Here is a 115,343-nt window from a genome sequence, read left to right on the forward strand (position 1 = left end):
GACGCCGCCGGAGTCGGGCACGCCGGACAGGTCCAGCAGCCGGGTCTCGCCCAGTGCGCCGGGCAGCGGGCGCCAGTGCACCAGGTCGCGCGAGTGGTGGATGCGGACCCCGGGGTGCCACTCGAAGGTGGAGGTGGCCAGGTAGTAGTCGTCCCCGACGCGCAGCACGGAGGGGTCGGGGTGGAAGCCGGTCAGGACCGGGTTGCGGATGACCTGCCCGTCGCCGTCGGCGGGCGGGGCGTCGAGGGTGGTGGCCTCGGTCGTCATGGGGGCCTTTCGGATAGGGGTGGGCGGCGGCCCGGAGGAGGCGGTCGGCACGCGGGGGCGGACGGCCGGCGCGCGGGCGCGGATCCGGCGGCGGCTACTTGCCGAAGCCGGCGGTCAGGCCGCTGAGGAGGTGGCGGCGGCCGAACAGGTACGCGGCGAGCAGCGGCAGGAGGGACAGCACGACCGCGGCCATCGTGGCGGGCACGTTGATGCCGCCCTGCTGGCCCTGGTAGTTCCACAGGCCGAGGGTGACGGTGCGCCGGGCGTCGCTCTGGGTGAGGACCAGCGGGAAGATGAAGCCGTTCCAGGCGCCGAGCGCGGTGTAGACGCCGACGGTGACGAGGCCAGGCCGGGTCAGCGGCAGCACCAGGGCCCGCAGCGTGTGGGTGGCGTCGGCGCCGTCCACGGTCATGGCCTCGTACAGCTCGCCGGGGATGTCCCGCATGGTGGAGGTGAGCACGAGGATCGCCATCGGCAGCGAGAACGCCGCGGTGGGCAGCACGATCGCGGTGAGCGTGTCGTAGATGTGCAGCCGGGTGATGAGCAGGTAGACCGGCACGATCGTGGCCTGTGCCGGGATGGCCAGGCCCATCAGCATGACCGAGAAGCCGAGCGACACGAACCGGCTGCGGCTGCGCACGATCGCGTACGCGGCGGGCAGCGCCAGGGCGAGCACCAGCGCGACCGTGCAGAGCGTGACGAGGACGCTGTTCCACAGGTAGGTGGCGAAGCCGGAGTCCAGCACGGTGCGGTAGTTGGACAGCACCACGTGGTGCGGCAGGCTGAGCGGGCCGGCGTCGAGGTAGTCGCTCTTGTCGCGCAGGCTGGAGGCGAGCACGTAGTACAGCGGCACGGCGACGACGGCCAGCCACACGGCGGCGCCGAGGCCGCCGAGCCAGTCGGGCCGCCGGTACAGGTGCCCGGTGCCGCGCCGCCGCGCCCGTCCGGGGGCGGGCCGCGGCCCGCGCACGGCGGGTTCGACGGTGGACAGGGTGCGGCTGCTCATCACAGGCCTTCCCGCTGGCTGGTCATGCGCCGGAAGCCGGTGACCCGGACGACCAGCAGGGACAGGGCCGTGCCGGCGACCAGCAGCAGCACGGCGAGCACGCTGGCGTACCCCATGTCGAAACTGCTGAAGCCGGTCAGGTACATGTGCAGCGGCAGGATCCGGGTGGACGTCCCCGGGCCGCCGTTGGTGAGGATCAGCACGATGTCGAAGTAGGTCAGCGAACCGACCAGGATCAGCACGGACGACGTGACGACCGTGTTGCGCAGCTGCGGCAGCGTGATGGAGAGGAACTGACGCCACCGGCCGGCGCCGTCGATCGTCGCGGCCTCGTAGAGCTGGACCGGGACCTGCCGGGCGGCGGCCTGGTAGAGCAGCGTGTGGAACGGCACGAACTGCCAGGTGATGACGGCCATGACGGTCCACAGCGCGAGGTGCGGGTCGCCGATGAAGTTGCCGTCCTTCACGCCCAGCCAGGGCCCGAGGGTGTGCGCCAGGCCGAAGTTGGGGTCGAGCAGTGCCGAGAACAGCAGCGCGACGGCGGCGCTGGACATCAGCAGCGGGACGAAGAACAGGGTGCTGAGCACCGCACGGCCGCGCTGGTGCCCGGCGCACCACACGCCCAGCGGCAGGCAGATGAGGGTCTGCACGCACCAGGTGACGACGGTCAGCAGCACCGACAGCCGCAGCGACTGGCCGAGTTGGGGGTCGTGGAAGAGCCGGGACCAGTTCGCGGTGCCCGCCCAGTGCGGGCTGCCGAGCCCGTTCCAGCGGCAGAAGCTGAGCGCGACGACGAGCGCCATGGGAACCACGGCGAACAGGGCGAAGTAGAGCAGCGCGGGGACGGCCCACAGGGCGCCGGGCCGTCCGTCGCCCCGCCGGGGGGCGGCGCCCCGGCGGGACGTGCCGGCCCCGCGGCGGGTCGCCGCGAGGCCGCCGCGCGATGCGGTGATGGTCACTTGGCGTCCATGGCGGACACGAACTGCTGGGGCGTGGACTGCTTGTTGAAGACCTTCTGCAGGTTGGTCAGCATCGTCTGCGCGGTGGCCGGGTCCAGCGCCTGGTCCCAGGACTGGGTGAACGACGGCGCGTTCTGCACCAGTTGGTAGACGAACGTGGTGTAGTCCGCGTTCGGCGCGGAGCGCAGCTGGCCCTCGATGCCGGCGATGGCCGGGACCTGGCCGATGTCGATGAGGTCCTTGACGTAGGACGGCTCGGCGACGGTCTTCTTGATGAAGTCGGCCGCGTCGGACCTGTGGGCGGACTTGGCGGTCACGGAGAAGAAGTTGGACGGGTTGCCGACGACGTCCTTCGGGTCGCCCTTGCCGTTCGCGACGGTCGGGAAGGTCGTCCAGCCGAGCTTGCCGGCCTTCACGAAGTCCGGCGCGGTGGCGAGCTGGCCCGCGTACTCCCAGGAGCCCATCAGCTCCATGCCGGCCCGGCCCTTGGACAGCAGCGCGTCGGCGCCGCCGGAGTCCTGGCCGACGGAGCCGTAGTTGCTGCCGAAGGCGCCGCGGTCGACGAGGTCGCGGATCATGCCGAGCGCGGTGGCCACGGCCGGGTCCTGCCAGGCGCCGGGCTTGCCGGCCTGGATGCCCGCGAACACCCCGGGTCCGCCGACCCGGTCGAGCAGGTACTCCATCCACATCAGCTCGGTCCACGCCTGGGAGCCGGCCAGGGCGATCGGGGTGACGCCCTCGGCCTTCATCAGGTCGATGTCGTGCAGCAGGTCCTGCCAGGTGGCGGGAGGCGTGCTGATGCCGGCCTTGGTGAAGACGTCCTTGTTGTAGAAGAGCGCGACGGGCTGCACGCCCTCCATGGGGACGCCGTAGACCTTGCCGTCGACGGTGCCGCCGGCGAGCACGCTGGGCAGGAACCTGGACCTGAACGCGGGGTCGAGGTCGGCGCTGAGGTCCGCGACGTTCCCGGACTTCACGTACGTCGACAGGTTGCCGCCGCCCCAGTTGAGGAAGACGTCCGGGGCGTTCGGCGAGCCGAGCGCGGTCTGGAGCTTCTGCTTGTACGGGTCGTTGACGAAGAACTGCAGCGTGGCCTGGGAGTCCTTGGACGCGGCGTTGTACGTGCCGGCGGACTTCTTCTGGACGGGGTTCAGCGCGGTGTCCTGGAGGGACCAGACGGTGACCTTGCCGGAACCGCCGCCGGAGCCGGGGCCGCTGCTGCCGCAGGCGGTGGCGGTGGCGGCGAGGACCACGGCGGCCGCCACGGCGGTGGCGGCTCTGAGGGTGAGTGCACGCTGCATCGTCGGAACACGCTCCTCCGGGAGCCGGAAGACGTCGGCTCCACTCGATGGAAACTTCGATGGAAAGTTGCGATACTTTCCGTTCGACGGACCGTAGAGTTTTCTGCCGAACGGCGTCAACGGAGCGGCAGGTAACAGTGCGGTCACGGGCGGACGGGCCCAGCCGCGGGCCGCCCATGACCAGGGAGAGCGTCGGCGGCTTCGTCTACGCTGGCCGCGACCGACAAAGAGCAGTGAGGTGACCGTGGTCGACAGCGACCGCACCAAAGCGCCGCAGGCGGACCTGCAGCCCCGTGTGACGATCGCCGAGATCGCCCGCAAGGCGGGGGTGTCGGTCGCCACCGTCTCCAAGGTGCTCAACGGCCACGCACACGTCGCCGACGCGACCCGCGAGCGGGTCGAGGGGCTGCTGGAGAGCCACAACTACCTGCGCCGGCGCAGCCGTCCGACCCGGACGGTGGGGCTCATCGACCTGGTCATCAACGAGCTGGACAGCCCGTGGTCGGTCGAGGTGGTCCGCGGGGTGGAGGAGACCACCGCGCAGCACGGCAGCGGCCTGGTGGTCACCGCCGTGCACGGCCGGCCCGCCGACACCCTGCGCTGGCTGGACAACCTCACCAAGCGCGGCAGCGACGGCGTGATCCTCGCGGTGACCGAACTGCCGCCCGGCCAGCGGCGGAAGGTGCAGGAACTGGACGTCCCACTGGTCGTCGTCGACCCGGTGGGCAACCCTGACCCGGCCATCCCCTCGGTCGGCGCCACCAACTGGCACGGCGGGCTGGCGGCCACCCAGCACCTGCTCGACCTGGGGCACCGCAGGATCGGCATCATCACCGGACCGGACGACGTGCTCAGCGCGCGGGCCCGGCTCGACGGCTACCGGGCCGCGCTGGAGAGCGCCGGTGTCGGGGTCGATCCGGCCCTGGAGATCCGCGGCGACTTCCACCACGAGACCGGCTTCAGCGGCGCCCGCGAACTGCTGGCGCTGCCCGAGGCGCCCACCGCGATCTTCGCCAGCAGCGACCTGCAGGCACTCGGCGCCTACGACGCGATCCGGCGGGCCGGGCTGCAGGTCGGACAGGACGTCAGCGTGGTCGGTTTCGACGACCTGCCGGCCGCGTCGTGGGCCTCGCCGCCGCTGACCACCGTGCGCCAGCCGCTCAGCGACATGGCGGCGATGGCCGCGCGCATCGTCCTGCAGGGCGTCGAGGCGGTGCTGCCCGGCGGCATGCGCCGGATGGAGCTCGCCACCGCGCTCGTGGAGCGCGAGAGCACGGCGCCGCCGCACGCCCGCTGACGCGGGGCACGCGCCACCGGCCGGCCCATGTGCCCGCGGCCGCCAGGACGGTGGCGACTGTGGCACCTCCACAGGCGCGCCCTGACGCGCCGCGCTTCCCCGGAGTCCCCGCGCGGGGCACCGCGTTCCCCTGCCCGCACCGCGGATTCGGTCCGATCCATTGACGTGACCGCGGATGCCTCCTACGGTTCCGCACCGGAAACACTGCGAGAGTTTCCGATCTACGAAGGCTGTCTTTCAGCGGTACGACGCGTTCCCAGTCGTCCGCCGCGTGCCGCTCCGACCGCTCCGACCGCTCCGACAGTTCCGACAGTTCTGACAGCTCCGACAGCTCGGCCTTCGTACCCCCCACCGCACCGACCGAGGAGTCCTCAGTGAGACTTCGCACCGCCCTCGCGGCGTCCACCGCCGCGGTGGCCGCCACCCTCGCCCTGCTGGCCGCGGGCACCACCTCCGGAGTGCCCGCCGCCGCCGCGGGCCTGACGGCCCGCAACCTGCCCGCGGACGGGAAGATCCTGCCGGTCATGGGCCAGGACTCCGACACCCTGTCCGACTACAAGAGCCAGGTGCTGGACAACGCCTCGCTCAACGCCCCCCAGCCGGGCGCGGTCACCCTGTACACCAACCTCGTCGAGGGCGGCAGTCCCGCACCGCTGGCCGGCATGTTCTCCCCCGCGAACTGGGGCAGCGGCACGATGGACTTCGCCAAGACGCTCTCCCAGTACCCGAATTCGGGACTGGCGGTCGGCCTGTACCTGTCCGACGCGACCAGCGGGTGCGGCAACCAGCCGCTGCGCGCGATCATCGGCCGCACGGACGCCGACATCACCCCGCAGCTCACGCAGCAGTACCGCAGCGACATCGACCGCATGGTCAACCAGTTCAAGTCCTGGAACCGGCAGGTGTTCCTGCGCATCGGCTACGAGTTCGACGGCCCCTGGAACTGCTACAACGCCGACTACTACAAGCAGGCGTTCCAGTACATCAAGGGCCGCATCGACGCGCTCGGCGCCACCAAGGTGGCCACCGTCTGGCAGGCCGCGGCCTGGCCGCTGAACGCCTCGCCCGACCATCCCGAGTACGACTACACGGTCACCGACCCCCACCACCTCGATCCGTGGTATCCCGGTGACGCCTACGTCGACTACGTCGGGCTCTCGGACTTCTACAACTCCGGTTCGCTGAGCACCCAGTGGGGATGCAGCAGCTACGACGTCGACCCGGTGACGCTGCAGAACCGGGTGCTGGACTTCGCCCGCTCCCACGGCAAGCCGGCCATGATCGCCGAGGCGTCGCCGCAGGGCTACAGCACCTCGGGCCACACCAAGAGCTGCATCATGCGCAAGAACCCGCAGTCCACGACCGCCGCCACGCTGCTCAGCGAGTGGTACGCCGGCTACTGGAACTGGATCGAGACCAACAGCGACGTCATCCGCGTGGCCTCCTACATCAACACCGACTGGGACGCGCAGACCCAGTGGCAGTGCGCGGACGGCGCGTCGGCGGGCGGCACCGGCTGCTCCAACGGCTACTGGGGCGACGCCCGGATCCAGGCCGACAGCACCATCCGCGACGCGTTCCTGACCCAGTTGCGCACGTGCGCGTTCGTCGGCGGCACCACCGGCACCTGCGGCGGCGGCACGACGGGCGGGACCACCGGTGGAACGTCCGGCGGCACCACGACGCCCCCCACCACCCCGCCGACCACGCCGCCCACCACTCCCCCGACCACCCCGCCCGGCGGCAGCGGCTTCACCCAGGGCGTGGCGGCCGGAGCGAGCGGCAGCGACACCCTGTGGTTCGCGCCGGCCGCGGGCGCCAGCGAGTCCTTCGTCGCCGTGCACTACAGCCTCGACGGCGGCGGCCAGCTCAACTACATGGCGACGTGGAACGGCTCGGCCGGCCGCTGGGAGCAGCCGGTGACCGTACCCGCCGGGCACACCCTGTCGTACTACTTCGACTACCAGCCGACCACCCAGACCTACCAGAACACCACCCCGCACTACACGTTCACCGGCTGACCCGGCCGACCCCCGGCGTGCGTCGCCGCCCACCGGCGCGCGCCTCCGTTCCCCCCACCAGAGCCGCCGGACCGCCTGGGCGCGGTCCGGCGGCCTCTGCCGACGGAAAAGGAGTGTCCGTGAGGCGTTCACCCCGCAGGAGATCCACCAGGAAACGCGGTGCAGCCAGGGCCTTCGCCGCGGCCCTGCTGGCCGCCGCGGTGCTCGGGCCCGCCGTGCCCCGGTCCGCGGCCGCCGGCCCGGCCGACGCGGCCGCGCCCGAGGTCATCACCGTGGACACCGGCCAGCAGAGCGGCCCGATGAAGAAGCCCGGCCTGGGCTCGCTGTTCGGCGTGGCCTCCCAGCCCGACACGCCCGCCGGCCTGGCGGACGCGTCGCAGAACCTGCTGGCCCAGCACGCCGCCCTCGACGGCGACACCTCCTACCCCACGTCCACCGAGAGCGTCGCCGGCAAGCTCGCGGGCACCGGCGTCCGGATGATCGTGCGCTACAACGACCTGATGGGCGGCTGGCCGTACGTCTGGAAAGGGTTGCAGCCCTGGCTCGACGAGGTCGACAGCGCCACCCGCTCCCTCCAGGCCTACCGGTCGCAGGTCTACGCCGTCGCCCCCCTGAACGAGCCGGACAACAAGCTCGGCACCTCGGCGTCCAGCCCGTTCATGACCGACCCCCAGGTCCAGGGCGGCACCTACGACGACAAGGTGAACTGGCTCTGGACGCAGACCGTGCGCCGCATCCGGGCCATCGACCCCACCGTGCCGATCATGGGGCCGAACTACGAGCACTACAACCCGTGGGAGTCCGCCGACCGGCAGCCGCGGATGCGGGCGTTCCTGGTCAACGCGATGAACACCGGGACGGTGCCCGACGTCATGGGCTGGCACAGCCTGGGCCCGAGCCCGGGTGACGTGCCCGAGAGCCTGACGCACTACTACCGTCCGCTGGAGCAGGAACTGCACCTGCCCGGCGCGCCGAAGCCCGTGGTGATCGAGGAGTACGGGCCGGGCAGCGGCGACTTCGAGGGCGTGCCCGGCACGATGGTCAAGCACTGGGCGGAGTTCGCCCGCCACGGCGTCGACGCGGCGGCGATGGGCACGTACACGAACGTGGGTCTGCTCGGGAACACCCTGCGCCGGACGGCGGACGGCACCCTGCAGCCCAACGCCGGCTGGTACTTCGAGAACTGGTACCAGCAGATGCAGGGCAGCCAACTCGCCGTCAGCCGCTGGGACACCCGTCACTACCAGGCGGCCGACGGCGTCGCCTCCTACGACCCGGGCAGCCGCAGCGTCACCCTGCTGGTCGGCGGCGAGACCACCGACCTGGACGCGCAGATCCTCGGCCTGGCCGCCCGCGGCCTCGGCCCGCAGGTCCGGGTCCGGGTCGACGACGCGCACTGGACCACCGACCCGGGGGCCGCGGACCGGACGGTCGAGCACGGCGGCGACCCGCAGAGCGGCGGCTACGCCGTCCTCGACACGACCATGACGCTCGACGGGTCGGGCAACCTGACGGTGCCGCTGCGCGGCCTGACCCAGTACGACGGCTACCGCGTCACCGTCGCGCCGGCGGCCGCGCCGGCGCCGTCCCCCACGAAGTACGAGGCGGAGCAGGCGCACTGGACGGACGCGGTGCTGCACAACGGCTCCGACGCCGCGCTCGCCTCCGGTCACGCCTACCTCGGCGGCATCGACCACGCGGACTCCTCCGTCGCGTTCACCGTCAACGCCCCCTCGGCTGGCCTGTACACGATGGCCGTCCGCTACGCCAACGGCGGCACCTCGGACGCCACCCACACCGTCACCGTCAACGGCCGCGCCGAGGGAGCGGTCGACTATCCGCCGACCGGCGGCTGGCTGGACCGCGAACCGCACCTCGCCTCCACGGAGCTGCTGCTGGACGCGGGCACCAACACCGTGACCCTCGCCAAGGGCACGCAGTACGCCGAACTGGACGACATCGACGTGCGGCCGGACACCCACCGCTACGAGGCCGAGTACGCGTCCGTCACCGACGCGCGCACCTCCCCGTTCAAGTGGAACGGATTCCCCGACTACGTGGGCGGCATCGACAACGCGGACAGCGCCGTCGACTTCACCGTCCAGGCGCCGGCCGCCGGCAGCTACCGGTTCACCGTCGGGTACGCCGACGGCACGGCCTCCCCCGCCACACACCAGGTGCTGGTCAACGGCGGCCGGCAGGCCACGATGGCCTACCAGCCGACCGGTTCCTGGTTCGACAGCGCCCAGCAGGACCGCGCCGAGGGGCGAAGCTCCGTGCAGGTGGTCCTGCAGCAGGGCGCCAACCACATCCGCCTGCAGAAGGGAGACGGCTACGCCGAGCTCGACTGGGGTCTGCTGAGCCCCACCTGAGCAGACTCCGGCGCTGGTGTCCGGACGGGCGGCGCCGACCCCCGCCCGGACCCGGTCCGTGCCCCACCACCGACCAACGAGGAGAATCCATGCGCACGTCGCACCTCCCGGCGCTCCATCGCGCGGCCGCCGCGCTCGCGGTCCTGCTGCTGGCCGCCGCCGCGGCCCTGCTGCATCCGGCCGCCGCCCACGCCGACACCCAGATCTGCGACCAGTTCGGCAGCGCGTCCATCGCGGGCGGCCACTACATCGTGCAGAACAACGAGTGGGGGGACACCTCCCCGCAGTGCATCGACGTCACGAGCACCGGCTTCGCCGTCACCACGGCCGGCCACAACGTGCCGACCAACGGCGCCCCCGCCGCGTACCCGTCGATCTACGCCGGCTGCCACTACGGCAACTGCAGCACGGGCAGCGGACTCCCACTGCAGGTCAGCGCGTTCGGCAACCCCGAGAGCACGGTGGCGTACCACACCTCCGGCGGTTCCTGGGACGCCGCGTACGACATCTGGTTCGACTCCAGCCCCAACCCGGCGGGGCAGAACAACGGCGCCGAGCTGATGATCTGGGGCAGCCACGCCGGCGCCCCGCAGCCCGCGGGCGGCAAGGTCGGCACCGCGAACCTCGAGGGCGCCACATGGGACGTGTGGGAGGGCCGGCTCTCCAACGGCGGCATCTCCTGGAACGTGATCTCCTACGTCCGCCAGCAGACCACCGGCAGCCTCGACGTCCACGTCAAGGACTTCACCAACGACATCACCGGCCGCGGCTACATGAGCAGCGCCTGGTACATGACGAGCGTGCAGTTCGGCTTCGAGCCGTGGGTCGGCGGCACCGGCCTGGGCGTGGACGACTTCACCTTCACCGCCAACGGCACGTCCGGCGGCGGGGGCGAAGGCGGGAGCGCCGTCGTGGGCCAGGGCAGCGGGCGTTGCGTCGACGTCAACGCGGCCGGCACGGCCGACGGCACCGTCGTCCAGTTGTGGGACTGCAACGGCACGGTCGCGCAGAAGTGGAGCCGGGTGGGCGGCACCTTCGTCAACCCGAACTCCGGGAAGTGCCTGGACGTCTCCGGCGGCCGCACGGCCGACGGCACCGTCGTCCAGCTGTGGACCTGCCTGAACAACGCCGCCCAGCAGTGGGTGGTCAACGGCAACGGCACGATCGTCAACCCGAACTCCGGGAAGTGCCTGGACGCCACGGGCCAGGGGACGGCCAACGGCACGCGGCTGCAGATCTGGGACTGCTACGCCGGCGGCACGCAGGCCAACCAGGTCTGGACGCTGTGACGTCGGGGGCCGCCGGCACCCGCGAGGGGGCCGGCGGCCTCACCCCGGCGTCCGGCCGCCGGGCGCGAGGTGACCCGTGCGCGGGTCAGCCGGCGTCGGGCCACACGGGGTAGCCGCCGTCCACGCGGATCGCGGTGATCCCGCTGATGTACCGGGCGCCGCAGCGGTCCTGCGGGAGGACGAGCTGCGGCCCGGCGCCGTCCAGTTGCGTCCCGTCGAGGGTGACCGCGAGCAGCACCGGCGCCCGCCCGAAGTCCGGGTCGATCTCGGCCCACGAGAGCACCGCGTGATGGCCGTCCGCACCGCGCACCGCGATCAGGAAGCGCAGCCGGTCCTTGCGGCGCCGCGGGTCGAACCGGGGCCCGGCGTCCAGCAGGACGTCGTGCAGCAGCGGGCCGGTGAAGGTGTGGCGCCGCTCGCCGCTGGTCGCGCACGCGAACTCCACCCGCGCCAGGTGCTGCCGCCGGCCGCGCAGCGCCGCCACCGTCAGCGGTCCCGGGCGCGCGAGGTCCCCGGTGAGCGCGACCTCCGCCACGGGCCCGGCGGCCGCCGTCCCCGCCGCTGCTGCTGCTGCTGCCGGTGACCGTCCCACGGCACCCACCTCCCCAGGTGACCGTCCCCCGCGGGGGACGGTCACAAACGCACCTGCGGCCGGGATCGCGTCAACCACCGGCATCTGCAAGCCTATTGAGGGATGGAGGCCAGCACCTGCGACGTGCCGATCCGCCGGCGCGGGGTGGGCCCGGCCGTCGGCGGCCGGTCGTACAGTGGCAGGCGTGTATGCGACGAGGATGACGCGCCACATGGATGCTCCGCCGTCCCGGGTCTACCGGGCACTGCTCGACCCGGAGGCGGTGGCCGCCTGGAGGGTGCCCGACGGCATGACGTGCCGGGTGCACGCGTTCGAGGCGCGCGTCGGCGGCGCCTTCCGGGTCTCCCTCACCTACGACGCGCCGGACGCCGCCGGCAAGTCGGCCGGCCGCACCGACACGTACCACGGCACCTTCGTGGAGCTCGTCGAGAACGAGAAGGTCGTCGAGCGGCTGCGCTTCGAGAGCGACGACCCGCAGGTGGCGGCGCCGATGACGATGACCACGACGCTCACGGCGGCCGGCGGCGGCACGGACGTCGTCCTGGTGCACGAGGGCGTTCCCGACGCCGTTCCCGCGGCGGACAACGAGGCGGGGACGCGGATGGCGCTGGACCGGCTGGCCGCGCTGGTCGTCCGGATGTGACCCGCACGCCGTCCTGACGCCCGGGAACGCCCAGGCGCCCCGCCACCCCCTCGGGGCAGGGGGGTGACGGGGCGGGTGACGGGGGCAGCAGCCGTCACCTGGGGGGATGGTCAGAGCAGCGGAACACCGTGGTTCCGGCTGTCGTGACTCGTGTGGGAGTCGTGGTTGTCGCGGGTGTCCCCGCTGCCACGGTGGTCCCGGTTGTCGCCGTGGTTGTCGCCACGCTTGTCGCCGTGGTCGTCACCACGCTTGTCGCCGTGGTTGTCGCCACGCTTGTCACCGTGGTCGTCACCACGCTTGTCACCGCGGTCGTCACCACGCTTGTCACCGCGGTCGTCACCACGCTTGTCACCGCGGTGGTCCCGGTTGTCACCGCGGTTGTCGCCGCGGTGGTCGCGGTCGTCGCCGTACCTCCACGACTCGGAGGCGACGAAGCGGCCCTCGTCGTCGCGCAGGGTCGCGGCGTCGTCGTTCCCCCACACCGAGGTGTGGCGGTCCTGGTAGACGTCGGTGCGCGTGTTGTGGCCGTAGCCGGTGTGCACACGCACGCTGGCGTGGGGGGCCAGCGTGAGGTACGAGAAGCGGTAGCTGTGGTGGTCCCGGTCGGAGAGGGTCCACCCCGACAGGTTGACGCTGTGCCGGCCGCCGTTGGCGACGGTGATCCACTCGTTGTTCAGCGCCGCGCTGCCGCGGTAGCCATGGCTGGACATGCCATGGTGGACAGCTCCGAGGGTCACCTGCGACCGCTGCGGGTAGTGGTACCGACCGTGGTCCGCGGCGGCGGCCGGAAGCGCCGCTGCGGCGAGCGCGGCACCGGCGATCACAGCGGTCGCGGTCAGACGGGAAGCGAGACGGGACACTGATGTCCCCTTTCAGACGGGGCACGACCGTGGGGGGCTGTGCCAGTGGTACTCCTCCGCGGCAGGTGCGCCGGAGAGGGCCCCAATCTGTCGGTCGCAAACCGGACGCCACAAGACAAACACACTCTGTTACACATTGCAGACATCGCCGTGACCCTCGATTGCCCGCCACAACCAGTTCCCGCCCCGGGCGTGCCGCCGCGAACGGCCGGGCGCGGACACGCCGACCGCACCGCGCGCGACCACGTCACCGGCCGTCGGCCGCGGCCGCGCACCGAGCTTCGGCAACCCTGAACACCCGTACGTCAAGCCTCCGTCGGCCGCGCCGCCGTTCGTAACAGAAGCCTGATGAAAATCGTGACAGAAGCCACGAATCAGCCCCGCGCGGCGAGCCAGTCCCGGTAGCCGGTGGGGGCGATGCGCGCGTCGGGACCGGGGATCAGGACGCCGTCGCCCTTGATGGCGCCGAACAGGCCCGCGGTGTCGTCGACGACCACGGTCCGGTCGTCGTGGCGTGCCCCCAGGGTGATCGCGCCGAGCTCGTCGAGGCGGAACACGTCGGGGCCGGCGGTCTCGCGGATGCCGTTCAGCGGCGCGCCCGCGGCGGCCTCGGCGACCGCCGCGGCCACGTCCGCCGCGGCCATCGGCTGGATGCGGGTGGCGGGCAGCCGGACCGTGTCCTCGTCGGACGTCCAGGACAGCACCGCGTCCATGAACTCGAAGAACTGGGTGGCGCGCACGATCGAGTACGGCGTCGGCCCCTGCCGGAGCAGTTCCTCCTGCAGCGCCTTGGCGCGGTAGTAGTCCAGCTCCGGGACCTGGTCCACGCCGACGATCGACAGGACCACCTGGTGCCGGACTCCGGCCCGCTCCCCGGCGGCCAGCAGATTGCCCGTCGCGGTCCGGAAGAAGTCGAGCGACGCCTCGTCGAACGTGGGCGAGTTCGCCACGTTGACGACGGTGTCGGCTCCCTCCAGGGCCGCGTCCAGGCCCTTGCCGGTGAGCAGGTCGACGCCGGTGGACGGCGCCGCGGGCACCGCCTCGTGGCCGCCGTCCGCCAGATTCCGCACGACCTGCGAGCCGATCATGCCGGTACCGCCGATGACTGTGACCTTCACTGTTCCCACCTCTCATGGAGCGTCTGCGGTGTCCCCGGGCATACGGGTGCCCGCCGGAGTCCGGCGACTCCCCGGCCCGACTCGGACACTTCTTGTCCGGGATGATAGTCGGATAGCCTGTGTCCGAGTCAACGGGAAGGGTCGGGGCGCGGAAATGAAGCTGTCCGGCGGCGTCGAATGGGCGCTGCACTGCTGCGTGGTGCTGACCACGGCCTCCGACCCGGTGCCGGCGGCGCGGCTGGCCGCACTCCACGACGTCTCCGGCAGCTACCTCGCCAAGCAGCTCCAGGCCCTGTCGCGGGCCGGCCTGGTGACGTCGGTCCAGGGCAAGGCCGGGGGGTACGTCCTCACCCGCCCCCCGGCGCGGATCACCGTCCTCGACGTGGTGAACGCCGTCGACGGCCCCGAACCGGCCTTCACCTGCACGGAGATCCGGCAGCGCGGCCCCCTGGCGGCCGCGCCGGAGAGCTGCACCCGGCCGTGCGCGATCTCGCGCGCGATGGCCGGCGCCGACGCCGCCTGGCGGGCGGCCCTGCGGGACGTGACGATCGCCGATCTGGCCCACGACGTGATCGGCGACTACGGGCCCGGCTCGCTCGCGGGCATCGGCGCGTGGCTGGCGCAGGAAGGCGACGGCGCCGGGTCGCAGCGCGACTGACCCCCTCGGGCCGCCGGGCTCCGGGAATGGGGCGGGGCGGTGCCCCGGTCCGGAGACCGGGGCACCGCCCTTTCACGCCCGCGCCCGCGGATGACGTGCCGTCAGGCGGGGGCGGAGGCCAGCTCGGTGCGGGCTCGCGCGGCCGCACCGACGGCGACCGCGTCGCTGCCCAGGAGGGCGGGGACGAGCCGGATGGGCCGGCCGCTCACCGGGGGCTCGTCCTCCAGGGCGGCCTTGACGGCCGGCTCCAGGAGGGACCAGGCCCGGCTGACGCCGCCGCCGATGACGGCTGTGGTGACGTCGACGAGGCCCGCGGTGATCAGCAGTGCCCGGGCGATGCCCGCGCCGGCCGCGGAGAAGACGGCCAGGGCGTCGGCGTCGCCCTGCCCGGCCGCCATCGCGACGCCCTTCGCGTCGGCGTTCCGCCCGGTGCGTTCGGCGTAGCGGGCGGCCAGGGAGCGGCCCGCGGCGAGGGTCTCCAGGTGGCCGCGGCCCCCGCAGGAGCAGGGGAGGTCGCCGAAGCCGGGGATGTGGCCGATCTCGCCGGCCGCGCCGTGCGGCCCGTCGACGAGGGCGCCGTCCATCCACAGCGCTCCCCCGACGCCGGTGCCGAGCGTCATGCCGAGCACGTACCGCTCGCCGGCGGCCGCGCCTCTGGCGACCTCGCCGCGCAGGAACGCGTTCACGTCGTTGTCCAGGAAGGCGGGCACGCCCAGGCTCTCCTCGAGGGCGGCCGTGACGGCGAACCCGGCCCACCCCGCGAACGAGTCGCTCGCCACCAGGATGCGGCCGGCCCGCGCGTCGACCACACCGGCCGCGCCCACGCCGACTCCCGCCAGCGGGGCCGGAGTCCGGGCCAGCAGCCGGCCGAGCCCGTCGAGCACGGTGCCGATCATCGCGCGGCCGCCCTCGGCGGCGGGCGTGGGCAGTTCGACGCGGTCCAGCACGTCGAGGCCGGTGGAGCACAGCACGACCTGGGTGGTGGTGCCGCCGATGTCCACACCCGCGAGGACCGCGTCCGCGTCGGTGGGGCCGGTCGAGGACCCGGACGGTCGGAGCGTCGTGGTCACGCCGTCGCCCCCGTCCCGGCGGCGGTCCCGGCGGCCGGGCCGGTCCCGGCGGCCGCGGCCTGTCTGGCCGTGCGCCGCTGCCGCTGCCGCACCGGGTCCGGCACGGGGACGGCCGCCAGCAGGCGCCGGGTGTAGTCGGTGCCGGGGTGCAGCAGCGTGTCCATGGTGCCGCCCTGCTCCTCGATCCGGCCCGCGCGCATGACGACGACGCGTTCGGCGAAGTGCTGGACCACGGCGAGGTCGTGGGAGACGAACAGGCACGCGAACCCGAGCTCCTCCTGCAGCTCGGAGATCACCTCCAGCACCGCCTCCTGCACGCTGACGTCGAGCGCGCTCGTCGGTTCGTCGGCGACCAGCAGCCGCGGCGCGAGCGCCAGTGCCCGGGCCAGGCTGACCCGCTGGCGCTGGCCGCCGGACAGCTCCCGGGGGGCGCGCTGCGCGTAGGCGCGCGGCAGCCGCACCCGTTCCAGCAGCTCGGCGACGTGTTCCTGGCGGTCCTTCGCGGACATGCCGCGCCGGTGCACCCGCAGCGGCTCGGCGACGCACTCCTGCACCGTCATCCGCGCGTCGAGCGAGGCGACGGGGTCCTGGAGGACGACGCCGATGCCGGCGCGCAGCGAGCGCCGGGCCCGGGCGCGGGTGCGCCGCAGGTCGGAGCCGAAGAGCGTGACCGTGCCCGCGGTGGGCCGGATGAGGCCGAGCGCCACCCGTGCCGCCGTGGACTTGCCGGAACCCGACTCCCCCACGAGCCCGACGGTCTCACCCGGGCGGACGTGCAGGGAGACGCCGTCGAGGGCGCGCACGGCGCCGGTGCGGCGGCCGTACACCACGGACACGTCCCGCAGGTCGACGACGCGTTCGCCGTCCGTCCCGGAGTCCCGGGCCGGGTTCGCGCTCCTGGCCCGGGTCCCGTACCGCGGCCGCGGCACCTCGGCGGCGACGGCGCCTGACCCCTCACCGGACTCCTGGCCGGACGCCTGGCCGGACGCCTGGCCGGCCTCCTCGCCGGACCCCGCACCGGGCCGTGCCGCCGCGTCCGAAGCGCCGGGCACGGCAGGGGATCCGGCGACGGCCAGCCGCGGCACCGCCGCCAGCAGCCGCCTGGTGTACTCGTGTTCGGGCCGCAGCAGGACGTCCTCGACCGGTCCGGTCTCGACGATCCGGCCCTGCAGCATCACCGCGACACGGTCGGCGAAGTCGGCGACGACGCCCATGTTGTGGGTGACGAGCAGGACGCCGGTGCCGGACTCGACGGCGAGCCGGCGCAGCAGGTCGAGGATCTCCGCCTGCACGGTGACGTCCAGCGCGGTCGTCGGCTCGTCCGCGATGAGCAGTTCCGGGTCGTTGGCGATGGCCATCGCGATGACGACGCGCTGGCGCTGGCCGCCGGACAGCTCGAACGGGAAGGCGCGCGCCCGGCGTTCGGGGTCGGGGATGCCCACGCGGCGCAGCAGGTCCACGGCGAGCACGCCGGCCTCCTTCGCGGGGATCTGCCGGTGGTTGCGCACCACCTCGGCGATCTGCGCGCCGATCCTGGTCAGCGGGTCGAGCGCGGTCGCCGGTTCCTGGAAGACCATGGAGACGGCGCGGCCGCGCAGCGCCGCGAGGTCGCGCTCGGACGCGGTGACGACGTCGGTGACGAGATCGGTGGAGCCCAGCAGCGCGCGGCCGCTCGCGCGGGCGTTGTCGGGCAGCAGCCCGATCGACGCGAGCGCGACGGTGGACTTGCCGGAGCCGGACTCGCCGACGAGTGCGAGCGTCTCGCCCGGCCGCACGTGGAGGGAGACCCCCCGTACGGCGGGCACGTCGCCGGTCTCCGAGGAGAACGTGACGCCGAGGTCCTCCAGCCGCAGGACGGGCTCGGTGCCGGCGGTCGCGGCGGCGGTGGTGTCGGTGGCGGTCATCCGCGTCCCCTCACGTCGAATGCGTCACGGAGCCCGTCGCCGATGGCGTTGAACGCGCAGACGACGAGGATGACGGCGAGGCCGGGCGGCACGATGAGCCACCAGCGGCCGGAGTACGTGGCGCTGAGGCCGGCCGAGAGCATGCCGCCCCAGTCGGTCTTGGGCGGCTGGAGGCCCAGGCCCAGGTAGGACACGTAGGCGACGAGCAGGATGGCGTCGGCGACCTGGAAGGTCGCCGCGACCACCACCGTGGACACCGAGTTGGGCAGGATGTGGCGGCCGATCGCGCGGGTGTGGGTGCCGCCGATGGCCCGCAGGGTGTGCACGTAGTCGCGGTTCTTCAGGGTCAGGGTCTCGGCCCGCACCAGGCGGGAGGGGACCAGCCACGACACCAGGCCGAGGATGAGGATCAGGCCCCACACGCCGGGGGTCGCGATGGCCGAGATGACCAGCAGGATGAACAGCGCGGGGATCGCGATGCCGGCGTCGACGACGCGCATCATGACCGCGTCGATCCACCCGCCGGCGTATCCGGCGGCGGCGCCCCACAGGGTGCCGATCACGGTGGCCAGCACGCCGGCCGCCAGGCCGACGACGAGCGAGACCTTCCCGCCGTACATGAGCCGGCCCAGCTCGTCGTGGCCGACCGCGTCGGTGCCGAGCCAGTGGGCGCCGCTCGGGCCCAGGTTGGCGTGGGTGAGCGCGGTGTGCGTCTGGTCGGTGGACCAGACCAGCGGACCGGCGAAGCAGAAGAGGAAGAACAGGACGACGACGGCGAGGCCGATGACGGCGAGCCGGTTGCGGCTGAACCTCCTTACGGCCAGGCGCAGTCCGGAGATCCCCGGTCCGCCGGTGCCCGCGCCTGCCGACGGTCCGGTGCCGCCGGCCGGCCGGCCGGACTGGACTGCGGCGCTCATGCGTGGCCCTCCTTCACTCGGGGGTCGATGAACCGCTGGACGACGTCCGCGGCGAGCGTGCCGACGACGGTGGCGACCGAGATCACCAGGACGCAGCCGAGCAGCACCGGGTAGTCGGAGGACTGCGCGGCGGTCCAGAACAGCAGCCCCATGCCGGGGTAGTTGAAGAGCTGCTCGACGACCAGCGCGCCGCCGAACAGCACCGGCACGTAGTAGCCGAGCATCGCCACGACCGGGGTGAGGGAGTTGCGGAACACGTGCCGGCGCAGGATCGCGCCGCGCCGCGAACCGCCGGCCCGCGCGGTCCTGACGTAGTCCTCGGAGAGGTTCTCCAGGGTCGCGCCGCGCATGTAGCGGCTGAAGACGGCGACGACGGACGCGGCGCCCGCGACGACCGGCAGCACCAGCCCGGCGGGGTCGGCGAAGACCTGCGCGAGCGTGTCGCCCTGGGGCGCCTGGGCCGGGAACCATGGCAGGACGTGGCTGAAGACCAGCACCAGCATCAGGCCGAGGAAGTACACCGGCGTGGAGTACGCGACGAAGCTCAGCGTGGTGATGACGTAGTCGACCGGCTTGTTGCGCCGGACGGCCTGCCACATGCCGAGCGGGATCGCCAGCAGCAGGCCGACGACCGCGGACAGCAGGGTGAGCACCAGCGTCTTCGGCAGCCGCTCCTGGATGAGCTGCGAGACCGGCTCGTTGAGCGTGTAGGAGGTCCCCAGGTCGCCGTGCAGCAGCCGCCCGAGGTAGGCGACGTACTGCACGGGCAGCGGCCGGTCGAGGCTCTGCTCGTGGTTGAACTGCGCGATCTGCTGCACGGTGGCCTGGGGCCCGAGGATCCCGCGAGCGGGACCCCCGGGCAGCGCGTGCAGGAGGCAGAACGTCGCCACCGTCACGATGAGGATCACCGCGAGGGCCTGCAGGACGCGCCGGATCAGGTAGAGGAACGTGCTCACTTGCCGGTCCACTGCCACTGTGCGGGGTGGAAGTCGGCCAGCGAGTCCTGCGCGAAGCCGCCCAGGCCGTTCCTGATGACCGAGATCTGGTAGTCCGGCTCGGGCAGCCACACCACCGGCAGGTCCTTGGCGAGCGCCTCGCTGTACTGCTGCACGGCGTCCGTGGACGAGGACGTGGTGGTCTGGTTGATCAGCGTGTCGACGTCCGGGTTGGAGTAACTGCCGAAGTTGGAGCCGCCCTTGGACTGGAAGAGCGAGTCGCCGGTCGGGAAGGCCGGGAAGTACCAGCTGCCGGCGGTGCCGAAGTAGGACAGCTGCCAGTTGCAGATCGACTGGTCCGAGGTGCACTGCGGGGTCTGCGACAGCACCGAGTTGACCGGGGCGGTCTTGATCGAGAAGTCGATGCCGCTCTTGCCCAGCGAGGACTGGATGGCGCTCATCAGGTTGTCCGTCACGGTGGAGCCGGACTGGGACAGCACCCGCATCGCGAACTTGGTGCCCTTGGCGACGCCCTCACCGCACTGCGCGGCGCCCGTGCCGGGCTGCGTGCAGACCATGGTGCCGCCCTGGTCGGTCCAGCCGTGACTGGTGAGCAGCGCGCGGGCGTTGCTGGTGGAGAAGGGGTACGGGTTGTCCTTCTGCGCCTGGGAGACGAAGGCGGACGCCTGCGCGGTGGGGATCGGGCCGTAGCCGGGCACGGCGGTGCCGTTGTAGATCACCTTCACCAGGCTCGCCTGGTCGATCGACTCCTGGACGGCCTGCCGGGCGTACAGCTGCTTGAAGACCGGGCCCATCGTGGGGTTGTTGAAGTTCAGCGGCATGTAGGTGACCGCCCAGCCGGTCCACGGCTTGACGGTGTACCCCTGGCCGGTGAACGACGCCTTCTGGTCCAGGTCGGTGGAGTTGATGTAGCCGTAGTCGACCTGGCCGGAGCGCAGCGCGTTCTCCTCGGCGTCCGTCGTGGTGAACGGCAGCAGGTTCACGGTCTTGATGTGCGCCTTCTCGCCGCCGTCGTAGGTGGCGTTGGCCGCGAGCACGACCTTGCCCGCGGTCGAGAACGACTTGACGGTGTAGGGGCCGCTGACGGTCTTCCACAGCGGGTCGGTCGCGTACTTGGCGATGCTCTTGGCGGCCGTGTTGAGGTAGGTCCACACCTTCTGGGCACCGGCCGGGGTGGTGTCCGCGCCGGACACGGCGGCCGCGGCGCTCTCCTTGTCCCACAGGTGTTGCGGCAGCGGCGTGATGAGGCTCAGCTGGTTGGCGAGCATCCACTGGGAGTTGTACGCGCGGTCGAAGGTGAGCGTGAAGTGCTGGTCGTCGGTCACCTTGAACGACGTCCAGTTGTCCGGGGCCTTGCCCTCGCTGTATCCGGCCCATTGGGCCTTGTTCGCCTTGATCAGGTTGAACCAGAACTGCACGTCACGCGAGGTGATCGGCTTTCCGTCGCTCCAGTGCCGGTTTCCCAGCGTGATGGTGACGCTCTTGCCGTCGGTGGCGAAGTCGGCGCCGGTGGCTATGGACGCCGACTTGTTCCAGCCCATCGACCCGGTGGAGCCGTCGTACGCGATGAGTGGCTCCCACAACGATGCCGCGATGGACACGTTGTTGGTGTTGAGGTGCGCGGGCGTCCCGATCGGCAGGATCCAGTTCGGCGTGAAGTTCGCCGGCAGCGCGTAGTTGATGGCGTCGTGCGAGGCGGAGGCCGAGCTTCCGGCACCGTTGCAGGCACTGAGCAGGGCGGTCGCGGTGAGCGCGGCTCCTGCGGCGAGGGCCCAGCGGCGTCGTTCCGCCGTGCGGACAGGGAACATGGATTCTCCTCGGGGTGAACGGCCACGAAACGATCGCTGGGACCCGGTGAACACTGGGGGCGTCGCGGTGTGTGCCGACAGTCAAAGGTCTCCGGCTCGGAAAAAACAAACCTTCGCCGATAACAACTATGTTTCTGCGAAAATGCAGAAAGTCCGGCCCGGGGGTGAAATCCCGTGGAGGCACGGCGGTTACCGGGGATACCGGTGGGGGACGATTCGTGAATGTGGTGTGCGCCACTTCCTCATCCCGTATCGCCGGGCGTAGTGTCATCGCCGTCCACCCGTTCTTTCGGAAGTAAGTCCGCCCATGCCCGACGTAAGTTCTGCGCAGCGGAACGGCGCCAAAGGCCCGGCGTCCCTCGCCGAGCGCGTGCTGGCACTCATCGCCTCCGGGCAGGGGACCTCGCGCACCGAACTCGCCGGGATGCTCGGCGCCTCGCCCTCGACGATCTCGCTCACCGTCGGCCAGCTGGTCGAGCGCGGCCTGGTGACCGAGCAGGGCACCCAGGCCTCCACCGGCGGCCGGCCGCGCAAGGTGCTGCGGATCGGCGCCCGCGACGAGTTCGCGGTCGCCGCCGACCTCGGCAGCCGCCACGCCCGCATCGGCGTCGTCCTGCCCGGCGGCGAACTGACCGACGTCACGACCGTGCCGCTGGTCATCGCCGACGGGCCGGAGACCGCGCTGCCCCGGCTCGCCCAGACCCTGGAGGAGCTCGCCGCACGCCACGGCCGGGACCTGCTGCGCGGCGTCGGCTGCTCGCTGCCGGGCCCGGTCGACGTGCAGGCCGGCGCCGTCACCCTGCCGTCCCGGATGCCCGGCTGGCACCGCTTCCCCGTGGCCGCCTGGCTGCGCGAGCACTTCGGGGTACCCGCCGCGGTCGACAACGACGCGAACTGCATGGCGGTCGGCGAGCACGCCGTGCAGCCCGCCGAGCGGCGGCAGTCGATCATGGTGAAGATCGGGTCCGCGATCGGCACCGGGATCATCGCCGACGGCAAGCTCTACCGCGGTGCCACCGGCGCGGCCGGCGACATCACCCACGTCAGGATCGCCGCGGCCGGCGACACCCCCTGCTCCTGCGGCAACACCGGCTGCCTGGAGACCGTCGCCTCGGGCGCCTCACTCGTGCGGAACCTGCGCGACGGCGGCGTCCCCGTCACCGAACTGGCCGACGTGGTCCGCCTGGTCGCCGACGGCGATCCGCGGTCCACCCGGGCGGTACGGCAGGCCGGCAGCCACCTGGGGACGGTCCTGGCCGCGAACATCAACTTCTTCAACCCCGACGCCGTCTACCTCGGCGGCATGCTGTCGACCCTGGAGCCGTTCGTGGCCGCGGTCCGCAGCCAGCTCTACGAGAGCTGCCACCCCCTCGTCACCGAGCACCTGACCATCGAGCGCGCGAGCCTCGGCGCCGACGCCGGGCTCTTCGGCGCCGGGCTGTTCGCACTGGAACGCGCCATGGCCCGGGCCCTGCACGACGCGGCCGATCCCGCGGCAGCCGCCCCGCCGGCGGCCACCGCGCCGCCGGCGACCACCGCCAGGCGCGGTGCGGCGTCCGGCGGCTGAACGCCCCGCGGACGCCCGCCGTCACCTGTTCCGCGGACGCCCGCCCCCGCCACCCCCGATCCCCAGCCGGTCGACCCCCGCGGGACGACCCCTTGTAGGAGGAGCCATGTCGCAACCCCGCACGCCCGCCGCCCGCCCGGTGATCGCGATCGCCGGCCTCGGCATCGAGTCGTCGACGTTCTCGCCCGCGCGCACCCTGGCCCCGGCCTTCCACCCTTCGCGCGGCGACGAGGTCCTGGCCCGTTACCCGTTCCTCGACAAGGGCGCGCCGTTGCGCGAGGCCGCCGAGTGGCACGGCGCGCTGGTCGGCAAGTCGCTGCCCGGCGGCACGGTGACCGCGGAGGCGTTCGCGGCACTGTCCGACGAGCTCGTCGAACGGCTCGCCGCGCTGCCCCGCCTCGACGGCCTCTGGTACGACATCCACGGCGCGATGACGGTGGAGGGCATCGACGACGCGGAGGCCGTGCTGCTGCGCCGGATCCGCGAGAGCGTCGGCCCCGACGTCATCGTCTCGACCTCCATGGACCTGCACGGCAACGTCTCCCGCGCGCTGGTCCACGGCAGCGACCTCATCACCTGCTACCGGATGGCCCCGCACGAGGACCACATGGAGACCAAGGAGCGGGCCGCCCTCAACCTGGTGGACCTGCTGGTCTCCGGCGCGCCGCGGCCGGTCAAGGCGTGGGTGCCGGTGCCGGTGCTGCTGGCCGGTGAGCAGACGTCCACCCGGATCGAGCCGGCGAAGGGCGTGTACGCGGCGGTCGCCGAGGTGGAGGCGCTGGACGGCGTGATCGACGCGGCGATCTGGGTCGGCTACGCGTGGGCCGACGAGCCGCGCAACCGGGCGGTCGTGGTCGTCACCGGCACGGATGCCGGCGCCGTCGCGCAGGGCGCCGAGCGGCTGGCCCGCGGATTCTGGGACGCCCGGCGGGACTTCGCGTTCGTCGCCCCCACCGGAACGCTCGCCGAGTGCCTGGACGAGGCTCTGGCGTCCCCCGCCCGCCCCTACTTCGTCAGCGACACCGGCGACAACCCGACGGCGGGCGGCGCGGGCGACGTCACGTGGGGGCTCACGCGGGTGCTGGCCCGGCCCGAGTTCCGCACGGCGGACGGCCCGACCGTCATCTACGCGTCCGTGCCCGGCCCTTCGGCCGTCCGGACCGCGGTGGAGGCCGGCGTCGGCGCGACCGTCACGGTCACCGCGGGCGCCGAGGTCGACGACCGGCACGCCGGACCGCTGACGATGACGGGCGTCGTGCACGCCGTCCGCCACGGCGACCGTGACGCCGGGACCGAGGTCGTGCTGCGGGTCGGCAGCGTCCACGTCATCATCACCGCGCTGCGCAAGCCCTACCACCACGAGCACGACTTCACCGACCTCGACCTCGACCCGCGCGGCGCGGACGTCGTCATCGTGAAGATCGGCTACCTCGAGCCCGAGCTCTACGCGATGGCCGCGGACTGGAAGATGGCGCTCACCCCCGGCGGCGTCGACCAGGACCTGGTGCGCCTCGGCCACCACCGCATCCGCCGCCCCATGTTCCCCTTCGACGCGGACATGGCGGCGCCGGACCTCACCGCGCGCCTCATCGCCCCCTCGGACGAGGCGCTCACCGGGGCCGACGAGTGACGTCCGCCGCGGAGCGGGCGCACCTGCTCGTGGCAGGCGCCGCACCGGCCGGGGCCCGGCTCGCGCTGGAGATCGCGGTGACCGGTGCGGCCGGCGCCCGCGTGGCCAGGGACGGCGGTGCCGACCGGGTCGAGCTGTGCTCGGCCCTCGAACTCGGCGGCGTGACGCCCTCGGACGCCGCCGTCGCCGCGACCGCGGCGGCCGGGCTGCCCGTGCAGGTGCTCGTCCGCTGCCGGCCCGGCGACTTCGTGCACGACGACGAGGAGGTCGCGCTGATGGCCGCGGAGGTCCGGGGCGCGGTGGCGGCGGGCGCGGCGGGTGTCGTCGTGGGCGTGCTCGACGCGCACGGCGCACTGCACGCGGAGGCGATGCGCCGGCTGGTCGGCGCGGCACGCGACGCCGGGGCCACGGCCGGGCGCCCGGTCGACGTCACGCTGCACCGGGCGATCGACCAGTCCGCCGACCCGGTGGCGACGGCCGTCCGCGCCGCCGCGCTGGGCGTCACCCGCATCCTCACGTCGGGCGGCGCGCCCAGCGCCCCGGACGGCGCGGCCGTGCTGCGCGCGATCGCGGCCGCCGTCCCCGGTGTCGAGGTGATGGCCGGCGGCGGCGTCCGCCCCGAGGACGTCCCGGCGCTGGCCGCGACCGGCATCGCCGCCGTCCACCTCTCGGCCAAGCGCCCCGCGCCCCCGCGCCGCGCCGGCACATGGGTCCCGATGGGCGCGGCCGCGACGGCGGCCGACGCGGACCGGCACTTCGTGACGTCACCCGGCATCGTGGCCGCCGCACGGCACGCCGTCGACGCGCTCGCCTGACCGCCGTGGCCTGACCACCGGGGGCCCGCGCGGGACCGATGAGTTCCGCGCGGGCCCCCGGTCCACCCCTGCGACCGCACCGAACCGCCGACAGGGAGATCGAGATGACCGCCACGGCCCCGCACGGCCCCGCCAGTTACTTCCCGTCCATCGAGAAGAAGTACGGCCGGCCGATCGCCGAGTGGAAGGACCTCGTCCGGGCCTCGCCGCTCACCCGCCACATGCAGCTCGTCGCGTGGCTCAAGAGCGAGTACGGGCTCGGCCACGGGCACGCCAACGCGCTCGTCGCGCACACGCTGGCCGAGCACACCCAGAGCACAGGGAACGCCGAGGGCACCGGGAACGCCGAGGGCTCCGCGGCGGTGTGACCACCGCGCGGCGCGGTCCCGGCGGCGGGCCCGCGCCCGGGTACGCCGCGGAACTGCGTGACTAAGAAGCCGAGTTGAGCGCGTACGACGCCGAGTTGCGCCGGGCCGCCGCCGTGCGGGTGCACGAGCGCGTGCCGGACGTCCGCCGCCGGGCGTCGGACCCGGCGAACCGGCCCGGACGGCACGGCAGACGCCTCCTGAAAACCCCTGCGCGGAACCTGTGCGTGCCCGGGCCACCCCCCGTGCACGCACGGGCAAGGCGGCGGCGGAACCCGCCCGTACGGTCGGTTCCCTCACCCCACCGCACCGTTCCTGGAGATGAACATGTCCGATCAGCCCGCCGCCGACCACCGACCGGTCCTCGAAGCGGAGGCCCAGGCCTTCGCCGACGCGACCGCCAACCCGCCGTACCTGTTCGACCTGGGGCCGGTGGAGGGCCGCAAGGCCGTCGACGAGGTCCAGTCCGGCGGCATCACCGGGCCGGCCGTCGACGAGCAGTGGGTCGAGGTGCCCGGGGGCCCGACCGGTTCCGTGCGTGCGCGCATCGTCCGGCCCGCCGGCGTCACCGGACCGCTCCCGGTCGTCGTCTACCTCCACGGCGCGGGCTGGGTGTTCGGCAACGCCCACACCCACGACCGCCTGGTCCGCGAGCTGGCCACCGGCGCCCGCGCCGCCGTGGTGTTCCCCGAGTACGACCTGTCGCCGGAGGCCCGCTACCCCGTCGCGATCGAGCAGAACTGGACCGTCGCGCGCTGGGTCGTCACCGAGGGCGCGGCCCACGGCCTCGACGCCGCGCACGTCGCCGTCGCGGGCGACAGCGTGGGCGGCAACATGTCCGCCGCGCTCACGCTGATGGCGAAGGACCGCGGCGGCCTGGCGCTCGCCGCACAGGTGCTGTTCTACCCGGTCACCGACGCCGCGTTCGAGACCGGCTCCTACCACCGGTTCGCCACCGGCTACTTCCTGCGCCGCGACGCGATGCAGTGGTTCTGGGACCAGTACACGACCGACCCGGCCCAGCGGGCGGAGATCACCGCCTCGCCGCTGCGCGCCACCTCCGAGCAGCTGGCGGGGCTGCCGCCGGCCCTGGTCGTCACCGCCGAGGCCGACGTCCTGCGCGACGAGGGCGAGGCCTACGCCGAGCGGCTGCGGACCGCCGGCGTTCCGGTCACCGCCGTGCGCTACCAGGGCGTCATCCACGACTTCGTGATGCTCAACGCGCTGCGGCCGACGGACGCCGCCGAGGCCGCGATCAACCAGGCCGCCGCGTTCCTGCGCACCGCCCTGCACCAGGGCTGACGCGCCGTCCGGTCGGGCCCCGCACGGACGCGGCCATGGGCGCCACGGCGCCCGCGCGCGGTGTGCGGGGCCCGGTTGCGGGGCCCGGCCGGGCCGGGCGCCGCTGACCCGGCTGGGTGAGCGAGGTCGCCGCCCCGGGGGCCGTCCGGGAGACTCGGGGTGTGGCGGATCTGACGGACAGTGAGGTCGGGGAGGGGGAGGCGCGGGCCCGCGTGCGGATGCCGTACCGCGTGCACGGACCGGTGCGCACCATCGCCAGCCGCATGGCCGTCGCGGTGGGCCTCATCGTGGTGGCCGCCTGCGTGGTGTACGTCGGACGCGACGGGTACAGCGACTCGACGGGCCAGCCGGTCGGCTGGCTGACCAGCTTCTACTACGCGGTGGTGACGCTCACCACCATCGGCTACGGCGACGTCGTCCCGGTGAGCGGGGAGGCGCGTCTGATCAACACGCTGGTGATCACGCCGCTGCGGCTCGGCTTCCTGCTGGTCCTGGTCGGCACCACCTTCCGCGCGCTGACCGAACGCACCCGCCACGAGTGGCACGAGCAGTCCTGGAGGCGCAAGGTGCACGACCACACCGTCGTCATCGGCTACGGAACCACCGGCCGCGCGGCCGTGGCCACCCTGCGGGCCCGCGGGAGCCGGCCGCGCCGCATCGTCGTCATCGACCTCGACCCGGCGGCGGTGGGCGACGCCAACCGGAGCGGCCTGGTCGGCATCGTCGGCGACGGCACCGGCAGCGTCGTCCTGGAGCACGCGGAACTGGGCAAGGCCCGGCACGTGCTGATCGCCACCGACCGGGACGACACCGCCGTGCTGGCCGCGCTCACCGCCCGCCGCATGAACCCCACCGCCGTCATCACGGCCTCCGTCGCACGCGCCGAGAACGTGGCGCTGCTGCGCGGCGGCGGCGCCGACAACGTCATCACGTCCTCCGAGACGGCCGGGCACCTGCTCGGCGTCGCGGCCCTCAACCCCGCGGTCGGGACGGTGCTCGAGGACCTGCTGTCGGTGGGGCTCGGCCTGGAGGTGGCCGAGCGGGCGCCGGAGCCGGCCGAGGTGGGCAAGGACGCGGAGCAGCTGCGCGAACCCGTGCTCGCGGTGGTGCGGGACGGCCGTCCGCTGCGGTACTGCGACCCGCAGATCGGCGGGATCCGCGCCGACGACCGTCTGATCGTCGCCCGCGAGGCACCCGCCGACGACGCGCGGGCGCGATCCCAGGAGGAGGCGCAGACGGGGTCGCCGTGGCGGTCGCGCGTGCGGTCCCGGTCGCGCCAGGCGGCCCGCTGAGACGTGGCCCGGGAGCCCGCGGGAGCCGGTGCGGGGACCGCGTGAGACGGGCCGGCGGCCGGCCGGCCAGGGGCCTCGTGGGCCGGCGGCGCAAGGGAATCCGCAGAAGGAAGCCCGTTGGCCGGCGCGCCCCGCAGATCCTCGTCCCCCGTGCCTACAGCGCCGCAAATCCGGCTGCTAAGGTTTGCCTAACTTAAGTGCGTCGGCACAGCACCGGGCATTCCCGGGGAGGGGCATCTTCATGTGGGACAACGTGTTCCCCAACTTCCTCATAGGTCTGCGCGAGGGACTTGAGGCGGGGCTGGTGGTTTCCATCCTGGTGGCCACCCTGGTCCGGGGCGGCAACAAGGAGCGGCTGCCCCAGGTGTGGACCGGTGTCGCGGCCGCGATCGGACTGTCCCTCAGCTTCGGCGCGGTGCTGACCTTCAGCTCGCAGCAGATGCCCACCACCGCGCAGGAGGCCTTCGGCGGCGTCCTCTCGGTGATCGCCGTCGGCTTCGTCACGGTGATGGTCTTCTGGATGCGCAGGAACGCGCGCCACCTCTCCGGCGAGATCAAGGAGCGGGTCGCCGCCGCCCTGACCATGGGTGCCGGCGCCCTGATCCTCACCAGCTTCCTCGCGGTGGGCCGCGAGGGCCTGGAGACGGCGCTCTTCCTGTGGACCAACGCGCAGACCGCGCACGGCTCCAGCGCCGGCCCGCTCATCGGCGGGGCCGTCGGCCTGGTGCTGGCCGCGGTGCTCTGCTGGGCGCTGTACAAGCGCGTGCTGAAGATCAACCTGACCAGGTTCTTCACCTGGACGGGCTTCGGCCTCATCGTCATCGCCGCGGGTGTGCTCGGCTACGGCCTGCGGGACCTGCAGGAGGGCAAGGTCCTGCCGGGCGGCAGTTCCTACGCGGTGGACCTCTCCGGCCACGTCGACGCGACCTCCTGGTACGCGCAACTGGTGCAGGGCGTGCTCAACCTGACCACGCAGATGACCTGGCTGCAGGTCACCGCCTATGTCGTCTACCTCGCCGTGGTGATGACGCTGTTCGTCCGCGGACTGAACCCGGCGCCGGCGGCGAAGCCCGCGGCCGAGCCGAAGCCCGAGGCGGTGCGGGTGGCCGCGGGCGCGGCCGCCTCCACCTCCGCGCCGGCCTCCGTCTCCCAGAGCGCGGCCGCGTCCGGCGGCACGCCCCCGTCCGGCTCCCCGTCCGGGACTGCGGACGGGTCCGGGGGCGGGGGAACGTCCCGGCCCGCGGCCGCCGGTGCGCGGCGGGGCGTGCCCCGCTGGGCCATCCCGGTCGCCGTGGTCGCCGTCCCCGCCGTCATCGCCGGCCTGGTCATCGCCGCCTCCGGCGGCAAGAAGGCCGCCGCCGCCACGGTGAGCGTCTCCGAGACCGACTGCGGCAAGGGCTTCAAGGCCCCGCAGCCCGGCCGCCAGACGTTCCAGATGCACAACACGGGCAGCAAGGCGTCCGAGGTCTACCTCATCGACCCGGCCTCCAACGCCGTCTACGGCGAGATCGAGGGCCTGGCCCCCGGCACCACCCGCGACCTGGTGGCGACCGTCGGCAGCGGCACGTACGCCTGGCGCTGCGTGCCGACCGGCGGCAAGCCCGTCACGTCCGCCGCCGTGCGGGTCAGCGGCGGCGGCTCCGCCAAGGCCGTGCTCCCGCTGGCCGAGTCCGAGCTGCAGCCGCCGCTGACCGCGTACAAGGCGTACGTCGACGCGGGCCTGGCCACGCTCCAGACGCAGACCGCCAAGCTGCAGGCCGACCTGAAGGCCGGCGACCTGGGCGCGGCCCGCGCCGACTGGCTCACCGCGCACGTCACGTACTCCTCCCTCGGCGCGGCCTACGGCACCTTCGCGGACTTCGACGCGAAGATCAACGGCCGCAAGGACGGCCTGCCCGGCGGCGTCTCGGACGCCGGCTTCACCGGCTTCCACCGCCTCGAGTACGGCCTGTGGCACCAGCAGCCGGCCGCGGTGCTCGCGCCGTTCGCCGACCGGCTCGCCGCGGACGTCACGGGGCTGCGCAAGGCGTTCCCCACCCAGGACTTCGACCCCTCGGACCTGCCGCTGCGCAGCCACGAGATCCTGGAGAACACCCTGCAGTTCGAGCTGACCGGCGACACCGACGAGGGCAGCGGCACCAACCTGGCGACCGCGGACGCGAACCTGGCCGGCACCAACGAGCTGCTGAGCGTGCTGCGCCCGCTGATCACCCGCCGCGCGCCGGACGAGCTGAAGGTCGTCGACGCCGACGTCGCCCGCCTGCAGGGCCTGCTGGACGCCGCCCACCACGGCACCGCCTGGACCCCGGTGGAGTCGCTGGACGCGACGTCCCGCGCCAAGATCAACGGCGCGACCGGCCAGCTCCTGGAGGACCTGGCGCCGATCCCCGACCTCCTCGAGATCCGGAAGTCGGCGTGACAAGCCGCTCAGCCGGCCCCGACCGCACCGGCCGGCCCGGCCCGACCGGCCGGATGAGCCCGGCCGGCCGCACCCCCCGACCCGAACGCACCGACCGCACCGACCGCCAGCAGAGCTCCGAAGGGATCCCGCCGATGTCCGCCGAATCCTCCCGTCCCGAGGGCTTCGAGGGCCTGCAGGGCACCTGCCCGATGGGCCACGGGCGCCGGTCGTTCGTGAAGACCGCGCTCGGCGCCGGCGCCGGCGCGGCCGCCCTGGCCGGTGGCGGCTTCGCGCTGACCTCCGCGACCGGCGGCGGCACCGCGCAGGCCGCGGACTCCGCGCAGCCGGGCCGGGCGCCCGCCGTGTCGTTCCACGGCGCCCACCAGGCGGGCATCACCACCGCGGCGCCGTCCGCGGCGACCTTCGTGTCGTTCAACGTGATCGCCGACACCAAGGCCGAACTCGCCGACCTGCTGCGGACGATCACCGAGCGGGCCCGGTTCCTGACCGCGGGCGGCGTCCCGGCCGACCTCGGCGTCGGCGCTCCGCCGTCCGACAACGGCATCCTCGGCCCGACGGTCCCGGCCGACGCGCTCACCATCACCGTGGGCGTCGGCGCCTCGCTGTTCGACGACCGCTACGGACTGGCCGCCGCCAAGCCCCGCAAGCTCGCGCCGATGCGGGTGTTCCCCAACGACAACCTGCAGGACGCGGAGTGCCACGGCGACCTGTCGCTGCAGATCTGCGGCGGCAGCACCGACACCGTGCTGCACGCGCTGCGCGACATCGCCCGGCACACGCGCGGCGCGATGCAGATCAAGTGGCGCATCGACGGCTTCCAGAACGCGCCGCGCCCCACCGGCGCCCAGCGCAACCTGCTCGGCTTCAAGGACGGCATCGTCAACCCCGACGTCGCCTCCTCGCGCGAGATGGACCGCCTGGTGTGGGTCGACGACAAGCTCGGCGAGCCCGCGTGGGCGACCGGCGGCAGCTACCAGGTCATCCGCATCATCCGCATGCTCGTGGAGTTCTGGGACCGCGTCTCGCTCACCGAGCAGGAGAAGATGTTCGGCCGCCGCAAGGACACCGGGGCCCCGCTGGACGGCGCCAAGGAGACCGACGCGCCGAACTACGCCAAGGACCCGGACGGCAACGCGATCCCGCTGGACGCGCACATCCGGATGGCCAACCCGCGCACCGCCAAGACCGACGACTCGCGCATCCTGCGCCGCGGCTTCAACTACGACCGCGGCGTCGACCAGGTCGGCAACCTCGACATGGGCCTGGTCTTCTGCTGCTACCAGCAGGACGTGGTGCGGCAGTTCGAGGCGACCCAGACCCGCCTGATCGACGAGCCCCTCGTCGACTACATCTCCCCCGTCGGCGGCGGCTACTTCTTCGCCCTGCCCGGCGTCCGCGACCAGCACGACTGGCTCGGCCGCGGCCTGCTGGGCGCCTGAACCCCCGTCAGGTCCGGCGCGCCCACACCGGCCGCGCCGGACCTGCCTCCTCGCGCCGCCGTCTCGCTCAGGCGATCACGCTCCCGGGCCGTCGCCCGCGGGGGTCCGGGGGGCGAAGGGGCCGTCCTGGGTGTGAGGGGCGTTGAGGCGCGTACGGCTGTCCGTGAGGGCCTGCTGGACGTGCTCCTCGATGAGCTCGGGGTCGAGGCCGAGGGCCCGGCCTATGTGCACCGACCACACCTCCGCTCGGACATTGGTCTCGAAGTCCAGGTCGGCACGGACGTTCTCCCGCGCGGCCTGCCGGTTCTGGCTGACCATGACGAAGGTGGACAGGAAGATGGCCTCCAGGCTCACGACCATGGTGAGCAGCCCGAACGGGTACCTGTCGAAGACGGCCCGCGGGCCGAGCAGCCCCTCGTTCACCGCGATCCAGCCGGCGAACCACACGGCGTGCAGGTAGACGAAGAGCATGGTGCCGGAGAACGACGTGATGGCGTCCGCCACCCGGTCCTGCGTGGTCAGCATGCGCGCGAAGACCACCCGCTCGTGCGGGAGGCGCACGGGCGGGTGGTGGGCGGGGGGACGGTCGCCCGGAGAGGTAGTCATACCGCACATGGTGCCCCTGGTGATCGCCGCGCCGGACAGGGACCGGGGCCTCCCGCACCGGTGACCGCGCCCGGAAGGCCGCGCCGCGGGTTCGGCGGGCCGGAGGAGCAGACTGGAAGTGCGGAGGACGCGGTTCGGCGGAGGGAGTGCGCCATGGGTCTCGTCGATGCGGTGCCGGCGGGTGCTGGGTGCCGTCAGCGCCGGTGGACCGGAACGCCGGGGGCGGTGAGCTGACATGCGCTCCCGCTTCGCGCCCGACCGGCAGCTGACGGTCCGCATGGTGACCGTGATCTTCCTGCTCGGTCTGGTGTACGTGGCGTTCGTCGCCGCGCTGGTCGCCCTGCTGAAGTCGGTGGCATTGGTCGTGGTCATCGTCGCGGCCGCGCTGGTCGCCCAGTACTGGTTCTCGGACCGCATCGCCCTGTTCGCGATGCACGCGCACGAGGTCACCGCGGAGGAGCAGCCGGCCCTGCACGGGACCGTCGACCGGTTGTGCGCCCTGTCCGACATGCCCAAGCCCAGGGTGGCGGTCTCCGAGCTGGACCTGCCCAACGCGTTCGCCACCGGACGCAACGCCGACCACGCGGTACTGTGCGTGACCACCGGTCTGCTGCGCCGGCTCGAACCCGGGGAGCTGGAGGGCGTGCTCGCGCACGAGCTGTCCCACGTCGCGCACAAGGACGTCGCGGTCATCACGATCGCGTCGTTCCTCGGCGTGCTCGCGGGACTGCTGGTGCGGTTCGCCTTCTACTCCGAGCTGTTCGGCGGCCGCCGCAACGACCAGAACACGGCCGCGCTGCTCGCCGTGATCCTGGCCGTCTCCGCGCTGGTGTACATCCTCAGCTTCCTGCTGCTCCGGGCGCTGTCCCGCTACCGCGAGCTGGCCGCCGACCGCTCCGCCGCGCTCCTCACGGGCCGGCCCTCCGAGCTGGCCTCGGCGCTGGTGAAGGTCAGCGGCAGCATCGCCCGTATCCCGACCGAGGACCTGCGCACCGCGCAGTCCTTCAACGCGTTCTTCTTCACCCCCGCACTGAACGACGAATCGACCCTGGCCACGCTCTTCTCCACGCACCCCAGCCTTCAGCGGCGCCTGGACGCGCTCGGCAAGCTCTCCACGGAGCTCGGCCTGCCGTCCTGACGCCGCTCGGACGAGCGCGCCGGACCGCCGCTCAGACGAGCGCGCCGAATTCCTCCGCCACGATGCCGCCGACCGTCGCGCACCAGCTCGCCGTGTCCAGCGAGCCGGTCTGCGGCAGCCCGTGCAGCTGCTGCATGTCCGCCACGGCGGTGAGGGTCGCCTGGTCGTACGTGCCGTTGGCGGTCACGCCGTAGCCCTTGTGCGCGAGCATCGTCTGGGCCGCGAGCACGGTAGGGCCCGAGGCGCCCGGACCGGCGGGTGCGGCCAGCGCCTCCCAGGTCGGCTGGGTCACGGTGCCGTTCGAGGACACGGTCAGGCCGTGCGCCTTCTGGAAGCCGGAGATCGCCTTCAGCGTGCTGCTGCTCATCGCGCCGTCGGTCTTCACCTGGTAGCCCTGCGCCTTGAGCAGGTACTGGACGGTGACGACGATCGCCCCGGCGCTGGAGGAGTACGGGTCCGGCCAGGTGCGCGCCGGGATGGCGGCGGGGTCCTGGGCCAACGCCTGCGCGGTTCGCAGCCGCAGCTGCGGGAACAGCGGGTAGAAGGCCGTGCCGGGGCAGTCGGTGTCGTTGAAGTCCCAGTGCCCGAAGATCTGGTGGGCGCCGAGCCCGTACTGCGTGCAGACGTCCGTGAGGAGGTGCACCAGCGAGTCCAGCAGCGCCTGGGGAGGCGTCTCGGTGAAGTAGGTGCCCTCGTTCTCGATCCCGATGGCCCGGGTGTTCTCGCCGACGGCGTGCGCGCTGACCGGCTGGAAGGCGCCGCCGGTCAGCCCTTCGAGGCTGCGGTGCCGGCCCTCCAGGACGTAGCCGCCGCGGCTGACGGTGAAGTGCTGTCCGGTGTCGATCCAGCCGTTGGTGTCCATGTGCAGGTTCTGGATCTCCTGCGCCAGCGCGACCGCCCGGTCCCGGGAGTAGTCGGTGGTGTTGGGCCACTCCGTCTGGTGGACGACGATCCGGCTGGTCGTGCCGGACGACACCGAGATCGGCGAGGACGGCGGGCGGGCGCTCCAGCCCGCGCAGTCGATGACGTACGAGGTGTCGACGCCGCTCAGCGGCGTCACCGCGCCCGCCCGGCGGGCGGCGAGGAGCTGCGCGCCGCCGATCCCGAGCCCGACGGCGGCCGCGGCCCTGAGGACACTGCGACGGCCTAAGTACACGGGACCGTTGGACATCGGCCCCTCCTTCCGATGCCGGGGCGCCAGGTGGCCGCCAGACATCGTGCCCACCCGCGCGCATCCATGAACTTGTCGGTGTCCAATCATGTCGGCCGGACGCGCGGGGGGAAAGGGGTGGCGCGTGCGCGGTCGGCGCCCAGCGCCCGGCCGGAGCCCTGCTGAACCGACGGTCGGCCGACGAGGCGCAGAGAAGCGGCGTTCGCGGTCTGGGTGGTGAGCACCAGCTGCTCGCCGGGCAGCGCTCCGGCGAACAGCCGTGCGTACGGACAACGTTCAGGCCCCCCGGGCGGCCCGCTGCCGGACGCGGCGGGACGCCGGGAACGGGCCCCGTCCGCCCGCACCGCGCATCATGCGCGCCCGCGGGCTCGCGGGCTCGCGGCTCAGCGCCCTACTTGGCCGGGGCGAGGATCGCCACGCACTCCACGTGGTGGGTCATCGGGAAGAGGTCGAAGGCGCGGAGGGTGACGGGGCGGTAGCCCTCCTCGGCGAACCACGCGAGGTCGCGGGCGAGGGCGGCCGGGTCGCAGGCGACGTAGGCGATGCGGCGGGGGGCGAGGCCGGCGAGGTGGCGGACGGTGGGGTGGCCGGCGCCGGCGCGCGGCGGGTCGAGGACGACGAGGTCGACCTCGGAGATGCCGGTGCGCGGCAGCACCTGCTCGACCTTGCCCTGCTCGATGCGGACGCGGTCGAGGTCCTGGAGGTTGTGGCGGGCGTCCTCGACGGCGCGGCGGGAGGACTCGACGCCGAGCACCGCGCCGCGTTCGCCGACCCGCTCGGCCAGCGCCCCGGCGAACAGGCCGACGCCGCAGTACAGGTCGAGGGCCATGTCGCCCTTGCGCGGCATCAGGCCCTGCATGACGGCCTCGACGAGCAGGTCCGCGGCCTTCGGGTGGACCTGCCAGAAGCCGCCGTCGCCGACGCGCCAGGTGCGGCCCGCGGCGCGCTCGCGGACGAACGGGCGGCCGTGCACGCGGTGCACGGCCTTGTCGCGCTCCCCGATCCGCTGGACGGACACCGGGCGGTCGAGCGCGACGATGGGCAGCCGGCCGCCGGGCCGCGGGGTGAGGATCACCTGGCGGTCGTGGGAGCCGGTCGCGGCGATGGCCTCCACCGTGGCCATGTCCGGCCAGGTCCGCGTCTCCACGCCGAGTTCGCTGACCTCGGGCGCGGCGATCATGCAGTGGTCGATCACCTCGACGTCGTGGGAGCGGTGCCGGCGCAGGCCCGCGCGTCCCTCCGCGTCGATCGCGTACTGCACGCGGGTCCGCCACGCGGGCACCTCGCCCTTGGCGACCTTGTCGCCGGGCGCGGGCGCGACGGTGCCGTCCCAGCCGGCCTCGTCCGGGGTGAGCCCGGCCAGCCGGGCGAGCTGCTCGGCGACCACCGCGGCCTTCAGCCGCCGCTGGGCGCCGGGCGCGGCGTGCTGCCAGTCGCAGCCGCCGCAGCGGCCGGGCCCGGCGTAGGGGCAGGGCGCCTCGACACGGTCCTTGGACGCGGTCAGCACCCGCACGGCGTCGGCGCGCAGGAAGCGCGCGCCCTCCTCGCCCTCGGTGACCCGCGCGACGACCCGCTCGCCCGGCAGCGCGTGGCGGACGAAGAGCACCTGGCCGCCGTCGGTCCGCGCGACGCAGTGGCCGCCGTGGGCGACCGGCCCCACCTCGACCTCGTACTCGCGGCCGACGAGGGAGGGGACGGGTTCGGTCTGCATGGCGGAGCTGCTCCTGGGCTGGAACGGGAAAGCGGGAACGGGAACGGGCGTCGAGGGCGGCGAGGAGGACGGTGCTGGCCGGAGCGGCGAGCGGCGCGATCGCACGGCCCGCGGCGACAGCCGACCAGTCTACGTCCCCGCGCGGGGCACCGCGCCGACCGCGGACCGCGGACCGGCCGGACGGACCGTGGCGAGCCCCTCGGCCGGCCGCGACCCCGGCCGAGCGGGCCTCAGCCCTTCCCGCCTCCCGGCGGCACCGGCGCGCTCGGCTCGCGCTCGGCCGGCCGCGGCGCCGCGACGGGCCCGCGGCGGATGGAGCCGGGCGCGTTCCAGTCGGCACGGCGCCGGGCGCGCAGCTTGGCCGCCTCGGAGGACTCCAGCTGCCACGGCACGGACGTCACCATGACGCCCGGGGTGAAGAGCAGCCGGCCCTTGAGCCGCAGCGCGCTCTGGTTGTGCAGCAGGTGCTCGTACCAGTGCCCGACGACGTACTCGGGGATGTAGATGCTCACCACGTCGCGCGGGCTGTTGCGGCGCAGGCCCTTGACGTAGTCGATGATCGGCCGGGTGATCTCGCGGTAGGGCGAGTCGAGGACCTTCAGCGGGACGTCGATGCCGCGGCTGTGCCACTCCCCCTGCAGCGCCTTGGTCTCCTGCGGGTCGACGTTGACGCTCAGCGCCTCCAGCGAGTCCGAGCGCATCAGCTTGGCGTAGGACAGCGCCCGCAGCGTGGGCTTGTGCAGCTTGGAGACCAGCACGATCGAGTGGACGCGCGACGGGAGCACGTAGTCCTCGCCCGGGGCGTCGCCGGCGGCGATCTCCTCCGAGACCCGCGTGTAGTGACGGCGGATGGCGGTCATCGTGGCGTAGAAGACGACCATGCCGACGACCGCGACCCACGCGCCGTGGGTGAACTTGGTGAGGAGCACGATCACCAGCACCAGGCCGGTCAGGAAACCGCCGAAGGTGTTGATCGCCCGGGAGCGGATCATGTGGCGGCGCTTGGCGGGGTCGGTCTCGGTGCGCAGGTGACGGTTCCAGTGGCGGACCATACCGGTCTGGCTGAGAGTGAAGGAGACGAAGACGCCGACGATGTAGAGCTGGATCAGTCGCGTGGAGTCGGCGCCGTAGATGACCACGAGGACCGCCGCGAATCCGGCGAGCAGCACGATGCCGTTGGAGAAGGCCAGCCGGTCGCCGCGGGTGTGGAGCTGGCGCGGCAGGTAGCGGTCCTGGGCGAGGATCGAGCCGAGGACCGGGAAGCCGTTGTACGCGGTGTTGGCCGCCAGGAAGAGCACCAGTGCGGTGGCGGTGGCCAGGAAGATGAAGGGGACCGAGTTGTGGCCGAAGACCGCCTCGGCGACCTGGGCGATCACCGGGTTCTGGGTGAAGCCGGGGCCGACCGGCCTGCCGTGGTCGAGCAGGTCGGAGGCGGGGTTCTCGGCCATCCGGACCTTGGTGTTCACCGCGAGGGCGATGATACCGAGGAGCATGGTGACCGCCAGCAGGCCGATCAGCGCGAGCGTGGTCGCGGCGTTCTTCGACTTGGGCTTGCGGAAGGCCGGCACGCCGTTGCTGATGGCCTCGACGCCGGTGAGCGCGGCGCACCCGGAGGAGAAGGCCCGTAGCAGCAGGAAGACGAGAGCGAAGCCGCCGATGCCGGAGGACTCCGCATGGATGGTGAGATGCGCGGTGGGCGCCTGCATGTCGTGCCCGGTGGCGATCCGGAGGATGCCCCAGGCGATCATGCAGAAGACGCCGAAGACGAAGGCGTAGGTCGGGATCGCGAATATGGTGCCCGACTCGCGCACCCCCCGCAGGTTCATGACCATGAGCAGGAAGATGACCGCGACCGCGCCCAGCACCTTGTGTGTGACGAAGAACGGCACGGCCGAGCCGAGGTTCTCGATGCCCGACGCGATCGACACCGCGACGGTGAGCACGTAGTCCACCATCAGCGCGCTGGCGACCGTGAGCCCCGCCCTCGGGCCGAGATTGGTGGTGGCGACCTCGTAGTCGCCGCCGCCGGAGGGGTAGGCGTGGACGTTCTGCCGGTAGGACGCGACGACGGTGAACATCACCACCGCCACCGCGACGACGATCCACGGGCTGTAGTGGTACGCCGCACCGCCCGCGATCGACAGGACGAGCAGCACCTCCCCAGGGGCGTAGGCCACCGAGGACAGCGAGTCGGACGCGAAAACGGGGAGCGCGAGCCGCTTCGGCAGCAGGGTCTCGCCCAGCTTGTCGCTGCGCAGCGCCCGGCCGATCAGGATCCGTTTCGGCAGGTCGGTCAGTTTGGACACCCCGCGATGTTAAGGGATCGTCAAGACGGGCGCGTCCCCCCTGGGCACTACAGGTGTGTGGCGAACTTGTGAGCTGCCGATGACGCAACCTTGGGGCGGGGACCGGGCGTGTGTAGCTTTGGGCGCGGTCTGAGACGCTTGGGCGGCACAGTCGGATCAGCAGTTTCGGAATGGATCGCCACCGGAAGGACGGTCGTGCACGTCGTGATTATGGGATGCGGGCGAGTGGGCTCCACTCTCGCGTACTCCCTTGAGCAGCAAGGCCACACGGTCGCCGTGATCGACCAGGACCCGACGGCCTTCCGCCGCCTGGGACCGGGGTTCGGCGGGCGGCGTGTGACCGGAGTCGGGTTCGACCAGGACACGCTGCGCGAGGCGGGCATCGAGGAGGCGGGTGCCTTCGCGGCGGTGAGCAGCGGCGACAACTCCAACATCATCGCGGCCCGGGTGGCACGTGAGATGTTCGGCATCGAGAACGTGGCGGCGCGGATCTACGACCCCCGGCGGGCCGAGGTCTACCAGCGCCTGGGCATCCCGACGGTGGCCACCGTGCGGTGGACCGCCGACCAGATGCTGCGGCGGCTGCTGCCGTCCGGCGCCGAGCCGCTGTGGCGTGACCCCAGCGGCGGCGTGCAGCTCGCCGAGGTGCACACCTCGCCGGCCTGGGTCGGCCACAAGGTCAGCAGGCTGCAGGAGGAGACCGGGGTGCGTGTGGCTTTTCTCACCCGGCTCGGTGAGGCGATGCTGCCGACCTCGCAGACGGTGCTGCAGGAAGGCGACCTGGTGCACGCGATGATGCGCACCGACGGCGTCGCCGAGGTCGAGGCGGCCTTCGCCAAGGGGCCCGAGGGAGCAGAGTCATGAGGGTCGCCATCGCCGGGGCCGGCGCGGTCGGCCGCTCGATCGCGGGCGAGCTGCTGGAGAACGGGCACGAGGTGCTGCTCGTCGACAAGAACCCCACGTCGATCTCGGTGGAGCGGGTGCCGCAGGCCGAGTGGCTGCTCGCCGACGCCTGCGAGATCACCTCGCTGGACGAGGCGGCGCTGCAGCGCTGCAACGTGGTGATCGCCGCGACCGGTGACGACAAGGTCAACCTGGTGGTGTCGCTGCTCGCCAAGACCGAGTACGGCGTCCCGCGGGTGGTCGCCCGGGTGAACAACCCGAAGAACGAGTGGCTCTTCAACGAGTCGTGGGGCGTGGACGTCGCGGTGTCGACGCCGCGCCTGATGTCCGCGCTGGTCGAGGAGGCGGTGAGCGTCGGCGACCTGGTCCGGCTGCTGCGCTTCAGCCAGGGCGACGCGAACCTCGTGGAGCTGACGCTGCCGGAGGAGGCGGTGCTGGTCGGCACCCGCGTCGGCGACGTCGAGTGGCCTCAGGACACCTCGCTGGTGACCATCATCCGCGGCAACCGGGTGCTCACCCCGTCGAAGGACGACGCGCTGGAGGCCGGCGACGAGCTGCTGTTCGTGGCCGCGCCGCACCGCGAGGAGCAGCTGGAGGACCTGCTGTCGGTGCGGGAGGAGGAGGCCGACTCCAAGGGCGCCAAGGACAAGGACGCGAAGGACGGCAGGGACGCCAAGTAGGACCGTCCGCGCCTCCGGGCGGCCGCGAGGCCGTCCCGGGGCGCGGACGCGTGTGGGGCCCGGACCGGTACGGTCCGGGCCCCACACGCGTGAGCCGGTGGCTCAGGAGGTCACAGGGAGGTGCCGCGGGCGGAGTTCTCCTGCTCGGCCCGCTCCCGCTGCGTCTTCTCGGCGTTCTCGGCGTTCCCGGCGTTCCCGGACTTCTCCGCCTTCTCGGCGGCCTCCATCTCGGCGATGACGTCGATCGGCGGCGGCGCCTTCACCAGGAAGATCCAGGTGAGGTAGACGGACAGCAGGAACGGCGGGATGCCCAGCGCGACCTTGACCCAGCCGAGCTGGGTGGCGTTGCCCCACCAGTACAGCGGGAAGAGGATCGCCGACTTGCCGAGCAGGATCAGGCCCCACGCCCAGCTGGCCTTGGTGTAGGCGCGCAGGCGGCCGGGGTTGCGCTTCCGCCAGGAGAGGTTCTCCTTGAAGATCGGCCCGAGGATGAGGCCGAGCAGCGGCCAGCGCACCATCGCCGAGACGATGTAGGCGACCGACAGGCCGAGCGTGTAGAGCATGCCCGGCAGGTAGAAGTTCTTGGCGTTCCCGGACATCATCGCGAAGACCGCGCCGAACGCGACCCCGAAGATGCCGCTGAACGCGTGCTTGAGGGTGTCCTTCTGGGCCAGCCGCGCCACGCCCATGATCACCGACAGCGCGAGCGCGGCGATCCCCGAGGACGTGATGTCCCGGTTGATGGTGTAGACGGCGACGAACACGAGGCCGGGCACGGTGGTCTCCACCATGCCGCGGATCCCGCCGAACGCCTCGAAGAGCGCGGCCTCGGTCACGGCGCGTGCGTCGGCGGATACCGCCGTGGCGCCGCTGGCGCGGCCCGTGTCACCGGGGGTGCCGCTGCCGTCACCGGTGGTGCCGGGTGCGGACGGCCCGCGCGTGCCTGCCGTCGGCTCGGCGGCCGCCTCGCCGTTGTCGATCGACGTCACCTGTTACTCCTGTCCGACCGGACGCAGTTCGTACTTGGGGTTGAACAGCACCGGACGGCCGCGGTTCATGGCGATCCGGCCGGACGCGATGATCATGCGCCCGGGTTCTATGCCGGCGATGCTGCGGCGGCCCAGCCACACCACGTCGAGCGCGGCGGACCCGTCGAAGAGCTCGGCTTCCAGTGCGGGCACGCCGGCCCGGGGGCGCAGCGTGACCGTACGCAGCGTACCGGTTACGGAAACGATCTGGCGGTCGGTGCAGTCCTGGATCGGGGTGCACCCCGTGGCCAGCGCGTCCTTCTGCAGCTCCTCGGAGTGCAGCTCCTCCGGGGTGGAGGACAGCCGGTCGAGCATGCGGCGGAACCGGCCTGCCGGCCGGTCGGATCGCGTGGGACCACTCATGCCGCCAAGGGTACCGGCCGGACGCGGCAGTTCCAGAGGCCGCAACCCACCGCGAGGTGGCCGCGACCGGCCGTGAACACCGGTCGCGCGGTGCCGGCCGCCGGACCCCGCGGCGCCGGGCCGGACGCGGTGGTGGCGGCCGCCGGATCCTACGGCTCGAAGCGGTATCCCATGCCGGGCTCGGTGATGAAGTGGCGCGGGCGCGCCGGGTCGGCCTCCAGCTTGCGCCGCAGCTGGGCCATGTAGACCCGCAGGTAGTTGCTCTCGGTGCCGTAGGCCGGGCCCCACACCTCCTGCAGCAGCTGCTTCTGCCCGACGAGCCGGCCGGGGTTGCGCACCAGCACCTCCAGCAGGTGCCACTCGGTGGGCGTGAGGCGGACGTCGGCGCCGGCCCGGTGGACCTTCTTCGCGGCCAGGTCGACGGTGAACGTCTCCGTCTCCACGATCGCCGCGCCCTCCTCGGCGCCGGCCGGCGTGGAGCGGCGGACCGCGGCGCGCACCCGGGCCAGCAGCTCGTCCATGCCGAACGGCTTGGTGACGTAGTCGTCAGCGCCGGCGTCCAGCGCCTCGACCTTCTCGCCCGACGCCTGGCGGGCGGACAGCACGATGATCGGCACCCGCGTCCAGCCGCGCAGGCCGCGGATGACGTCCACGCCGTCCATGTCGGGCAGGCCCAGGTCGAGCACCACCACGTCCGGCTGGCGGGCGGCCACCGCGCGCAGCGCCCCGGCACCGTCATGGGCGGCGTCGACCTCGAAGGAGCGGGCCCGCAGGTTGATCGCCAGCGCCCGGACGAGCTGCGGCTCGTCGTCGACCACGAGGACCCGGTGCATGCGTGTTCTCTCTTCTGTCGTGTGCGGTGGGGGCGGCGTGACCGGGCTCATCCGGGCCGCCCGACGGCCGGCGCGCCGCTCACCCGGCCGGAGCGGTCGCCGGCGGGGGACGCGCCCGGGGCGGCGGGCAGGGTCAGCACCATGGTCAGGCCCCCGCCGGGGGTGTCCTCGGCCTGCAGCGTGCCGCCGACGGCCTCCAGGAAGCCCCGGGCGACCGCCAGTCCGAGGCCCACGCCGGTGCCGCGCGGCGCGTCGCCGTAGCGCTGGAAGGGCTCGAAGATGTGCTCCTTGGCCGCGTCGGGCACGCCGGGCCCGCGGTCGACCACCCGGACCTCGACGCGGTCGCCGAGCGCGCTCGCGGCCACCAGGACCTTCTGGTCGGGCGGGCTGTACTTGACGGCGTTCTCCACGATGTTGGCCGCGGCCCGCTCCAGCAGGCCGGGGTCGACGGCGACCATCGGCAGCGTCTCGGGGATGTCGAGGGTGACGCTGTTCTCGGGGACGCCGCCGAGCGCCATGGGCACCACCTCGTCGACGTCGACGACGCGGATCAGCGGGGTCACGGTGCCGGTCTGCAGGCGGGACATGTCGAGGAGGTTGCCGACCAGGTGGTCCAGCCGGTCGGCGCCGTCCTCGATGCCGGCCAGGAGCTCGGCCTCGTCCTGCGGCGACCAGGCGACGTCCTCGGAGCGCAGGCTGGACACCGCCGCCTTGATGCCGGCCAGCGGGGTGCGCAGGTCGTGGGAGACGGCGGCGAGCAGCGCGGTGCGGATCCGGTTGCCCTCGGCGAGCTCGCGGGCCCGCGCCGCCTCGCCGGCCAGCCGCTCGCGGTCCAGCACCACGGCGGCCTGCGCGGCGAACGCGGACAGCACGCGGCGGTCGGCGGCGGGCAGTACCCGCCCGGTCAGCGCCAGCGTCAGCCGGTCGCTGACGGCGACCTCCACGTCGGCGTCCTCGGGCCGCGCGCACGGGTCGGTGCCGACACTGGCCGCACGGGTCCAGGGGCTGCGCCCGCCGGAACGTTCCAGCAGGACCGCCGACTCCATCTGGAAGGTCTCCCTGACCCGCTCCAGCAGCGCCTCCAGCGTGTTCTCGCCGCGCAGCACGCTGCCGGCCAGGTGGGAGAGGATCTCGGCCTCCGCGCGGAGCCGCGCGGCCTGCTGGGTGCGGCGGGCCGCCAGGTCGACGACCGACGAGACCGCCGCGCCCACCACCACGAAGATCAGGATCGCCACGATGTTCTCGGGCTGGGCGATGGTGAACGAGTGGGTGGGCGGGGTGAAGAAGAAGTTCAGCAGCAGCGAGCCGAGCAGCGCCGAGGCGAGGGCCGGCAGGAGGCCGCCGACCAGGGCCGCCGCGACCGTCATGGTCAGGAACAGCAGCATGTCGGTGGCCTGGCCGGGGCCCGGGTGGAACTGGTCCAGGAGCACCGTGAGCAGCGCGGGCCCGGCCACCCCGGTCAGCCAGCCGGCGACGGTCCGGGAGCGGCCCAGACTGGCGCCGCGGGCGGCGGGCAGCCCGCGGCCCTTGGCGGCCTGCTCGTGGGTGACGATGTGCACGTCGATGTCGTCGGACTCGCGGGCGACGGTCGCGCCGACGCCGGGCCCGAAGGCGTACTGCCAGGTCTTGCGCCGGCTGGAGCCGAGGACGATCTGGGTGGCGTTGACGCCGCGCGCGAAGTCCATCAGCGCGTTGGGGACGTCGTCGCCGACGACGCTGTGGAAGCTGCCGCCGAGGTCCTCCACCAGCGTCCGCTGGACCGCCAGCTCCTTGGCCGAGCCGGAGACCAGCCCGTCGCTGCGCACGATGTGCACGGCGAGGATCTCGCTGCCGGAGGCCTTGGCCGCCATGCGGGCGGCGCGCCGGATCAGGGTGCGGCCCTCGGGGCCGCCGGTGAGGCCGACGACGATCCGCTCGCGGGCCTGCCAGGCGGCGGATATGCGGTGGTCGGCGCGGTACTGCTGCAGGTACTCGTCGACGCGGTCGGCGGTCCACAGCAGCGCCAGCTCGCGCAGCGCGGTGAGGTTGCCGGGGCGGAACCAGTTGGACAGCGCCGCGTCGATCCGGTCCGGCGGGTAGACGTTGCCGTGGGCCATGCGGCGGCGCAGCGCCTGGGGCGACATGTCGACCAGCTCGATCTGGTCGGCGCGGCGCACCACCTCGTCCGGGACGGTCTCCTGCTGCCGGACGCCGGTGATCGACTCGACGACGTCGCCGAGGGACTCCAGGTGCTGGATGTTGACGGTGGACACCACGTCGATGCCGGCCCGCAGCAGCTCCTCGACGTCCTGCCAGCGCTTGGGGTTGCGGGAGCCGGGGGCGTTGGTGTGGGCGAGCTCGTCGACCAGCACCGACTGCGGGGCGCGGCGCAGGATCGCGTCGACGTCCATCTCCTCCAGGACCTGCCCGCGGTGCTCGGACCGCTTGCGGGGCATCTCCTCCAGGCCGGCCATCAGGGCCTCGGTCCGGGGCCGGGTGTGGTGCTCGACGTAGCCGACGACCACGTCGGAGCCGCGCTCGTGACGGCGCTGTGCCTCGGCGAGCATGGCGTAGGTCTTGCCCACCCCGGGCGCCGCCCCGAGGAAGATGCGCAGCGTGCCGCGTGTCATGGCTCAATCGTCCTACCGCGCCGGGGCGCTCGCGAGGCCCGGTGCGCGGGACGGAGGAGGGCGGGCGGCCTGGTCGTGGACACGTTGATGGATCCTAAGCGGCCGGACGACCCGGCGGCCGGATGGGCGGGCCCGGAGGCGTTAAGGACGCGTATGGGTTGCCGGCCGCCCCGCGGCGGCCGGCAGCCCGCGGGTCACCGCCGGGTCACGCGCCGCTGACGATGCGGCCGTCGCGCAGCTCCAGCACGCGGTCGGCCAGCGCCAGCAGCTGCGCGTCGTGGGTGGCCACCAGCGCGGTCACGCCTTCGCTGCGCACGACCGCGCGCAGCAGCTCCATGACGGCCAGGCCGGTGTCGGCGTCGAGCTGCCCGGTGGGCTCGTCGGCGATGATCAGCACCGGGCGGTTGGCGAGCGCGCGGGCGATGGCGACGCGCTGCTGCTGCCCGCCGGACAGCTCGCCGGGGCGCTGGGCCGCGTGGTCGGACAGGCCGACCAGCGCGAGCAGCAGTTCCACACGCTCCTCGCGCTCGCGCGGCGCCACCTTGCGCAGCCGCATCGGCACGCCGACGTTCTCCGCGGCGGTGAGGATGGGGATGAGCCCGAAGGACTGGAACACGAAGCCGATCCGGTCGCGGCGCAGCGCCAGCAGCTCGTCGTCGCCGAGCCCGGCCAGGTCGGTGCCGTCCAGGCTGATCCGGCCGCCGTCGGGGGTGTCGAGGCCGCCGACGAGGTTGAGGATGGTGGTCTTCCCGGAGCCGGAGCGGCCCTTGAGGGCGACCAGTTCGCCGCGCGGCACCGAGAAGGACACGCCGCGCAGGGCGTGGACCGCGGTCTCGCCGCTGCCGTAGGTGCGCTTCAGGTCCTCCACGACGACCATGTCGCCGGTGTGCGGTCCGTCGGCGACGGCGGTGCCCGCGTGCCCGCTGGACTGCTCGCTCATGCGTCTTCCTCCCCCTGCCGGTCCGCGTCCGCGCCGTGCTCGCCGCGGTCGGGCCAGACCCCGATGTGGTCGCGCTCCGTGGTGAGCCGCACCCGGCGGCGCAGTCCGTAGCGCTCGGTGTACTCGCGGGGCAACTGCAGCCGCCCCACCCTGTCGAGCACCGCGTACTCCTCCCCGGCGCCCTGCGAAGGTCGCAGCACCTCCGTGGCGGTGCGGCCGTCGCGTATCCGTACGGTACGCCTCACCTGGCCCGAAACCAGCGGGTCGTGGGTAACGATCAGGACGGTCACGCCGAGTTCCTCGTTGGCCCGGCGCAGCGCGGCGAACACCTCCTCGCCGCTGCCGGTGTCGAGTTCGCCGGTGGGCTCGTCCGCGAACAGCACCCGCGGGTTGTTCGCGGCGGCCACCGCGATGGCCACGCGCTGCTGCTGACCACCGGACAGTTCCCCGGGCCTGCGGCGGCCGCAGTCGGCGACGCCCAGCAGGTCGAGGAGTTCCGCCGCACGTCCGCTGCGGCGGGCCCGCGGCACCCGGGCGTAGCCCATGGGCAGGGCGACGTTCTCCAGCGCGGTCAGGTACGGGAGCAGGTTGCGGGAGGTCTGCTGCCACACGAACCCGACGGTGCTGCGGCGGTACTCCAGGCGCTCGCGGCGCTTCATGGCCAGCAGGTCGTGGTGCGCGACGCGGGCGCGGCCCGCGGTGGGCAGGTCGAGGCCGGACAGGATGCCCAGCAGTGTGGACTTGCCGGAGCCGGAGGCCCCGACGACCGCCAGCACCTCGCCCTCGTCGACGCTCAGGTCGAGGCCCTGGAGCGCCTGCACCTCGACGCCCTCGGTGCGGAAGACGCGCACGAGGTTGTCGCAGACGATCAGGCCGTCGTCCGGTTCGGGGGCGGCACGGGCCAGGGCGCGGGCCTGGAGGGCCGCCAGATCGGCGGGGCGACGGGCGGCGGCCGCGCCGGTGGCCGGGCTGGCCGGGGTGGTGGCCGCGTCCGCCGGACCCGTGGATCCCGTGTCGGGCGCCGGCTCGCCCGCGGCGCCGGATCGGTGGTGCGTGCTCATGCCGGGTCTCCCAGTCTCAGGACGGCGCCGAGGCCGCGGCGGCGGCCGAGCCACGTCTCGGCGGCGACGGTCGCCACGACCAGCGCGGCAAGTCCCGCGCCGAGCGCGGCGGTCAGCAGGTAGTCGGTGTGCAGCGGAGGCGCCTGCGGCCCGCCGGTGAACCGCCGCAGGGTCAGCGCGGGCCCGAGGACCGTGGGCGTCGCCAGCCCGACCGCCACGCCGCCGGCGACCGCGGCCAGCGCCATCGGCAGCAGTTCCAGTGCCTCCAGGGCGGCCAGGGATCGCGTCGGCAGGCCGAGGGTGCGCAACCGCGAGGCCGTGCGGCCCCGTTCGCGCGCGGTCGTCAGCAGCTCCAGCACGAGCGCGAGCAGTGCCAGCAGGACGGAGAGGGCGGTGCCGGCCGCGTACACGCGCCGCACCCCGCTCAGCAGGCCGTCGTGCCCGGCCGCCGCCAACTCCTCGTCGCGCAGCACCAGTTCGCCGGTGGGCCCGGTCACCCGGGCGGCCGCGACGTGCAGGGCCGCGGCGTCCAGGCGCGGCCCGTACAGCAGCACCTGCGAGTAGTCGGTGTCGTGCCGGGTGAGCACGGCGGCGGCCGCCGCGTCGAGCATCAGCATCGGCAGCGGCGCGGCGGCCGTCGGGTCGCCGCCGGGCCCGGCGGTGCGGGCCGCGTCGGTGGCGGTCAGCGGGCCGAGGGCGGGGTCCTCGCGGACGGCGTCACCGAGGACGCCGACGATGCGGAAGGAGACGTGCGAGTTGTGCAGCGCCGAGGCGTAGACGTCGCCCACCGCGGCCGTGCCGAACTCCGCGGACGCCAGGGCGGGAAGGACGATCCGGCCATCGGCACCGGTACTCGCGCGGGCCGGCCCGGCCGCCAGCAGGGCCCGGGCGAGGACGGAGCCGGGGGCGGCGGCGTGCAGACCGGCGGCGTCCACCCCGGCGATCCGCACCCGGCCCCAACTGGTGCCGTCCCGGCCGCTGACGAGGCGGGACGTCGTGCCGCGCAGCACCACGGCCCGCCGCACGCCGGGAACGTGCAGCAGGTCGGCTTCGGCGGTGCCGTCGCGGCCCGCGCCGACGACGGTGGCGTCCGCGCCGGCGGTCCACACGGCGGCCGCGCGGCGGCCGTCGGCGACGGTGCGGGAGACCAGGCCCCCGAACACGGCGGTCGACAGCGTCGTCACCAGCACCAGCAGCGCCAGCGCGTGCCGGGGGGCCTCGCCCGCCGCCCGGGACAGCCCGATCGTGCCGACCGCGCCACGCCCGCGCCGCGCCGCCCGGGCCAGCAGCCGCAGCGGCAGCGGGTAGGCGCGGACCAGCAGCACGACGGCGGCCAGGCCCAGCACGGCCGGGACGGCGGCCAGTTGGAGGTCGATGCCGGACGCGGAGCCGGCCGAGCCGCGCGACCTCAGCGCCAGGACCCCCGCGACGGCGAGCGCCAGCACGCCCGCTTCGATGGTGAGGCGGCGGGTGCCGCGCGGCGGGTGCTCCCGGCGGCCGCGGTCCCGCAGCGCCACCCACGTCAGCGCAGGCAGCACCAGCCAGGCGACGGCGGCCAGGGCGACGGCCGGGAGCGCCGATCCCGGGGAGGTGCCGGGCGGCGCGAGCAGGCCCGCCGCGACGAGGCCCGCGAGCAGGCCGAGGAGCGCGGCGGGCGCGGTCTGCAGCAGCCGCAGCAGGGCCAGGTCGGCGGCCGAGGCGCCGCGGGCCCGCTGCAGCGCCTGGGCCGCGGCCCTGCGGTGCAGCGCCAGCCGCGCGGTGACCACGACGGTGGCCAGGCCGACCGCGAGCAGCCCGGCGAGCGCGAACGACTCCAGGGTGCGGGCCTGTTCCCGCTCGGCGCCGAAGTCCTGGACCAGCAGCGGGATGTCGTCGGCGGTGTCGAGCGTCTCGGTGCCGTGGCCGGCGACCGAGCACGCGACGATGGTGTAACCGCCCTCGTCGGGCGGGCAGTAGCGGTCGCCGGAGGAGACGGCGTAGGCCTCGGCGGCGCGACTGAGCGCGACCAGCCCGCCCGGCGTGGCCATCCGGGTGGCGGCGGCGCCGTCCGGACGCAGCACGCTTTGCCAGGTGACGGTCAGGTCGCCGGCGCCGCGCAGTTGCAGCGCGTCGAGCGCCGACGCGTCGACCACCGCCTGCGCGCGCCAGCCGCCGGCGCCGCCCGACGGGCGTTCCAGCAGCGGCTCCTGGCGCCACAGCGGCGCCTCGGCGTCCGGCGGGAGCGCGAAGAAGCCGGAGACGCGGGCCGGGGTGCGGTAGTGGTCGGAGACCGGCTCGAGGTCGAGGATCTGGCCGAGCGCGAGGTGCAGGGCGTCGCGGGTGCGCACCGACACCGCGACGTCGATCGGGCCGTCCCTGCCGGCCCGCCCGGGCGGGCCTCCTTGGACGTAGGCGGCGCGGGCGGGGGCGTCGTCGGCGTACAGGAGGGCGAGCTGACCGGGACCCGCGGCGGTCGACGTGCCCGCCGGCGCCACCTCGACCCGGGTCGACTGGTGCCGCAGCGCGCCACTCAGCGGCGCCTTTGCCGTCCGCAGGAACTGCCGCCCGGCCGCGGCGAGTTCGGGCGCGAGGGTGCTCCGCGCGGGGTCGGCCTGGGCGCGCTCGTCCAGCCGGTGCAGCACCGCGCTCTGCCGCACCAGCGTGCGGGCCGCCTGCGCGTCCGCGGCCCGCGCCGCGAGCGCGTCACCGGCCATCCGGTCCAGCACCGGCGGCCCCGCCACGATCACCGCGGTCAGCACCGCGACGACAGCGAACAAGCAGGCCAGCAGCGGCACTTCCCCCCGCGCCTCACCTCCCGCCCCGACCCCGCGCGGCACCACCCCGCCCAGCCCCCGACGCACCCCCGTCATCCCCGCCCCACCCCCGTTGTCCGCGGCCGCACGAACCCGCAGCCCTTCACCAGGCCCTCACCCCGCGCCCGGTACCCCGCAACGCGCCCGGCGCCACGCCGCAGACCCAGTCGCGGCGGCACCGTTGGCGCGCCGCCCGTTGCCGCGCCGACCGCGAACGGCGCGGTCAGCGAGGGAACTTCGTCCCACGGCGCAACCCCGACACCCGACCCAAGCTCCCCGCGACGCACGCGGAAGCGGCCCAGACCCGGCCGCGGCCGCGAACCGGACACGGTGGCGGCCGTCGTCAGGCCGCGTTGGGGCGGGGCGGGAGACGCCGGAGCTGCGCGCGGCGTCATTCGTCGCCGGCTCTCAGCGTGTGGACGAGGTCGACGCGGGCGAGGGTGCGGGAGAGGACGGTGACCGTGGCGACGATGAGTGCGGCGGTGAGGAGGGCGACGAGGGTGACGGCGAGGTAGGGGACGTCGGGGAGGAGGCGCGGGTAGACCGGCCGGCCGGTGTCGTCGACCGTCACGAGCGGCATGATGACCGCGGCGAGCGCCGTGCCGATGAGGGTGCCGAGGAGCACCGCGAGCAGGGCGATCCACAGCTGTTCGGTCCACAGCAGCGCGGCGAGCTGGCGGCGCCGCACCCCGATCGCGCGCAGCAGCGCGAACTCGCGCCGCCGCATCCGCGCCGACATCGCGGTGTGCAGGGTGAAGCCGACGACCGCGAAGGCCGGCGCCAGGACCAGGCTCAGCAGCAGCACCGAGCGGGTGCCGGTGCGCAGCGGGTCGTGGGTGAGCGCGGTGCGCGCGTCGGCGGCGGTGCTGACCGCGCCCAGGGCGGGATCGGCGCGCAGCGCGGCGGCGGCCGCGCCGCCGTGCGCGGACAGCCACCAGAAGGCGTCGGGCGGCTGGGCGAGGCCCTGCGCGGCCAGGTGCGCGGCCAGGGCCCGGGAGTCGACGAGCAGCCGGCCGCGCGCGCGGTCGAAGCCGGGCACCGCGCCGATCCGCCCGATGATCCGCACCGTGACCCTGGCCTCGTCGGTGCGCGTCAGCGTGACCGTGTCGCCGACCCTGAACTGGCCGCCGGCGGCGAGCGTTCCGTCGACGAGCGCCGGCACCGGCGGCACCTCGCCGGAGTGCCTGGGCGCCAGGTCGATCTGCCACACCGGCATCCTGACGCGGGTGTCGGGGCCGCGCAGCACGCCCTGGAAGAGCTCGCCCGGATGGGTGGTGCTGGTGCACAGCACCGGCGGGTCGACGCCCGTGAACAGCGGGTCGATGCCGGGGCAGGCGGCCTCGGCCGGCGCGTTGATGTCGTTGGTGAGGTCGCGCCAGGCCCCGCCCTCGGGAGCGATGCCGGGGGCGGCGACCACCAGGTGATAGGTGCGCCGGGCGTGCGCGCCGATCATGTTCAGCGACAGGCCGGTGATCCGCAGCGGGTACTGCCGGGCGGCGCCCGCCCCTCCCCCGCCGGTCAGCGGCACCCGGACCGGGTAGGGGCTGCCGTCGGTGACGGGCAGCGGCACCGACACCGCGCTGGTCAGCCCGTCGGCGTCCTCGACGGTGAGCGACAGCCGGACGGGGACTTCCTGACCGGGCGCGACACCGTCGGCGGACAGCCTTACGGTGAGCGGGAGTTCGGCGGGGCGGCCGGGGACCGCGAAGCCGTGGTCGGGTATGCGGGCGCCGAGTTCGGCGAGCAGCGCGGCGGCCGGGCGGTCGGTGAGGTCGGAGCGGATCGCGGGAACCGGGCCGCCGCCGTCCCCGCGCTGGGTGGCCGCGACGGCCGCGGTGTTGACGCCTTCGAGGTCCACGGGCGTGTCGCCCGCGGTGAGTTGGACGTCGGTGACGGGCGTGACGGCCCGGACCCCCGGCAGCGCCGCGTACCGCGCGTGCCGCTGCTCGACCGGCGGGGCCTGCCCGCCGTCGGGCTGCGGCACGACCTTGACGTCGGCGCCGGTGGCGAACGCGGCCTGGTCGGCGGTGCCGCGGTCGAGGATGCCGAGGGCGGTGGTGCTCAGCGCGGCGACCGCCAGGGCCAGCGTCATCAGCAGGGCGGGCCCGGCATGGCGGGCGGCGCGGCGGCCGACCTGCCAGCCGCCCAGCGGCAGCACCAGTCCGCTGCCCCGGCGCGCGGCCCGGTCGATGAGCGGCGCGGCCAGCGGCAGCAGCCGCAGCGAGAGCAGCGTGGCCGCGGTCGTCATGAGCACGGGCGCGAGGACGAGCACCGGGTCGACCGAGACGCCGCTGACGCCGCCGGAGGCCACCGGCGTGCGGTACTGCCGCAGTTGGAGCCAGCCGAGGACGGCCACGGCGGCGAGCGCGAGGTCGGTGCCGGCCCGCTGGAACGCGGCGGCGCGGGCGCCGCGCATCCGCAGCCGCAGGCCGGCGCGGTGGTCGGCGGCCTGCACGGCGGTGGGCACGAGCACGGCCGCGCCGTGCACGGCGAGCGCGAGCAGGGCCGCGAGACAGCCCGCGGTGGTGGCCGCGGTGCCGGGCAGCGGGCCGTCGAGCAGGCCCACCCGGCGCAGGCCGGCGAGCAGGGGGCCGACCAGGAACGGCGCGGCGGCCGCGGCGGGCACCGCGACCAGCGCCCACTGGACGGCGGTGCCGGCGACCAGCCGCGCGGTGCCCGCGCCCCTGGCGCCCATCAGCGCGACCTCGGTGGCGCGGGACTGGGCGAGTTGCCGCGCGGTGAGCACGAGCGCGGCGGTGGCCAGCGCGGCGAGCAGCGTTCCGGGGATGTCGATGCCGGCCCGCGCGACAGCCATCGGCGCGGTCAGGTCGTCGATCTCGGAGGGCAGTTCGGAGTCGGCGTGCACGCCGTCCAGCGGCGGGGCGCCGCCGTGGAAGACCGAGATGCCGGTGTCGCTGTTGGCGAAGTCGGCGGTCCGGTCGCGCAGCGGCGCGACCTGCCCGAGACGGAGGCGCGCGGTGTCGGGCGCCGCGATCCACTCGGCGAGCGCGTCGGCGGTCAGCCCCGGCTGCGCGGTGAAGGCGTCCTCGGACATCAGGGCGATGCTGTCGACGGTGTCGAAGGTGCTGGCCATGGCGGCGAGCACCCCGGGGTCGCCGGGCGCGGGCGTCCACAGGCCGCTGACCCGCAGTTGGAGGCGCTTGTCTCGGGTGAGGTTGATGGCGAACGCGTCGCCCGTTCGCAGGCCGGTGCGTGCCGCGACGGTGCGGTTGAGCGCGACCTCGAGGGGGGCGACGGACGCTCCGGGGGCTCCGGGCACGGCGGACGCGGCGGCGCGCGGCCAGTGGCCGCTGAGCAGCCGGGCGTGCCGGGCCTCGTCGGGAAGCGCGACGAGCGTCACGGAGGCGCCGCGCTGCGCCCCGTCGGGCCGCAGCACCGCGAACTGCGAGGACAGCGAGGAGGGCGTGCGCAACGCGCCGTAGGTGGTGTGCGGGACGCCCCCGAAGACGCGGCCGAGCGCGGACCGGATCGCGGTGTCCGCGGCCGCGATCCCGTCCGCCCGGTAGTGGGCCATGACCTGGACGGTGGTGCGCGGGTTGCCGGCCAGCCGCTGCTGGATGCCGCCCTCGACGGACCGGTCGGCGAGCGAGGCGATGGCGGCGAGCACCGTCGCGGACAGCAGCACGGCCAGTGCGGCCGCGGCCAGCACCGTGCCGTGCCGGGCGCCGCCGCGGACGGTCTTGGGTGCAGCGGGTGCGCGACGGGCAACAGCGCGCGGCCGTGTGCCCGTTGCCACCATGTGCTCGCCAACCCCCGTGTGTGCACGGATGAAACGACTCACCCGGCCGCCGAACGTATCGGCGACCGGGTGGCCTGTGCAACAGTTTCATCCGAACTGACGCGGATGTGCGTGCGTCTGCGGGCGGCTTGCGTACGGCGTCGCACACGGGGCCCGTCCGCCGGTGCGCCCGGAGCGGGCGCCGGTGTCAGTGCAGCTCGGTGATCTCCGGGCCGCGGCGCATCGGGTCGATGCCGTCGCCGAACTTGTTGCCCTCGCCCTCGGCGGGAGCACCGCCGTCCGGCACCATCTGCGCATCGTTCGGCAGCTTCAGCACGATCGGGTCGCGGGGTGCCATCGGGGCCTCGCCGCGCACCACGACGGTGTCGCGGAACACCGCCTCCAGCACGCCGGCGGCCTGCGGCTGCACGGCGCCCTGGCCCGAGATGACACCGCGCAGGAACCAGCGCGGCCCGTCGCAGCCGACGAAGCGCACCAGCTGCACCCCGTTGGTGCCGTCGGGCAGCTGGACCGGCACCTGGGCGCGCAGTTCCCACCCGAGCGGGCCCTCGACCTCGTCGACGATGCCACCCTGCTGGGTGATGCCGGAGGCGATCTCCTCCCGCACCTCGCCCCAGATGCCCTCGGACTTCGGAGCGGCGAACGCCTGCAGCTGCACGGCGCTGTCCCGCAGCACCACGGTCGCGGCGACGATGGACTCGCCCGCCACCTCGACCCGAAGCTCCATGCCGTCGACGCCGGGTACGAACAGTCCGCCCAGGTCCACCCGGCCCTCGCCGGGCTCCTTCACCTCGCCCTGGTCCCACGGCCCCTCGGGGCGCGGCGCGGGCGGAAGGTTGTACCGGGACTCCGCACCGGAGCCGTCCGGCTCCTGTGCGTCCTCGGTCGACTCGTCCGGGCCTTCGGCCTCGTCGAACTCGTCGATGGCGTCTTCGCGCTCCTTGCGACGACGGAACACGGTCACTGTCCTTCCCGGTCGGTGCCGACCGCTGCGTATCCGTTGCTGGACGTGCCCGCCGACGGCGTCTCCACCGCGGCGTGACCCCCCGTGGAGCCGAAGCCCCCCGCGGCCCTGGCAGAACCCGGCAGCTCCGCGACCTCGTGGAAGCGGACCCGCTCGACCTGCTGGACGACCAGTTGGGCGATCCGGTCGCCCCGCTCGAACCTGACGCTCTCACGCGGGTCGAGATTGACCACGATCACCTTGATCTCTCCACGGTACCCGGCATCCACCGTGCCCGGGGCATTCACCATGGCCACTCCGCAGCGCGCTGCCAGCCCGGAGCGCGCGTGCACGAACGCGGCGTACCCGTCGGGCAGGGCCAGCGCGATACCGGTGGGCAGCACGGTCCGCTCGCCCGGGGCGAGTTCCGCGGCCTCGGTCGTCACCAGATCCACGCCGGCGTCCCCCGGGTGCGCGTACGCGGGCACGGGCACCTCGGGATCGAGCCGCCGCAGCAGCACGTCCACCGCCGCGCGCGCGCCGCTCACCGTGCCCATCCGTTCGCTTCTCCGCCCGCTCGGCGACCCATCGCCCTCGACCCCGACGCCCGCCCGGCGGCCTCGCGCGCGCCGCTCACCGTGCCCATCCGTTCGCTTCTCCGCCCGCTCGGCGACCCATCGCCCTCGACCCCGACGCCCGCCCGGCGGCCTCGCGCGCGCCGCTCACGGGTTCACCTCGAACGCTCGCGCGACCTTCACCTGGTCCGGGTCGGACATCGCGGCGTGGACCTCTTCGGAGCGGCCGTGGGTCGTGAAGTGGTCGAGCTTGACCTCGACGAACAACGCGTCGGCGCGCACCGCGACGGGCCCGTCGGGGCCGCCGACGCGGCCCTCGGCCGTGCTGTAGATCTTGCGCCCGGCGACCGCGGTGCAGCGCGCCGTCAGGTGCAGGGTGGAGCCGACCGGTACCGGCTGCACGAAGTCGGACTCCAGCCGGCGGGTCACCGCGATGACCCGCAGCAGCCAGTTCAGCGAGCCGAGCGTCTCGTCGAGCGCGGTGGCCAGCACCCCGCCGTGCGCCAGGCCGGGCGCGCCCTGGTGGGCGGGCTGCACGGTGAACTCCGCGGTGACGCTGACGCCCTCGCCGGCCCGCGCGGCCAGGTGCAGGCCGTGCGGCTGGTCCTCACCGCAGGCGAAGCACTGGTCGTAGTGTGAGCCCAGCAGCTCTCCCGGCGCGGGCGCGTCGGGATGCCGCACGGGCGGTTTCGCGTCGGCCGGCGGGGTCAGGCTGGGCCGACCCCTGCCGGAGGGTGTCGTGGCTGCACTCACGCCGGAGACCCTACCCTCCTGCGGGATCCATTCCCTTCCCGCGTCCGTTGCTCTTCGGGGTCGCACCGTCCACGGACGGTTCCGCACTCAGTGGCGCGCGGGACCCGCACCCCCACTCGCCCCTTCCCGTACACCGGAGTCCGGATGAATCCCAGGAGCGTCGTCGTCACCGGAGCCGGCCGAGGCATCGGCCGGGCCATCACGCTGGAGCTGGCGCACGCCGGCTTCGACGTGATCGGCACGGTCCGCAGCGAGGACCGCGGTGAGGCGCTGCGCGCCGAGGTGGCCGGCACGGGGGCCGCCGTCCGCACGGTGCTGCTGGACGTCGCCGACCCCACGTCCTGCGTGCAGGCGTTCACCCGGATCGCCGGGATGACGGGCGGCGGCCCGTGGGCGGTGGTCAACAACGCCGGGTTCGCGCAGCCCGGCGCGGTGGAGGACGTCGACGACGAGCAGGTGCGGCAGCAGCTGGAGACCAACCTGGTGGCCCCGGCCAGGATCGCCCGGCTGGTGCTGCCGGCGATGCGGGACCGGCGGGCCGGCCGGATCGTCAACGTCTCCTCGATCGCCGGCCGCGTCTCCCTGCCGATGCTCGGCTGGTACTGCGCGAGCAAGCGCGGCCTCGAGTCGGTGACCGACGCGCTGCGCATGGAGACCGAGCCGTTCGGCGTGAAGGTCAGCCTCGTGGAGCCGGGCTCGTACGGCACCGGCATCTGGGAGGCGGGCGCGGACCTGCTGCCCGACGAGCACGCCTCGGCGTACGGGGACCAGTACGCGGCGGCCGGCGAGGTGCTGCGCGGGGTGCGCAACCTGCCGGGCCCGCGCCCGGTCGCGCAGGCAGTCCACAAGGCGCTGACCGCCCGGCGCCCGCAGCCCCGGTACCTGGTGGGCGGCGGCGCACGCTCGACGGCCGTCCTGGACGCGGTCGCGCCCACCGCGGCCTCGGACCGGGTCAAGCAGCTGGCGACGGGTCTGCGCACCGCGCCGCCGCGGGTCACCCGTGCACTGGCGCGCCTCCGGGGCAGGTGACACAGGCGGGCATGGCAGTCTGGTGCCATGTCTGGTGCGATCTCTGATGCGAGCTCGGGCGCGGTGGCGCCGCTCGCCGGCGACTACGACGAACGCCTCACCGTCCCACGTTCCTGGTGGCTGATGGCCGTGGGCGTGGGCGTGGCGATGGCGATAATCGTCTTCCCCATCGGTCCGCTGGCGATGCTCGTCGGCCTGGTCGGCGGCGCCGCCCTGGCCATGGCGGGGGTCAGCTCCTACGGCTCGGCGCGGATCAGGGTGGTGGCCGGCTCGCTGGTGGCGGGCAAGGCCCGCATCCCCGTCGAGGCGCTGGGCGAGGCGAGCGTCCTGGACGCGGCGGAGGCGGTCGCCTGGCGGTCGCACAAGGCCGATCCGCGGGCGTTCATGCTCATGCGCTCGTACGTGCCGACGGCGCTGAAGGTCGAGGTGACGGATCCGGCGGACCCGACGCCGTACGTCTACCTGTCGACGCGCTCGCCGCAGCGGCTGGCCGACGCGCTGGCGGCGGTCAGGTCTTCTCGGGCCCGGTAGTCCCGAACCCCGGGGTCCCGGGTCCTGCGGTCCCGGGCTCCGTGGTCCCGGGCCCCGCGTCGGGGTCCCCGGCGGGCGGCGGCGCGGGCTCGGGCGGCCAGGGCTGCTGGTGCTCGCGCAGGTCGTGGCGGACCTTCTCGGCGAGCCTGCGGGTCTCCCGGCGGTTCATGGTGGCGCCGACGGCCGCACCGATCATGAACGGCGTCAGCGACGGCGTGTGGCGCACGGTGCGCCGCAGCAGGCGCTGGCGCATCTGCCGTTTGAGGCTCGTGCCCACCGCCACGTTGACCGTGGACAGCCGGAGCACGTTGATGCCGCGCTGCTCGGTCCACGACCACAGGTAGGCGGTGGCGCGCGCCCGGGCGTTGCCGGGGCAGCGCAGCCCGTAGACCTCGTGCAGCTCGGCGATGAGCTTGTACTCCACGGCCGCCACGCCGAGGGTCTCACTGGCCAGCTCGACCGCCATGGTGGGCGGGGTGGGCAGCATCGCGACGGTGCCCATTCCGGCACCGACGGTCATCGTGCCCTTCACCGCGGCGGCGATCAGCCGGTCCGCGATGTCCTCGGGTCCCAGGCCGGGGAACTGGCGGCGAAGGGTCGCCAGGTCCCGCACCGGGATCCGCGGCGCGGTCTCGATGAGCCGTTCCGAGACCGACCCGAAGCCGGTCCTGGCCATCCGGCCGCCCCTGCGGGCCCCGCTGCTGACTCCCCGGCCGATTCCGCGAGCGGTCGTGGCCGCGAGCGAGGCCCTGCGGCCTCGCTCGTCGCCCTCGCGGCTTTCCGGCGAACCGGTCACGGGCACCCGGGGGTCAGGCCGCGCAGTCGCGGCAGATCGGGTTCCCGTCCTTCTCCGCGGCCAGCTGGCTGCGGTGGTGGACGAGGAAGCAGCTCATGCAGGTGAACTCGTCCGCCTGGCGGGGCAGCACGCGGACCGACAACTCCTCGTTGGAGAGGTCGGCGCCGGGCAGCTCCAGGGACTCTGCCTGGTCGAACTCGTCGACGTCCACCGCGGAGGTGGTCTTCTCGTTTCGCCGGGCCTTCAGTTCCTCGATGCTGTCCTCGTTGACGTCATCGTCGGTCTTGCGTGGGGTGTCGTAATCCGTAGCCATATTCGCTCTCCCCCTGTGGGTGTCTGCGGTGTCTCCAGCGCACGTAACGCGCGAGAGGCCGGACTTGTGCCCGCCTCGAGGCGGAGATTTTGCCTCACATCAAGCCCTGTTACTCAATCGACACCCGATACGCCCCTCGAATAGGTGAGCGCATCGGTGGCCGATCATGATCCGCGGCGGTCCGAAAGTCATACGCCGCGGATGCCTTCACGTGTACTTCCCGTGATCATGACCTGGGGAAACATGGATTTTCCGGTCGATTCCCCTGGCCTGGCGATCACCGAGCGTACACGCTGCCGAAGGTTGGTGTGCAATCGATCACAGCCGATCTCCAGCATGAGCGAACCCGGAAATTACTCGCAAAGCGAACAGACTCCGGGCCCGGCCACCCTCCAGGACGCAGGACAGGGGTGACAGGTTTCACAGGTCTGGACACACCTGTCCCCCGGCGGGTCCGCCGGGGGACGTGGCGGGCTCCGGGCCGGACGCCCGGGAAGTGGGCCGGTCAGACGGGAATCGCGACCCGCATGACCAGACCACCGCCCTCGCGCGGCTCGGCCGAGATGACGCCGCCGTGCGCCCGGGCCACCGAGCGCGCGATGGACAGGCCGAGCCCGACGCCCTTGTCGCTGCCGGTGCGCTCGGTACGCAGCCGCCGGAACGGCTCGAAGAGGTTGTCCACCTCGTAGGCGGGGACGACCGGGCCGCTGTTCACCACCACGAGGATCCCCTGGCCGCCCTCCACGGACGTGGCGACCTCCACCCAGCCGTCCTGGGCCACGTTGTAGCGCACGGCGTTCTGGACCAGGTTCAGGGCGATCCGCTCCAGCAGCACGCCGTTGCCCGGCACGACCGCCGGCTGGAGCTGCTCCCGCAGCTCCACGTGGCGGCTGTCGGCCTCCGCGCGGGTCTGCTCCAGGGCCTGGGAGGCCACCTCGGCCAGATCCACCGGCTTGCGGTCGACGATCTCGTTCTCGCTGCGGGCGAGCAGCAGCAGGCCCTCCACGAGCTGCTCGCTGCGCTCGTTGGTGGACAGCAGCGTCTTCCCGAGCTGCCGCAGGTCCGGCGACGCCTCCGGGTCGGACAGCTGCACCTCCAGCAGGGTCCGGTTGATCGCCAGCGGGGTGCGCAGCTCGTGCGAGGCGTTGGCGACGAACCGGCGCTGGGCGTCGAAGGAGCGCTCCAGCCGGTCCAGCATCTCGTCGAAGGTGTCGGCGAGCTCCTTCAGCTCGTCGTCCGGGCCGTCCAGCTCGATCCGCCGCTTGAGGTCGGAACCGGCCACGCTGCGGGCGGTCCTGGTGATCCTGCCGAGGGGCGCGAGCACCCGGCCGGCCATCACGTAGCCGAAGGCGAAGGCGACGACGGCGAGCCCTATCAAGGCGATCAGCGACCGCTTGAGCAGGGTGTTGAGCGCCACGTCGCGCTGGTGCTGCATGCAGGTGGCGATGGCCGAGGGGATGTTGCCGTTGTTGTTGTTGTCGACACATCCGCCCTTCGGGTACGTGATCGTCTCCACCTGGAAGGGCAGGCTGGAGCCCTCGTGAATGGCCTGGGCGGCCAGCAGGTAGATGATCCACAGCAGGATGACGCCGGCGATCAGGAACATGCCGCCGTACAGCACGGTGAGCCGTATGCGGATGGTCGGCCGCAGCCAGGGCGGCGGCTGGTGCTCGGGCAGCGACGGCTCCCGGGGCGGACGCGGCGGTGAGAGCGGCTTCGCCGGCAGGACGGTCCGGATGCCGGACGGCGAGGAAGGGCCGGGGTACTGGGTGGCCATGGCGATCAGATCCGGTAGCCGGAGCCGGGCACGGTGACGATCACCGGGGGCTCACCGAGCTTGCGGCGCAACGTCATGACGGTCACCCGCACCACGTTCGTGAAGGGGTCGGTGTTCTCGTCCCACGCCTTCTCCAGCAACTGCTCGGCGGAGACCACGGCACCCTCGCTTCGCATGAGGACCTCCAGGACGGCGAACTCCTTGGGCGCGAGGTGGACCTCCTTGCCGTCCCGGGACACCTCGCGGCGGTTGGGGTCGAGCCGGATGCCGCAGCGCTCGAGGACCGGCGGCAGGGCCGCGGTGGTCCGGCGGCCGAGCGCGCGCACGCGGGCGGTCAGCTCGGTGAAGGCGAACGGCTTCGGAAGGTAGTCGTCGGCGCCCAGTTCCAGGCCCTCGACCCGGTCGCTGACGTCGCCGGCCGCGGTGAGCATCAGCACCCGGGTGGGCAGGCCCAGGCCGACGATCTGCCGGCACACCTCGTCACCGTGCACGACCGGCAGGTCACGGTCGAGGACGACCACGTCGTAGTCGTTGACCCCGATCCGTTCCAGGGCGGCACCGCCGTCGTAGACGACATCGACGGCCATCGCCTCGCGGCGCAGGCCGGTGGCGACCGCGTCCGCGAGCAGTTGCTCGTCCTCGACGACCAGTACGCGCAAGGCGTTCTTCCTTCCGTGAAGCAGTGGCGATCCTTCCCCACATCCTGCACCGAAGGCTCGTAAACCGGCGGTAAGGGTGCGGCAGGGGAGGCCGCTGCGGAGGGTGTGGAGGGCTTGTGCAGGTCGGCGGGGCGTGCCGGATCGGCGCCAGGTCACCGGCGTGGGCGCGGGCGGTGCGGAATTTCTTTCGTGTCGGAGAGGTTTCCGGCATCAATCACGCGGGGAGGACGGCTTTACACCCACCCACCGTGCCCTGCCACGCGTTTCCCCTCGTGCGGCACCTGGGTCAGACACATCCCCGTGTCAACGGAGACGACGAGGAGGCGCCATGGACGCGTTCACCACCGGAATCCTGCAGCGCATACACACCACGGAGTCCGATCTTCGTCGGGCCCGGGAGACGGGCGACGAGTTCCTCGCCGACGTCGAGCAGAGCGAGCTGGAAGACCTCCGCCGCCTCGCCGCCGAGCACGGCGTGGACGTACGGCCCAAGGTCGCCTGAGCCCAGGGGCCGACCCCCAAGCCGCACGCCCCGGTCACCAGGAGGTGCCGGGGCGTTCGCATGCCCGTCCGCCGTCGTGACGGGCGGGGCCGGCCCGGCCCGGCCCGGCCCGTCAGTCGTGCCAGGCGCCGAGGCCGTCCAGCAGCTCCTGGAGCGGCTCGAAGAGCCCCGGCGGCGCGGCGATCGTCAGCTCGCCGGAGGCACGCTCACCGGGCCGGCCGCCGGTCAGTGCGCCGGCCTCGCGCGCGAACAGCTCGCCCGCGGCCAGGTCCCACGGGTTCAGGCCGCGCTCGTAGTACGCGTCGAGGCGCCCGCAGCCGACGTCGCACAGGTCGATGGCGGCCGAGCCGCCGCGCCGGATGTCGCGGACCCGTGGCACCAGCGTGCGGACCACCTCGGCCTGGGCCGCCCGGCGCTCGGCGATGTAGCCGAAGCCGGTGCCGACCAGGGCGTGGTCGAACTCCGGCGCCGGGCGGCAGTGCGCCGGCCGTCCGTTGACCAGGGCGCCGCGGCCCGCCACGGCCTGGTACGTCTCGCCGCGCAGCGGTGCCGCGACGACCCCCACGAGCGTGCTGCCGTCCTTCTCCGCGGCGATGCTGACGGCCCACGACGGCAGGCCGTACAGGTAGTTCACGGTGCCGTCGAGCGGGTCGACGACCCAGCGGATGCCGCTGGTGCCCGCGCTGCTCGCGCCCTCCTCGCCGAGGAAGCCGTCCTCGGGGCGGACCCGGCCGATGACGGAGGTGATCAGCTTCTCCGCGGCGATGTCCATCTCGGTGACGACGTCGATGGAGCTGCTCTTGGTCGCGGCCACGCCGAGGTCGGCGGGCCGCCCGTCGCGCAGCAGGTCGCCGGCCTGGCGGGCGGCGTCCAGCGCGGTCTGCAGCAGCTCGTCCAGCAGTGCGGCGCTGACGCCGGTCGCCGGTGTGCTCATCAGTGGTGGCTCCTTGGTCGGGATCAGTCGAGGCCGGCAGCGGCCGGCAGCGGGTTCCTGGCCGGGCAGCAGCCCGCGGGGCAGACGTCGTGGCTGGGGCCGAGCGCGCCCAGCGCGCACCGCCGGGGGCTCAGTCCCCGCTCGGTGGCGGCACGCTCCAGCACCAGGTCGCGTACCGCGGCCGCGAACCGCGGGTCGGCGCCGACGGTGGCCGCGCGGGCGACGGGCAGGCCGAGTTCCCCGGCCTTGGCGGCGGCCTCGGTGTCGAGGTCGTACTTGACCTCCATGTGGTCGGACACGAAGCCGATCGGAACCATGACGACGGCGGGCGCACCGGCCGCGTGCACGTCCTCCAGGTGGTCGCAGATGTCCGGCTCCAGCCACGGGATGTGCGGGGCGCCGCTGCGCGACTGGTAGACGAGCTCCCAGGGCCGCTCGACGCCGGTGGCCTCGCGGACGGCGTCGGCGATCACCCGGGCGGTGTCCAGGTGCTGGGCGACGTAGGCGCCGCCGCCGCCGTGGCCGGGGACCGGGCCAGAGGTGTCGGCGGCGGAGGTCGGGATGGAGTGGGTCGTGAACGCCAGCCGGGCGCCGTCCCTGACCTCCGCGGGCAGCTCGGCGAGGGCCGCCAGCACCGCGTCGGTCATCGGCTCGACGAAGCCCGGGTGGTTGAAGTAGTGCCGCAGCTTGTCCACCCGCGGCACCGGGCGGCCCTCCTCGGCCAGCACCGCCAGCGAGGCGGCCAGGTTCTCCCGGTACTGGCGGCAGCCGGAGTACGACGCGTACGCGCTGGTGGCCAGCACCAGGATGCGGCGGTGTCCGGCGTCGGCCATCTCCCGCAGGGTGTCGGTGAGGTAGGGCGCCCAGTTGCGGTTGCCCCAGTAGACCGGCAGGTCCAGACCGTGGTCGGCGAAGTCCTTGCGCAGCGCGTCCAGCAGCTCGCGGTTCTGGGCGTTGATCGGGCTCACGCCGCCGAACAGGAAGTAGTGCTTGCCGACCTCCTTCAGCCGCTCGCGCGGGATGCCGCGGCCGCGGGTCACGTTCTCCAGGAACGGCACCACGTCGTCCGGCCCCTCGGGGCCGCCGAAGGACAGCAGCAGGAGGGCGTCGTAGGGGGCGGCGTCGGACGGGGCCGCGGCGTCGGGCTGGTCTGGCTGATCGGACATGTCTCCGATCCTGCCACCCGCGGCCGTGCGGCCCGCCCCGGGCCACCCCGGCCGCCGGATGGTCCCTCCGGCCGGCGGCGGGGGTGGCAGGACCGGCGGTACTGCCAGGACCGGCGGAAAAGCCCTTGCCCCGGTTCGTAAGCTGTACGGACCATCCATGTTCCTTACCGGACACGCGGCCGCGCGTCCGCCGAGCTGCGGCCATCCGCCGGGGGCACCGTGAGCAGTCCGTACCGGGCGATCTTCACCGCCCCCGGAACCCGCGCCTTCTCGGCCGCGGGCATGGTCGGACGGATGCCGCTGTCCATGCTGAGCCTGGGCATCGTGACGATGATCTCCCAGGTGACCGGCCGCTACGGGCTGGCCGGATCGCTGTCGGCGGCGCTGGCGCTGTCCGGCGCGGTGTGCGGCCCGCAGGTCTCGCGGCTGGTCGACCGCTACGGGCAGCGGCGGGTGCTGCGCCCGGTGTGCGCGGTGACGGTGACCGCGCTCGCCGTGCTGCTCGTCGCGGTCCGGGCCGGCGCGCCGGACTGGGTGTACTTCGTCTGCGTGGTGTGCGCGGGGCTGACGCCGAGCATGGGCGCGATGGTGCGGGCCCGCTGGTCGGCGATCCACCACGGCTCCCCCGAACTGCTGCACACCGCCTACGCGTTCGAGTCCGTGGTCGACGAGGTCATCTTCATCCTCGGGCCGATCCTGTCGATCGGCCTGTGCACGGCCTGGTTCGCCGAGGCCGGCCCGCTGCTGGCCGCGTGCTTCCTGGGCGCCGGCGTGCTGCTGCTGACCGCCCAGCGCTCCACCGAGCCGCCGCCGCATCCGCGCGACCAGCTCGGCGGCGGTTCGGCGTTGCGCACCCCGGCGCTCGCGGTGATGACGGCGGTCTACGTGGGCACCGGCACGCTCTTCGGCGCGGTGGACGTGAGCACGGTGGCCTTCGCCGACGAGCGCGGCCACAAGGCGCTGGCGAGCCTGGTGCTGGCCTCCTACGCGCTGGGTTCCTGCCTGGCCGGGCTGGTCTTCGGGCTGCTGCGGCCCAAGGGCCAGGCGGCGGGCCGGTTCCTGCTGGGCGTGTCGCTGATGGCGGTGAGTATGATCCCGCCACTACTGGTCGGGAACTTGTGGTCCCTGGCCGGTGCGCTGTTCCTCTCCGGCCTCACCATCGCCCCGACGATGGTGACCGCGATGGGCCTGGTGGAGCAGCTGGTACCGCGGGCGAAACTGACCGAGGGCATCACGTGGATCTCCACGGGCCTCGCCGTCGGGGTCGCGGCGGGGGCCTCGCTCGCCGGCCGGGTGGTCGACGCGCACGGTGCCTCCGCGGCGTTCGCGGTACCCGCTGTCGCGGCGGTCGTCGCCGTGGCGGTGGCGGTCCTGGGGAATCGCCGGCTGCGGCCGGCGCGGGAGCGGGAGGAGCCGCGGGCGCATGGCGGAGACGCGGAACGGACGGACGGGCGGGGCGGCCGTGACGGCGAACGGGACAGCCGGGAGGGCGTGGCGTAACTGGGCGGGCAACGTGTCCGCGGCGCCCGCCCGTGCGGTGGCGCCCGCGTCGGTGGACGAGCTGGCCGCCGAGCTGCGCAGGGCGGCCGAGGACGGCCTCACCGTGAAGGCGGTGGGCTCCGGGCACTCCTTCACCTCCACTGCGGCCACACGGGGCGTCCAGGTGCGCCCCGAGGCGCTCACCGCGATCCGCGACATCGACCGCGCGGCGGGCACCGTCACCGCGGAGTCGGGCGTCCGGCTGAGCCAGCTCAACGCGGTGCTGGCCGCCGAGGGGCTGTCGCTGGCCAACATGGGCGACATCATGGTGCAGACGGTGGCCGGCGCGACCAGCACCGGCACGCACGGCACCGGCCGGGACTCCGGCTCCATGGCCGCGCAGATACGCGGGTTCGAACTCGTCACCGCCGACGGCTCGGTGCTGACCTGCTCCGCCGAGCGGAACCCCGAGGTGTTCGCGGCCGGCCGGATCGGCCTCGGCGCGCTCGGCGTGGTCAGCGCGATCACCTTCGCGGTGGAGCCGATGTTCCTGCTGACCGCCCGCGAGGAGCCGATGCGGTTCGACCGCGTCATGGCGGAGTTCGACCAACTCGTCGCGGAGAACGAGCACTTCGAGTTCTACTGGTTCCCGCACACCGACGGCTGCACCACCAAGCGGAACAACCGCAGCCAGGGGCCGGCCGCGCCGGTCCCCCCGCTGCGCGGCTGGATCGACGACGAACTGCTGTCCAACGGCGTCTTCCAGGCCGCCTGCGCACTCGGCAAGGCGGTGCCGGCCGCGATCCCCGGCATCGCACGGGTCTCCAGCCGGGCCCTGTCCGCCCGCACGTACACCGACATCGCCTACAAGGTGTTCACCAGCCCGCGCCGGGTGCGGTTCGTGGAGATGGAGTACGCGGTGCCGCGGGAGGCCGCGGTGTCCGTCATCCGCGAGCTCAAGGCCATGGTCGAGGCGTCCGACCTGCGGGTGAGCTTCCCGGTGGAGGTGCGGGTGGCGCCGGCCGACGACATCGTGCTGTCCACCGCGTCGGGTCGCGACAGCGCGTACGTGGCGGTGCACATGTACCGGGGCAGCGGCTACCAGCGGTACTTCACCGCGGTGGAGCGGATCATGGTCGCCGCCGGCGGCCGGCCGCACTGGGGGAAGATCCACACCAGGGACGCGGAGTATTTGTCCGGCGTCTATCCGCGGTTCGGCGAATTCACGCAGTTGCGCGACAGGTTGGACCCGGAGCGGCTGTTCACCAACAGCTACCTCCGCAGAGTGCTGGGGGCCTAGGGGGTTCGCGGGGCGGTTCATTGGGCTACGTCCCTTTTTGCCCGGCGCACAAGGGGCTCACGCGTGATCCGCGTCACCCAACTCCCGCCCCCCGTAGGACATTCGGCGGCGCGGCAGCCGCCCTCGGCTGGCCCGAATGGAGTACCGTGACGAGCCGTGGCTCAGGCTGCCCGTTCGGCCGCCCGGGCCGATCGGGGGGCGAACCAGGGACGCTTGTTCCGCGAGCACCGACGAGCGGTCACGCAGAGTGGCCAATCGACTACAGTCCCATAACGGCGTGTCACCACGCGGGCCCGACACGCCGGGCAACTCTGCAAGGTTGTGGCACGCTGCACCCGGGCAGGCCACACTCTGTCCAACGGGAGCAGCGACGCACGTGACGTCGGCAGGCACCACCCGGGAGGTAACCGTGCCCGAACTGCGCGTCGTGGCCGTCAGCAACGACGGCACACGACTGGTGCTCAAGGCTGCCGACAGCACGGAATACACGCTCCCGATCGACGAGCGTCTGCGGGCGGCGGTACGCAACGACCGGGCCCGGCTGGGCCAGATCGAGATCGAGGTCGAGAGCCATCTGCGGCCGCGCGACATCCAGGCGCGGATACGTGCCGGTGCGTCGGCGGAGGAGGTCGCCCAGCTGGCCGGCATTCCGGTCGAGCGGGTGCGCCGCTTCGAGGGTCCGGTGCTCGCCGAGCGGGCGTTCATGGCCGAGCGGGCCCGGAAGACGCCGGTCCGGCGGCACGGCGAGAGCACGGGCCCGCAGCTGGGCGAGGCGGTGGCCGAGCGGCTGCTGCTGCGCGGCGCGGAGAAGGACACCGTGCTGTGGGACTCCTGGCGGCGGGACGACGGCACCTGGGAGGTGCTGCTGGTCTACCGGGTCGCCGGTGAGCCGCACTCGGCGAGCTGGTCGTACGACCCGCCGCGCCGGCTGGTGCAGGCCGTCGACGACGAGGCCAGGTCGCTGATCGGCGAGACGGCGCAGAGCGCTGCGCAGGAGCCGAGCTTCCCGTTCGTGCCGCGGATCGCGCGGCTGCCGCGGGACCGGCCGCTGGACCGTGCCCTGGAGCGCCAGTCGGACCGCGGCGACCGTTCGGACCGGACGGACCGTACCGACAGGACCGACCGGGCCGAGCGCGCGGAGCGTGTGGAGGAACGCGGCGACCAGGACGAGCGGGACTCGCTCACCAGCCTGCTGGAGGCCGTGCCCAACTTCCGCGGTGACATGGTCGTCCCCGCGGGGCCCGTGAACGCCCCGGACGCGGCGCCTGCCGCGGAGGACCCCGCCGAGCAGGCGGAGGAGACCGCGCCGGCCGCCAGCGCGGGAGCGGGCTCCGCCTACGCGGACGTCCTCATGCCGCGCGCGGTGGCGGGCCACCGCGACCGTCTGGTCGGCACCACCGACCGCCAGGCCGAGGCCGACGGCGTCCGCCCCGGCCGCCGGGCGACCGTCCCCAGCTGGGACGAGATCGTCTTCGGCAGCCGCCGCAAGAAGCAGGAGTAGGCAGGACGTTGCCTCCGGGCCGCCGGCAAGGCGACCGGCCCGGAGGCAACGTGCGCGCATCCGTGACAGCCTGGACGGGCCGGTCGCGGAGCCGGCGGGCAACCGGCAACGGGAGGCGCTCTGATGGCGGCTGACGGCACGGCCTTCGAACCCGGGGCCGTCCTGGGGCAGATCACCGAGGCCACCGGTCAACTCCTGCGGACGGCAGCCCGGTTGGGTGAGGGCGACGTGCGCGCGCCGTCGCTGCTGCCCGGCTGGTCGCGCGCCCACGTGCTGACGCACCTGGCCCGCAATGCCGACGGCGGCCGGCGCCTGCTGACCTGGGCCAGGACCGGCACGAGGACACCGGAGTACCCGAGCCTGACCGCGCGGGCCGAGGAGATCGAGGCGGGCGCGGGCCGTGGCGCGGCCGAACTGCTGGCCGATCTGCGGGACAGCGCCGCCGCGTTCGAGGCCGAGTACCGCAGGATGCCGCCGGAGGGCTGGGACCGCGTCGTGCGCTGGACGCGCGGCCAGGAGCACCCGGCGTCGCGGGCCGCCGACGCCCGGCTCACCGAGGTGGTCGTCCACCACGCGGACCTGGACGCGGGCTACACCCCGGACGACTGGCCGGCGGCGTTCACCGATGCGATGCTCGGCCGGGTGGCGGCGTCGTTCTCCGCCCGCGACGACGCGCCGCCCATGCGCCTCCACGCCACCGACGCGGTCGCCGTCTACAGCGTCGGCGCCCCGCGGCTCGCCGGCCCGACCGTCCGCGGGACGCGGAGCGCGCTGCTCGCGTGGCTGATGGGCCGCTCCCCCGGCGACGGCCTGACCGTCCACGGCGGCGGCGCCCTTCCCGCCCCGCCGTTCCTCTACTGACCGCGCCCTCCCCCACCGACCGGAGAACGTGCCCCCCACGCCGATGAGTTGCGGGTGCGCTCACGGTCCAAGAGGTGACGGCCGAACCGCGGCGAGAGGGAGGACCCCTGGTGGTCGACGGTGCTTCACGGGACGCGGGGCGCGGCGGGCCGGCGGCGCCCGAGCCGCAGACGGCCCGCGGCAAGGTGCTCTGGCACTTCACGATGTCCCTGGACGGGTTCGTGGCGGGCCCGGAGCACGCGATGGACTGGATGACCGGGTTCACGCTGCGGCCGGGGCTCGTCCAGGAGTACGCGGCGACCACGGGCGCGGTGCTGGGCGGCCGGGACGGCTGGGATGCCTACCCGGACGCCGGAGCCGTCTACGGGGGCGCGTGGCAGGGCGCGATGTTCGTCCTCACCCACCACCCGGACGACGCCGGGCCCGCCGCCGGAGTGACCTTCCTCGACTGCGACGTCGCCGAGGCGGTCCGGATCGCCCTGCGGGCGGCCGGCGGCCGGAACCTGGAGGTGTTCTCGCCGACCATCGGCCGCCAACTGCTGGACCGCGGGCTGATCGACGAAATCGACCTGCACATCGCGCCCGTCCTGCTGGGTGACGGCGTCCGCCTGTTCGACAGCCCCGGTACCGCCCCCGTCCGGCTGCGCCTGCTGAACGGGGACGATCCGGCCGCGACGGTCGACGTCCGCTACCGGCCGGTCCGCGCGGACGCGGCGGGCGGGGACGCGACGGCCGGGACCGCGTGAGCCGGAGCGCTCAGCCGGGTGTCGGGCCCGTGGCGACCGGACGGCCGGTGCCGGCGGTCCACTCGCTCCAGGAGCCCGGGTAGAGCGCGGGCACCGGCAGGCCAGCGACGGCCACCGCGAGGATCTCGTGCGCGGCGGAGACGCCGGACCCGCAGTAGACGCCGACCTCGGCGCCTTCCTTCGCGCCCACCGCCGCGAACCGCTCCGCGAGCCGGGCCGCGGGCAGGAACGTGCCGTCGGCGGTGACGTTGTCGGTGGTCGGCGCGCTCACCGCGCCGGGGATGTGGCCGGCCACGGGGTCGATCGGCTCGACCTCGCCGCGGTAGCGCTCCCCCGCGCGGGCGTCCAGCAGCACGCCCCGGCGCGCGAGGTCCGCCGCGCCGTCCGCGTCGAGGACCGGCAGCGCGCCCGGCCGCGGCACGAAGTCGCCGTCGCCGGGCGGCGGTTCCTCGGTACTCAGCGGCAGCCCGGCCGCGGTCCACGCGCCGAGCCCGCCGTCCAGCACCCGTACGCGCTCGTGCCCGGCCCACCGCAGCAGCCACCAGGCCCGCGCCGGGCCCCAGCCGTTCCAGTCGTCGTACAGCACCACGTCGCGGTCCTCGGCGACCCCGGCGCGGCGCATCGCGGCGCCGAACGCCTCGACGTCGGGCAGCGGGTGGCGGCCGCCGGCGCCGGGCGGCGCGGCGAGGTCGGCGTCGAGGTCGACGTACCGGGCGCCCGCGAGGTGTCCGGCGGCGTACTCGCCGTGTCCGGGCGGGCCGCCCATCCGGTAGCGCACGTCGATCAGGACCGGCGGCCGCGCGCCGCCCAGTTCGGCCGCGAGCGCGGCCGCGGAGATGATCGGTTCCATGACGCCATTGTGGCGGGCGGAAGGGCGCGAACGGGACGCGGAACGAGGCGTACCGTTTCCCCCTCCTGGGCACCAAGGGGATGAATGCGGCGCGGTCGGGGCGCGCCGCACAGCCGGTGGTGCAACGATCGGCGTGCCACATTCGCCCGAGTTGCCCGCGAGGAGCGCGTTCCGCGATGACCGAAGTACCGAGCCGGCGTCCCTCCGGCACGCCCTGCTGGGCCAGCCTGATGGCCCACCGGGTCGATCGCGCGCTGGAGTTCTACGGCGCCCTGTTCGACTGGGAGTTCGTGCCCGGCCCCCGCCAGCTGGGTTCCTACGTGATCGCGCTGCGCGACGGGCGGCGGGTCGCGGGCATCGGCGAGGGCGCCGCCGAGCCGCACCGCCCGGTGTCCTGGGCGACGATGCTGGCGTCCGACGACGCGGACGCGGCGGCGGAGCTGGCCCGCGAGTGCGGCGGCACCGTCGGCATCGGGCCGCTGAACGCGGACGAGGCCGGGCGTCTGGCGATCGCCGTGGACCCGTCGGGGGCGGTGTTCGGCATCTGGCAGGGCGACCGGCTGCCGGGCGCGGAGGTCGACGGCGAGCCCGGCACGGTCGCCTGGAGCGAGCTGTTCACGCGGGACGCGGGGCTGGTCGCGAAGTTCTACCAGACGGTGTTCGGCATGGGCGCCCCGGTTCCGGAGGAGGGCGGGGTCGACCGTGTGGTCCTCACGGCCGGCGGGCGGCCGGTCGCCGGTGTCCGCGGCGTGGGCCGCGATCTCCCGCGCGACCGCGGCGCGCACTGGATGACGTACTTCGCGGTGTCCGACACCGATGCGGCGGTGACCCGGGCGGCGGGCCTCGGCGCCCGCGTCCTGGAGCCGCCTCGCGACTCCCCGTACGGCCGTCTGTCCACCGTCGCCGACCCCGAGGGCGCGGCCCTGACCCTGATCACCCCGCCCGCCGCCGGCGGGACCTGACCCGCCTCGGCCCCCGGGCCCGGGCCGGTCAGGCCGGTTCGGCCGTGGCGGAGGGGGTGGTGGGGGTGGTGGAGAGGAGCTGGGGGGCGTCGGCGAGGATCAGGCCCGCGGCGCCCCGGACTTCCGCGCCGTCGCCGAGGCCGCCGGTGACGATCGCCACGCCCTCGCCGGCCGAGGGCAGGGTGTGGCGGCGGACGCCCGCGCGCATGGGCTCCAGGATGTCCTCGCCCGCGCCCGCGAGGTCGCCGCCGACCACGATCAGCTGCGGGTTGAGCAGCGTCACGAGGGTCGACAGCGCGCGGCCCACCGCGTCGCCCGCGTCGCGGACGGCGCGCAGCGCACCGGTGTTGCGCTGCGCGATGAGCCCGGGCAGGTCCCGCGGGGCCACCGGGTGGCCCCAACTGTCGGACAGCAGCCGGGCGATGGCGACGGGGCTGGCCACCGTCTCCAGGCATCCCCGGTTGCCGCAGCGGCAGATGAGGCCGTCGGCGATGAGCGGCAGGTGGCCGATCTCGCCGGCCAGGCCCCGCGCGCCGAGCAGCAGCCGCCCGCTGCTGACGATCCCGGCGCCGATGCCCGCGGACAGCCGGACGTAGACCATGTCGCCGGCGTCCCGGCCCGCGCCGTACATCCGCTCGGCGAGGGCGCCCGCGTTCGCGTCGTTGGTGACGCGCACGGGCAGGGAGGTGCGGCGGCGCAGCTCGTCGGTGAGCCGCATGCCGACCCAGCCGGGCATGATGCCCTCGGCCCCCAGCGCGCCGCTGCCCAGCTCGACCGGGGAGGCGATGCCCGCGCCGATGCCGAGGACCCGGGCCCGGGCGACGCCGGTCTCCTGCAGGGCGCGGCCCACGAGCACCGCCACCAGGTCGAGGGTCTCCTCGGGGGCCCGGTCGACCTCCTTGGCGACCCAGTGCTCCCACAGCACGGACCCGAACAGGTCGCACAGGATCACCCGGACGTGCTGGTGCCCGATGTCCGCGCCGATCGCGTAACCCGCCGTCGGCACCAGCGACAGGGACTGCGCGGGCCGCCCGGTGCGCCGCGGTTCGGTCTCGTCGGCGCCCTCGTCCTCGGTGACCAGGCCGACCGCGATGAGGTCGGCGATCAGCGAGGAGACGGTGGCCCTGGACAGGCCCGTCACCCTGACGAGTTCGGGCCGGCTGCTGCGGGGCGCGGCGTGCAGGGCCTCCAGCACCCTCAGCCGTCCCACCTCGCGCAGGTTCACTGGCGTGTCGATCGTGACCCCCGGAATCCGTACGTGCGTCTGCCCGCACCGTGCACTCTCGCCGACATTCCCGTCAAGAGCCTTGACTTATGCGGAAGTTCAGGCAGAAACTCGCGAACTGTTCTACCTGCTGGCGCGAGTTTCAGTCGATGCCGGATGAATAACGATTGCCTTCTCTGCCCGGACACTTCCCCATGGCCCCAGCCGGGAGGACACACGTGACGACCGACCACTCCGCAGGCCCCGACACCGGTGGCGGCGCCGTTCCCGCGCTGCGCGTCGGCATGGTCGGGCACGCCTTCATGGGCGCGGCCCACTCCCAGGCGTGGCGCACCGCGGGACGCTTCTTCGACCTGCCGCGGCGGATCGCCATGACGGCCGTCTGCGGCCGCGACCGGGACCGGGTGAGCGCGGCGGCCGGCCGACTCGGCTGGGAGTCCTGGGAGACCGACTGGCGTCGCCTGGTGGCCCGCGACGACATCGACGTCGTCGACATCTGCACGCCGGGCGACAGCCACGCGGAGATCGCGGTGGCCGCGCTGGCCGCAGGCAAGCACGTGATCTGCGAGAAACCGCTCGCCAACTCGGTGGCCGAGGCCGAAGAGATGGCCGCGGCCGCGGACCGGGCGCGCGCGCACGGAGTGCGGGCCATGGTGGCCTTCACCTACCGGCGGGTCCCGGCACTCGCGCTGGCCCGCCGGCTGGTGGAGGAGGGCCGGCTCGGCCGGATCCACCAGGTGCGGGCGCAGTACCTCCAGGACTGGCTGGTGGACCCGGAGTTCCCGCTGGCCTGGCGGCTGGACAAGGAGCGCGCGGGCTCCGGCGCGCTCGGCGACCTGGGCGCCCACAGCGTCGACGCGGCGCAGTACCTGACCGGTCAGCGGATCACCTCGGTCGGCGCACTGCTGCAGACGTTCGTGACCGAACGGCCGGTGCCGACCAGCGTGAGCGGCCTGTCGGCGACGGCGGGCACCGGGCGCGGTCCGGTGACGGTGGACGACGCGGCGCTGTTCACCGCGCGTTTCGACGGCGGCGCGATCGGGGTGTTCGAGGCGACCCGGTTCGCCACCGGGCACAAGAACGCGATGCGCATCGAGATCAGCGGATCGGACGGCAGTCTCGCGTTCGACGCCGAGTCGATGAACGAACTCGCCTTCTTCGACCGCTCCGAGGGCTCGGCGACGGCCGGGTTCCGGCGCATCCTGGTGACGGAGCCCGACCACCCCTACGCCGGAGCGTGGTGGCCGCCCGGCCATCTGCTGGGCTACGAGCACGCGTTCAGCCACCAGGTGCGGGACTTCGTCGAGGCGGTGGCCGAAGGCACCGACCCGCGGCCGTCGTTCGCCGACGGCCTGTCGGTACAGCGGGTGCTGGCCGCGGCGGAGTCCAGCGCGGCGGCACTGGGCGTGCACGTCCCCGTCCTGCCCGTCCGCACCCACTGAGCCGCCCCGCCCCGAACCGGCCCGACCCCGCCCTGACCTGTCCTGACCCGCGCCGCCCCGCCCGGGCTCGCCCGGTCCCGGCGGACCACCCGCCCGCGCGACGTCCCACCGTCCGGATGGCCGCACGCTCCCTTGGAGGACGCCCATGGCACGCCCTGTCACCCTGTTCACCGGCCAGTTCGCCGACCTGCCGTTCACCGAGGTGTGCCGGCTCGCCGCGGAGTGGGGCTACGACGGCCTGGAGATCGCCTGCTGGGGCGACCACTTCGAGGTCGACAAGGCGCTGTCCGACGACGGCTACCTGCCGCGGCTGCGCGACACCTTGGACAAGCACGGGCTGGGCTGCTGGACGATCTCCTGCCACCTGACTGGCCAGGCCGTCTGCGACCACCCCATCGACGAGCGGCACCGGGGCATCCTGCCGGCCAGGATCTGGGGCGACGGCGAGCCGGAGGGGGTGCGCCGGCGGGCCGCCGCGGAGATCGCGGACACCGCGCGGGCCGCCGCCGCGTTCGGCGTCGACACCGTGGTGGGCTTCACCGGGTCCTCGATCTGGCACACGGTGGCGATGTTCCCGCCGGTGCCGCCGGAGATGATCGACCGCGGCTTCCAGGACTTCGCCGACCGCTGGAACCCGATCCTGGACGTCTTCGACGAGGTCGGCGTGCGCTTCGCGCACGAGGTGCACCCCAGCGAGATCGCCTACGACTACTGGACCACCGTGCGGGCGCTGGAGGCGATCGGCCACCGCCCCGCCTTCGGCCTCAACTTCGACCCCAGCCACTTCGTGTGGCAGGACCTGGACCCGGTGGGCTTCCTCTGGGACTTCAAGGACCGCATCTACCACGTGGACTGCAAGGAGTCCGTGAAGCAGCTCAACGGCCGCAACGGGAGGCTGGGTTCGCACCTGCCGTGGGGGGATCCGCGGCGCGGCTGGGACTTCGTGTCCACCGGGCACGGCGACGTACCGTGGGAGCCGGTGTTCCGGATGCTCAACAGCATCGGCTACGGCGGCCCGATCTCGGTGGAGTGGGAGGACGCCGGCATGGACCGGATGCTCGGCGCGCCGCAGGCGCTCGCCCATGTGCGGGCGCTGGCGGCGATCGAGCCCCCGGCCGCGTCGTTCGACTCCGCGTTCGGCTCGTCCGACGCCTGAGCCGGCTGCTGCCGGCTCCCCCTGAACGCCGGTGTGCCGCCCTCCCTGACGGGCGGCACACCGGTCCGTACGTGTCCGGGACCTCCGGGGCGGCCGGCCCGACCGGCCGCCCCGGACGGGTGTCAGCCGCCGACCGCGACGGCGAACAGGTGCATCGCCACCTGCCCGTTGGCGACGCCCTGGCTGACGTCGGGCAGCGTCACGGCCCGTACGGTCTTCCCGGGCAGCAGGTCGACGGTCGCGCCGTACAGGTGCACCGTCTGGTTCTGGTGCCCGCCGCCGTTGTTGAGGTACGGCGTGGTGGCGGCGATGTCACTGCCCTGCGACGCTCCGCCGGACCACCAGTCGGCGAGCGCCAGCGCGTACGTCTGGGTCGTGCCGTCGGTGTAGACGATGGTGCCGCTGCCGGACGAGGAGCCGAAGTCGCTGGTGCCGACGAAGCCCAGTTTCGTTCCGCTGCCGGTCAGTTCGACCGCCTGCCCGCCCGCGACGACGTTGTCCGGCTGCCCGGTGCCCGCGGTCGCCGGGAAGGTGAAGGACACCCCGTCGTGGACGGTGGCCGCTCCCGCGGTCCAGCCGGCCGCCGCGAGCGCCTGCGCCGAGAAGCTCGCGCCGCCGCCGTCGAGGTTGCCGGTGCCGGTCGCGCTGTCGTCGCTGACGCCGGAGTTGCCGAAGGCGGCGGCGAGTGAGGCGTAGGGCACGGTCACCGGGGCCTGCGCGGTGTGCGTGCCGCCGGGTGTGGTGACGGTGGCGTCCAGGCCGAACGACGCCGGGTCGGTGCCCGCCGGTATCCGCACCGCCCAGGTGGTGGTCACCGCCTGGCCCGCGCCCACCGTCGGGAAGGTGGCCGGGGTCGTCGCGGTGGCGGTCCAGCCGGCCGGGGCCGACAGGGCCACGCCGACGCCGTTCACGGGCGCGGCGCCGCCGTTGGTGTAGGTGGTGGTGGCGGTCAGGGTGCTGCCGGCCTCCGCCACCGGGAGGGCCTGCAGCGTCAGGGAGTTGTGCACGACGACGGGCGCGGAGCCCGTGACGCCGCCCACGGTCGCCGAGACCGTCGCCACGCCGTCGGCGACGGCGTGCACGGTGCCGTCGGCGGAGACCGTCGCCACCGCCGGGTTGCTGCTGGCGTACGTCACCGCGGTGTGCTTCAGGTCGGCGAACGTCTGGTCGTCGTTGACCGCCTCCACGACGTCGTCCGCGGTCAGCGACGGGTCGCGGTGCTCCTTGGCCGGGTCGGTGTCGTCCTTGATCCACCGGTTCTTCGCGGTGAGGCTGAAGGTCTCGCCGGCGTTGTACACGACGTTCTCCGGCTGCACGGTGACGTACTGGACCTTCGGTGTGAGCCGGCCGCTGATCGTGACGGGGGCGGTTCCGGCGATGTGCGCGGAGTCGCCGCCCACCTGGAACCCGTAGGTGCCGTTCCAGACGGTCTGCCGGGAGTGCGCGGCGTCCCACGAGGCGAGGCCGGCGGCCTTCACGGTGAGGTCGACGTGCTGGGTCTGCCCCGGCGCGAGGACCCGGGTCTTGGCGAAGCCGGCCAGCCGCTTCTGCGGCAGGTCCACGCCCGGCACGGTGAACGGGGTGGCCGCGTAGAGCTGGACGACGGTGGCGCCGGCCGTGCCGCCGGTGTTCGTGACGTTGACGCCGATCTTGACGGTGCCGTCGGGGGTGATGGCCTTGTGGTCGGCCTTGATCTTGGAGAAGGCGAAGCTGCTGTAGCTCAGGCCGTAGCCGAAGGGGTAGGTCGGCGTGCCGGTGAAGTACTGGTAGGTGCGGCCGAGTCCGCCGGTGGCGGCCGGGGTCAGGCCGTAGTTCTGCTTGTCGGGCAGCTGCGAGTCGTCCTTGTACCAGGTGAAGTTGAGGTGCCCGGACGGGTTCTGCTTCCCGAAGAGGACGTCGGCGAGCGCGGTGCCCTGCGCCTGCCCGTTGTAACCGCTGAACAGGACCGAGGCGACCTTGCCCTGCTCGTCGTCGATCTTCACCGGGCCGTCGGACTGGATGACCAGCGCCAGCTTGTCGTTGCCGAGCGCGGCGGTCTGGTCGATGAGCGAGTCGTAGTCGCCGGGCATCGCCAGGTTGTCGCGGTCGTTGCCCTCGTCGCCGTTGGCCTTGGTGGTGCCGACGAACAGCACTACGAGGTCGGCGGCGCGGATGTCGGCCCGGGTCTGGTCGCTGAGCACCGCGGCGCCGGTGGCGGTGGAGGAGGTGCCGGCCGCGTCGAACACGACGTCGGCGCCGGGGTTGGCGGCCTTCACCGCGTCGGTGATGCCCTGCACGGGGCTGGTGGTGTGGGTGGGTTCGCCGCTGTAGAGGCCCAGCGAGGTGGTGTTCGCCAGGTCGCCGAGGATGACGATCTTCCCGGTCTTCGCCGGGTCGGCGGGCAGCAGGGGCTTCCCGGTCGACGCGGGGGCGGCGTTCTTCAGCAGGACGAGCGCGTTGTCGGCGACCTTGGCGGCGAGCGCCTGGTGGGCCGGGCTCTCGATCTGGTCCTTGGTGATCGAGGTGTACGGCACCGAGCCGGCCGGGTCGAACTCGCCGGTGGCCATGCGGACGGTGAACACCTTGACCAGCGCCGTGTCGATGACGCCCTCGCTGAGCGCGCCGGCCCTGATCGCCTCGGTGATGTTGGCGGTGGTGGCCTCGTCGCCGGTGCAGTTGAGGTCGGTGCCGGCCCGCAGCGCGTACGCCTGGCCGCCCGCCTGGCCGGACAGGGTGGTGCCGGTGGCCGTCTGCGTCCAGGTGGGGTTCGCCTGGTGGTCGGTGGTCCAGCCGGGCGGCGCCCAGTCGTGGCCGCCCGGGAACTGGCGCCAGTTGGTGCCGACCGCGCCGCAGTCGGAGGTGATGTAGCCGCCGAACCCGTAGGTACGCTGGGCGAGTTCGTTGGTGGTGTACGTGTCGGACACCGACGGCGTGCCGTTGATCGCGTTGTACGAGGTCATCAGGCCGGCGACGTGCGCGTCCTCGATGAGGCTGCGGAACTGCGCGGTGTAGTAGTCGCGCAGGTCGGTGTCGGTGGCGTCGGAGCTGATGCCGGTGCGGTTGTCCTCGACGTTGTTCAGGGCGTAGTGCTTGGCCGTGGCCGCGACCTTCAGGTAGCCGGTCTGCGAGCTGCCGTCCTGGTTGTTGCCCTGGTAGCCGTCGACGAACTGCCCGGCCATCTGGCCCACGAAGTACGGGTCCTCGCCGAACGCCTCGTCGGTGCGGCCCCAGCGCGGGTCGCGGTCCAGGTTGACGGTGGGCGCCCAGTAGGTGAGGGAGCCGTAGTCGTCGGCGGACGGGCCGAGGTTGTTCTGCCCCTTGTCGAAGAGCGACTTGTCGACGAATCCACGGGCCTCGTCGGAGATCGCGGTGCTCTCCTGGTACATCAGGTTGCGGTCCCAGGACATCGACGAGGCGAAGTTCGTCGGGAAGCCGGTGGCGTGCACGCCGCCCTGGACCCCGCCGTTGTGCTGGTCGGCGCCCAGGCTGTTGACGCCGTGCTGGCCCTCGCTCCAGTACGTGTACTGCTGCACACCCAGCCGCGGGATGGCGGGCCCGCTGTTGGTGCTCAGCTGCTGCACCTTCTCCTGGAGCGTCATCCGGGACACCAGGTCGGCGGCCCGCTCCTGGAAGGAGTAGTGCGTGTCGCGGTAGATCGGGATGCTGCTCTGCGCGGCACGCGGCGACTGCGCGAGGGCGGCGCCGCCACCGGTGGCGCCGAGTGCGGCCGCACAGGCCAGCGCGCATGCCGCGGCGAGCGTGCCGCGTCGGCGCTTTCGCTTGTCCATCCTGCCTCCGTCGTCATCAAGCAGGGGACCCGGTCCGTTCGGCGGACTTAGGTGCAAGTCCGAAGAAAGTCCGGGGCTTGCGTTGTCAGTGTGGGAGTGTGTGGCCTCGCTTCTCCCAACGTCAAGACTCACGACGGGAGTTGGTGCCCAGGGTTTTGACTGAAGACGGCGGAACCACGGCGTCAGACCCGTTCCCGGGCGCGCAGCCGCGGTGTGAAGGTCGCGTGGAAGATGGTGGAGGCGGCGCCGACCGCGGCGGCCTCGGCGCTCAGTACCGACGGCTCGACCTCGACGCGGCGCAGCCGGCGGGCCGTCGGGTACTCGTTGACCACCCGCCGGATCTCCTCCAGGTAGAAGCCGGCCACGTCGTCGGTGAAGAACGGTCCGCCGAGCACCAGCAGGTCGATGTCCAGCAGGTCGACCAGGCCGAGCGCGCCCTGGCCGATCGCGGCCGCCACCTCGCGCAGCGCGGTGGCGGCCGCGGGGTTCCCGGCGGCCGCGGCGCGGGCCACGGCGCGGTACGCGGCGGTGCTGCCCGGCGCCTCGTCGCCGGCCGGCAGCCCGGCGCGGACCGCGAACTCCGGTACGGAGGCGGGCGGGTTGCACTCCGGGACCATCTCCGGGCGGCCGTCGGGACCGGTCCGGCCCAGGGCGATCGCGCACAGCTGGCCGAACTCCCCCGCGTTGGCGCTCACTCCGCGGTAGAGGTCGCCGTTGAGGTACAGGCCGGAGCCGAGACCGGTCCCGAGGTACAGGTAGGCGAAGTCGCGGGCCCTGCGGTCGCGCCCGATCCACCGCTCCCCCGCCGCCGCGGCCAGCGAGTCCTTCTCGATGATGACCGGGCAGGGGAAGTGGTCCTTGAGCAGGTACAGCAGCGGCAGGTCGTCCCAGGCGGAGAGCAGCGGCGGGTCGAGCACCGTGCCGGACGCGATGTCGACCGGGCCGGGCACGGCCACCCCGATGCCGAGGAAGCCGTCCTCGCGGACCGCGCTGCCGGCCTCGGCGAGCGTCTGCCGGCCGAGCGCCACGACCTGCGCGACGAACTCGGCCGGGGCGATCCCCGCGCCGACCGGCCGGGTCCGGGTGCACACGATCGCCCCGTCCAGGTCGATCACCACGGCGGTCAGCACCTCGGGATCGATGTGCAGGCCCAGCGCGTGCGCGGCCGACCCGCACAGCCGCACCGGGGTGCGGGGCTTGCCGGACGTGGCACGGCGCTGCGACTCCTCGACGAGGATGCCGCGGTCCAGCAGGCTGCGGGCGATCCGCGACACCGACTGCTGCGTGAGGCCGGTGCGGTGGGCGATCTCGCCGCGCGTGATGCTGCCCGACAGGCGCACCGACTCGATGACCACGCACTCGTTGAACGACCCCAGGTCGATCTGGTTGACGCCGGACGAGGACGGACCGGCGCCCGGGGTGTCGTCGGGGCCGCGCAGGTGGCCGGCCACGCTCTCCCGCAGCCACCGCACGGGCTGCGCGGGGCGCGCCGCGCGGTCGCGCTGCCGGAGGGCGGCCACCAGGTCGAGGTAGACCCGCCGGGTGGACTCGGGGTGGGTGGTGCTGTCGAGCGCGGCCATCGCCCGCAGGAAACTGCGCCAGCCCGCGCTGGACGGGAGTTGATGGCACGTCACCGGGCCTCCGTGCGGGGCGCTCTCGGGCTCCGCGTCCCAGAGGGTGACCGCGTGCAGGGCGATGTCGGGGTGCCGTTCGACGGCCTCGGCGAGATAGGCGTCAAGACCGGCGCCGTCCGCGGGGGCGGCGGGCCGCAGCTCGTCGAGGGCGCCGACCAGGCCGGTGAGGACGTCCTCACCGATGACCGGGCCGGCCGTCGCGGGCGGCGGCGCGGACGGCCGCGTGCCGGCCAGCAGGACGGCGCGCCGGGCGTCCGCGTACAGGCCCATCACCCACACGTCGGGGCCGGGCAGCGGGGGCCGGGTCGGCACCCGTGGGCCCGCGCCGGCGTCGGCCGGGCCGAGCCGCCAGCGGCGGCGGATCGCGGCCACCGTGGCGTGCGACAGGCCCAGTTCGCGGGCGATGGCGCGGCTGGCGCCGCTGCCGCCGGGGGCCAGCAGGGCCCGGGCCACCACCTCGGCCTCGTCGACGGTCGCCGGCCGGCCGGTGCGCGGCCGCTGTTCGAGACCGGACAGGCCCGCGCTCTGCCAGCGGTGCCGCCAGGTGCCGACGGTCTGCCGGGACACCGCGAGGCGCCGGGCGATCTCCGCGTCGCGCAGCCCCTCCTCGGCCAGCAGCACCACGCGGGCCCGCACGGCCAGCGGACCGCCGCCGCGGGCCCAGCCGCGCAGCATCTCCCACTGCTCGCCACCGCCGCCCTCGTCGGCGTCCTCCAAGGCCCGGCCGATCCCGGTGCCGGGCGCGCGGGTACCGGGAGCGACGGCGCCGGGCGGCTCGCCACCTGGCGCCGCGCCGTCCGTGCCGGTGCCGGGGTCGGTCACGGTGCCGGTGTCAGTCACGAGCGGTCTCCCGGGTCGCGGGGGGTCAGACGCAGGGTGAGGATCTGGAAGGGACGCAGGGTCAGCTCGATCCGGCCTTCGTGGTGCGGATGTCCGGACAGGGGTTCCTCCAGCAGGTCGGTCTCGTGCACCGCGGCGACGGGGAAGCCGGCGGTCAGCGCCGCGCGGGCCCGGCCGCCCAGCGACTCGTACAGGCGCACCACCACGTCGCCGCTGCCGTCGTCGGCGAGCTTGACGGTCTCGGCCAGGACGCCGGGGTGGTCGACGCGGACGAGCGGGGGGCCGGGCGGCACCGCCGGGCCGGGCCGCAGTGGCAGGTTGAGGGCGTAGCCCTCCGCGACGGCGTCGGCCGGGGAGGCGGCGGGGCGCACGGTCTGGCGGAAGCGGTGCAGCCCGCGGTCGGCGTGCGGGTCGGGGCTGCGCGGGGCGCGCAGCAGGGTGCTGCGGACCACGGTGGTGGTGCCGCCGCCCTCCCGGGGGGCGCGGGCGACGTCGTAGCCGTAGCCGGTGTCGCCGGCCAGGGCGACGCCCCAGCCGTGCTCGCCGACGTGCACCCAGCGGTGCGCGTACGCCTCGCCGGCCGCCGCGGTGGGCCGCACCACGTGCCCGAACTGGACCTCGGCGCGGGCGTGTTCGGCGTGCACGTCCAGCGGCCACGCGGCCTTGAGCACGGTGTCCTGCTCGCGCCAGTCGACCTCGGTGTCCACGGCGAGGGAGCGCGCGCCCGCGGTGAGCACGAGGTCCTGCACCACGGTGGACCGGCCGGTGCCGCGGACCACCCGGACCGAGGCCAGCAGCGGCCCGTGCTCGCGGACCTCGACGCTCCGCGCGTCGGTCAGGTCCCGCCGTCCCCGCTCACGCGCGTCGAGGTGGAACGCGCTCCAGGCGACCGGCTCGTCGCGGTGCAGCTGCAGCAGGTTGCCGGCCTCGCCGGGGGCGATGGCCTCGCGCGCGGTGGGGAGGTCGACCAGGGAGCGCACCAGCCCGTCGGCGTCCACGACCACCCGCAGCAGCCCGTTGTCCAGCACGTGGCCCCCGTCGCCGGACGGTGCCACGGTGACGGGGGCGGTACCGTCCAGCGGCAGTCCGGCGGTCCCGGCGCCCAGGGCCGGTGCCTCGGCGAGCACGGCCAGCCCGCCGCCGGCCAGGGCCTGCGCGTGCGGGAGCGCGCGCGTGTGCGTGTGCGCGTCCGGGAGTGTGCCGTCCGGCTCGAGCACGACGACCTCCCGGCGGGGCAGCGGGCCCGAGTTGAGCACGGTCGCGCCCTCGGGGTCGCCGGCGGCGCGGCGGATGAGCCTCTCCAGCCGACGCACCACCTCGCGGTGCGTCTGCTCGGCCTCCTCGTGCACCCAGGCGATCGAGGTGCCCGGCAGGATGTCGTGGCACTGCTGGAGCAGCACCTTCTGCCACAGCGCGGTGAGGTCCCGGTGCGGGTAGGGCACGCCCTGGCGTACCGCGGCGGCCGCCGACCACAGTTCGGCCTCGTGCAGCAGCGCCTCGGCGAGCCGGTTCCCGCGCTTGGTGCGGGCCTGGCTGGTGTACGTGCCGTGGTGCGCGGTGAGGTCCAGCTCGCCGCGGACCAGCGGGGCGAGCGGGGTGTCGCGTTCCGCGTCGCGGAAGAAGCGGGCCGGGGAGCGCAGCGCGACCCGCGGGGAACCGTCGAGGTCGGCGGTGCGGCGGGCGCGTTCCAGCATCGACCGGTCGGGCCCGCCGTCCGCGCGGCCGAACGCCAGCAGCGATCCCGCGGTGGCGCCCTTGTCCGCGAACTCGGCGACAGCCGAGGCGAGTTCGCCACCGGTCAGGGCGCTCTCCCGGTCGGGTCCCGGCGCGAGGTGGGTGAACAGCGTGGTGCCGTCGATGCCCTCCCAGCGGAAGGTGTGGTGGGCGGGCCCGCGGCCCCCGTCGGGGCGCCGGGTGAGCAGGCCGCGGGCTCCTGCCAGCGCCGCGATCTGCGGGAAGGCGGCGGAGACGCCCGCCGCGTCGGGCAGCCACACCACGTCGGTGTCGGCGCCGAGTTCGTCACGGAAGAACCGCCGGCCGAGCACGAACTGCCGCACCAGGGCCTCGCCGCCGGGGAGTTCCGCGTCGGCCTCGACCCACATGCCGCCGGCCGGAGCCCAGTTGCCGTCGGCCACCGCCTTGCGGATCCGCTCGTAGACGTGCGGGTGGTGCTCCCTGGTCCAGGCGTAGTGCTGCGCGGAGGAGGCGGTGACGACGAGTTCGGGGTACTCCTCGGCGAGCGCGGCCATGGTGCTGAAGGTGCGGGCGCACTTGCGGACGGTCTCGCGGACCGGCCACAGCCAGGCCGAGTCGATGTGCGCGTGCCCGACCGCGGTGAGGGTGTGCGCGGAGTCGTGCGCGGGCCGGGCCAGGACGGGGGCGAGCACGGCCCGGGCCGCGGCGGCGGTGCGGCCGACGGCCCGCGGGTCGACCGTGTCGGCGGCCTCCTCCAGCGCGGCCAGGATCTCGTGCCTGCGCGGCAGTTCGCGGGGCAGCGCCCGCATCAGGCCGTCGAGGGCCTCCACGTCGTGGATCAGCTGCCAGACGTCCTCGTCGCGGACCGCGAGGTCGGCGCGCCGCAGCCGGTACAGGGGCACGTCGCCCGCGGTGACCGGGTCGCCGTAGCGGATGCCGGTACCGCTCGCGCCTTCGATGTGCGGGTTGGCGGCGGCCTCGACCAGCAGCCGCACGGTCTCGCCGCCGGCCGCTGGCGCCGCGACCGGGACCGCGCCCAGGCCGGGGTGCAGGCCTTGCAGGGGGATGCCGTGCTCGTCGTGGACGAGTGCCTCGGCGCGGCTCTCGCCGAGGTCGAACAGCGCCTCGACGCGGCGTCCCGCCCACCGTTCGGGCACCGCGGCCTCGACCCGGAACCAGGTGGTCGCCCACGGCTTGCCCCAGGGCTCGCCGACGGCGAACGGCACGTAGTCCGCGCGCAGGGCGACGTGGGCCGGGACCGGCTCGCCGTCCAGGTGCCACGCGCTCACGTCCAGCGGGAGCCGGTGCGGATGGAGCGCGGGACGCAGGCGTCCGGTGAGGAAAGCGGATATCCGCTCTTCGCCGGCAGCAATCCGGTCATGCATGGGCGGCCCTCCCTGTCCAGCGTGTGACCGCCATGTAAAACCATGTGTGTTATCAAGTCAACGGGTCACGCGAAAAGGATGACGCCGCAGGTCGTGACCTGCCAAAACATTGTCGTCAGGGGAATTGGACTCCACTTCGGGGGCATTGCGGCAAGTAATTGGACTGACATGAGGGACGTGAAATGCACCGCGCCCCGCAAAGGGCGCGGTGCATTTCACGTCCGCCGTCAGCCGGCGGGACCTGCCGTGGCCCCGGCGGGCAGCTCGACCGGTGCGGGCCGGGGGCAGCCGTCGATCCGCCGCGTGCCGCCCTCGCGTGCGGCGTCCAGCAGGCCCAGCATCACCTCCAGCACGTGCGCGGCCAGTTCGGCCGACGCGCGGTGCGGGCGGTCCGCGGCGAGGGCACCGGCCAGGTCGGCGAGGCCCGTGCCGCGCCCGGCACCGGGGTAGCCGGCGGAGACCGGCAGCGGCTCCCACCGCGGGTGGTCCGCGGCGAAGTGCTCCACCTGCCCGTCGAAGCCGTTGGGGTCGGGGACGGACAGGGAACCCCCGGTGCCGTACACCTCGATGCGGGGCAGCCGGGCGGCGTGCACGTCGAAGCTCATCACGAGCGTCGACAGGGCGCCGCCCTCGTGCCGCAGGATGCCGGTGACGTGCGTGTCGACCTCGACCCCGAAGCGCTGCCCGGCGCGCGGGCCCGAGCCGATCTCCCGCTCGGCACGCGGCGTGGAGGCCGCGCCGGTGACGGAGATGACCGGGCCGAGCAGGTGGACCAGCGCGGTCAGGTAGTACGGGCCCATGTCGAGCAGCGGCCCGCCGCCCGGCCGGTAGTAGAACTCCGGGTCCGGGTGCCACCGTTCGTGCCCGGGTGTGGTCATGAACGCGGTGGCCGCCACCGGGGTGCCGACCAGCCCGTCGTCGACGGCCTTGCGGGCGGTCTGGATGCCGGTGCCGAGCACGGTGTCCGGCGCGCAGCCGACCCGCACCCCGGCGGCCTTCGCCGCGGCCAGCACGTCGGCGGCCTCCTCGCGGGTGGCGGCCAGCGGCTTCTCGCCGTAGACGTGCTTGCCCGCGGCGATCGCGGCCAGCGCGACCTCGGCGTGCACGGCGGGCACCGTCAGGTTGAGCACCGCGTCCACGTCGTCGCGGGCGACCAGTTCCGCGACGCCGCCGGCGACGGACGCGCCGGTGCCGGCCGCCGCCCGTGCGGCGCGTGCCGGGTCGAGGTCGGTGACCGCGGTCAGCCGCAGCCCAGGCGTCCCGGCCAGGGTGTCGAGGTACTGGCCGCTGATCTTGCCGGCCCCCACCATGCCGACGCGCAGCGCCTTCACCGGCTCGCCCACAGCAGCCCCCGTTCGGTGAGGGTGCGGACCTCGGGCACGTCGAAGTCGTCGGCCTTGTGCCCGACGGTGGAGACGAAGACCCGTCCGGCGCCGTGGGTGCGGGTCCACACCGCCGGCATGACGACGTCCCGGTCCCGCTCGCCGTCCGCGGCGAAGACGGTGGTGGCCAGGACGTCGACGGCCGGGTCGGTGGCGACCCAGTACTGCTCGGTGTGCACCTGGAAGTCGGCGAGGCCCTCGACGACGGGGTGCGTGGCGCGCTCGGGCACCACGTGCACGGTGTGGTCGGCGAAGCCGGGCGGGTGCATCAGGAACTGGCCGCCGGTGACCATGAAGTAGTCGAGGTCGCCGCGGAAGGCGTCGACGACGCCGCCGTGCCAGCCGGCGAACCCGGTGCCGGCCCGCACCGCGGCGGCCAGGCCGCGGCTCTGCTCCTGGGTGATCTCGCCCATCGTCCAGCACTGCACCACCAGGTCGGTGGCGGCGAGCAGGCCGGCGTCCTCGTAGACCGCGAGGTCCGCGGAGGTCTCCACCGTGTAGCCGCGGTCCTCGAGCAGAGGCAGGAAGAGGTCCGTGATCGCCACGGGGTCGTGGCCCTCCCAGCCGCCGCGGACCACCAGCGCACGGCGGTTCGGTATGTCGCTCACGGGCGTTGCACGCTCCCATCGGTGTTGCGCAGCAGGGCCCAGCGGTCGTGGGCCAGTGGTTCGGGTACGGGGTACCGGCGGGCGGCGGCCTCGTCGAAGTCGACGCCGTGGCCGGGGGTTTCGGGCGGCACCAGGCCGCCGTCGGCGGCGGTGACCGTCCCGGGATACACCTCGTGGACGGGGTCCTTGAACACCGCGGCCTCCTGGACGCCGAAGGCGTGGCTGGAGACGTCGAGCGCGAGGGTCGCCGCCTGCCCGACCGGGCTGACGTCCGCCGGGCCGTGCGGGGCCAGCCGCACGCCGCGCAGTTCGCACAGGGCGGCGACCTTGCGGGCCGGGGTGAGGCCGCCGAGCGTGGGGACGCGGATGCGGGCGAAGTCGATGTCGGGCGCCAGCAGCAGGGCGGTGAACTGGGCGGGATCGTGGAAGAGTTCGCCGACCGCGAGCGGCACCGGGGAGACGGCGTGCAGCCGCCGGAAGTGGCCGGCGTCCTCGGGAGCGAGCAGGTCCTCGACGAAGAACAGGCGGGCATCCCTGATCCGTTCGAGGAACTGCGGGGCCTGTCGCGGGTCCAGGCGTTCGTGGACGTCGTGCAGCAACTCGACGTCGTCGCCGACCCGTTCGCGCACCGCGGTGAGCACCCCGGGGACGTGCCGCAGGTAGGCGGCGCCGTCCCAGGGCACGCGCCGGGCCCGGACGGCCTCGGGGTCGGCGGCCCGGCCCGCGGTGCCGTAGGTGTCGGCGCCGGGGACTGCGGCCTGGACGCGCACGTGCCGGTAGCCGCGGGCGCGGGCCGCCTGGACCTTGTCGGCGATCTCGGCCGCGTCGGCGCCGTCGACGTGGGTGTACGCCTCGGCGAAGGCGCGCACCCGCCCGCCGAGCACCGAGTACAGCGGGGCGCCGAGCCGCTTGGCCTTCAGGTCCCACAGGGCGACGTCGACGCCGCCCAGCGCGTTGCCGGTGATCGAACCTCCGCGCCAGTAAGCGCTGTTGAGCAGGAGCCGGTGGATGTCGTCGATGTCGTCGGGGTCGCGGCCCACCAGCAGCGGCGCCACGTAGTCGTCCAGGACCGAGCGGACTGCGAGGGTGCGCTGCGGGTCGCTGGCGCAGCCCAGGCCGTACAGCCCGGGATCGCCGGTCTCGATCCTGACGATCAGGTGGGGGCAGCCGTGCGGGGCGGTCAGAAAGGTGCGGACGGCCGTGATGCGGACGGTGGCCCCGCGCTCGTCCACCCGCGGGGCCCAGGGGGCCGGGGCGAGCGGCGCGGTGCCTGCATCAGGCAATGCCATGCGAATCTCCCACGTACCGGGGCGCGTGCCGCAGGGGCACGCGCACGCGTCGTACCAGCAGGTCGGTCGGTGGCGGCCGCGGACGGGCCGGCCCTGCGCCGGCGCGAGGGCCACCGCGGACGGCGCGCGGACACCCCCTCACAGTGAGTACAGGTAACCGAACGACGTACGCACACTCGAACGTAGGGAGATCGCTTCAGGTTTGTCAATCACTCTGACAAATCCCGGCGGCGCGGTCAACGCCCCGCCGCCGCCGACCTGTTCCCCGCGCGGGCGTCAGTGCAGCCCCAGCCGCTTGAGCAGGGTGCTCAGCTGGTGCGCGGACTCGGTCACCGCCTGCGCGACCTCCTCCAGTCGCGCGTCGTCCATCCGGCTGGCGGGCGCCGAGCAGCTGATCGCGTCCGAGCCCGGGCCGCCGCCGAGGGCCACGGCCACGCACCTGATGTCCACCGAGTTCTCCCCGTCGTCGGTCGCCCAGCCGCGCAGCCGGGCCTCGGCGAGCTGCCGGAGGAACGCGTCGGGATCGGTGACCGTGTTGGGCGTCAGCCGCTCCAGCGGCCAGTCGAGGCGGCGCTGCACCTCGGCCGGGTCGTACCGCGACAGCACCGCCTTGCCGAGCGCGGAGGCGTGCGCCGGCAGCCGGCGGCCGACCGCCGAGTACATCCGCAGAGCGTGCCGCGACTCGCGTTTGGCCAGGTAGACCACGGTCGTGCCGTCCAGCCGGCCGAGGTGGACGGCCTCGCCGGTCTCCTCGGCGAGCGCGTCCAGCACCGGCCCCGCCAGGCTCGTGACGTCGTCGCCCTCCAGGTAGGCGGTCCCGGTCAGCAGGGCCTTGAGGCCCAGGCTGTACCGGGTGCCGGACGGGTCGACGTCCACCCACCGGCGCGCCTCCATCGTGCGCAGGATCGCGTGCAGGCTGCTCTTGGGCACCGCCATCGCGGCCGCCATCTCGGCCAGCGACAGCCGGGCGCCGTCCGCCCCCAGCAGCTCCAGCACCTCCAGCACCCGCGCCGCGGACTTGACTTCCTCGGGCTTGCGCCCGCGCGCCGCTTCCACCACCGAGTCCACTGATCCTCCCGCTCCCCGGTCCCACCGGCCGGCCATCCCATGCCCCCGGAGGGACACCCAATCGCAACGCGCGTCTTGACGCTATATCAGCCGCGACTCTAAGTTCGGCTATCCCAACGTCATTCGCTCTTCTGAACGATTGAACCTCAGGTAGGGGCTATGCATACACCTCGGCGGATACCTTTCGCACCTTCCGGACGGATTCTTCCGGCGTCCCGGAGGATCAGGCTGGCAGCGGCCGCCGTCGCCGGCGTCCTCGCGCTCACCCCGCTCGCCGCGTGCGGCGGCTCCTCGGGCTCCGGCAGCAGCACGTCGCTGACCATGTGGACCTTCAAGCAGTCGCACGTGGCCGCGCTGAAGAACGCGGCGGCCGAGTTCAAGAAGCAGACCGGCATCTCCGTCGACGTGCAGGCCTACGGCCCGGACGACGCCTACACCACCAAGGTGCAGGCGGCCGCGAAGACCCACGACCTGCCGGACGTCCTCGAAGTGCACTCCGACGGTGAGGACTTCGCGCTCGGCGCGACCGGCATCGTCCGCGACCTGTCCAAGGACGTCGGCAGCGACTGGAGCGGCCTCTACCAGAAGGGCGTCCAGATCTCCGGCACGGTGACCCCCGCGCACTACAAGGAGTCCGTTCCCTCCGACTCCAAGTCGCACGGCGTCAAGGAGGGCCAGCGCTTCAGCGTGCCGCTGACGTCAGGCACCTTCGGCATCGTGATGGGCAACAAGAAGACGCTGGCCGCCGCCGGCATCACCAAGCCCCCGGCCTCCTACGAGGAATGGCTCGCCGACCTGAAGGCGACCACGTCCAAGGACCCGAAGAACGGCGGTGTCTCGCTCGGCCTGAAGGTCAAGGCGACCGGCCTGACCTGGGCCCTCCAACCCCTGGCCTTCGCGGAGTTGGGCAAGGAGAAGTTCCAGGCGCTGTGGGGCAAGGACGCCTCGGCCGACTTCTCCTCGCCCGACGGCCAGAAGGTGCTCGCCGACTACGCGAAGATGCAGCCGTACTGGATGCCCGGCACGCAGACGCTCGACATCGACACCGCCGACCAGGCCTTCGCCCAGGGCAAGTCCGCCTGGGACATCGGCGGCACCTTCACGCTGGCGTTCCTCCAGCAGAACGGCATGAACCCCGACGACGTCATGGCGTTCGGCTTCCCCGGCCCGCAGGGCGGCACGGTGCCCAAGCCCGCCCTCGCGCCGCTGGCACTCACCGGCCTGGCGGTCAGCTCCACCAGCGCGCACCCCGACAACGCGCTCAAGTGGATGAAGTTCCTCGCGCAGCCCGGCGTCGCCTCGAAGTTCGCCAAGGACGCCACCGAGGTGCCCTCCACCGAGCTCGGTGCGAACGCCGCCTCCGTGATGGGCGCGACCCTCGCCGACATGACCCAGGCCTTCGTGGGCACGCCCGAGAACACCTACGACCCGAACGTGGCCGACTTCCGGCCGCCCGGCTACGACCAGGACTCGATGGCGGAGATCCTCGCCGACCTCACCCCGCTGAAGCAGAAGGGCGTGGCGGCCACCGGCAAGGACATGGCCAAGCTCAACGGCAACTTCTGGGCGACGGCGGACAAGTGAGCACCGTACCCCGTCCCGCACCGGCACGGACGGCCGCCGCCGGCCGGGGGGAGACCCCCCGGCCGGCCCGCGCGGCCGGTCCCGGCACCGGCCGGCGCGTACTGCGGCGCCGCACGTACGAGGCCGTCTCCGGTTACCTCTTCGTCGCCCCCGCCGTGATCCTCTTCGCGGTCATGGGCCTGTACACGGTCGGCTACGGCTTCCTGCTGAGCTTCGCCCGGTGGAACGGCTTCGCGCCGCACTGGGACTGGGTGGGCCTGCAGAACTACAAGGACCTGCTGTGGCAGAACCCCGCCTACGCGCCCCGGCTCCACCACGCGGCGATGCACACCCTCTACGTGATGATCGCCGTGCCGCTGCTGACCGTGCTGGTGTCCTTCCCGCTCGCGGTGCTGCTCAACTCGGCCCGGCGGATGCAGGGACTGCTGCGCTCGGTCTACTTCGTGCCGTACGTGACCAGCGGCGTCGCGGTGTTCTTCGCCTGGCAGTACATCCTCCAGCCCGACGGCGCCGTGAACACCGTGCTGGGCAGCCTGGGCATGGGCTCGCTCAGCCAGCCGCAGGGCTGGCTCGGCAACCCCGCCACCGCGCTGCCCACGATGATCGTGGTCACCGTCTGGGGAGCCGTGCCGGTCGCGATGCTGCTGTACCTGACAGGACTCCAGAGCATCGACCGCAGTGTGCTGGAGGCCTCGCAGCTCGACGGCGCCGGCTGGTGGCGCACCAACGTCTCGGTGGTGTGGCCCCTCGTGCGGCCCATCACCTCGATCGTGGTGCTGCTCAACCTGCGCGACTCGCTGCAGGGCTTCCAGACCTTCCTGGTGATGACCAACGGCGGTCCCGGCGACCACACCAACGTGCTCGGCCTGGAGGCCTACCGGCTGGCCTTCCTCATGGATCTCGCGCCGACGCTCGGCCTGGCCAGCGCCCTGGGCTGGCTGCTGTTCGCCGCGGCGCTCGTCATCGCGCTGATCAACCTGCGAGTCATGCGGAGCGCAACATGACAACGACTCCCCTCACCCCCATCACCTCCCGCCCCCACCGCACCCCGGCCGGCGGCGGCGCCGGCCCGGCCCGGGCACGCAGGATCAGCGCCCGCGTGCTGGTCGGCCTGCTGCTCGCGCTCTACGGCGTGATCAGCGTCTACCCCTTCCTGTGGATGGTGTCGGCGGCCTTCAAGAACCAGTTCGAGGTGGTCCGCGGCGGGCATCTGGTCCCGCACCACCCGACGTTCGCCACGCTCTCCCAGACCTGGAACCAGCTGCACTTCTTCCGGTACTTCGTGAACAGCCTCGAAGTCACCCTGCTGACCGTGGTGCTGACCCTGGTGGTCTACGCGGCCGCCGGCTACGCCTTCGCGGTGCTGGACTTCCCCGGCCGCGGGCTCCTGCAGAAGATGTTCGTGGCGCTGCTGTTCGTGCCCGGCGTGACGGTGATGCTGCCGATCGTCCTGCTGGAGGACAAGATGGGCATCCTCGGCACCCACATGGGACTGGTCCTGCCCTTCGTCAACGGCGGCGCGCCCCTGTCGGTGCTGCTGATGACGGGCGCGTTCGCCACCGTTCCGAAGGAACTGCGCGAGTCGGCCCGGGTGGACGGGGCCGGCGAGTTCCACATCTTCACCCGCATCTACCTGCCGCTGACCCGGCCCGCGCTGATCACGGTGGCCCTCATCACCGCGATCCCCACCTGGAACGAGTACCTGCTGACCCGCGTGTCGCTGAACAGCGAGAGCACCTACACGCTGCCGCTGGGCCTGCAGACCCTCGCCTCGGAGAACGTGCCGCACTACAACGACCTGATGGCCGGCGCGCTCATCGTGGTGATCCCGGTCGTGGTGCTCTTCCTGTCCCTCCAGCGCTACTTCGTCAACGGCCTGGTCGGGGCGGTGAAGGGCTGATGCGCGTCCTGGTCACCGGGGCCGCCGGGCACATCGGCCGCCATGTGACCGCCGACCTGCTGGCGGCGGGGCACGAACTGGTGCTCACCGACCTGCTGCCGGTGGACGAGCCCGACGCGCTGCGGGTGCACATCGGCGACCTGCGCGACCCCGCCCTGGTCCGCGAGGCCGTGGCCGGCACCGAGGCGGTGGTCCACCTCGGTGCCGTGCCGCACCCCAACGTGCCCGACGCCAGCGAGCTGTTCGCCCACAACTGCCTCACCGCGCACCGGGTGTTCGAGGAAGCCGGGCGGGCCGGGGTACGCCGCGTGGTGGCCGCCTCCAGCATGGCCGCGGTGGGCCTGGCCTGGTCGCCGGTGCCGGTCTCACCGGAGTACGTGCCCCTCGACGAGCGCCACCCCGGCCTGGTGCGCGACCCGTACGGGCTGTCCAAGCAGGTGCTGGAGGACGTCGCGCGCACCGCCCACCGCCGGTACGGGCTGGACGCGCTGTGCCTGCGCCTGCCGTTCACGGGCAGCGGGGAACGGCTGGCCGGCTTCCTCGCCGCGTGCGCGGCCGACCCGGCCGTACAGCGGCACGACCTGTGGGGCTGGCTGCACACCCTCGACGCGGCCGCCGTGGTGCGGCTCGCCCTGGAACGCGACTGGCGGGGCTGCCACGTGGTCAACGTCAGCGCCGCCGACACCACCTCCACCGTGCCGTCGGCGGACCTCATGGCCCGCCACCACCCGGGCGTGCCGCTGCACCGCGACGTGCCCGGCCACGGCGCGCTGTTCGACACCGCGGCCTGCACCGCGCTGCTCGGCTTCGTCCCGCGGCGCACCTGGCGCACCGGCGCGGACGCGGGCGGCAGCACGCACCATCCGTCACACCCCGCCGCCCGCCGGGCCTGACCGCCGCCCACGCTCACCGCTACCGGCCGGCGGCAGCGGCCGCCGGCCCCTCGCAGAAAGAGCACTCCTGTGCATGACGACCGTCTCATCGTCGAAGAGCGGATCACCAAGTTCCTCGACCGGGTGGTGCGCCCGGCCGTGTACGGCCCGGCGCGGGGCCTCGACCTCGCCCTATGGAACGTGCCGGGCGAGCCGGTCCCGGTGGCCGACGCGCTGGCCGCCGGCTACACGCCCGTGTCGATCGGCGCCACCTGGGGCGGCCCCTGGTCCACGAGCTGGCTGAGAACCCGCGGGCGGATCCCGCAGGCGTGGGCGGGGCGCCGTGTCGAGGCGCTGTTCGACCTGGGCTTCGACTGGACCAAGGGACCCGGCGGGCAGGCGGAGGGGTTCGTCCACGACGCCTCGGGCTCGCCGCTCCAGGGCCTGCACCCCTACCACCGCGGCGTGCTGCTGGCGGAGTCCGCCGCCGGAGGCGAGGCCGTCGACCTGCTGGTGGAGCTGGCCGCCAACCCCATGATCGAGGGCGCGCACGCGGTCGACACCCACTACGGCTCCCGGGAGACCGCCGGGGACGCCCACCTCTACCAGCTGCGGCAGGTGGAGATCGCCGTCCGCGAGGACGCGGTGTGGCACCTGGTCCACGACATGGACGTCCTCGACCAGTTGATGCGGGAACTGCCGGCGGGCGGGACGCGGCGGCACGAGATCCTGCGGGCGCTGCGGGACGCGATCGACGCGGTGGACGTCCGCGACGTGGCGGGCACCGCGCAGGCCGCGCGGGACCGGCTGGCCGGCGTGCTGGCGCGGCCCGCCCACGCCTCGGCGCACACCGTCACCGCGGTCGGGCACGCGCACATCGACTCGGCGTGGCTGTGGCCGGTCCGCGAGACGGTCCGCAAGTGCGCCCGCACCTTCACCAACATGACGACGCTGGCGCAGGAGTACCCGGAACTGGTCTTCGCGTGCTCCTCCGCGCAGCAGTACGCCTGGATCAAGGAGCAGCGCCCGGAGGTCTTCGAGCGCGTCAAGAAGGCGGTCTCCGCGGGCACCTGGGCGCCGGTCGGCGGCATGTGGGTGGAGGCGGACGGCAATCTGCCGGGCGGCGAGGCACTCGCCCGCCAGCTGGTCCTCGGACGCCGCTTCTTCCAGGAGGAGTTCGGCATCGCGCAGGAGGGGGTGTGGCTGCCGGACTCCTTCGGCTACACCGCCGCCTATCCCCAACTGGCCGCGCTGGCGGGGGCCAAGTGGTTCCTCACCCAGAAGCTGTCGTGGAACGAGACCAACCGGCTGCCGCACCACACCTTCCACTGGGAGGGCATCGACGGCACCCGGATCTTCACCCACTTCCCGCCCGTCGACACCTACAACGCGTCGATCACCGGTGCCGAACTCGCGCACGCCGAGGCCAACTTCGCGGAGAAGGGCGCGGCCACCCGCTCGCTCGCGCCGTTCGGCTACGGGGACGGCGGCGGCGGCCCCACCCGCGACATGCTGGAGCGGGCCCGGCGGCTGCGCGACCTGGAGGGCTCGCCGAGGGTCGAGGTGGCGGGGCCCGCGGCGTTCTTCGACGCGGCCCGCGCGGAGTACGAGCGGCTGCCGGTGTGGCGCGGTGAGCTGTACCTGGAGAACCACCGCGGCACCTACACCAGCCAGGCCCGTACCAAGCGCGGCAACCGGCGGGCCGAGGCGCTGCTGCGGGAGGCCGAACTGTGGTCGGTGGCCGCGGCGGTCCGGGCGGGCGCGGCCTACCCGTACGAGCGCCTGGAGTCGCTCTGGCAGCGGGTGCTGCTGCACCAGTTCCACGACATCCTGCCGGGGTCCTCGATCGCCTGGGTGCACCAGGAGGCCGAGGCCGTGCACGCCGCGCTCCAGGCCGAACTGGCCGAGGTGATCGGCACCGCGCTGGACGGCGGCGACGGGACGGCGTTCTTCAACGCCGGTCCGTACGCGCGCCACGAGGTGGTGACGCTGCCGGCCGGCGCCGCCGCGACCGGGGTGGCGGAGCAGCAGCTGTCGGACGGGCGGCGCACGGTGCTCGTCGAGGCGCCGCCGCTGGGCACGGGCCGGGCGGTCGCACCGCGGCACCCCGGCGTGACGGTGGACTCCGGCGCGGACGGCGTCACCCTGGACAACGGGGTGATCCGGGTGCGGATCGACGGCGCCGGGCTGGTGCGCTCGGTGTACGACCACCGGGCGGGCCGCGAGGCCCTGGACCCGGAGCGGCCCGGGAACCTGCTGCAACTGCACCCCGACGACCCCAACCGGTGGAGCGCCTGGAACATCGACGGCTACTACCGCGACGTGGTGCGCGACCTCACCGAGGCCGACTCCGTCGAGGTCGCCGAGCCCGGCCCGCTGCTGGCCTCGGTGCGCGTCGCCCGCTCCTTCGGCGATTCGCACCTGGTGCAGCACCTCGAACTGACGGTGGGGAGCGCGCAGTTGACGGTGCGCACCGAGGTCGACTGGCAGGAGCGGGACACCCTGCTCAAGGCGGCCTTCCCGCTGGACGTGCACGCCGAGGAGGAGAGCGCGGAGATCCAGTTCGGCCATGTGCGCCGGCCCACCCACGAGAACACCAGCTGGGACGCCGCCCGTTTCGAGCTGTGGGCGCACCGCTGGGTGCACGTCGGCGAGCACGGCTGGGGCGCGGCCGTGGTCAACGAGTCGACGTACGGCCACGACGTGTCCCGCACCACCCGCGAGGACGGCGGCACGACGACGACGGTCCGGCTGTCGCTGCTGCGCTCCCCGCACAGCCCCGACCCGCAGGCCGACCGCGGCGCGCACTCCTTCGCGTACGGCCTCGTCGTGGGCGCCGGCGTCGGGGAGGCCGTCGCCGCCGGCTACGCCCTCAACCTGCCGTTGCGGCCCGCCGGTTCGGGCGCGGCGGCCGGACCCTCGCTGGTCGCCGTCGACACACCCGACATCGTGGTGGAGGCGGTCAAGCTCGCCGACGACCGCTCCGGGGACGTCGTGGTCCGGCTGTACGAGTCCCGGGGCGGTGCCGCGCGCGGGACCCTGCGGACGGACTTCCCACTCGCCGGCGCCCAGGTGACCGACCTGCTGGAGAACCCGGTGGAGCCGCTGACCGCCGGGCCCGACGGGACGCTGCCGCTGCGGCTGCGCCCGTTCCAGATCCTCACCCTGCGCCTGCGCAGGCCCTGAACAGGCGGCCCGGGAGCCGGTCCCCACCCACAGGCCCGGCTCCCGGCCCCCGGCTCCGTCCGCCCCCGCACGTCCCGTACGACCCCCGTTCGCCGACTGGCGTCCCGTCAGACCTGGAGGTTGTTTCCGTGCCGGCACCGTTCCTGGCTCCGACCAGATCCCCCGATCCCCGACCGCCGCGCCGCCGCCGGCCGCGCGGCCCCGCGGCGCTGCTGCTCCCCCTCGTCCTCGCGCTGTTCGCGGTGTTCGCGCCCGCGCCCCCGGCCGCCTCAGCCCTGGCGCCTGCGGCCTACCCGCTGGGGGTGGGCGCCGATCTCGGGCCCGACCCGGTCACGCTGGGCCTGACCGCCTCCGCCGGCGACGACGCCGCGGGGCTGCGTACGGGCGAGGACGGCGGAACCCCGTACTGGCGGACCGACGTCGCCGCGGGCACCGGCTATCTCGCGTTCGACCTGGCCCGCGAGTACACCGACGCCTCCGGCGGCTCCGCGCTGACCGTCTCCGTCCGCTACGAGGACCTCGGCACGGGCACGCTGCGGCTGGAGCTGGGCACCGGCGACCTCGTCGGCAGCGTGCCGCTCACCGGCTCCGGCGCCTGGCGCACCGAGGCGTTCCCGCTGCGCGCCGACTTCTCCCGGTCCCGGCGGCTCCGGCTGAGCGCCGTCTCGGACCAGGGCGCGGCCACCGACGTCACCGCGGGTTCGCTGCGGGTCGCGCCGGCCTATGCCGTCGATCTCGGCCCGGCCGTGCAGGCCCAGGGCATCACCCCGCGGGCCGGCGACAGCGACGCGAGCCTGATCACCGGCACGCAGGCCGGGCGCGGCTACTGGCGCACCGACCGCGCGAACCCGGCGGCGGAGACCGGCTTCTTCTACATGAACGTCGACGACACCGCGCTGTACGACGTCACCGACCCGGTCGCGGTCAGCGTCGACTACCTGGACCAGGGCAACGGCTCGATGCAGCTGGAGTACGACTCCCCCGGCGGCACGATCCCGCAGATGTTCAAGAGGTCGCCGGTCTTCACCTACGGCGACACCGGCACGTGGAAGACCCACACCTTCCTGCTGGACGACGCGATCCTGACGAACCGCTCGAACGGTTCGGACTTCCGCGTCACCACCGGCGACGGCGCCCCCGAACTGACCGTGGCCCGCGTGTCGGTGAGCGCGCTGCCCACGTCCCTCGACCCGTCACGGGGTCTGCGGCAGCTGGTGGCGCAGGCCGACCTGGCGTACGGCGCGGCCCGCGAGGGGACCCGCGACGGCCAGTACCCGCCCGGCGCGAGGGACGCGTTGCGGCAGGCCGCGGACACGGCCCGGGCGGTGGCGGGCGGCGACGGCCTCACCGACGCCCGGGCGCTCGCCGCGTTCGGCGCCCTGGAGCGCGCGCTGGAGACCTTCCACGCCGCGCAGGTGACCACCGACCTGGCGCACCTGGGCACGGTCACCGCGTCCAGCACCGCGCCGGGCTCGTCGCCCGGCGCGGCCGTCGACCGCGACCCCGGCACCGCGTGGGTGAGCGGCGACGGCGGTCAGGGCGAGACGCTCACCGTCGACCTCGGCGCGCCGAAGCGGTTCTCGGAGGTCTCCACGCAGTGGACCAGCCGCTTCTCCTCCGACTACACCGTCCAGGTCTCCGACGACGGAGGCACGTTCCGCACGGCCGGGCGCAGCGGCGGCACCGGCCCCACGCAGGTGTTCCGCACCGCCTTCGCGCCGCTGACCGCCCGCTGGGTGCGCCTGGCGGTGCACGGCTACGCGGCCGGCTCCACCCGCGTCGAACTCACCGGTCTGGAGGTCCGCGACCGGCCCGTGCCCACCGCGCACCCGCACCTGGTCGCCACCCGCTACCCGGTGGCCGACCCGGTCGTCGCGGACTTCGACGCCGCCGCCTACGGCGCCGACCCGACAGGCGCGAAGGACTCCACCCCGGCGATCCAGAACGCCCTCGACGACTGCCAGGACGCGGGCGGCGGCACGGTGTGGCTGGGCGGGGGCACCTACCGGGTGACCGGAACCGTGGAGGTCCCGGCGTTCTGCTCGCTGCGCGGCGACCGGCGCGACCCCGACCACGGCTCCGGCCCGTACGGCACGGTGATCAGCGCCGACCTGCCCGCGGGCGCGGACGGCCCGGTGCTGTTCCGGATCGGCGGCAGCGCCTCCGTGCAGGGGCTGACCACCTACTACCCGCGCCAGAGCGCGAGCGACCCGGTGCCGTACAACGACACGTTCGAGATCCCGGGTGTGGCCTGGCAGGGCGACGTCAACGACATGATGGGCGCGGTCGAGCACGTGACGATGCTCGACTCGTACAAGGGCATCGGCATCTCCACCATGCCCAACGACGGCGGCCAGCCGGCGGTCCAGGGCCAGGTGCACGAGTCCGCGGCGGTGCTCGACGTCAAGGGGACCGTGCTGTCCGAGGGCGCCCGCGCCTACAACGGCTCGGACGTGGGCACCTGGCAGGACGTCACGCTGTCCAACTCGTACTGGGCGAAGGCCCCCGCGGCCTTCCATCCGCCGAACAGGGCGGCGCTGGACGCCTGGACCCGGGCGCACGGCACCGGCCTGGTCCTCGGTGACCTGGAGTGGGACCAGTTCGACCGGATCAGCCTGTCCGACTACCGCACGGGCATCCAGGTCGTGGCGGGCCAACGGGCCGCGTTCTGCGGGGTGTTCCTGCGCACGACCGTGCTCCGCGCCGACGTCGCCCTCCAGGTCGACAGCATCGACAGCCGCTGGGGCCTGTCGCTGGCGTCGAGCACCCTCCAGGGCAGTGTCGCCTCGGTCCGCAACGCCTCGTCCGCGTACGTCAAGGTCACCGGCACCACGCTGGACGGCCCGACGTCGGGAACGGTGATCCCGCTCGCCGGCGACCTGCCCGCGCCGCCCGGCCCGGTGCCCGCGCCCGCCCCCGCCCGCCGGGTGCTGTACGTGGCGGACGCCGTGCCGCACGGGGTGGGCTACACGCCCGCGCAGGACGCCACTTCGGCCCTGCAGAAGGTGCTGGACCGGGCCGGTGCGGACGGCGGCGGCGTGGTCTACCTGCCCGCCGGCTGGTACCGCCTCGCCGGGCACGTCCGGGTCCCGGCCGGGGTCGAACTGCGCGGCGCCGCGGCCTCCCAGAACCGCGACGAGAGCGGCCTCAGCGGCGGCACGGTGCTGATGGCCCACGAGGGCCGCGACGCCGCCGACGCGGACAGCGCACCGGCGGTGGTGACGCTGGCCGGCCGCGGCGCGGGCGTGCGGGGCCTGCGGGTCTTCCACCCGGAGAACAACCCCGCCGACGGCTACGTCCCCTACCCGTACGCGATCCGCGCCACCGGCGTGGGCGCCTACGTGGTGAACGTGGACCTGGTCAACTCCTGGAACGGCGTGGACGTGGCGGCGGGGGCCGACCACTTCCTGGTGAGCAAGCTGGCCGGCGCGTTCCTCAACCGCGGCATCACCGTGGGCGCGGTCGCGGGCGGCACCGTCGACGGCGTGCTGACCAACGGGAACTCGCCCAACCGGGTCGGATACGCCCTGCCGAACTGGGGCCTGGGAAGCGCGGTGTTCAGCCAGACCATCGACGCCTACACCCGCAAGCGCACGGACCTGGTGCACGTGACGGGCGCCCGCGCCCTGACCCTGCACGACGTCTTCGGCTACGGCATGCACAACGGCCTGGTCGTCGACTCCGGCGACGTGCGGGCGTTCAGCCTGGGCACGGACAACCTCGGCGACGGCGGGTACACCGTCAGGGCCGCGGCCGGCTCGCGGGTCACGGTGGTCGGCCTGATGCGCTACAACGGCACCACGTCGACGGGTCCGGCGGTGCTCCGCAACATCATGGTGATCGGCATGGTGGAGCAGTCCGTGACGGCCACCGCCGATCCTCCGGCCGGCGGCGCGGTACGGGTCACCGGCAACGAGACGTCGCCCGGCCACTACGAGAAGGGCACCACGGTGACCGTCACCGCGTCGCCCGCGCGCGGGCAGCGCCTCCTCGGCTGGACCCTCGACGGGACCGCGCTGCCCGGCACGGCGCCCGCACTCGCGGTCCCGGTGACCGGGGACCGCACGGTGACCGCCCGCTTCGGCCCGGCGGCCGCCGCCGGCTGACCGCGGGTCAGGGCCGGGCAGCCCACGCCCGGCGCGCAGGCCGCGGTCCCGGTCGACGACCGGGACCGCGGCCCCCTGGCGTCCCGGGAGGCCCCCCGTGGGACGCCGCCCTCGCGGGCGCCGTCACTGCGTCCCCCTGCGGGCGCGGTCGCCGAAGGTGCGGAGGCGGTCGATCAGGGCCGGCGGCGACTGGACGCGGAACGGCAGGTCGAGCATCAGCAGCCGCACGGCCATCCAGTCGATCCGGTCCGCGTCCACCCGCCAGCGGGACGTGCCGTCCGTGACGGACTCGACCTCGCCCGGCGCCTGGCCCAGTTTCGACCGGACGACGCCGGCCGGGGCGTCGAAGTCCACCACGGCCGCCGCCGTGGGCCACAGGTTGCGCAGCTTGGACTCGACGAACTCCGAGGCGTCGGCCGCGGGAAGCGTGCGCGGCGCCGTCCGCGCGCCGGTGGCGGTGACGCCGGTGAGCCGGTCGACGCGGAAGATGCGCCAGTCGTCGCGCGCCAGGTCCCAGGCGACCAGGTACCAGCGCCGGCCGCTGGCGACCAGCCGCTGCGGTTCGGCGTGGCGCCGGGTCTCGGCGCCGTCTCCCGCGCGGTAGGCGAAGCGGACGCACTCGCGGTTGGCGATCGCCCCCGCGAGGACCGTCAGCGCGGAGGGGTCGACCCGCGGGCCGCCGCCGGTCATCGTCACCACGGCGGAGCCCAGCGTGCCGACGCGGTGCCGCAGCCGGGACGGCAGCACCTGCTCCAGCTTGGTCAGCGCGCGCAGCGACGCCTCCTCGATGCCGTCCACCGCGCTGCCCGCGGCGGCGCGCAGGCCGACCGCGATGGCGACCGCCTCCTCGTCGTCCAGCAGCAGCGGGGGCAGGGCCCTGCCGGCCACCAGGCGGTAGCCGCCGACCGAGCCCATCGTGGCCTCGACCGGGTAGCCGAGATCGCGCAGCCGGTCCACGTCCCGGCGGATGGTGCGGGTGCTCACCGCGAGCCGGTCGGCCAGTTCCGTGCCCGACCACTCCCGCGGGGTCTGGAGGAGCGAGAGCAGGTTCAGCAGTCGTGCCGGGGTGTCCGTCATGGTGTCCAGGGTCCGCGCCTTGTAGGACAAGAGCTGTCCTACATCCTGCATAGCGTAGGTCCTGTCAACGCAAGAGGCAGGCAGGAGCCCAGGAATGAGTACCGAGCGCAGGCGCTGGATCGCCCTCGCCGTCGTGATGACGGCCAGCTTCATGGACCTGGTCGACGCGACCATCGTCAACATCGCCGTCCCGAGCATCCAGCGCGACACCGGCGCCGGCTTCAGCGCCGTGCAGTGGATCACCGCCGGTTACGCCCTCGCGTTCGCGGTCGGCCTGATCACCGGCGGGCGGCTCGGCGACATCTACGGCCGCAAGCGGGTGTTCCTGATCGGCACGGCCGGGTTCACGGTCGCGTCGCTGCTGTGCGGGGTGGCCGCCGATCCGCAGATGCTGGTGGCGACCCGCCTGCTGCAGGGCGGTGCGGCCGCGCTGATGGTCCCGCAGGTCCTGTCGATCATCCACGCGACCTTCTCCGGCGAGGAACGCGGCAAGGTCTTCGGGATGTTCGGCGCGATCATCGGCCTGGCGGCCGTCACGGGCCCGCTGCTCGGCGCGCTGCTCACCCAGTGGGACATCCTCGGCCTGGAGTGGCGGCCGATCTTCCTGATCAACCTGCCCGCCGGCATCGCCGGCCTCGTCCTCGGCCGCCGGTTCATCGACGAGTCGAAGGCCCCGCAGGCGCTCCGGCTCGACCTGGTCGGCGTCGCCCTGGCCACGGCGGGCCTGCTGCTGCTGATGTACCCGCTGGTCCAGGGCCGGGAGAACGGATGGCCGCTGTGGGGCTTCGCGATGATGGCCGGCGGCGTCGCCGTCCTCGCGGGCTTCGTCCGCTACGAGCGGGCCAAGAAGGCCAAGGACGGTTCACCGCTGGTCGAGCTGGCGCTCTTCCGGGCCCGCAGCTTCGCCGCGGGGATCGGGGTGCAGCTGGTGTTCGGCGTAGCGTGCGGCATCTTCTTCCTGGTCTGGACGCTCTACATGCAGATCGGCCTGGGCTGGACCCCGCTGCACGCCGGACTGACCGGGCTCCCGTTCACCGTCGCGTGCTCGGCCTCGGCCGGCCTGTCCGTCCAGCTGCTGGTGCCTCGGTTCGGCCGCAAGGTGCTGCAGGCCGGGGCGCTGATCACGGCCGCCGGCGCGCTCCTCTACATCGCGGAGTCCGCCCGCTACGGGCACGCGGTCCACTCGTGGCAGATGGCGCTGCCGCTGCTGGTGATGGGAGCCGGCATGGGCATGATCTTCTCGCCGCTGACGGACGCGGTCCTGTCCGACGTGCCGCAGGAGCACGCGGGGTCGGCCTCCGGCCTGATCAACACCACCAACCAGCTCGGCAACGCGTTCGGCCTGGCGCTGGTCTCGGTCGCCTTCACCGGCCCGACCCCGGTCCGCGCCTTCGAGCACGCGATGCTCTGGATGGTCGGCGCGCTCGCGATCGTGGTCACCCTCATGACGGCCCTCCCCCGGCGCGCCGCGCGCCCCTCGGAGGCCGTGGACCAGTCCGCCGAGCCCGCGAGGACGCCCGCGCTGGCGGGTTGACGCCCGCGGAGAGCGCCCATGCCGTGGCCGGGGGGACGTCCCCCCGGCCACGGCATGGGCGCCGGCGTCGTGTCAGCCCTTGGCGTGCGGGTGCTGCGCCTGCGGGCTCAGGGTCGCGGCGAGGACGCTGTCGCAGTACGACACGGTGCCGGTGTTGGCGACGTACCGGGCGCTGAGCCAGCGCTCGTGGCTGCTGCCGCGCATCAGGTACCAGATGGTGTTGCCGTCGATGTTCTGGGCGCGGACCTTGCACGTGAGGCCGACCTGCGCGTGGTAGGCGAGGAAGCCGACGACGGACGAGTCCGTGCTCGGGAACTGGCGGATGTTCAGGCCGGCCGTGGTGGTGACGGTGCCGTACGGGAGGGCGGGCTGGGCCGGCAGCGCCTGGGCCGGAGCCGCGGCGAGCAGGATCCCGCCCATGGCGACGGCTCCGACCAGGGCGCCGGCGGTGCGCTTCAGACCGCGCCGTGCGGGGGCAGTGAGCATTGACATGTGCCTCTCCAGTTCTCGACAGCCAGGGGTCGCGGTGTGCGGCCGGTATGCGAGCGGCACATTACGGCGCATTACTGTCGTCATATGAACGAAACGCCATGAAGGACCCAGACGCGGGCATTTCTTCCCCTGTGATGGGTGCATGCGACGGGGGCACGGCGCCCGCGGGCAAGACCGTTCGGTGGCGGCCGCGCACGGCAACCGTGAGGCCGCGCACGGCAACCGTGAGCGCGACCGGGGGCCGTGGCGTCAGTCGGAGGAGACCGGCAGGACGTCGGGAGACAGGGCGCCCACGAGGGCGGACGCGCTGGTGACACGGCCGAGGTGGTGGCGGCGGCACAGGACCTCGTAGCCGACGTCCTGCGCCGGGCGGTTGACGTCGCCGACGACCACCTGGGCGCCCTCGACCACCATCCGGCCGCCGACCGTACGGGCGTTGTGCGTGGCCCGCGCGCCGCACCAGCACAACGCCTCCACCTGGAGGGTCTCTATCCGGTCGGCGAGCTCGATCAGCCGCTGCGAGCCGGGGAAGAGTTTGGTGCGGAAGTCCGTGGTGATGCCGAAGGCGAAGACGTCGAGCCCGAGATCGTCGACGATCCGCGCCAACTGGTCGATCTGCTCGGGCGCGAGGAACTGCGCCTCGTCGACGATCGCGTAGTCGACCTGGCCGCCCTTGGACAACTGGTCGACCACGTAGGCGTACACGTCCATGCCCTCGACGGCCTCGACCGCCCCGGTGACGAGGCCGAGACGCGAGGACAGCTTCCCCTCGCCCGCCCGGTCGTCCCGCGTGAAGATCACACCCCGCAGCCCCCGGGTCGAGCGGTTGTGCCCGATCTGGAGCGCCAGGGTCGACTTGCCGCAGTCCATCGTTCCGGAGAAGAAAACCAGCTCGGGCATGGAAGGGCGACGGCCTTTCGGTGGACGGCGGATGACAGGTGCGGGCGGGCACGGGGCAGGCGGAGGCGCCGGCGCGGCGCGGGGACTGAGGGTGTCAGCAGCGTACTTCGAGCAGGGGTACGAGTTGCTCGACGGGGGCCAGGGAGCCGTGCAGGCCGACCATCTTGGACTCCCCCGGCTCGCTGCGGTGGGCCACGATCGCCATGTCGTCGCGCGCCACCGCGACCACGTCACCGATCCTGCCGAGCACCCGCTCGTCCGGATCGGAGCCGAACCACCCGGCGGCGACGGCCTGTTCGCGGCCGGCCACCCACATCCGCGGGCCCAGCACCTCGCGCCACACCGCGAGGACGTCGGCCGCGGCGCCCCGCACCGCGTACACGTGGCGGGCCCGGCCCTCGCCGCCGAGCACGGCGACGCCCGCCCGCAGCTCCCAGTCCTCGTCGAAGTCGATCCGCGACTCCTCGTCGAACGGCACGTCGATCATGCCGTGGTCGGCGGTGACGTACAGGGCGCTGCGCGGCGGCAGTTGCTCGGCGAGCCGCTGCACCAGCCGGTCCACCATCATCAACTGGCCGCGCCAGGCGTCGGAGTCCACGCCGTGCCGGTGGCCCATGGCGTCCAGCTCGCTGTAGTACGTGTACACCAGCGTGCGGTCCGCGGCGGCCAGCCGGTCCGCGGCCAGGTCGACCCGCTCCTCGCCGGTGAGCCGGCCGTGGAACGTGCCGCCGGACAGCGCGACCTGGGTCAGCGGGGTCCGCTCGAACGTCGGCGACGACACCTGGCAGGTGCCGATCCCGGCGGCGTCGGCCAGCCGGAAGACGGTGGGGTGCGGCTGCCACACCGCCGGCGACGTCCACGGCTGCCAGCGCAGCTGGTTCATCAGCTCCCCCGTGCCGGGGTTGAGCGCGGTGTAGCCGGTCAGGCCGTGCCGGCCGGGCGGCAGCCCGGTGCCGACGGAGGCCAGGGACGTGGCGGTGGTGGCGGGGAAGCCGGCCGTGATCGGGCGGCCGGTACCGCCGCGGGAGGTGGCCAGCAGCGACGTCAGGTACGGCGCCTCGTCGGGGTGCCGCAGGATGAGCTCCCAGCCCAGGCCGTCGACCAGGAACACGCAGACCCGGTCGGCGGGCGTCAGCGTGAGGCCGGTGACGGGCATGCCGGGCACGGCGAAGCCGGCCACGGCCGCCGGGATGACGTCGCAGAGCGCACCGGCACCGTACTGCGGCGCGGGCGCGGTGGCCGGGTCGAGCGGCTCGTCGTCCTCGTCGGGAAACGGGTGGGCCATCAGCGAGCCGTCACTCCGCCGCCGCCGTCGCCTCGGAGAGGGCCTGCGCGAAGGCGAGGGTCTGCCGGACGGCGTCCGGCCCGTCGCCGGCCTCGCTGACCCGCAGCGACAGGTCGTCGGCGGTGGAGGAGCCCGTGTAGCCGTGGTCGGCCTCGCAGTTGGGGTCGCCGCAGGCGGCGGGCTCCAGGTCCAGCCGGGCCACCGCGCCCCAGCCGATGGTCAGCACCACTTCGCGCGGCAGGGTGCCGACGGTGTACGACTCGGGGTTCGCCACGACCCGGCTGACCACCACGGACGAGATCCGCCCGAGCTTGACCGACTCGGTGGAGGTGGTGGCGTAGGGGCTCGGCGAGGTGTCGTCGGCGGCCTGCTCGTCGGTGTGGCTGACGATGAAGCGGCTGCCGGTCAGCACCAGCACCGTGACGTGGCGGCGCACCTCGTTGGAGTCGAAGGTGGTCTCCTGGTGGACCAGGTACGAGGACACCGGCTCACGGCCCACCGCGGCCTCCACGGCCTCCGCCACCAGGGCGGGGTAGTAGCCGCTGCGCTCGATGGCCGTGCGCAGCCCCTGCGTCGTCGTACCGGTCTTCGCCATAGGCACCATCTTAAGCGGGCCGTGTGACGTTCCCCGCCGTCCGTACCGTACCGATCCGCCCGGTCGCCGGTACCGTACCGATCCGCCCGGCCGTCCGCCCGCGGGGTCCGGCAGCGGCCCCCGGGACCCGGGCACGGACGGGCCGTGCGGTCAGTACGTGGCGAGGGCGCGCGGGCCGAGGTCGGTGCGCGCCGGGGGCGGGGCGAGGCGGACGGTGGCGCCGAGCACGCTCAGGCCGCGGCCGGCCACCACCACCGGCTCCAGGTCGATCCCGACGACCTCGGGCAGGTCGTCGGCGAGCATCGACACCCGCAGCAGCAGTTCCTCCAGCGCCGCGGTGTCGACGGGTTCGGCGCCGCGCCAGCCGAACAGCAGCGGCGCGGCCCGGATGGAGCGGACGAGTTCCGCGACGTCGCTGTCGGTGGCCGGCACGAGGCGGTGCGCGAGGTCGCCGAGCAGCTCCGAGGCCGCGCCGGCCAGCCCGAAGGACAGCACGGCGCCCGCGGCGGGGTCGACGCAGGACCTGACCACCGTGTCGACGCCGCGCGGCGCCATCGCCTGCACCACGGGCCGCAGTTCGGCGGGACCGCCGAGCCGCGCGGTCAGCTCCTCGTAGGCCCGCCGCAGGTCCTGCTCGTCGGCCAGGTCAAGGCGGACGCCGCCCAGGTCGGCGCGGTGCCGCAGGTGGGGCGCGGTGGTCTTGAGCGCCACGGGGTAGCCCAGGCTCCGAGCGGCGGCGACCGCGGCGTCCTGGTCGGGCGCGGGCACCGCGCGGTGCACGTGGATGCCGTAGCGGGAGAGCAGCCGGGCCGCGTCGGCGTCGGCCAGGGTGACCTCGCGGTCGGGCGCCGGCGCCGGGCCCGCGGCCGTCGCCGAACCGGCGGCGGGGGGCGCCGCCGGGAGCAGGCGGTGGACGTCCTCGGCGGCGGCCGCCTCCTGGACGTCCTCGAACTGCGGGACGCGCCCCGGTTCGGCGGCGGTCGCGCGCCAGGCCGCGTAGGCCGTGGCCTCGGCCAGCGAGCGGACGGCGCGGTCGGGCGCGGAGTAGGCCGGGACGCGGGCGCCGGGCCGGTCCCGCGCGACCAGCCGGTCGGCCATCGTCTCCAGCGCCAGGTGGACCACCACGACCGGCTTGGCCGCGCCGTCGGCGGCCGCCCGCAGCGCCTCGGCCAGCGCCGGGTCGTCGCCCGACTCCTGGTCGGGGGCGTCCTCGGAGCCGACCCGCGGGATCGCGGTGACCACCACGGCGTCGGTGGCGGGGTCGGCCAGGGCCCGCCGCAGAGCGGCCGCGAAGTCCTCGGGCCGGGCCGCGGTCGTCAGGTCCAGCGGGGGCGCGGGGTGCAGCCCGGCCGTCAGGGCGGCGTCGTAGGTGAGCAGCCCGATGGACTCGGAGTTGCCGAGCACGGCGACCCGGTCGCCGGCCGGCAGCGGCTGCAGGGCGAGGAAGAGCCCGGCGTCCAGCAGTTCGGTGACGGTGTCGACGCGCATGACGCCGGCCTGGCGGAACAGTGCGGAGACCGTGGAGTCGGGGATCCGGGTGTCGGGCACCGCGTGACCGGCCGGCACCGATCCGGTGTGCAGCGCGCCTTTGACGACCACGACGGGCTTGTTCGCGGCGATCCGGCGCGCGATGCGGGTGAACTTCCGCGGGTTGCCGAACGACTCCAGATACATCAGCACCGCGTCGGTCTCCGGGTCGTCCTGCCAGAACTGCAGCAGGTCGTTGCCGGAGACGTCGGCACGGTTGCCCGCGGACACGAAGGACGACGGCCCGGCGCCGCGCCGGTGCAGCCCCGACAGCAGGGCGATGCCGATGGAGCCGGACTGGGTGAACAGGCCGAGGCGGCCGCGGTGCGCCATCTCGGGCGACAGCGAGGCGTTGAGCCGGATGTCGTCGGCGGTGTTGAGGACGCCGAACGCGTTGGGCCCGATCACGCGCATGCCGTGGCTGCGGGCCTGGCGGACCAGGTCGCGCTGCTTCTCCCGGCCCTCCGCACCGCTCTCGGAGTAGCCGGCGGCGACCACCACGAGACCGCGCACGCCCGCCTCGCCGCAGTCGGCGACGGCGTCGGGCACCCGGTCCGCGGGGACCGCGATCACGGCCAGGTCCACCGGCTCGCCGATCTCGGCGACCGAGCGGTACCCGGGCACGCCGTCGATGTCGGTGCCGCCCTCGCCGGCGGAGGGGAAGGAGTGGTTGACCGCGTAGACGCGGCCGGTGAAACCGCCCGCGGTGATGTTGCGCAGCAGGGTGCGGCCGACGCCGCCGGGCCTGCGGCCGGTGCCGACGACGGCCACCGAGGCGGGGCGCAGCAGCCGCTGCACCGAACGGGCCTCGGCGCGGTGCTCGCGCGCCCGCATCACCTGCACGGACTCGTCGGTGGGCTCCAGGTCCAGATCGAGGTGGACCACGCCGTCGGCGAAGCTGCGCTCCTGGGTGTAGCCGGCGTCCGTGAAGACCTTGACCATCTTCCGGTTGGCGGGGAGCACTTCGGCGGTGAAGTGGAGGATGCCGCGCTCGCGGGCGACGGCGGCGATGTGCTCCAGCAGCGCGGACGCCACCCCGCGGCCCTGGTGCGCGTCCTGCACCAGGAAGGCCACCTCGGCGCGGTTGCCGTCGCTGTTGGACCGGCCCTGGCCGTCGATCCGGTCGTAGCGGACGGTGGCGATGAACTCGCCGCCGACGGTGGCGGCCAGGCCGACCCGGTCGACGTAGTCGTGGTGCGTGAAGCGGTGCACGTCGCGGTCGGACAGCCGGGGGTACGGCGCGAAGAAGCGGTAGTACTTCGACTCGTCGGAGACCTTCTCGTAGAAGTCGACCAGCCGTCCCGCGTCGCCCGGGCCGATCGGCCGGATGTGGGCGGTACCGCCGTCCCTCAGGACGACGTCCGCCTCCCAGTGCACGGGGTACGGCTGCGGCTGCTGGTCCTCCGTCATGGCCCCAGCGTAAGCGGGCGTGGCCTGCTCGCGTCGTCGGCGCGTTGGAGGCAGGCTGGGGGCAGCGCACCGGCGGTCCGGGGCACGGCGCCGGTCATGTTTAACTGGTCTAGACAACTTCGTACCACTGTCACTGATCCGAAGGGCAACACCATGGTTGAGCGCCGCGTCAACGTCGGCTGGGCGGAGGGCCTCCACGCCCGCCCGGCGTCCATCTTCGTCCGCGCGGCGACGGCCGCCGGCGTTCCGGTGACCATCGCCAAGGCGGACGGCAGCCCCGTCAACGCCGCGTCGATGCTGGCGGTCCTGGGCCTGGGCGCCCGGGGCGGCGAGGAGATCGTGCTGACCTCCGAGGCCGACGGCGCCGAGGCGGCGCTCGACCGGCTCGCGAAGCTGGTCGCCGAGGGCCTGGACGAGCTGCCCGAGACGGTCTGACCCACGGCGGGTAACCGCGGATCGCGCATATCCGCGGCACTTTTCCGCCCGCACCGCACGCACGCCCGGAAAACGGGCAGCGGAATTCAGCCGGACCGGACGATCCCCCACGGATTGTCCGGTCCCGCTGTTTCCGCAATTGCGGAACTGCTTTTCCCGGTCTCCTGTATACGGCCGAGGTGTTAAGCCCGGCGACGTACCGCGTTGACGGGATGTTTCAGGATCCTCACCGCCGAAGCCCGTTCCACATGGACGGCGGCCAGCCTGCGGGCCCGCTCGGCGTCACCGCGCCCGACCGCGTCCACGATCGCCGCGTGCTCCTCCCAGGACTCGGCGACCCGGGCGGCCGAGGCGTCGCCGACCCTGCTCTCCGAGGCGTCGCCGTACACCCAGGCGATCTTGTGCCGCAGCTGCGTGATCAGCGCGGCGAGCGTCGGGCTGCCGGACGCCTGGGCGAGCGTCTCGTGGAACCACCCGCTCAGCGAGGGCAGATCGGCCGACTGACCCTGCACCGCGCGTTCCTGGCCCAGCCTGACCAGGCCGCGCAGCACCTTCAGGTGCCCCTCGGTGCGCCGCTGGGCGGCCCGCGCCGCACCCAGCGGCTCCAGCAGGCCGCGCATCTCCAGCAGGTCGGCGGCCTCCTGCTCGGTGGGCTCGGCCACCGACGCCCCGGCATGCCTGCGGGTGCGGACGAAGCCCTCGGACTCCAGGGTGCGCAGCGCCTCGCGCACCGGGACCCGCGAGACGCCGTAGCGCTGCGCGAGCAGTTCCTCGGTCAGCCGGCTGCCCGGCGGAAAGAATCCCGCGACGATGTCGTCGCGGATCGCCGTGCACACCACCTGGGCGGAGATACGCCGCCCCGTGCCGTCCGCCCCGTTCACGTCCGATTCCGCATCGCAGAACTCCGTTCCCTCCCCCGTATTCTGCCGTGACTCTATTCCAGCCGACCGGGAAACGGGAAAGCGGAGCGAGAATTCTTGGATTGTTCTTGGACAGCACGGTGCGGTCGGCGCCGCGGAGGGCCCGCCGGGCGGCGAGGCAGCAGGCGGTCCAGGACGCGCGCAGGCAACGCGCGAAGGCCCCGGCCGACAGGGACCGGGGCCTTCGTCGCGGGCCCGGCCGGTGGCCGGCCGGGCCGTTCCAGGTCGACGGATCAGACCGTGACGCCGTGCTTGGCGAGGTACGCGATCGGGTCGACGTCGGAGCCGTAGTCGGGCGTGGTGCGCACCTCGAAGTGCAGGTGCGGGCCGGTGACGTTGCCGGTGGCGCCGGAGATGCCGATCTCCTGGCCCTCGGTCACCGTCTGCCCGGCCGACACCAGCGGCTGCGTCAGGTGCCCGTAGAGCGTGTACATCCCGTCGGCGTGCTTGATGATCACGTCGTTGCCGTAGGCGCCGTCCGCACCGGCCGAGACGACCACACCCGCGGCCACCGCGTGCACCGCGGTGCCGGAGTCCACGAGGAAGTCGACGCCGGTGTGGTAGCCGCTGGACCAGTTGGAGCCGGCCTGGTGGTACGGGGTGCCGATGGGCGCGTCGACCGGCTTGGTCCAGCCGGAGTCGGCGGCCGCGGCCGCGGCGGTCGCCGTCGGCTGGGCAGCGGGGGCGGTGGCGGTGGCGGCCGGCGCGGTCCGGGCGGCGGCCTGCGCGGCCGCCTTGGCCTTCGCCTGGGCGGCGGCCTTGGCCTGGGCCGCCTTCGCCTTCGCGGCCTTGGCCCGCGCCTCGGCCTGGGCCTGGGCCTTGGCCTTGGCCTTCGCGGCGGCCTCGGCACGGGCCTGGTCGGCCTGCTCGTGAGCGGTGTTGGCGACCGCGCGCTGGACGTCGGCCTGCGCGGAGAAGCTGTTGGCCAGCGCGCCGGTGACGGACGCGGCCTGGCTCAGCACGGTCTTCTTGGCGGGGGCAGCGGCGGCGGCCGGCCGGGGGTGGTCGGGCGCGGCCAGCGCGCTGGCGCCGAACGCGCAGGCACCGGCGAGCACGGCGACGCCGGCCAGGGTGGCGGCGGTGCGCCCGGGGCGCCGACGCCGGTGCTTCCCGCGCAGGGCGGGACGAACGCGGAACGCCATGGAGGCGTCGCTCCTTTCCTTCCTTCTCGCCTACCGGGTTAGCTGACGGGTTCGGAGCAGGAAGGTCTCCTACGGGCGCCCCTCGCCGACGGCGGCGGAGCTCCCGATTCACCCCGGGGTGGAACCCCTCGGCGCTGCGGGCGGCGAGAGGGTGGGTCCCCGGCTCCCCTGGACGGGGACTCGGCGATGTGCGGTTGTGCGCCCGGCACGGCCGGGCGGCGCCGTCGCTGCGAGGACGGCGAGCGCTGACGCTATCCGGGCCATCCGGCGAACACCAAGCAGATCATGCGATATGTAGCGCACGCCACACAGCCGAGCGATCTCGTCAAAACGGGCACAACGGTATATACGGAGCACGGGACTTCATGCCGGGCACCTGAGGGGGCCGCGCCCGGCCACCCGGTTGCCGGGAGGTCCCACGGGTCCCGGACGCACGGAACCCCGGCGCCGCGCAGGAGGCGGCGCCGGGGTTCGCGGGCGGTCCGGGAGGGTCAGGACACGACGGTCACCGGGCCGATGCCCAGCTCGCGCACCGGCTCGGCGATCTGTGCGGCGTCGCCGACCAGGACCACCACCATCCGGTCCAGCGGGAACGCGTTGACGACCGCGGCGGTCGCCTCCACCGTCCCCGTCGCTGCCAGCCGCGCGTACAGCCCGGCCTGGTAGTCGTCGGGCAGCTGCTGCTCGACCTGGTCGGCCAGCGTGCCGGCGACCGCGGCCGCGGTCTCGTAGCGCAGCGGCGCCACGCCCACCAGGTTCTGCACCGCGATGTCGCGCTCGTCGTCCATGAGCCCGCCCGCGGCCAGGGTGCGGATGACCTGCCAGGTGTCGCCCAGCGCCGGACCCGTCACCTCGGTGGCCACCGAACCGCTGATCGCCAGCAGCGCGGCGCCCGTGCCGTCCGCGGACGACAGGAGCACCTGGGCGAAGGCCCGCACGCCGTAGGTGTAGCCCTTCTCCTCCCGCAGCACGCGGTCCAGCCGGGAGGTCAGGGTGCCGCCCAGGCAGTACGTGCCGAGGACCTGCGCGGCCCACACCGGGTCCTGCCGGTCGGGTCCGGTACGGCCGATCAGCAGCTGGGTCTGCACCGAGCCCGGGCGGTCGACGATCACCACGCGGGCGGAGTCGTCCGAGGTGATCGCGGGACGCGGCCGCGGCGTGCCGGCGCCGCCGGTCCACCGGCCGAGGGTGGCGTCGAGCAGCGCCGGCAGGTCGATGCCGGTGAGGTCGCCCACGACCACCGCGGTCGCCGTCGACGGCCGCACGTGCGCGTCGTAGAACGCCCGCACCGCCTGCCGGTCGATGGCCTTGACGGTCTCCTCGGTGCCCTGCCGCGGCCGCGAGCAGCGCAGCTCGGCCGGGAACAGCTCCTTGGACAGCGCCATCGCCGCGCGGCGCGCCGGGTTGGCCAGCTCGTGCGGGATCTCGTCGAGCCGGTTGGCGACCAGCCGCTTGACCTCGTCCTCGGGGAAGGCGGGGACGCGCAGCGCCTCGGCGAGCAGCTCCAGCGCCCGGTCCAGCCGGCGGGCCGGCACCTCCAGGGAGACCCGGACCCCGGGGTGGTCGGCGTGGGCGTCGAGCGTGGCACCGCAGCGCTCCAGCTCCGCCGCGAACTCCTCGGCGGTGTGCTGGTCGGTGCCCTCGGACAGCGCCCTGGCCATGATGGTGCCGACGCCGTCGAGGCCGGCGGGCTCGGCGTCCAGCGGCGCGTCCAGCAGCACCTCGACGGCGATCACCTGCTGGCCGGGCCGGTGGCTGGTGAGCAGCGTCAGCCCGTTGCCCAGGGTGCCGCGCCGCGGCTCGGGAAACGCCCACGGCTTGGGCTCCCCCGCCTGCGGCTGCGGGTGGAACGTCATGACAGCAGCGGACTCACTCACAGCTCTCTCCCTTCGCTTCTCCGCCCGACCGGCGCGGCAGCGCGTTGCTCGTCCGCCGCACCCCGGCGGCCTCTCGTGCGTCGCTCACAGGTCGCCCTCCTTCTCGTCGTCGGCCGCCGGCTCGCCGGCCTCGACCACGGCCTGCTGCTCGATGTCCTGCTCCTCGGCCTCGGCGCTGGCGCCGGTGGGCTCGTAGACGAGCACCGCGCGGTTGTCCGGCCGCAGCCGGGCCTGGGCGACCGCCTTGACCTCCTCCGCGGTGATCGACAGCACCCGGTCGACCGCGGTGAGCGCCAGCTGCGGGTCGCCGAACAGCACGGCGAACCGGCACAGTTCGTCGGCGCGGCCGCCGACCGTCGCCAGCCGGTCCAGCCACTCCCGCTCCAGCTGGGCCTGGGCGCGCTCCATCTCCTCGGCGGTCGGGCCCTCCTCGGCGAACCGGGCGAGCTCCTCGTCCACCGCGGCCTCGATGACCGGCAGTTCGACGCCGCTGGAGGCCTTGATGTCCAGCCAGCCCAGTGACGGCGCGCCGGCCAGCCGCAGCAGGCCGAACCCGGCGGTCACCGCGGTGCGGTCGCGCCGCACCAGGCGGTTGTGCAGGCGGGACGACTCGCCCCCTCCCAGCACCGTCAACGCCAGGTCCGCCGCGTCACCCTCGCGGGTGCCGTCCTCCGGGAGCCGGTACGCCGCCATCAGGGCGCGCGACGGCACGTCCTCCTCGACGACCTCCCGCAACTGCCCGCCCATGGTGACCGGGAGAGAGCCGTCCCGCGGCTGCGGCTTGCCGTCGTGCGCGGGGATGCTGCCGAAGTACCGCTCGATCCAGGCCAGCGTCCGCGCCGGGTCGATGTCGCCGACGACCGAGAGCACCGCGTTGCCGGGTGCGTAGTACGTGCTGAAGAAGGCCCGGGCGTCCTCCAGCGACGCGGCGTCCAGGTCGGCCATCGAGCCGATCGGCGTGTGGTGGTACGGGTGCGGCTCGGGGTAGGCGAGGGCGGTCAGCCGCTCGAACGCCGTGCCGTACGGCACGTTGTCGTACCGCTGGCGGCGCTCGTTCTTCACCACGTCCCGCTGGTTGTCCAGGCTCTCCTGGTCCAGCGCGGTCAGCAGGCTGCCCATCCGGTCGGCCTCCAGCCACAGGGCCAGCTCGACCTGGTGGGCGGGCATCGTCTCGAAGTAGTTGGTCCGCTCGAAGCTCGTGGTGCCGTTGAGCGAGCCACCGGCCGCCTGGACCAGCTCGAAGTGGCCGTTGCCCTGTACGCTCGCCGAGCCCTGGAACATCAGGTGCTCGAAGAGGTGCGCCAGGCCCGTGCGGCCCTTGACCTCGTGGCGTGAACCGACGTCGTACCAGAGGCACACGGCCGCGACCGGCGTGAGGTGGTCCTCGGAGAGCACCACCCGCAGCCCGTTCGCCAGGCGGTGCTCGGTGGCTGTCAGGCCGCTGGAGTGTGCCTCCGGGGAGGCCGTGTGACCCATGGGCAAGCTGTCCTTCCGATCGCTGCTGCGTGACTGCGTAGAGTGCTGCCACTCTAGGCAAGCGTGCCGCCGATCGGCGAAGTTCC

At 73.9% G+C, this 115,343-nt stretch carries 88 protein-coding genes and 1 riboswitch (1 of these 89 only partly in view); of the genes, 36 read left to right on the plus strand and 52 right to left on the minus strand.

Annotated elements, in window-relative coordinates:
• From BMW99_RS05095 to BMW99_RS05110, 4 genes are all read right to left on the minus strand, one after another.
• Positions 1-267, minus strand: the 5' portion of a protein-coding gene (locus BMW99_RS05095; RefSeq protein ID WP_075016305.1) for a glycoside hydrolase family 43 protein. The gene continues 1,383 nt to the left of window position 1, outside the view; 267 of the gene's 1,650 nt are visible here — the first part of the coding sequence; its start codon is at positions 265-267; its stop codon lies beyond the left edge, outside the window.
• Between the two features lie 94 nt (positions 268-361).
• A complete protein-coding gene (locus BMW99_RS05100) occupies positions 362-1,273 on the minus strand; it encodes a carbohydrate ABC transporter permease (RefSeq protein ID WP_069461827.1) in 912 nt (303 codons plus the stop codon).
• Positions 1,273-2,232 carry a carbohydrate ABC transporter permease gene (locus BMW99_RS05105; RefSeq protein WP_407640260.1) on the minus strand — a complete coding sequence of 320 codons (960 nt, stop codon included), beginning with the start codon at positions 2,230-2,232 and terminating at the stop codon, positions 1,273-1,275. The genes BMW99_RS05100 and BMW99_RS05105 overlap by 1 nt, the downstream gene beginning before the upstream one ends.
• Positions 2,229-3,533 (minus strand): extracellular solute-binding protein, encoded by a 1,305-nt coding sequence (locus tag BMW99_RS05110; RefSeq protein WP_069461826.1) that lies wholly within the window; start codon positions 3,531-3,533, stop codon positions 2,229-2,231. Before BMW99_RS05110 ends, BMW99_RS05105 begins: the two co-directional genes overlap by 4 nt.
• Before the next feature lie 238 nt (positions 3,534-3,771).
• On the opposite strand from BMW99_RS05110, the gene BMW99_RS05115 reads away from it, so the two are divergent.
• From BMW99_RS05115 to BMW99_RS41965, 4 genes are all read left to right on the plus strand, one after another.
• Positions 3,772-4,830 (plus strand): LacI family DNA-binding transcriptional regulator, encoded by a 1,059-nt coding sequence (locus BMW99_RS05115; RefSeq protein ID WP_245791210.1) that lies wholly within the window; start codon positions 3,772-3,774, stop codon positions 4,828-4,830.
• A gap of 374 nt (positions 4,831-5,204) precedes the next feature.
• Positions 5,205-6,851 (plus strand): glycoside hydrolase family 26 protein, encoded by a 1,647-nt coding sequence (locus BMW99_RS41180; protein ID WP_075016306.1) that lies wholly within the window; start codon positions 5,205-5,207, stop codon positions 6,849-6,851.
• A 119-nt stretch (positions 6,852-6,970) separates the two neighbouring features.
• Positions 6,971-9,223, plus strand: a complete 2,253-nt coding sequence (locus tag BMW99_RS05125; RefSeq protein WP_069462546.1) for a CBM35 domain-containing protein — start codon at positions 6,971-6,973, stop codon at positions 9,221-9,223.
• A gap of 89 nt (positions 9,224-9,312) precedes the next feature.
• Positions 9,313-10,512, plus strand: a complete 1,200-nt coding sequence (locus BMW99_RS41965) for an RICIN domain-containing protein (RefSeq protein ID WP_069462545.1) — start codon at positions 9,313-9,315, stop codon at positions 10,510-10,512.
• 85 nt (positions 10,513-10,597) lie between these two features.
• Here BMW99_RS41965 and BMW99_RS05135 read toward each other — a convergent pair whose 3' ends face one another.
• Positions 10,598-11,104: a molybdopterin-binding protein gene (locus BMW99_RS05135; RefSeq protein WP_069462544.1), complete on the minus strand. Its 507-nt coding sequence runs from the start codon at positions 11,102-11,104 to the stop codon at positions 10,598-10,600.
• Between the two features lie 211 nt (positions 11,105-11,315).
• Here BMW99_RS05135 and BMW99_RS05140 point away from each other — a divergent pair, with 211 nt between their 5' ends.
• Positions 11,316-11,747, plus strand: coding sequence for an SRPBCC domain-containing protein (locus BMW99_RS05140; protein ID WP_407640261.1), 432 nt, complete (start codon positions 11,316-11,318; stop codon positions 11,745-11,747).
• Positions 11,748-11,857: 110 nt separating this feature from the next.
• On the opposite strand, the gene BMW99_RS05145 is transcribed toward BMW99_RS05140, so the two are convergent.
• Both BMW99_RS05145 and BMW99_RS05150 read right to left on the minus strand, forming a co-directional pair.
• Positions 11,858-12,607 carry a lamin tail domain-containing protein gene (locus BMW99_RS05145; protein ID WP_079175936.1) on the minus strand — a complete coding sequence of 250 codons (750 nt, stop codon included), beginning with the start codon at positions 12,605-12,607 and terminating at the stop codon, positions 11,858-11,860.
• Between the two features lie 374 nt (positions 12,608-12,981).
• Positions 12,982-13,725, minus strand: coding sequence for an SDR family oxidoreductase (locus tag BMW99_RS05150; RefSeq protein WP_069462952.1), 744 nt, complete (start codon positions 13,723-13,725; stop codon positions 12,982-12,984).
• Between the two features lie 154 nt (positions 13,726-13,879).
• On the opposite strand from BMW99_RS05150, the gene BMW99_RS05155 reads away from it, so the two are divergent.
• The gene (locus BMW99_RS05155; RefSeq protein ID WP_075016309.1) at positions 13,880-14,383 is read left to right on the plus strand and encodes an RrF2 family transcriptional regulator; all 504 of its coding nucleotides are present in this window, start codon (positions 13,880-13,882) and stop codon (positions 14,381-14,383) included.
• Positions 14,384-14,484: 101 nt separating this feature from the next.
• On the opposite strand, the gene BMW99_RS05160 is transcribed toward BMW99_RS05155, so the two are convergent.
• Genes BMW99_RS05160 through BMW99_RS05180 form a run of 5 tightly spaced genes read right to left on the minus strand, consistent with a single transcriptional unit; the run spans position 14,485 to position 21,038 of the window.
• Positions 14,485-15,453 (minus strand): ROK family protein, encoded by a 969-nt coding sequence (locus BMW99_RS05160; protein WP_075016310.1) that lies wholly within the window; start codon positions 15,451-15,453, stop codon positions 14,485-14,487.
• Positions 15,450-17,357, minus strand: a complete 1,908-nt coding sequence (locus BMW99_RS05165; protein ID WP_069462577.1) for a dipeptide ABC transporter ATP-binding protein — start codon at positions 17,355-17,357, stop codon at positions 15,450-15,452. The genes BMW99_RS05160 and BMW99_RS05165 overlap by 4 nt, the downstream gene beginning before the upstream one ends.
• Positions 17,354-18,274 carry an ABC transporter permease gene (locus BMW99_RS05170; protein WP_069462576.1) on the minus strand — a complete coding sequence of 307 codons (921 nt, stop codon included), beginning with the start codon at positions 18,272-18,274 and terminating at the stop codon, positions 17,354-17,356. Before BMW99_RS05170 ends, BMW99_RS05165 begins: the two co-directional genes overlap by 4 nt.
• Positions 18,271-19,230: an ABC transporter permease gene (locus BMW99_RS05175; RefSeq protein WP_069462575.1), complete on the minus strand. Its 960-nt coding sequence runs from the start codon at positions 19,228-19,230 to the stop codon at positions 18,271-18,273. The genes BMW99_RS05170 and BMW99_RS05175 overlap by 4 nt, the downstream gene beginning before the upstream one ends.
• Positions 19,227-21,038, minus strand: coding sequence for a peptide ABC transporter substrate-binding protein (locus tag BMW99_RS05180; RefSeq protein ID WP_069462574.1), 1,812 nt, complete (start codon positions 21,036-21,038; stop codon positions 19,227-19,229). Before BMW99_RS05180 ends, BMW99_RS05175 begins: the two co-directional genes overlap by 4 nt.
• Before the next feature lie 307 nt (positions 21,039-21,345).
• On the opposite strand from BMW99_RS05180, the gene BMW99_RS05185 reads away from it, so the two are divergent.
• The 8 genes from BMW99_RS05185 (at position 21,346) to efeB (ending at position 31,870) form a co-directional block, all read left to right on the plus strand.
• A complete protein-coding gene (locus tag BMW99_RS05185; RefSeq protein WP_075016311.1) occupies positions 21,346-22,605 on the plus strand; it encodes an ROK family transcriptional regulator in 1,260 nt (419 codons plus the stop codon).
• A 106-nt stretch (positions 22,606-22,711) separates the two neighbouring features.
• Entirely contained in the window at positions 22,712-24,235 is a 1,524-nt protein-coding gene (locus tag BMW99_RS05190; protein WP_075016312.1) for a M81 family metallopeptidase, read from the plus strand.
• Complete coding sequence (locus BMW99_RS05195) at positions 24,232-25,050, plus strand: copper homeostasis protein CutC (RefSeq protein WP_407640262.1); 819 nt, start codon at positions 24,232-24,234, stop codon at positions 25,048-25,050. The genes BMW99_RS05190 and BMW99_RS05195 overlap by 4 nt, the downstream gene beginning before the upstream one ends.
• Positions 25,051-25,154: 104 nt before the next feature.
• Entirely contained in the window at positions 25,155-25,418 is a 264-nt protein-coding gene (locus tag BMW99_RS05200) for a DUF4287 domain-containing protein (protein WP_069466357.1), read from the plus strand.
• A gap of 324 nt (positions 25,419-25,742) precedes the next feature.
• Positions 25,743-26,717, plus strand: a complete 975-nt coding sequence (locus BMW99_RS05205; RefSeq protein WP_069466359.1) for an alpha/beta hydrolase — start codon at positions 25,743-25,745, stop codon at positions 26,715-26,717.
• A gap of 161 nt (positions 26,718-26,878) precedes the next feature.
• Positions 26,879-28,009, plus strand: a complete 1,131-nt coding sequence (locus tag BMW99_RS05210; RefSeq protein ID WP_245791212.1) for a potassium channel family protein — start codon at positions 26,879-26,881, stop codon at positions 28,007-28,009.
• Between the two features lie 241 nt (positions 28,010-28,250).
• Positions 28,251-30,428, plus strand: coding sequence for an iron uptake transporter permease EfeU (efeU, locus tag BMW99_RS05215; RefSeq protein WP_075016313.1), 2,178 nt, complete (start codon positions 28,251-28,253; stop codon positions 30,426-30,428).
• Between the two features lie 134 nt (positions 30,429-30,562).
• Positions 30,563-31,870: an iron uptake transporter deferrochelatase/peroxidase subunit gene (gene efeB / locus BMW99_RS05220; RefSeq protein ID WP_075016361.1), complete on the plus strand. Its 1,308-nt coding sequence runs from the start codon at positions 30,563-30,565 to the stop codon at positions 31,868-31,870.
• A gap of 75 nt (positions 31,871-31,945) precedes the next feature.
• Here the strand turns inward: efeB and BMW99_RS05225 are convergent, their stop codons facing one another.
• Positions 31,946-32,476, minus strand: coding sequence for a DUF1003 domain-containing protein (locus BMW99_RS05225; RefSeq protein ID WP_218108376.1), 531 nt, complete (start codon positions 32,474-32,476; stop codon positions 31,946-31,948).
• Between the two features lie 235 nt (positions 32,477-32,711).
• Here BMW99_RS05225 and htpX point away from each other — a divergent pair, with 235 nt between their 5' ends.
• Positions 32,712-33,614: a zinc metalloprotease HtpX gene (gene htpX / locus BMW99_RS05230; protein ID WP_069462078.1), complete on the plus strand. Its 903-nt coding sequence runs from the start codon at positions 32,712-32,714 to the stop codon at positions 33,612-33,614.
• A 31-nt stretch (positions 33,615-33,645) separates the two neighbouring features.
• Here the strand turns inward: htpX and BMW99_RS05235 are convergent, their stop codons facing one another.
• From BMW99_RS05235 to BMW99_RS05245, 3 genes are all read right to left on the minus strand, one after another.
• On the minus strand, positions 33,646-34,785 hold the full coding sequence (locus BMW99_RS05235; protein WP_069462079.1) for a peptidoglycan recognition protein family protein: 1,140 nt from the start codon (positions 34,783-34,785) through the stop codon (positions 33,646-33,648).
• Between the two features lie 391 nt (positions 34,786-35,176).
• On the minus strand, positions 35,177-36,496 hold the full coding sequence (locus tag BMW99_RS05240; protein WP_069462080.1) for a class I SAM-dependent RNA methyltransferase: 1,320 nt from the start codon (positions 36,494-36,496) through the stop codon (positions 35,177-35,179).
• Between the two features lie 230 nt (positions 36,497-36,726).
• Positions 36,727-38,802: an APC family permease gene (locus BMW99_RS05245; RefSeq protein WP_069462081.1), complete on the minus strand. Its 2,076-nt coding sequence runs from the start codon at positions 38,800-38,802 to the stop codon at positions 36,727-36,729.
• Positions 38,803-38,997: 195 nt separating this feature from the next.
• Here BMW99_RS05245 and BMW99_RS05250 point away from each other — a divergent pair, with 195 nt between their 5' ends.
• Positions 38,998-39,666, plus strand: a complete 669-nt coding sequence (locus BMW99_RS05250; RefSeq protein ID WP_069462082.1) for a potassium channel family protein — start codon at positions 38,998-39,000, stop codon at positions 39,664-39,666.
• Positions 39,663-40,385, plus strand: a complete 723-nt coding sequence (locus BMW99_RS05255; protein WP_069462083.1) for a potassium channel family protein — start codon at positions 39,663-39,665, stop codon at positions 40,383-40,385. The genes BMW99_RS05250 and BMW99_RS05255 overlap by 4 nt, the downstream gene beginning before the upstream one ends.
• A 110-nt stretch (positions 40,386-40,495) precedes the next feature.
• Here BMW99_RS05255 and BMW99_RS05260 read toward each other — a convergent pair whose 3' ends face one another.
• The 11 genes from BMW99_RS05260 to BMW99_RS05315 all read right to left on the minus strand — a co-directional run bounded on the left by BMW99_RS05260 (position 40,496) and on the right by BMW99_RS05315 (position 56,042).
• Entirely contained in the window at positions 40,496-41,221 is a 726-nt protein-coding gene (locus BMW99_RS05260) for a DUF3159 domain-containing protein (RefSeq protein WP_075016362.1), read from the minus strand.
• A 156-nt stretch (positions 41,222-41,377) separates the two neighbouring features.
• Positions 41,378-41,776: an OB-fold nucleic acid binding domain-containing protein gene (locus tag BMW99_RS05265; protein WP_075016314.1), complete on the minus strand. Its 399-nt coding sequence runs from the start codon at positions 41,774-41,776 to the stop codon at positions 41,378-41,380.
• Positions 41,777-41,925: 149 nt separating this feature from the next.
• Entirely contained in the window at positions 41,926-42,609 is a 684-nt protein-coding gene (locus BMW99_RS05270) for a response regulator (protein ID WP_075016315.1), read from the minus strand.
• Between the two features lie 47 nt (positions 42,610-42,656).
• On the minus strand, positions 42,657-45,218 hold the full coding sequence (locus tag BMW99_RS05275) for a sensor histidine kinase (RefSeq protein WP_075016316.1): 2,562 nt from the start codon (positions 45,216-45,218) through the stop codon (positions 42,657-42,659).
• A gap of 205 nt (positions 45,219-45,423) precedes the next feature.
• On the minus strand, positions 45,424-46,158 hold the full coding sequence (locus BMW99_RS05280; RefSeq protein ID WP_069461795.1) for an ABC transporter ATP-binding protein: 735 nt from the start codon (positions 46,156-46,158) through the stop codon (positions 45,424-45,426).
• Positions 46,155-47,219: an ABC transporter ATP-binding protein gene (locus tag BMW99_RS05285; RefSeq protein ID WP_079138157.1), complete on the minus strand. Its 1,065-nt coding sequence runs from the start codon at positions 47,217-47,219 to the stop codon at positions 46,155-46,157. Before BMW99_RS05285 ends, BMW99_RS05280 begins: the two co-directional genes overlap by 4 nt.
• Positions 47,216-49,975: an FtsX-like permease family protein gene (locus BMW99_RS41185; RefSeq protein WP_177226054.1), complete on the minus strand. Its 2,760-nt coding sequence runs from the start codon at positions 49,973-49,975 to the stop codon at positions 47,216-47,218. Before BMW99_RS41185 ends, BMW99_RS05285 begins: the two co-directional genes overlap by 4 nt.
• A 427-nt stretch (positions 49,976-50,402) precedes the next feature.
• Entirely contained in the window at positions 50,403-53,771 is a 3,369-nt protein-coding gene (locus BMW99_RS05300) for an ABC transporter permease (RefSeq protein ID WP_079175937.1), read from the minus strand.
• 187 nt (positions 53,772-53,958) lie between these two features.
• Positions 53,959-54,729, minus strand: coding sequence for a DUF3710 domain-containing protein (locus BMW99_RS05305; RefSeq protein WP_069466549.1), 771 nt, complete (start codon positions 54,727-54,729; stop codon positions 53,959-53,961).
• 2 nt (positions 54,730-54,731) lie between these two features.
• Positions 54,732-55,271, minus strand: a complete 540-nt coding sequence (gene dut, locus BMW99_RS05310) for a dUTP diphosphatase (protein WP_075016317.1) — start codon at positions 55,269-55,271, stop codon at positions 54,732-54,734.
• 165 nt (positions 55,272-55,436) lie between these two features.
• On the minus strand, positions 55,437-56,042 hold the full coding sequence (locus BMW99_RS05315) for a PaaI family thioesterase (protein ID WP_075016318.1): 606 nt from the start codon (positions 56,040-56,042) through the stop codon (positions 55,437-55,439).
• Positions 56,043-56,186: 144 nt separating this feature from the next.
• Between BMW99_RS05315 and BMW99_RS05320 the strand changes: the two genes are divergently transcribed.
• A complete protein-coding gene (locus BMW99_RS05320) occupies positions 56,187-57,071 on the plus strand; it encodes an SDR family oxidoreductase (protein WP_069465876.1) in 885 nt (294 codons plus the stop codon).
• A gap of 27 nt (positions 57,072-57,098) precedes the next feature.
• Positions 57,099-57,602 (plus strand): DUF3093 domain-containing protein, encoded by a 504-nt coding sequence (locus tag BMW99_RS05325; RefSeq protein WP_107451680.1) that lies wholly within the window; start codon positions 57,099-57,101, stop codon positions 57,600-57,602.
• On the opposite strand, the gene BMW99_RS05330 is transcribed toward BMW99_RS05325, so the two are convergent.
• The 4 genes from BMW99_RS05330 to BMW99_RS05345 form a co-directional block, all read right to left on the minus strand.
• Complete coding sequence (locus BMW99_RS05330) at positions 57,580-58,278, minus strand: hypothetical protein (protein ID WP_075016319.1); 699 nt, start codon at positions 58,276-58,278, stop codon at positions 57,580-57,582. The two genes, BMW99_RS05325 and BMW99_RS05330, sit on opposite strands and share 23 nt — an antisense overlap.
• Before the next feature lie 133 nt (positions 58,279-58,411).
• Positions 58,412-58,711 carry a DUF4193 domain-containing protein gene (locus BMW99_RS05335; RefSeq protein ID WP_069464672.1) on the minus strand — a complete coding sequence of 100 codons (300 nt, stop codon included), beginning with the start codon at positions 58,709-58,711 and terminating at the stop codon, positions 58,412-58,414.
• A gap of 505 nt (positions 58,712-59,216) precedes the next feature.
• On the minus strand, positions 59,217-60,488 hold the full coding sequence (locus BMW99_RS05340; RefSeq protein WP_107451620.1) for a sensor histidine kinase: 1,272 nt from the start codon (positions 60,486-60,488) through the stop codon (positions 59,217-59,219).
• A 5-nt stretch (positions 60,489-60,493) separates the two neighbouring features.
• Positions 60,494-61,147, minus strand: a complete 654-nt coding sequence (locus BMW99_RS05345) for a response regulator transcription factor (protein ID WP_069464671.1) — start codon at positions 61,145-61,147, stop codon at positions 60,494-60,496.
• 328 nt (positions 61,148-61,475) lie between these two features.
• On the opposite strand from BMW99_RS05345, the gene BMW99_RS41190 reads away from it, so the two are divergent.
• Positions 61,476-61,649, plus strand: coding sequence for a hypothetical protein (locus tag BMW99_RS41190; protein ID WP_176735550.1), 174 nt, complete (start codon positions 61,476-61,478; stop codon positions 61,647-61,649).
• Positions 61,650-61,761: 112 nt separating this feature from the next.
• Here BMW99_RS41190 and BMW99_RS05350 read toward each other — a convergent pair whose 3' ends face one another.
• Both BMW99_RS05350 and BMW99_RS05355 read right to left on the minus strand, forming a co-directional pair.
• Positions 61,762-62,583 (minus strand): inositol monophosphatase family protein, encoded by an 822-nt coding sequence (locus BMW99_RS05350; RefSeq protein ID WP_069464670.1) that lies wholly within the window; start codon positions 62,581-62,583, stop codon positions 61,762-61,764.
• A gap of 23 nt (positions 62,584-62,606) precedes the next feature.
• Complete coding sequence (locus tag BMW99_RS05355) at positions 62,607-63,749, minus strand: ferrochelatase (RefSeq protein ID WP_069464669.1); 1,143 nt, start codon at positions 63,747-63,749, stop codon at positions 62,607-62,609.
• A 219-nt stretch (positions 63,750-63,968) separates the two neighbouring features.
• On the opposite strand from BMW99_RS05355, the gene BMW99_RS05360 reads away from it, so the two are divergent.
• The 5 genes from BMW99_RS05360 to BMW99_RS05380 all read left to right on the plus strand — a co-directional run bounded on the left by BMW99_RS05360 (position 63,969) and on the right by BMW99_RS05380 (position 69,636).
• Positions 63,969-65,249, plus strand: coding sequence for an MFS transporter (locus tag BMW99_RS05360; RefSeq protein ID WP_069464668.1), 1,281 nt, complete (start codon positions 63,969-63,971; stop codon positions 65,247-65,249).
• Positions 65,173-66,528 carry a D-arabinono-1,4-lactone oxidase gene (locus tag BMW99_RS05365; RefSeq protein WP_069464667.1) on the plus strand — a complete coding sequence of 452 codons (1,356 nt, stop codon included), beginning with the start codon at positions 65,173-65,175 and terminating at the stop codon, positions 66,526-66,528. The genes BMW99_RS05360 and BMW99_RS05365 overlap by 77 nt, the downstream gene beginning before the upstream one ends.
• 376 nt (positions 66,529-66,904) lie before the next feature.
• Positions 66,905-68,029 carry a septation protein SepH gene (gene sepH, locus BMW99_RS05370; protein ID WP_177226055.1) on the plus strand — a complete coding sequence of 375 codons (1,125 nt, stop codon included), beginning with the start codon at positions 66,905-66,907 and terminating at the stop codon, positions 68,027-68,029.
• Between the two features lie 123 nt (positions 68,030-68,152).
• Entirely contained in the window at positions 68,153-68,890 is a 738-nt protein-coding gene (locus BMW99_RS05375) for a maleylpyruvate isomerase family mycothiol-dependent enzyme (RefSeq protein ID WP_075016320.1), read from the plus strand.
• Positions 68,891-69,000: 110 nt separating this feature from the next.
• Positions 69,001-69,636 (plus strand): dihydrofolate reductase family protein, encoded by a 636-nt coding sequence (locus BMW99_RS05380; protein WP_245791216.1) that lies wholly within the window; start codon positions 69,001-69,003, stop codon positions 69,634-69,636.
• A 10-nt stretch (positions 69,637-69,646) separates the two neighbouring features.
• On the opposite strand, the gene BMW99_RS05385 is transcribed toward BMW99_RS05380, so the two are convergent.
• Entirely contained in the window at positions 69,647-70,486 is an 840-nt protein-coding gene (locus BMW99_RS05385; RefSeq protein ID WP_075016321.1) for a sulfurtransferase, read from the minus strand.
• Positions 70,487-70,662: 176 nt separating this feature from the next.
• Between BMW99_RS05385 and BMW99_RS05390 the strand changes: the two genes are divergently transcribed.
• A complete protein-coding gene (locus tag BMW99_RS05390) occupies positions 70,663-71,448 on the plus strand; it encodes a VOC family protein (RefSeq protein ID WP_075016322.1) in 786 nt (261 codons plus the stop codon).
• A 28-nt stretch (positions 71,449-71,476) separates the two neighbouring features.
• On the opposite strand, the gene BMW99_RS05395 is transcribed toward BMW99_RS05390, so the two are convergent.
• Complete coding sequence (locus tag BMW99_RS05395; RefSeq protein WP_079175938.1) at positions 71,477-72,673, minus strand: ROK family protein; 1,197 nt, start codon at positions 72,671-72,673, stop codon at positions 71,477-71,479.
• A gap of 284 nt (positions 72,674-72,957) precedes the next feature.
• Here BMW99_RS05395 and BMW99_RS05400 point away from each other — a divergent pair, with 284 nt between their 5' ends.
• The gene (locus BMW99_RS05400) at positions 72,958-74,115 is read left to right on the plus strand and encodes a Gfo/Idh/MocA family protein (protein WP_075016367.1); all 1,158 of its coding nucleotides are present in this window, start codon (positions 72,958-72,960) and stop codon (positions 74,113-74,115) included.
• Between the two features lie 145 nt (positions 74,116-74,260).
• Entirely contained in the window at positions 74,261-75,271 is a 1,011-nt protein-coding gene (locus BMW99_RS05405; RefSeq protein WP_069465141.1) for a sugar phosphate isomerase/epimerase family protein, read from the plus strand.
• A 122-nt stretch (positions 75,272-75,393) separates the two neighbouring features.
• Here BMW99_RS05405 and BMW99_RS05410 read toward each other — a convergent pair whose 3' ends face one another.
• From BMW99_RS05410 to BMW99_RS05440, 7 genes are all read right to left on the minus strand, one after another.
• Positions 75,394-79,038 carry a glycoside hydrolase family 3 C-terminal domain-containing protein gene (locus BMW99_RS05410; RefSeq protein WP_069465142.1) on the minus strand — a complete coding sequence of 1,215 codons (3,645 nt, stop codon included), beginning with the start codon at positions 79,036-79,038 and terminating at the stop codon, positions 75,394-75,396.
• Positions 79,039-79,220: 182 nt separating this feature from the next.
• On the minus strand, positions 79,221-81,512 hold the full coding sequence (locus BMW99_RS05415; protein WP_245791218.1) for an ROK family protein: 2,292 nt from the start codon (positions 81,510-81,512) through the stop codon (positions 79,221-79,223).
• Positions 81,509-84,592 carry an alpha-mannosidase gene (locus BMW99_RS05420; RefSeq protein ID WP_069465143.1) on the minus strand — a complete coding sequence of 1,028 codons (3,084 nt, stop codon included), beginning with the start codon at positions 84,590-84,592 and terminating at the stop codon, positions 81,509-81,511. The genes BMW99_RS05415 and BMW99_RS05420 overlap by 4 nt, the downstream gene beginning before the upstream one ends.
• A 227-nt stretch (positions 84,593-84,819) precedes the next feature.
• Positions 84,820-85,935 carry a Gfo/Idh/MocA family protein gene (locus tag BMW99_RS05425; RefSeq protein ID WP_069466161.1) on the minus strand — a complete coding sequence of 372 codons (1,116 nt, stop codon included), beginning with the start codon at positions 85,933-85,935 and terminating at the stop codon, positions 84,820-84,822.
• A complete protein-coding gene (locus BMW99_RS05430) occupies positions 85,920-86,582 on the minus strand; it encodes a ThuA domain-containing protein (RefSeq protein WP_069466160.1) in 663 nt (220 codons plus the stop codon). The genes BMW99_RS05425 and BMW99_RS05430 overlap by 16 nt, the downstream gene beginning before the upstream one ends.
• Positions 86,579-87,871 carry an enolase C-terminal domain-like protein gene (locus BMW99_RS05435; RefSeq protein WP_069466159.1) on the minus strand — a complete coding sequence of 431 codons (1,293 nt, stop codon included), beginning with the start codon at positions 87,869-87,871 and terminating at the stop codon, positions 86,579-86,581. The genes BMW99_RS05430 and BMW99_RS05435 overlap by 4 nt, the downstream gene beginning before the upstream one ends.
• A gap of 276 nt (positions 87,872-88,147) precedes the next feature.
• Positions 88,148-88,930 (minus strand): IclR family transcriptional regulator, encoded by a 783-nt coding sequence (locus BMW99_RS05440; protein WP_245791219.1) that lies wholly within the window; start codon positions 88,928-88,930, stop codon positions 88,148-88,150.
• 168 nt (positions 88,931-89,098) lie between these two features.
• On the opposite strand from BMW99_RS05440, the gene BMW99_RS05445 reads away from it, so the two are divergent.
• The 6 genes from BMW99_RS05445 to BMW99_RS05470 all read left to right on the plus strand — a co-directional run bounded on the left by BMW99_RS05445 (position 89,099) and on the right by BMW99_RS05470 (position 100,587).
• Entirely contained in the window at positions 89,099-90,523 is a 1,425-nt protein-coding gene (locus tag BMW99_RS05445; RefSeq protein WP_143080514.1) for an ABC transporter substrate-binding protein, read from the plus strand.
• A complete protein-coding gene (locus BMW99_RS05450) occupies positions 90,520-91,527 on the plus strand; it encodes a carbohydrate ABC transporter permease (RefSeq protein ID WP_245791220.1) in 1,008 nt (335 codons plus the stop codon). The genes BMW99_RS05445 and BMW99_RS05450 overlap by 4 nt, the downstream gene beginning before the upstream one ends.
• Positions 91,524-92,423, plus strand: coding sequence for a carbohydrate ABC transporter permease (locus BMW99_RS05455; RefSeq protein ID WP_079175940.1), 900 nt, complete (start codon positions 91,524-91,526; stop codon positions 92,421-92,423). The genes BMW99_RS05450 and BMW99_RS05455 overlap by 4 nt, the downstream gene beginning before the upstream one ends.
• Positions 92,423-93,316, plus strand: a complete 894-nt coding sequence (locus BMW99_RS05460) for an NAD-dependent epimerase/dehydratase family protein (RefSeq protein WP_079175941.1) — start codon at positions 92,423-92,425, stop codon at positions 93,314-93,316. The genes BMW99_RS05455 and BMW99_RS05460 overlap by 1 nt, the downstream gene beginning before the upstream one ends.
• Positions 93,317-93,385: 69 nt before the next feature.
• Complete coding sequence (locus BMW99_RS05465; protein ID WP_075016324.1) at positions 93,386-96,481, plus strand: alpha-mannosidase; 3,096 nt, start codon at positions 93,386-93,388, stop codon at positions 96,479-96,481.
• 128 nt (positions 96,482-96,609) lie between these two features.
• On the plus strand, positions 96,610-100,587 hold the full coding sequence (locus tag BMW99_RS05470) for a discoidin domain-containing protein (protein ID WP_218159298.1): 3,978 nt from the start codon (positions 96,610-96,612) through the stop codon (positions 100,585-100,587).
• Between the two features lie 123 nt (positions 100,588-100,710).
• Here BMW99_RS05470 and BMW99_RS05475 read toward each other — a convergent pair whose 3' ends face one another.
• Positions 100,711-101,664 carry a helix-turn-helix transcriptional regulator gene (locus BMW99_RS05475; protein WP_069464634.1) on the minus strand — a complete coding sequence of 318 codons (954 nt, stop codon included), beginning with the start codon at positions 101,662-101,664 and terminating at the stop codon, positions 100,711-100,713.
• 94 nt (positions 101,665-101,758) lie between these two features.
• On the opposite strand from BMW99_RS05475, the gene BMW99_RS05480 reads away from it, so the two are divergent.
• The gene (locus BMW99_RS05480; protein WP_069464632.1) at positions 101,759-103,198 is read left to right on the plus strand and encodes an MFS transporter; all 1,440 of its coding nucleotides are present in this window, start codon (positions 101,759-101,761) and stop codon (positions 103,196-103,198) included.
• A gap of 72 nt (positions 103,199-103,270) precedes the next feature.
• Here the strand turns inward: BMW99_RS05480 and BMW99_RS05485 are convergent, their stop codons facing one another.
• From BMW99_RS05485 to BMW99_RS05505, 5 genes are all read right to left on the minus strand, one after another.
• Complete coding sequence (locus BMW99_RS05485) at positions 103,271-103,690, minus strand: SH3 domain-containing protein (protein ID WP_069466312.1); 420 nt, start codon at positions 103,688-103,690, stop codon at positions 103,271-103,273.
• 249 nt (positions 103,691-103,939) lie between these two features.
• Positions 103,940-104,590 carry a thymidine kinase gene (locus BMW99_RS05490; protein WP_069466311.1) on the minus strand — a complete coding sequence of 217 codons (651 nt, stop codon included), beginning with the start codon at positions 104,588-104,590 and terminating at the stop codon, positions 103,940-103,942.
• A gap of 94 nt (positions 104,591-104,684) precedes the next feature.
• The gene (locus tag BMW99_RS05495) at positions 104,685-105,875 is read right to left on the minus strand and encodes an alkaline phosphatase family protein (protein ID WP_075016325.1); all 1,191 of its coding nucleotides are present in this window, start codon (positions 105,873-105,875) and stop codon (positions 104,685-104,687) included.
• Positions 105,876-105,885: 10 nt separating this feature from the next.
• Positions 105,886-106,470, minus strand: coding sequence for a DUF5998 family protein (locus tag BMW99_RS05500; protein ID WP_075016326.1), 585 nt, complete (start codon positions 106,468-106,470; stop codon positions 105,886-105,888).
• A gap of 150 nt (positions 106,471-106,620) precedes the next feature.
• On the minus strand, positions 106,621-109,407 hold the full coding sequence (locus BMW99_RS05505; RefSeq protein ID WP_075016327.1) for a bifunctional acetate--CoA ligase family protein/GNAT family N-acetyltransferase: 2,787 nt from the start codon (positions 109,405-109,407) through the stop codon (positions 106,621-106,623).
• Positions 109,408-109,560: 153 nt separating this feature from the next.
• Here BMW99_RS05505 and BMW99_RS05510 point away from each other — a divergent pair, with 153 nt between their 5' ends.
• Positions 109,561-109,842 (plus strand): HPr family phosphocarrier protein, encoded by a 282-nt coding sequence (locus BMW99_RS05510; RefSeq protein WP_069464137.1) that lies wholly within the window; start codon positions 109,561-109,563, stop codon positions 109,840-109,842.
• 182 nt (positions 109,843-110,024) lie between these two features.
• On the opposite strand, the gene BMW99_RS05515 is transcribed toward BMW99_RS05510, so the two are convergent.
• The 4 genes from BMW99_RS05515 to BMW99_RS05530 all read right to left on the minus strand — a co-directional run bounded on the left by BMW99_RS05515 (position 110,025) and on the right by BMW99_RS05530 (position 115,257).
• The gene (locus BMW99_RS05515) at positions 110,025-110,723 is read right to left on the minus strand and encodes a GntR family transcriptional regulator (protein WP_069464138.1); all 699 of its coding nucleotides are present in this window, start codon (positions 110,721-110,723) and stop codon (positions 110,025-110,027) included.
• A gap of 272 nt (positions 110,724-110,995) precedes the next feature.
• Positions 110,996-111,904, minus strand: a complete 909-nt coding sequence (locus BMW99_RS05520; protein WP_075016328.1) for a M23 family metallopeptidase — start codon at positions 111,902-111,904, stop codon at positions 110,996-110,998.
• Between the two features lie 13 nt (positions 111,905-111,917).
• A riboswitch (cyclic di-AMP (ydaO/yuaA leader) is annotated at positions 111,918-112,100 on the minus strand.
• A gap of 295 nt (positions 112,101-112,395) precedes the next feature.
• Positions 112,396-113,760 (minus strand): M16 family metallopeptidase, encoded by a 1,365-nt coding sequence (locus tag BMW99_RS05525; RefSeq protein ID WP_079138510.1) that lies wholly within the window; start codon positions 113,758-113,760, stop codon positions 112,396-112,398.
• 105 nt (positions 113,761-113,865) lie between these two features.
• On the minus strand, positions 113,866-115,257 hold the full coding sequence (locus BMW99_RS05530; protein WP_069464141.1) for a M16 family metallopeptidase: 1,392 nt from the start codon (positions 115,255-115,257) through the stop codon (positions 113,866-113,868).
• Positions 115,258-115,343: the final 86 nt, after the last annotated feature.

It is taken from the genome of Actinacidiphila rubida, from assembly GCF_900110255.1.
In the GTDB taxonomy this organism is placed as follows: Bacteria; Actinomycetota; Actinomycetes; order Streptomycetales; family Streptomycetaceae; genus Actinacidiphila; species Actinacidiphila rubida.

Excerpts from the sequence above, each read along its gene's own strand:
- BMW99_RS05510 (WP_069464137.1), top strand. The coding sequence starts at position 109,561 with ATGGTTGAGCGCCGCGTCAACGTCGGCTGGGCGGAGGGCCTCCACGCC.
- BMW99_RS05225 (WP_218108376.1), bottom strand. The coding sequence starts at position 32,476 with ATGACTACCTCTCCGGGCGACCGTCCCCCCGCCCACCACCCGCCCGTG.
- BMW99_RS05200 (WP_069466357.1), top strand. The coding sequence starts at position 25,155 with ATGACCGCCACGGCCCCGCACGGCCCCGCCAGTTACTTCCCGTCCATC.
- BMW99_RS05285 (WP_079138157.1), bottom strand. The coding sequence starts at position 47,219 with ATGAGCACGCACCACCGATCCGGCGCCGCGGGCGAGCCGGCGCCCGAC.
- BMW99_RS05300 (WP_079175937.1), bottom strand. The coding sequence starts at position 53,771 with ATGGTGGCAACGGGCACACGGCCGCGCGCTGTTGCCCGTCGCGCACCC.
- BMW99_RS41965 (WP_069462545.1), top strand. The coding sequence starts at position 9,313 with ATGCGCACGTCGCACCTCCCGGCGCTCCATCGCGCGGCCGCCGCGCTC.
- BMW99_RS05480 (WP_069464632.1), top strand. The coding sequence starts at position 101,759 with ATGAGTACCGAGCGCAGGCGCTGGATCGCCCTCGCCGTCGTGATGACG.
- efeB (WP_075016361.1), top strand. The coding sequence starts at position 30,563 with ATGTCCGCCGAATCCTCCCGTCCCGAGGGCTTCGAGGGCCTGCAGGGC.
- BMW99_RS05385 (WP_075016321.1), bottom strand. The coding sequence starts at position 70,486 with ATGGAACCGATCATCTCCGCGGCCGCGCTCGCGGCCGAACTGGGCGGC.
- dut (WP_075016317.1), bottom strand. The coding sequence starts at position 55,271 with ATGGGCACGGTGAGCGGCGCGCGCGCGGCGGTGGACGTGCTGCTGCGG.
- BMW99_RS05180 (WP_069462574.1), bottom strand. The coding sequence starts at position 21,038 with ATGTTCCCTGTCCGCACGGCGGAACGACGCCGCTGGGCCCTCGCCGCA.
- BMW99_RS05435 (WP_069466159.1), bottom strand. The coding sequence starts at position 87,871 with ATGGCATTGCCTGATGCAGGCACCGCGCCGCTCGCCCCGGCCCCCTGG.
- BMW99_RS05530 (WP_069464141.1), bottom strand. The coding sequence starts at position 115,257 with ATGGGTCACACGGCCTCCCCGGAGGCACACTCCAGCGGCCTGACAGCC.
- BMW99_RS05405 (WP_069465141.1), top strand. The coding sequence starts at position 74,261 with ATGGCACGCCCTGTCACCCTGTTCACCGGCCAGTTCGCCGACCTGCCG.
- BMW99_RS05140 (WP_407640261.1), top strand. The coding sequence starts at position 11,316 with ATGGATGCTCCGCCGTCCCGGGTCTACCGGGCACTGCTCGACCCGGAG.
- BMW99_RS05325 (WP_107451680.1), top strand. The coding sequence starts at position 57,099 with ATGTCTGGTGCGATCTCTGATGCGAGCTCGGGCGCGGTGGCGCCGCTC.
- BMW99_RS05475 (WP_069464634.1), bottom strand. The coding sequence starts at position 101,664 with ATGACGGACACCCCGGCACGACTGCTGAACCTGCTCTCGCTCCTCCAG.
- BMW99_RS05280 (WP_069461795.1), bottom strand. The coding sequence starts at position 46,158 with ATGAGCGAGCAGTCCAGCGGGCACGCGGGCACCGCCGTCGCCGACGGA.
- BMW99_RS05350 (WP_069464670.1), bottom strand. The coding sequence starts at position 62,583 with ATGAGCACACCGGCGACCGGCGTCAGCGCCGCACTGCTGGACGAGCTG.
- BMW99_RS05365 (WP_069464667.1), top strand. The coding sequence starts at position 65,173 with ATGGCGGAGACGCGGAACGGACGGACGGGCGGGGCGGCCGTGACGGCG.
- BMW99_RS05240 (WP_069462080.1), bottom strand. The coding sequence starts at position 36,496 with ATGCAGACCGAACCCGTCCCCTCCCTCGTCGGCCGCGAGTACGAGGTC.
- BMW99_RS05165 (WP_069462577.1), bottom strand. The coding sequence starts at position 17,357 with ATGACCGCCACCGACACCACCGCCGCCGCGACCGCCGGCACCGAGCCC.
- BMW99_RS05410 (WP_069465142.1), bottom strand. The coding sequence starts at position 79,038 with ATGGACAAGCGAAAGCGCCGACGCGGCACGCTCGCCGCGGCATGCGCG.
- BMW99_RS05265 (WP_075016314.1), bottom strand. The coding sequence starts at position 41,776 with ATGAGTGGTCCCACGCGATCCGACCGGCCGGCAGGCCGGTTCCGCCGC.
- BMW99_RS05495 (WP_075016325.1), bottom strand. The coding sequence starts at position 105,875 with ATGGCCCACCCGTTTCCCGACGAGGACGACGAGCCGCTCGACCCGGCC.
- BMW99_RS05155 (WP_075016309.1), top strand. The coding sequence starts at position 13,880 with ATGAAGCTGTCCGGCGGCGTCGAATGGGCGCTGCACTGCTGCGTGGTG.
- BMW99_RS05355 (WP_069464669.1), bottom strand. The coding sequence starts at position 63,749 with ATGTCCGATCAGCCAGACCAGCCCGACGCCGCGGCCCCGTCCGACGCC.
- BMW99_RS05170 (WP_069462576.1), bottom strand. The coding sequence starts at position 18,274 with ATGAGCGCCGCAGTCCAGTCCGGCCGGCCGGCCGGCGGCACCGGACCG.
- BMW99_RS05485 (WP_069466312.1), bottom strand. The coding sequence starts at position 103,690 with ATGTCAATGCTCACTGCCCCCGCACGGCGCGGTCTGAAGCGCACCGCC.
- BMW99_RS05460 (WP_079175941.1), top strand. The coding sequence starts at position 92,423 with ATGCGCGTCCTGGTCACCGGGGCCGCCGGGCACATCGGCCGCCATGTG.
- htpX (WP_069462078.1), top strand. The coding sequence starts at position 32,712 with ATGCGCTCCCGCTTCGCGCCCGACCGGCAGCTGACGGTCCGCATGGTG.
- BMW99_RS05205 (WP_069466359.1), top strand. The coding sequence starts at position 25,743 with ATGTCCGATCAGCCCGCCGCCGACCACCGACCGGTCCTCGAAGCGGAG.
- BMW99_RS05490 (WP_069466311.1), bottom strand. The coding sequence starts at position 104,590 with ATGCCCGAGCTGGTTTTCTTCTCCGGAACGATGGACTGCGGCAAGTCG.
- BMW99_RS05275 (WP_075016316.1), bottom strand. The coding sequence starts at position 45,218 with ATGACACGCGGCACGCTGCGCATCTTCCTCGGGGCGGCGCCCGGGGTG.
- BMW99_RS05455 (WP_079175940.1), top strand. The coding sequence starts at position 91,524 with ATGACAACGACTCCCCTCACCCCCATCACCTCCCGCCCCCACCGCACC.
- BMW99_RS05400 (WP_075016367.1), top strand. The coding sequence starts at position 72,958 with ATGGTCGGGCACGCCTTCATGGGCGCGGCCCACTCCCAGGCGTGGCGC.
- BMW99_RS05110 (WP_069461826.1), bottom strand. The coding sequence starts at position 3,533 with ATGCAGCGTGCACTCACCCTCAGAGCCGCCACCGCCGTGGCGGCCGCC.
- BMW99_RS41190 (WP_176735550.1), top strand. The coding sequence starts at position 61,476 with ATGGACGCGTTCACCACCGGAATCCTGCAGCGCATACACACCACGGAG.
- BMW99_RS05320 (WP_069465876.1), top strand. The coding sequence starts at position 56,187 with ATGAATCCCAGGAGCGTCGTCGTCACCGGAGCCGGCCGAGGCATCGGC.
- BMW99_RS05520 (WP_075016328.1), bottom strand. The coding sequence starts at position 111,904 with ATGGCGTTCCGCGTTCGTCCCGCCCTGCGCGGGAAGCACCGGCGTCGG.
- BMW99_RS05340 (WP_107451620.1), bottom strand. The coding sequence starts at position 60,488 with ATGGCCACCCAGTACCCCGGCCCTTCCTCGCCGTCCGGCATCCGGACC.
- BMW99_RS05185 (WP_075016311.1), top strand. The coding sequence starts at position 21,346 with ATGCCCGACGTAAGTTCTGCGCAGCGGAACGGCGCCAAAGGCCCGGCG.
- BMW99_RS05335 (WP_069464672.1), bottom strand. The coding sequence starts at position 58,711 with ATGGCTACGGATTACGACACCCCACGCAAGACCGACGATGACGTCAAC.
- BMW99_RS05235 (WP_069462079.1), bottom strand. The coding sequence starts at position 34,785 with ATGTCCAACGGTCCCGTGTACTTAGGCCGTCGCAGTGTCCTCAGGGCC.
- BMW99_RS05100 (WP_069461827.1), bottom strand. The coding sequence starts at position 1,273 with ATGAGCAGCCGCACCCTGTCCACCGTCGAACCCGCCGTGCGCGGGCCG.
- BMW99_RS05420 (WP_069465143.1), bottom strand. The coding sequence starts at position 84,592 with ATGCATGACCGGATTGCTGCCGGCGAAGAGCGGATATCCGCTTTCCTC.
- BMW99_RS05445 (WP_143080514.1), top strand. The coding sequence starts at position 89,099 with ATGCATACACCTCGGCGGATACCTTTCGCACCTTCCGGACGGATTCTT.
- BMW99_RS05270 (WP_075016315.1), bottom strand. The coding sequence starts at position 42,609 with ATGCACCGGGTCCTCGTGGTCGACGACGAGCCGCAGCTCGTCCGGGCG.
- BMW99_RS05330 (WP_075016319.1), bottom strand. The coding sequence starts at position 58,278 with ATGGCCAGGACCGGCTTCGGGTCGGTCTCGGAACGGCTCATCGAGACC.
- BMW99_RS05255 (WP_069462083.1), top strand. The coding sequence starts at position 39,663 with ATGAGGGTCGCCATCGCCGGGGCCGGCGCGGTCGGCCGCTCGATCGCG.
- BMW99_RS05525 (WP_079138510.1), bottom strand. The coding sequence starts at position 113,760 with ATGACGTTCCACCCGCAGCCGCAGGCGGGGGAGCCCAAGCCGTGGGCG.
- efeU (WP_075016313.1), top strand. The coding sequence starts at position 28,251 with ATGTGGGACAACGTGTTCCCCAACTTCCTCATAGGTCTGCGCGAGGGA.
- BMW99_RS05500 (WP_075016326.1), bottom strand. The coding sequence starts at position 106,470 with ATGGCGAAGACCGGTACGACGACGCAGGGGCTGCGCACGGCCATCGAG.
- BMW99_RS05375 (WP_075016320.1), top strand. The coding sequence starts at position 68,153 with ATGGCGGCTGACGGCACGGCCTTCGAACCCGGGGCCGTCCTGGGGCAG.
- BMW99_RS05190 (WP_075016312.1), top strand. The coding sequence starts at position 22,712 with ATGTCGCAACCCCGCACGCCCGCCGCCCGCCCGGTGATCGCGATCGCC.
- BMW99_RS05505 (WP_075016327.1), bottom strand. The coding sequence starts at position 109,407 with ATGACGGAGGACCAGCAGCCGCAGCCGTACCCCGTGCACTGGGAGGCG.
- BMW99_RS05390 (WP_075016322.1), top strand. The coding sequence starts at position 70,663 with ATGACCGAAGTACCGAGCCGGCGTCCCTCCGGCACGCCCTGCTGGGCC.